General features: G+C 65.8%; 106 protein-coding genes and 1 tRNA gene (1 of these 107 running past the window's edge). 58 read left to right on the top strand and 49 right to left on the bottom strand.

Annotation, left to right across the window (positions count from 1 at the left end):
• Positions 1–101: 101 nt before the first annotated feature.
• On the bottom strand, positions 102–2,411 hold the full coding sequence (locus tag DVH29_RS05815) for a putative bifunctional diguanylate cyclase/phosphodiesterase (protein ID WP_114645216.1): 2,310 nt from the start codon (positions 2,409–2,411) through the stop codon (positions 102–104).
• 157 nt (positions 2,412–2,568) lie between these two features.
• Between DVH29_RS05815 and DVH29_RS05810 the strand changes: the two genes are divergently transcribed.
• Entirely contained in the window at positions 2,569–2,865 is a 297-nt protein-coding gene (locus DVH29_RS05810) for a 4a-hydroxytetrahydrobiopterin dehydratase (protein WP_114645215.1), read from the top strand.
• Here the strand turns inward: DVH29_RS05810 and DVH29_RS05805 are convergent.
• Complete coding sequence (locus DVH29_RS05805) at positions 2,862–3,428, bottom strand: hypothetical protein (RefSeq protein WP_114645214.1); 567 nt, start codon at positions 3,426–3,428, stop codon at positions 2,862–2,864. The two genes, DVH29_RS05810 and DVH29_RS05805, sit on opposite strands and share 4 nt — an antisense overlap.
• Positions 3,425–3,961 (bottom strand): hypothetical protein, encoded by a 537-nt coding sequence (locus DVH29_RS05800; protein WP_114645213.1) that lies wholly within the window; start codon positions 3,959–3,961, stop codon positions 3,425–3,427. Before DVH29_RS05800 ends, DVH29_RS05805 begins: the two co-directional genes overlap by 4 nt.
• A 229-nt stretch (positions 3,962–4,190) precedes the next feature.
• Between DVH29_RS05800 and DVH29_RS05795 the strand changes: the two genes are divergently transcribed.
• From DVH29_RS05795 to DVH29_RS05765, 7 genes are all read left to right on the top strand, one after another.
• Entirely contained in the window at positions 4,191–4,652 is a 462-nt protein-coding gene (locus DVH29_RS05795; RefSeq protein WP_199562530.1) for a tellurite resistance TerB family protein, read from the top strand.
• Positions 4,653–4,990: 338 nt separating this feature from the next.
• The gene (locus tag DVH29_RS05790) at positions 4,991–5,296 is read left to right on the top strand and encodes a YggT family protein (protein ID WP_114645211.1); all 306 of its coding nucleotides are present in this window, start codon (positions 4,991–4,993) and stop codon (positions 5,294–5,296) included.
• A gap of 325 nt (positions 5,297–5,621) precedes the next feature.
• The gene (locus tag DVH29_RS05785; RefSeq protein ID WP_114645210.1) at positions 5,622–7,757 is read left to right on the top strand and encodes a sodium-translocating pyrophosphatase; all 2,136 of its coding nucleotides are present in this window, start codon (positions 5,622–5,624) and stop codon (positions 7,755–7,757) included.
• A 182-nt stretch (positions 7,758–7,939) separates the two neighbouring features.
• The gene (locus DVH29_RS05780; RefSeq protein ID WP_114645209.1) at positions 7,940–12,682 is read left to right on the top strand and encodes an NAD-glutamate dehydrogenase; all 4,743 of its coding nucleotides are present in this window, start codon (positions 7,940–7,942) and stop codon (positions 12,680–12,682) included.
• A gap of 180 nt (positions 12,683–12,862) precedes the next feature.
• Positions 12,863–13,393: an inorganic diphosphatase gene (gene ppa / locus DVH29_RS05775; protein WP_114645208.1), complete on the top strand. Its 531-nt coding sequence runs from the start codon at positions 12,863–12,865 to the stop codon at positions 13,391–13,393.
• A 119-nt stretch (positions 13,394–13,512) separates the two neighbouring features.
• On the top strand, positions 13,513–14,922 hold the full coding sequence (gene leuC, locus DVH29_RS05770; protein WP_114645207.1) for a 3-isopropylmalate dehydratase large subunit: 1,410 nt from the start codon (positions 13,513–13,515) through the stop codon (positions 14,920–14,922).
• Positions 14,922–15,353, top strand: a complete 432-nt coding sequence (locus DVH29_RS05765; protein ID WP_114645206.1) for a metallopeptidase family protein — start codon at positions 14,922–14,924, stop codon at positions 15,351–15,353. Before leuC ends, DVH29_RS05765 begins: the two co-directional genes overlap by 1 nt.
• Positions 15,354–15,359: 6 nt before the next feature.
• On the opposite strand, the gene DVH29_RS05760 is transcribed toward DVH29_RS05765, so the two are convergent.
• Entirely contained in the window at positions 15,360–15,680 is a 321-nt protein-coding gene (locus tag DVH29_RS05760; protein ID WP_147276011.1) for a hypothetical protein, read from the bottom strand.
• Positions 15,681–15,923: 243 nt separating this feature from the next.
• Between DVH29_RS05760 and DVH29_RS05755 the strand changes: the two genes are divergently transcribed.
• Positions 15,924–17,087 carry a GGDEF domain-containing protein gene (locus tag DVH29_RS05755; RefSeq protein WP_114645204.1) on the top strand — a complete coding sequence of 388 codons (1,164 nt, stop codon included), beginning with the start codon at positions 15,924–15,926 and terminating at the stop codon, positions 17,085–17,087.
• A gap of 3 nt (positions 17,088–17,090) precedes the next feature.
• Here DVH29_RS05755 and DVH29_RS05750 read toward each other — a convergent pair whose 3' ends face one another.
• Together DVH29_RS05750 and DVH29_RS05745 are read right to left on the bottom strand one after the other, a co-directional pair.
• Entirely contained in the window at positions 17,091–17,894 is an 804-nt protein-coding gene (locus DVH29_RS05750) for a COG3904 family protein (protein WP_245944893.1), read from the bottom strand.
• The gene (locus DVH29_RS05745; RefSeq protein ID WP_114645203.1) at positions 17,891–19,252 is read right to left on the bottom strand and encodes a hypothetical protein; all 1,362 of its coding nucleotides are present in this window, start codon (positions 19,250–19,252) and stop codon (positions 17,891–17,893) included. Before DVH29_RS05745 ends, DVH29_RS05750 begins: the two co-directional genes overlap by 4 nt.
• Before the next feature lie 257 nt (positions 19,253–19,509).
• Here DVH29_RS05745 and DVH29_RS05740 point away from each other — a divergent pair, with 257 nt between their 5' ends.
• Entirely contained in the window at positions 19,510–20,274 is a 765-nt protein-coding gene (locus tag DVH29_RS05740) for an MBL fold metallo-hydrolase (RefSeq protein ID WP_114645202.1), read from the top strand.
• 14 nt (positions 20,275–20,288) lie between these two features.
• On the opposite strand, the gene DVH29_RS05735 is transcribed toward DVH29_RS05740, so the two are convergent.
• The 3 genes from DVH29_RS05735 to DVH29_RS05725 form a co-directional block, all read right to left on the bottom strand.
• Positions 20,289–20,594, bottom strand: a complete 306-nt coding sequence (locus tag DVH29_RS05735; protein ID WP_114645201.1) for an ATP-dependent Clp protease adaptor ClpS — start codon at positions 20,592–20,594, stop codon at positions 20,289–20,291.
• A gap of 63 nt (positions 20,595–20,657) precedes the next feature.
• Positions 20,658–22,484: a translational GTPase TypA gene (gene typA / locus DVH29_RS05730; protein ID WP_114645200.1), complete on the bottom strand. Its 1,827-nt coding sequence runs from the start codon at positions 22,482–22,484 to the stop codon at positions 20,658–20,660.
• A gap of 175 nt (positions 22,485–22,659) precedes the next feature.
• Positions 22,660–23,886, bottom strand: coding sequence for an argininosuccinate synthase (locus tag DVH29_RS05725; RefSeq protein WP_114645199.1), 1,227 nt, complete (start codon positions 23,884–23,886; stop codon positions 22,660–22,662).
• 158 nt (positions 23,887–24,044) lie between these two features.
• Between DVH29_RS05725 and DVH29_RS05720 the strand changes: the two genes are divergently transcribed.
• From DVH29_RS05720 to DVH29_RS05710, 3 genes are all read left to right on the top strand, one after another.
• Positions 24,045–24,692 (top strand): LysE family translocator, encoded by a 648-nt coding sequence (locus tag DVH29_RS05720; RefSeq protein WP_114645198.1) that lies wholly within the window; start codon positions 24,045–24,047, stop codon positions 24,690–24,692.
• A gap of 1 nt (position 24,693) precedes the next feature.
• Complete coding sequence (locus DVH29_RS05715; protein WP_114645197.1) at positions 24,694–25,545, top strand: 23S rRNA (adenine(2030)-N(6))-methyltransferase RlmJ; 852 nt, start codon at positions 24,694–24,696, stop codon at positions 25,543–25,545.
• Positions 25,546–25,616: 71 nt separating this feature from the next.
• Positions 25,617–25,814, top strand: coding sequence for a YqaE/Pmp3 family membrane protein (locus DVH29_RS05710; RefSeq protein ID WP_114645196.1), 198 nt, complete (start codon positions 25,617–25,619; stop codon positions 25,812–25,814).
• Between the two features lie 82 nt (positions 25,815–25,896).
• Here DVH29_RS05710 and rlmN read toward each other — a convergent pair whose 3' ends face one another.
• The 4 genes from rlmN to thpR form a co-directional block, all read right to left on the bottom strand.
• Positions 25,897–27,096, bottom strand: coding sequence for a dual-specificity RNA methyltransferase RlmN (gene rlmN, locus DVH29_RS05705; RefSeq protein ID WP_114645195.1), 1,200 nt, complete (start codon positions 27,094–27,096; stop codon positions 25,897–25,899).
• Between the two features lie 138 nt (positions 27,097–27,234).
• Entirely contained in the window at positions 27,235–27,744 is a 510-nt protein-coding gene (locus DVH29_RS05700; RefSeq protein WP_114645194.1) for an invasion associated locus B family protein, read from the bottom strand.
• A gap of 93 nt (positions 27,745–27,837) precedes the next feature.
• Positions 27,838–28,314, bottom strand: a complete 477-nt coding sequence (locus tag DVH29_RS05695; protein WP_147276010.1) for an invasion associated locus B family protein — start codon at positions 28,312–28,314, stop codon at positions 27,838–27,840.
• Between the two features lie 285 nt (positions 28,315–28,599).
• Positions 28,600–29,142, bottom strand: coding sequence for an RNA 2',3'-cyclic phosphodiesterase (gene thpR / locus DVH29_RS05690; protein WP_114645192.1), 543 nt, complete (start codon positions 29,140–29,142; stop codon positions 28,600–28,602).
• Positions 29,143–29,391: 249 nt separating this feature from the next.
• Here thpR and DVH29_RS05685 point away from each other — a divergent pair, with 249 nt between their 5' ends.
• Positions 29,392–30,165: a Bax inhibitor-1/YccA family protein gene (locus DVH29_RS05685; protein WP_114645191.1), complete on the top strand. Its 774-nt coding sequence runs from the start codon at positions 29,392–29,394 to the stop codon at positions 30,163–30,165.
• A gap of 72 nt (positions 30,166–30,237) precedes the next feature.
• Here the strand turns inward: DVH29_RS05685 and DVH29_RS05680 are convergent, their stop codons facing one another.
• From DVH29_RS05680 to ffh, 8 genes are all read right to left on the bottom strand, one after another.
• Positions 30,238–30,618 (bottom strand): DUF2794 domain-containing protein, encoded by a 381-nt coding sequence (locus DVH29_RS05680; protein ID WP_114645251.1) that lies wholly within the window; start codon positions 30,616–30,618, stop codon positions 30,238–30,240.
• A gap of 549 nt (positions 30,619–31,167) precedes the next feature.
• Positions 31,168–31,911 carry a DUF1223 domain-containing protein gene (locus DVH29_RS05675; protein ID WP_114645190.1) on the bottom strand — a complete coding sequence of 248 codons (744 nt, stop codon included), beginning with the start codon at positions 31,909–31,911 and terminating at the stop codon, positions 31,168–31,170.
• A 38-nt stretch (positions 31,912–31,949) separates the two neighbouring features.
• A complete protein-coding gene (locus DVH29_RS05670; protein ID WP_114645189.1) occupies positions 31,950–33,407 on the bottom strand; it encodes a protein adenylyltransferase SelO family protein in 1,458 nt (485 codons plus the stop codon).
• Between the two features lie 103 nt (positions 33,408–33,510).
• A complete protein-coding gene (rplS, locus tag DVH29_RS05665) occupies positions 33,511–34,071 on the bottom strand; it encodes a 50S ribosomal protein L19 (RefSeq protein ID WP_114645188.1) in 561 nt (186 codons plus the stop codon).
• A gap of 117 nt (positions 34,072–34,188) precedes the next feature.
• Positions 34,189–34,887: a tRNA (guanosine(37)-N1)-methyltransferase TrmD gene (gene trmD / locus DVH29_RS05660; protein ID WP_114645187.1), complete on the bottom strand. Its 699-nt coding sequence runs from the start codon at positions 34,885–34,887 to the stop codon at positions 34,189–34,191.
• Positions 34,884–35,444, bottom strand: a complete 561-nt coding sequence (gene rimM / locus DVH29_RS05655) for a ribosome maturation factor RimM (protein ID WP_245944892.1) — start codon at positions 35,442–35,444, stop codon at positions 34,884–34,886. The genes trmD and rimM overlap by 4 nt, the downstream gene beginning before the upstream one ends.
• A 5-nt stretch (positions 35,445–35,449) precedes the next feature.
• A complete protein-coding gene (gene rpsP, locus DVH29_RS05650) occupies positions 35,450–35,851 on the bottom strand; it encodes a 30S ribosomal protein S16 (RefSeq protein ID WP_114645185.1) in 402 nt (133 codons plus the stop codon).
• 36 nt (positions 35,852–35,887) lie between these two features.
• Entirely contained in the window at positions 35,888–37,444 is a 1,557-nt protein-coding gene (gene ffh, locus DVH29_RS05645; protein ID WP_114645184.1) for a signal recognition particle protein, read from the bottom strand.
• A 285-nt stretch (positions 37,445–37,729) separates the two neighbouring features.
• Between ffh and dapF the strand changes: the two genes are divergently transcribed.
• Genes dapF through DVH29_RS05625 form a run of 4 tightly spaced genes read left to right on the top strand, consistent with a single transcriptional unit; the run spans position 37,730 to position 41,662 of the window.
• Positions 37,730–38,596, top strand: a complete 867-nt coding sequence (dapF, locus tag DVH29_RS05640) for a diaminopimelate epimerase (RefSeq protein WP_199562529.1) — start codon at positions 37,730–37,732, stop codon at positions 38,594–38,596.
• Entirely contained in the window at positions 38,593–39,837 is a 1,245-nt protein-coding gene (mtaB, locus tag DVH29_RS05635) for a tRNA (N(6)-L-threonylcarbamoyladenosine(37)-C(2))-methylthiotransferase MtaB (RefSeq protein ID WP_114645183.1), read from the top strand. Before dapF ends, mtaB begins: the two co-directional genes overlap by 4 nt.
• A complete protein-coding gene (gene ftsY, locus DVH29_RS05630) occupies positions 39,834–40,979 on the top strand; it encodes a signal recognition particle-docking protein FtsY (protein ID WP_114645182.1) in 1,146 nt (381 codons plus the stop codon). Before mtaB ends, ftsY begins: the two co-directional genes overlap by 4 nt.
• A 2-nt stretch (positions 40,980–40,981) precedes the next feature.
• Positions 40,982–41,662: a septation protein A gene (locus DVH29_RS05625; protein WP_114645181.1), complete on the top strand. Its 681-nt coding sequence runs from the start codon at positions 40,982–40,984 to the stop codon at positions 41,660–41,662.
• Between the two features lie 65 nt (positions 41,663–41,727).
• On the opposite strand, the gene DVH29_RS05620 is transcribed toward DVH29_RS05625, so the two are convergent.
• Genes DVH29_RS05620 through ccmA form a run of 5 tightly spaced genes read right to left on the bottom strand, consistent with a single transcriptional unit; the run spans position 41,728 to position 44,484 of the window.
• The gene (locus tag DVH29_RS05620; protein ID WP_114645180.1) at positions 41,728–42,279 is read right to left on the bottom strand and encodes a DsbE family thiol:disulfide interchange protein; all 552 of its coding nucleotides are present in this window, start codon (positions 42,277–42,279) and stop codon (positions 41,728–41,730) included.
• Positions 42,279–42,437, bottom strand: coding sequence for a heme exporter protein CcmD (gene ccmD, locus DVH29_RS05615; RefSeq protein ID WP_114645179.1), 159 nt, complete (start codon positions 42,435–42,437; stop codon positions 42,279–42,281). Before ccmD ends, DVH29_RS05620 begins: the two co-directional genes overlap by 1 nt.
• Positions 42,434–43,204 (bottom strand): heme ABC transporter permease, encoded by a 771-nt coding sequence (locus DVH29_RS05610; protein WP_114645178.1) that lies wholly within the window; start codon positions 43,202–43,204, stop codon positions 42,434–42,436. The genes ccmD and DVH29_RS05610 overlap by 4 nt, the downstream gene beginning before the upstream one ends.
• Positions 43,205–43,867 carry a heme exporter protein CcmB gene (ccmB, locus tag DVH29_RS05605; protein ID WP_114645177.1) on the bottom strand — a complete coding sequence of 221 codons (663 nt, stop codon included), beginning with the start codon at positions 43,865–43,867 and terminating at the stop codon, positions 43,205–43,207. It abuts the gene before it with no gap.
• On the bottom strand, positions 43,864–44,484 hold the full coding sequence (gene ccmA / locus DVH29_RS05600) for a heme ABC exporter ATP-binding protein CcmA (protein ID WP_114645176.1): 621 nt from the start codon (positions 44,482–44,484) through the stop codon (positions 43,864–43,866). Before ccmA ends, ccmB begins: the two co-directional genes overlap by 4 nt.
• 267 nt (positions 44,485–44,751) lie before the next feature.
• On the opposite strand from ccmA, the gene acnA reads away from it, so the two are divergent.
• The gene (acnA, locus tag DVH29_RS05595) at positions 44,752–47,526 is read left to right on the top strand and encodes an aconitate hydratase AcnA (protein WP_114645175.1); all 2,775 of its coding nucleotides are present in this window, start codon (positions 44,752–44,754) and stop codon (positions 47,524–47,526) included.
• Positions 47,527–47,568: 42 nt separating this feature from the next.
• Here acnA and DVH29_RS05590 read toward each other — a convergent pair whose 3' ends face one another.
• Positions 47,569–47,952 carry a GreA/GreB family elongation factor gene (locus DVH29_RS05590; protein ID WP_114645174.1) on the bottom strand — a complete coding sequence of 128 codons (384 nt, stop codon included), beginning with the start codon at positions 47,950–47,952 and terminating at the stop codon, positions 47,569–47,571.
• Positions 47,953–48,119: 167 nt separating this feature from the next.
• Here DVH29_RS05590 and DVH29_RS05585 point away from each other — a divergent pair, with 167 nt between their 5' ends.
• From DVH29_RS05585 to DVH29_RS05560, 6 genes are all read left to right on the top strand, one after another.
• The gene (locus DVH29_RS05585) at positions 48,120–49,385 is read left to right on the top strand and encodes a Glu/Leu/Phe/Val family dehydrogenase (RefSeq protein ID WP_114645173.1); all 1,266 of its coding nucleotides are present in this window, start codon (positions 48,120–48,122) and stop codon (positions 49,383–49,385) included.
• Between the two features lie 233 nt (positions 49,386–49,618).
• A complete protein-coding gene (gene leuB / locus DVH29_RS05580) occupies positions 49,619–50,716 on the top strand; it encodes a 3-isopropylmalate dehydrogenase (RefSeq protein ID WP_114645172.1) in 1,098 nt (365 codons plus the stop codon).
• Positions 50,717–51,105: 389 nt separating this feature from the next.
• Entirely contained in the window at positions 51,106–51,669 is a 564-nt protein-coding gene (locus DVH29_RS05575; protein ID WP_158541573.1) for an acyloxyacyl hydrolase, read from the top strand.
• 292 nt (positions 51,670–51,961) lie between these two features.
• The gene (locus DVH29_RS05570; protein ID WP_114645170.1) at positions 51,962–53,005 is read left to right on the top strand and encodes an aspartate-semialdehyde dehydrogenase; all 1,044 of its coding nucleotides are present in this window, start codon (positions 51,962–51,964) and stop codon (positions 53,003–53,005) included.
• Positions 53,005–53,313: a YciI family protein gene (locus DVH29_RS05565; RefSeq protein WP_114645169.1), complete on the top strand. Its 309-nt coding sequence runs from the start codon at positions 53,005–53,007 to the stop codon at positions 53,311–53,313. Before DVH29_RS05570 ends, DVH29_RS05565 begins: the two co-directional genes overlap by 1 nt.
• 479 nt (positions 53,314–53,792) lie before the next feature.
• The gene (locus DVH29_RS05560) at positions 53,793–54,677 is read left to right on the top strand and encodes an EamA family transporter (protein ID WP_158541572.1); all 885 of its coding nucleotides are present in this window, start codon (positions 53,793–53,795) and stop codon (positions 54,675–54,677) included.
• On the opposite strand, the gene DVH29_RS05555 is transcribed toward DVH29_RS05560, so the two are convergent.
• On the bottom strand, positions 54,661–55,302 hold the full coding sequence (locus DVH29_RS05555) for a carbonic anhydrase (RefSeq protein ID WP_114645249.1): 642 nt from the start codon (positions 55,300–55,302) through the stop codon (positions 54,661–54,663). The two genes, DVH29_RS05560 and DVH29_RS05555, sit on opposite strands and share 17 nt — an antisense overlap.
• Positions 55,303–55,501: 199 nt before the next feature.
• On the opposite strand from DVH29_RS05555, the gene DVH29_RS05550 reads away from it, so the two are divergent.
• On the top strand, positions 55,502–55,711 hold the full coding sequence (locus DVH29_RS05550) for a DUF1737 domain-containing protein (protein WP_114645167.1): 210 nt from the start codon (positions 55,502–55,504) through the stop codon (positions 55,709–55,711).
• Positions 55,712–55,718: 7 nt separating this feature from the next.
• Here the strand turns inward: DVH29_RS05550 and DVH29_RS05545 are convergent, their stop codons facing one another.
• Both DVH29_RS05545 and DVH29_RS05540 read right to left on the bottom strand, forming a co-directional pair.
• Entirely contained in the window at positions 55,719–56,135 is a 417-nt protein-coding gene (locus tag DVH29_RS05545) for a VOC family protein (RefSeq protein WP_114645166.1), read from the bottom strand.
• A 490-nt stretch (positions 56,136–56,625) separates the two neighbouring features.
• Positions 56,626–57,207 carry an NUDIX domain-containing protein gene (locus tag DVH29_RS05540; RefSeq protein WP_114645165.1) on the bottom strand — a complete coding sequence of 194 codons (582 nt, stop codon included), beginning with the start codon at positions 57,205–57,207 and terminating at the stop codon, positions 56,626–56,628.
• Between the two features lie 270 nt (positions 57,208–57,477).
• Here DVH29_RS05540 and sdhC point away from each other — a divergent pair, with 270 nt between their 5' ends.
• The 14 genes from sdhC to lpdA all read left to right on the top strand — a co-directional run bounded on the left by sdhC (position 57,478) and on the right by lpdA (position 73,489).
• Positions 57,478–57,861 (top strand): succinate dehydrogenase, cytochrome b556 subunit, encoded by a 384-nt coding sequence (gene sdhC / locus DVH29_RS05535; RefSeq protein WP_114645164.1) that lies wholly within the window; start codon positions 57,478–57,480, stop codon positions 57,859–57,861.
• An 11-nt stretch (positions 57,862–57,872) separates the two neighbouring features.
• A complete protein-coding gene (gene sdhD / locus DVH29_RS05530; protein ID WP_114645163.1) occupies positions 57,873–58,223 on the top strand; it encodes a succinate dehydrogenase, hydrophobic membrane anchor protein in 351 nt (116 codons plus the stop codon).
• Between the two features lie 6 nt (positions 58,224–58,229).
• The gene (gene sdhA, locus DVH29_RS05525; RefSeq protein WP_114645162.1) at positions 58,230–60,029 is read left to right on the top strand and encodes a succinate dehydrogenase flavoprotein subunit; all 1,800 of its coding nucleotides are present in this window, start codon (positions 58,230–58,232) and stop codon (positions 60,027–60,029) included.
• 12 nt (positions 60,030–60,041) lie between these two features.
• Complete coding sequence (locus tag DVH29_RS05520; RefSeq protein WP_114645161.1) at positions 60,042–60,827, top strand: succinate dehydrogenase iron-sulfur subunit; 786 nt, start codon at positions 60,042–60,044, stop codon at positions 60,825–60,827.
• Positions 60,828–60,901: 74 nt separating this feature from the next.
• Entirely contained in the window at positions 60,902–61,135 is a 234-nt protein-coding gene (locus tag DVH29_RS05515) for a hypothetical protein (RefSeq protein WP_114645160.1), read from the top strand.
• A 685-nt stretch (positions 61,136–61,820) separates the two neighbouring features.
• Positions 61,821–62,426: an AprI/Inh family metalloprotease inhibitor gene (locus DVH29_RS05510; protein ID WP_114645159.1), complete on the top strand. Its 606-nt coding sequence runs from the start codon at positions 61,821–61,823 to the stop codon at positions 62,424–62,426.
• A gap of 61 nt (positions 62,427–62,487) precedes the next feature.
• Complete coding sequence (zapE, locus tag DVH29_RS05505; RefSeq protein WP_245944891.1) at positions 62,488–63,636, top strand: cell division protein ZapE; 1,149 nt, start codon at positions 62,488–62,490, stop codon at positions 63,634–63,636.
• Positions 63,637–63,804: 168 nt separating this feature from the next.
• On the top strand, positions 63,805–64,767 hold the full coding sequence (gene mdh, locus DVH29_RS05500; protein ID WP_114645158.1) for a malate dehydrogenase: 963 nt from the start codon (positions 63,805–63,807) through the stop codon (positions 64,765–64,767).
• Between the two features lie 83 nt (positions 64,768–64,850).
• Positions 64,851–66,041, top strand: a complete 1,191-nt coding sequence (sucC, locus tag DVH29_RS05495; protein WP_114645157.1) for an ADP-forming succinate--CoA ligase subunit beta — start codon at positions 64,851–64,853, stop codon at positions 66,039–66,041.
• Positions 66,042–66,071: 30 nt separating this feature from the next.
• Positions 66,072–66,974, top strand: coding sequence for a succinate--CoA ligase subunit alpha (gene sucD, locus DVH29_RS05490; protein WP_114645156.1), 903 nt, complete (start codon positions 66,072–66,074; stop codon positions 66,972–66,974).
• Between the two features lie 272 nt (positions 66,975–67,246).
• A complete protein-coding gene (locus tag DVH29_RS05485) occupies positions 67,247–70,234 on the top strand; it encodes a 2-oxoglutarate dehydrogenase E1 component (RefSeq protein ID WP_114645155.1) in 2,988 nt (995 codons plus the stop codon).
• A 68-nt stretch (positions 70,235–70,302) separates the two neighbouring features.
• Entirely contained in the window at positions 70,303–71,571 is a 1,269-nt protein-coding gene (gene odhB / locus DVH29_RS05480; protein ID WP_114645154.1) for a 2-oxoglutarate dehydrogenase complex dihydrolipoyllysine-residue succinyltransferase, read from the top strand.
• Positions 71,572–71,664: 93 nt separating this feature from the next.
• Positions 71,665–72,054 (top strand): MAPEG family protein, encoded by a 390-nt coding sequence (locus tag DVH29_RS05475; RefSeq protein ID WP_114645153.1) that lies wholly within the window; start codon positions 71,665–71,667, stop codon positions 72,052–72,054.
• A gap of 31 nt (positions 72,055–72,085) precedes the next feature.
• Entirely contained in the window at positions 72,086–73,489 is a 1,404-nt protein-coding gene (lpdA, locus tag DVH29_RS05470; RefSeq protein WP_114645152.1) for a dihydrolipoyl dehydrogenase, read from the top strand.
• An 80-nt stretch (positions 73,490–73,569) separates the two neighbouring features.
• Here lpdA and DVH29_RS16490 read toward each other — a convergent pair whose 3' ends face one another.
• Genes DVH29_RS16490 through DVH29_RS05455 form a run of 3 tightly spaced genes read right to left on the bottom strand, consistent with a single transcriptional unit; the run spans position 73,570 to position 76,578 of the window.
• The gene (locus DVH29_RS16490) at positions 73,570–74,595 is read right to left on the bottom strand and encodes a hypothetical protein (protein ID WP_114645151.1); all 1,026 of its coding nucleotides are present in this window, start codon (positions 74,593–74,595) and stop codon (positions 73,570–73,572) included.
• A 16-nt stretch (positions 74,596–74,611) separates the two neighbouring features.
• Positions 74,612–75,589: a DMT family transporter gene (locus DVH29_RS05460; RefSeq protein ID WP_114645150.1), complete on the bottom strand. Its 978-nt coding sequence runs from the start codon at positions 75,587–75,589 to the stop codon at positions 74,612–74,614.
• Between the two features lie 59 nt (positions 75,590–75,648).
• Entirely contained in the window at positions 75,649–76,578 is a 930-nt protein-coding gene (locus tag DVH29_RS05455) for a tyrosine recombinase XerC (protein WP_114645149.1), read from the bottom strand.
• 70 nt (positions 76,579–76,648) lie between these two features.
• Here DVH29_RS05455 and DVH29_RS05450 point away from each other — a divergent pair, with 70 nt between their 5' ends.
• The 7 genes from DVH29_RS05450 to DVH29_RS05420 all read left to right on the top strand — a co-directional run bounded on the left by DVH29_RS05450 (position 76,649) and on the right by DVH29_RS05420 (position 86,312).
• On the top strand, positions 76,649–78,853 hold the full coding sequence (locus DVH29_RS05450; RefSeq protein WP_245944890.1) for a primosomal protein N': 2,205 nt from the start codon (positions 76,649–76,651) through the stop codon (positions 78,851–78,853).
• 233 nt (positions 78,854–79,086) lie between these two features.
• Positions 79,087–79,647, top strand: a complete 561-nt coding sequence (locus DVH29_RS05445; protein WP_114645148.1) for a F0F1 ATP synthase subunit delta — start codon at positions 79,087–79,089, stop codon at positions 79,645–79,647.
• Entirely contained in the window at positions 79,647–81,179 is a 1,533-nt protein-coding gene (atpA, locus tag DVH29_RS05440) for a F0F1 ATP synthase subunit alpha (RefSeq protein ID WP_114645147.1), read from the top strand. Before DVH29_RS05445 ends, atpA begins: the two co-directional genes overlap by 1 nt.
• Positions 81,180–81,215: 36 nt before the next feature.
• Positions 81,216–82,100 (top strand): F0F1 ATP synthase subunit gamma, encoded by an 885-nt coding sequence (locus DVH29_RS05435; RefSeq protein ID WP_114645146.1) that lies wholly within the window; start codon positions 81,216–81,218, stop codon positions 82,098–82,100.
• An 18-nt stretch (positions 82,101–82,118) separates the two neighbouring features.
• Positions 82,119–83,558, top strand: coding sequence for a F0F1 ATP synthase subunit beta (atpD, locus tag DVH29_RS05430; RefSeq protein ID WP_114645145.1), 1,440 nt, complete (start codon positions 82,119–82,121; stop codon positions 83,556–83,558).
• Between the two features lie 61 nt (positions 83,559–83,619).
• Positions 83,620–84,042 carry a F0F1 ATP synthase subunit epsilon gene (locus DVH29_RS05425; protein ID WP_114645144.1) on the top strand — a complete coding sequence of 141 codons (423 nt, stop codon included), beginning with the start codon at positions 83,620–83,622 and terminating at the stop codon, positions 84,040–84,042.
• Positions 84,043–84,224: 182 nt separating this feature from the next.
• Positions 84,225–86,312: a methyl-accepting chemotaxis protein gene (locus DVH29_RS05420; protein ID WP_245944889.1), complete on the top strand. Its 2,088-nt coding sequence runs from the start codon at positions 84,225–84,227 to the stop codon at positions 86,310–86,312.
• 43 nt (positions 86,313–86,355) lie between these two features.
• Here DVH29_RS05420 and DVH29_RS05415 read toward each other — a convergent pair whose 3' ends face one another.
• From DVH29_RS05415 to DVH29_RS05345, 15 genes are all read right to left on the bottom strand, one after another.
• Positions 86,356–87,045, bottom strand: coding sequence for an aspartate/glutamate racemase family protein (locus DVH29_RS05415; RefSeq protein WP_114645143.1), 690 nt, complete (start codon positions 87,043–87,045; stop codon positions 86,356–86,358).
• Positions 87,042–87,581: an RNA pyrophosphohydrolase gene (locus DVH29_RS05410; protein WP_114645142.1), complete on the bottom strand. Its 540-nt coding sequence runs from the start codon at positions 87,579–87,581 to the stop codon at positions 87,042–87,044. Before DVH29_RS05410 ends, DVH29_RS05415 begins: the two co-directional genes overlap by 4 nt.
• 5 nt (positions 87,582–87,586) lie before the next feature.
• Positions 87,587–88,735 (bottom strand): divergent polysaccharide deacetylase family protein, encoded by a 1,149-nt coding sequence (locus DVH29_RS05405; RefSeq protein WP_114645141.1) that lies wholly within the window; start codon positions 88,733–88,735, stop codon positions 87,587–87,589.
• A 112-nt stretch (positions 88,736–88,847) separates the two neighbouring features.
• The gene (locus DVH29_RS05400; RefSeq protein ID WP_342769875.1) at positions 88,848–90,212 is read right to left on the bottom strand and encodes a S41 family peptidase; all 1,365 of its coding nucleotides are present in this window, start codon (positions 90,210–90,212) and stop codon (positions 88,848–88,850) included.
• Complete coding sequence (locus DVH29_RS05395; protein WP_158541571.1) at positions 90,212–91,591, bottom strand: murein hydrolase activator EnvC family protein; 1,380 nt, start codon at positions 91,589–91,591, stop codon at positions 90,212–90,214. Before DVH29_RS05395 ends, DVH29_RS05400 begins: the two co-directional genes overlap by 1 nt.
• Before the next feature lie 47 nt (positions 91,592–91,638).
• On the bottom strand, positions 91,639–92,124 hold the full coding sequence (gene rlmH, locus DVH29_RS05390; RefSeq protein WP_114645138.1) for a 23S rRNA (pseudouridine(1915)-N(3))-methyltransferase RlmH: 486 nt from the start codon (positions 92,122–92,124) through the stop codon (positions 91,639–91,641).
• A gap of 21 nt (positions 92,125–92,145) precedes the next feature.
• A complete protein-coding gene (gene rsfS / locus DVH29_RS05385) occupies positions 92,146–92,535 on the bottom strand; it encodes a ribosome silencing factor (protein ID WP_114645137.1) in 390 nt (129 codons plus the stop codon).
• Between the two features lie 184 nt (positions 92,536–92,719).
• The gene (locus DVH29_RS05380; RefSeq protein WP_114645136.1) at positions 92,720–93,349 is read right to left on the bottom strand and encodes a nicotinate-nucleotide adenylyltransferase; all 630 of its coding nucleotides are present in this window, start codon (positions 93,347–93,349) and stop codon (positions 92,720–92,722) included.
• Positions 93,346–94,629, bottom strand: a complete 1,284-nt coding sequence (locus tag DVH29_RS05375; protein ID WP_245944888.1) for a glutamate-5-semialdehyde dehydrogenase — start codon at positions 94,627–94,629, stop codon at positions 93,346–93,348. The genes DVH29_RS05380 and DVH29_RS05375 overlap by 4 nt, the downstream gene beginning before the upstream one ends.
• A gap of 20 nt (positions 94,630–94,649) precedes the next feature.
• The gene (proB, locus tag DVH29_RS05370) at positions 94,650–95,804 is read right to left on the bottom strand and encodes a glutamate 5-kinase (protein ID WP_114645134.1); all 1,155 of its coding nucleotides are present in this window, start codon (positions 95,802–95,804) and stop codon (positions 94,650–94,652) included.
• On the bottom strand, positions 95,792–96,835 hold the full coding sequence (obgE, locus tag DVH29_RS05365; RefSeq protein WP_114645133.1) for a GTPase ObgE: 1,044 nt from the start codon (positions 96,833–96,835) through the stop codon (positions 95,792–95,794). Before obgE ends, proB begins: the two co-directional genes overlap by 13 nt.
• A complete protein-coding gene (locus DVH29_RS05360) occupies positions 96,832–97,386 on the bottom strand; it encodes a GNAT family N-acetyltransferase (RefSeq protein ID WP_114645132.1) in 555 nt (184 codons plus the stop codon). The genes obgE and DVH29_RS05360 overlap by 4 nt, the downstream gene beginning before the upstream one ends.
• Before the next feature lie 151 nt (positions 97,387–97,537).
• Entirely contained in the window at positions 97,538–97,804 is a 267-nt protein-coding gene (rpmA, locus tag DVH29_RS05355) for a 50S ribosomal protein L27 (protein WP_114645131.1), read from the bottom strand.
• Between the two features lie 28 nt (positions 97,805–97,832).
• On the bottom strand, positions 97,833–98,510 hold the full coding sequence (locus tag DVH29_RS05350) for a 50S ribosomal protein L21 (protein WP_114645245.1): 678 nt from the start codon (positions 98,508–98,510) through the stop codon (positions 97,833–97,835).
• Positions 98,511–98,755: 245 nt separating this feature from the next.
• Complete coding sequence (locus tag DVH29_RS05345; RefSeq protein WP_114645130.1) at positions 98,756–99,457, bottom strand: MBL fold metallo-hydrolase; 702 nt, start codon at positions 99,455–99,457, stop codon at positions 98,756–98,758.
• A gap of 141 nt (positions 99,458–99,598) precedes the next feature.
• Between DVH29_RS05345 and motA the strand changes: the two genes are divergently transcribed.
• The 5 genes from motA to istA all read left to right on the top strand — a co-directional run bounded on the left by motA (position 99,599) and on the right by istA (position 104,160).
• Positions 99,599–100,465 (top strand): flagellar motor stator protein MotA, encoded by an 867-nt coding sequence (gene motA / locus DVH29_RS05340; RefSeq protein WP_114645129.1) that lies wholly within the window; start codon positions 99,599–99,601, stop codon positions 100,463–100,465.
• Between the two features lie 13 nt (positions 100,466–100,478).
• The gene (locus DVH29_RS05335; protein WP_114645128.1) at positions 100,479–101,351 is read left to right on the top strand and encodes a flagellar motor protein MotB; all 873 of its coding nucleotides are present in this window, start codon (positions 100,479–100,481) and stop codon (positions 101,349–101,351) included.
• Positions 101,352–101,444: 93 nt separating this feature from the next.
• A tRNA-Ser gene (locus tag DVH29_RS05330) sits at positions 101,445–101,534 on the top strand.
• Positions 101,535–101,800: 266 nt separating this feature from the next.
• On the top strand, positions 101,801–102,256 hold the full coding sequence (locus DVH29_RS05325) for a hypothetical protein (protein ID WP_147276008.1): 456 nt from the start codon (positions 101,801–101,803) through the stop codon (positions 102,254–102,256).
• Between the two features lie 74 nt (positions 102,257–102,330).
• Entirely contained in the window at positions 102,331–104,160 is a 1,830-nt protein-coding gene (istA, locus tag DVH29_RS05320) for an IS21 family transposase (protein ID WP_114645126.1), read from the top strand.
• 89 nt (positions 104,161–104,249) lie between these two features.
• Here istA and DVH29_RS05315 read toward each other — a convergent pair whose 3' ends face one another.
• Complete coding sequence (locus DVH29_RS05315; protein ID WP_245944887.1) at positions 104,250–105,221, bottom strand: LysR substrate-binding domain-containing protein; 972 nt, start codon at positions 105,219–105,221, stop codon at positions 104,250–104,252.
• Between the two features lie 114 nt (positions 105,222–105,335).
• On the opposite strand from DVH29_RS05315, the gene DVH29_RS05310 reads away from it, so the two are divergent.
• From DVH29_RS05310 to DVH29_RS05285, 6 genes are all read left to right on the top strand, one after another.
• Positions 105,336–106,139 carry an alpha/beta fold hydrolase gene (locus tag DVH29_RS05310; protein WP_114645124.1) on the top strand — a complete coding sequence of 268 codons (804 nt, stop codon included), beginning with the start codon at positions 105,336–105,338 and terminating at the stop codon, positions 106,137–106,139.
• A 162-nt stretch (positions 106,140–106,301) separates the two neighbouring features.
• Complete coding sequence (locus DVH29_RS05305; protein ID WP_245944886.1) at positions 106,302–107,264, top strand: NAD(P)H-dependent flavin oxidoreductase; 963 nt, start codon at positions 106,302–106,304, stop codon at positions 107,262–107,264.
• Positions 107,248–108,021 (top strand): enoyl-CoA hydratase/isomerase family protein, encoded by a 774-nt coding sequence (locus DVH29_RS05300; protein WP_158541570.1) that lies wholly within the window; start codon positions 107,248–107,250, stop codon positions 108,019–108,021. The genes DVH29_RS05305 and DVH29_RS05300 overlap by 17 nt, the downstream gene beginning before the upstream one ends.
• A 131-nt stretch (positions 108,022–108,152) precedes the next feature.
• Complete coding sequence (locus tag DVH29_RS05295; protein WP_114645121.1) at positions 108,153–109,316, top strand: acyl-CoA dehydrogenase family protein; 1,164 nt, start codon at positions 108,153–108,155, stop codon at positions 109,314–109,316.
• Between the two features lie 20 nt (positions 109,317–109,336).
• Complete coding sequence (locus DVH29_RS05290) at positions 109,337–110,473, top strand: acyl-CoA dehydrogenase family protein (protein ID WP_114645120.1); 1,137 nt, start codon at positions 109,337–109,339, stop codon at positions 110,471–110,473.
• Positions 110,470–112,196, top strand: the 5' portion of a protein-coding gene (locus DVH29_RS05285) for an acetate--CoA ligase family protein (protein ID WP_158541569.1). It continues 403 nt past the right edge of the window; the window shows 1,727 of its 2,130 coding nt (coding positions 1–1,727); its start codon is at positions 110,470–110,472; its stop codon lies beyond the right edge, outside the window. Before DVH29_RS05290 ends, DVH29_RS05285 begins: the two co-directional genes overlap by 4 nt.

Genomic DNA, 112,196 nt, shown 5'->3' with positions numbered 1-112,196 from the left:
ATCAAATTTTAACCAAATGGGGAAGGGGGTGCCACAATTGCGACGCTTTTTTTCCTGCGCGGGCGCCCCTTCCAGCGCGGAAACGCGGCAGGACAAGTGATCTAACGCGCCACCAGCACAGGCTTTTTCCAGTTCTGGCCGCTCATGGGGGCGCCGGTCTTGCTCATTTTTTCGATCAGCTCGCGGATCTCGGCGGCCGGCAGGGGCAGGCCGAACAGGAAGCCCTGGATCTGGTCGACCTCGGTGTGGCGGGCGATGAGGGCGAGCTGTTCCTCGGTCTCCACCCCTTCGGCCGTCACCACCAGCTCGAGATCGCGGCCCAGCCGGGCGACATTGGCCATCAGGCCCAGGGAGCGCGGATTGGTCTCGATATCGGCAAGGAAGGAGCGGTCGATCTTGAGCTTGGAGAACGGCATCTCGTTGAGATAGGAGAGCGAGGAATAGCCGGTGCCGAAATCGTCGAGCGCGATGCCGATACCGCGCTCGGCCAGGGCCTTGAGCCGGGAGGCGGCCACCGAACGTTCCTCGATCAGCGCGGTCTCGGTCACCTCGATCTCGAGGCGCGAAGGCTCCAGCCCGCTGCTGGCCAGGGCGTCCTCGATGTCGCGCCGCAGCCCCTCGCCGCGCAGGTCACGGCCCGAAACGTTGACCGATACGGTGACCGGTTCGACCCATTGCGCGCATTCATCGGCTGCGGTGCGCAGCACCCAGCGGGTGATGGCCGAGACCAGTCCCACTTCCTCGGCAAGGCCGATGAAGATGTCGGGGCGGATCGGGCCGAGCTCCGGATGCGTCCAGCGGGCCAGCGCCTCGCAGCCGGCGATGCGCCGCGTGCTGAGGTCGATCTGCGGCTGGTAGACGAGGCTGAGCTGGTTCTGGGCGATGGCATCGGCCAGGTCCGCCTTGAGCCGCTGGCGATAGCGGTAGTCGGCGTCCATGCTGTCCTCGAAGGTCTGGATCCGCCCCTTGCCCTGGGCCTTGGCGTTGTAAAGGGCGAGATCGGCGCGGCTGATCAGGTCGTCGAGGGCCAGCCCGTCGGCGGCGCGCACCACGAAGCCGATCGAGGCCCGCATGTCGAGGCGCTCGCCATTGACGACGAAGGGCCGCGACAGGGCCTTGATGATGGCGGCGGCCTCGGCGCGGGCCGAGGCCTCGTCGACCGCCTCGCTGCGATAGAGCACGAATTCGTCGCCGCCGAAGCGGCCGATGCGGGACTGGCGGTTCATCACCGTCTGGATGCGCAGGGCCACTTCGGTGAGCACCGCGTCGCCGGCCAGATGGCCCAGCGTGTCGTTCACATGCTTGAAATCGTCGAGATCGAGGATGGCCAGCAGCACCGTGCCGGGGGTGCGCTGGCGCGAGGCGAGGTCGACATCGACCAGTTCGGCGAAATGGGCGCGGTTGGGCAGGCCGGTCAGCCCGTCATAGCGGGCCATGAAATTGATGCGTTCCTGGGCGCGGATGCGGGCGGTGACGTTCTCGAACAAGAGGACGGTGCGGTTGCCGCGCGAGGATACGGTCACCTCGCAATGATAATCCCCCGACAGCTTCATGACGATCTTGCCGCCGGCCCGGCTGGCGATCATGCGGTTGAGCCGTTCGGCGGTCTGGCGCGGCAGGGCGCGGCGGGCGATCGCCTCGTCGAGCAGGTCGGCAAAGGTGCGCCCCACCCAGCTGCCCTCGGCGACGCCGGCAAAGGTCTGGCGGCTTTGCACATTGGCGAGGGCGATGACCCCGTTCTCGTCGAGCATGCACAGGCCGTGCTGCATGGTTTCGAGCGCGGTGTCGAGCTGTTCGGCCAGACGGTCGGAGGCCACGCGCTCATGCACCGCGGTCAGCAGCATGTCGCGCACATCGGCGGCCAGAAAGCGGAAGCTCACGATCAGCGGCACCAGCAGGGTGGCCAGCGTCATGTGGAAGATATCGCCACCCAGCACCAGGCCGAGCGCGATGGGGGTCGAGATGCCGATCATCTGCGCGGTGACGATGCGGCCGATGCCGAAGGTGCGGGTGCAGACCCCGATCATGGCGGCCACCGAAACCGAGATGGCCACCAGCTCGGCAAAGGGGTCGCGCACGAAGATCAGCGTCACGAAGCACCACATGCCGTAGAGCACGGCGGTCCAGGTGCTGTGGACCATCTGCCGCTTTTCCCAGTATTGCGCCGCTTCCCGGTCGTCGGCCGCCGGGCGGTTGCGCTCGAAGGACAGCACGTTGAAATAGCGGAATCCGGTGGAGACGACGAACACCACGGCCAAAGCGAACAGGACCGGCGCGCCGGTCTTGACCGCCGCCAGCATCACGGCGATCACGGTCGCGCCCATGCCGACCAGCATGGCGCGCTTGTCCTTGTAGAGCGAGGCGACGATGGACACGTAGTCCAGGGTGGGAAGCGATCTGCTGTTTGGCATGTATTTTTGGGCCTGCCTTTGGGTAGCGGGGTATCATCGCTTGCCAGAAATGGGCATCAGGTTGACAATGCTTGCGAAAATGGCCGGTTCCAGCCAGGACTTGCTGGCGTGGTAAAGAACCGGTTTAAGCCGTCGTGCCAATCAGGGAGCCGATGCCATGACAGATGCCGGACCGGGGGCGCCGCTGGAGCGCCCGGAGATCGAAACCGCGCTGGGTGCGCTGACGGGCTGGACCCTCTCGGAGGCGGGGCCGATCGCCAAGACCTTCACCTTCAAGGATTTTTCCCGCGCCTTCGCCTTCATGACCCGGGTGGCGCTGTTGGCCGAAAAGGCCGGCCATCATCCCGACTGGTCCAACAGCTACAACAGCGTCGAGATCGCGCTGATCACCCATGACAAGGGCGGGGTGACCCGCAAGGATCTCGACCTCGCCCGGGCCATCGAGGCGCTTTAGCCAGCGCCGCGTCCGGTACTCTGCGCCGTGGTCCGGCGCAGGGCGATCACGCCCAGCCACAGGAGGTAGAGCGCCACCAGCGCCGACACCGCCTCGTGATAGAGCGGCAGGCTGGCAAAGACCAGCCGCGCCAGCGTGAGGACCGCGAGCAGCGCCGCGCCCCAGAACGCCCCTTGCGGCCCCGGCGCGGCGCGGAAATGCAGCGCCAGCGCCACCAGCCCGGCCACCATGAAGACCAGCGCCAGCAGGTAGAACGGGGTATAGACCATCTGCGCGTGGCCCACCGCGCCCTCGGCCATGGCGCCCAGCAGGCCCGAGGTCAGGACGATGGTCATCACCGTGGCAAAGCTGATGGCCCCGAAGGCCACCAGCACGATGCCCACCCGGCCCGGCCGGGCCACCGCCGGCAGGTCCTTGAGCGCGAAGCATCCGGCGCCGGCGACATAGAGCCCCAGCGTGGCGATCCAGCCGGGGGTGGGCATGATGCCGCCTGCGGCCAGCATGGCGATTTCTCCCCCGGCCCAGAGGAGCGTGCCGGCTATGAGGACGAGAGCGAGGATCATGGGGTTGGTTTCGCCTTTTTGCGCTGCTCGCGCACCGAAAGCCCGAGCTGGATGAAGGTAAGGGCCATTACCATATCGATGAGGGGCTGGACGAGACTGGGCAGCGCGACAAAACTGCTCGCCAGCGACAGGGCCATGGAGAGGCACATCACCACCCCGATCCAGATTGGATAGGCGGGGGAGCCGATCAGCCACACCGCCAGCCCCGCCGCGCCGAGCAGGGTCAGGGCGGCGGTGAGCCGGAAGGCGGGGGTCTGGGCGATGTCGGCGATGTCGAGCGTCCCCTGCGACAGCGACCAGGCGGCGATGGCGGTAAAGCCCAGCGCCCCCAGCGCGACCAACGTCACCCCGATGCGGCCGAAAGGGCTGGTCGCGGCGTCGCGCCACAGGCCGGTAAAGCCGATGGCGACGAGGACGAGGCCGAGGGCGGTCATGACGGTGCTCGGATCGGTGCGCCCGCCCCCGACCACCTCGACGATTTCCCCCAATACGCGCGACACGCCGCCGGCGATCAGTGCCCATGCCGCCCACATCGTGCCGCTACCCCCCTGCACTGGCCCCAATTGCGGCAGTAACATTAGGGCCGGAACGGTAAACAATCCCCGAAAATGCCTCATGCGTTCCGGGCGGCTGCGGGCTGTGGCAGCGAAACGACAGGCCGGTAAAATCCGCGTCACCGGGGCGACGGGGCGTTTGAGCGGACCGCATGGCCTGCTAGGGTCAAGCCATCCTTTATTCTCTCGTCGCAAGGACCGTTCCAGCGTGTTCGAAGCCATTTCCCGCCTGTTCGGCGGCCCGGAAAAAGCGACCGGCGCCGCGGCCGAACCCCGGCTCGCCGTCGCCGCCCTGCTCATCCATCTCGCCGCGGTCGACGGCGCCGCGAGCGCGGTGGAAACCGCGGCCATCGCCCGGGCGCTGCGGGACCATTACGGGCTCGACGACGGCGAGGTGAAACGGCTGATCGCCGAGGCGCGGCGCCGGGACCGCGAAGCGGTGGATTTCTACCAGTTCACCACGCAACTCGCCCGGCTGTCGGACGCGGAAAAGGCCGAGATCGTGCGCATGATGTGGCAGGTGGTGTTCGTCGACGACACCAATCACGAGCTCGAGGACAATATGGTGTGGCGGGTGGCCGAGCTGATCGGCGTCTCGACCCGCCAGCGCACCCTGTTGCGCAATGAGGCGCGGCGCGCCACCACCCCGCCCGACCCGGTCGGGGATTAGTTGCAGAGTGCAAGGCCGGCCTTGCATTTTGCAATTCGGGTCGGCGGTGCCCGATGCTGTTCGGTCCATATATGGCCCCTAGCCCGCCGCGCACCGCATCATCTGGTCCGGGGCTCTGTTGGCACGCTTGCTGCATTGGGCTTCTCGTCCGGATCTTTGTGTGTTGCGTACCGGATGAACTTTTCAAAGGCCCTGACCTCGCCATAGTGCCGGGGCGGGCCTTTTTTCTTTCGAGGCCGCGCCGCCCGGGGTGTCTTGCCCCTGCGGCGCCGACCGCTTAGATATTGCGATCATCCTCCGGCCGGGCCGGAGCGCACGATCAGACAAGGACGCCGCCTATGCTGTTTGGACTGCTGCAATTTATCGACCTGGTGCTAGGCCTCGTCATCTTCATCATGATCGCCCAGGTGATCGTGAGCTGGCTGTTGGCCTTCAACATTCTCAACATGTCCAACCGCTTCGTGGCGACCATCGCCAACGCGCTCTATCAGATCACCGATCCGCTGCTGCGGCCGATCCGCCAGTTCCTGCCCAATTTCGGCGGACTCGACATCTCCCCGATCGTCCTGTTCCTCATTATCTACTTCCTGCGCCTGGTGATCCTCTATCCCCTGATGCGCCAGGCCGCCATGGGCGCCCTCTGACGCCTGGGTGAGCGCCGCGCCCGGAAAGGGGCGCGGCGGCGCGAAAGGTCAATAGGGATGCCCGGGCATTTCCCCGCGCCGCCAAGGCCCTAGCCCCCGATAAGCCAGCAATGCTGTCCCGAAAAGGGGCGAGAATAGCCATTGCCTGCCCCTTGTATTTGCGCCATCCTCCCGAGTGTTCCGCCTGAGGGGCGGTTCCGGTTCTGCCAATGGGAAGAGGAGCCCGGCAGCATCGGAAACAAGGAGGAAGGGTCCGGGCGGGGGCGATGGCCGATACGCGCATCCCCGACACCGTGCCGGGCCGGATTTGTGAGGGGAATAGACAATGAATTTGGCCTTATGGCTGATCGTTGCCTGTGGCGTCCTGTCGGTCGTCTACGGCATCGTGACTACGCGCGCGCTTCTGGCCGCCAATGCCGGCACGGCGCGCATGCAGGAGATTTCGAACGCCGTGCGCGAGGGGGCCATCGCCTATCTCAAGCGCCAATACACCACCATCGCCATTGTGGGCGTCGTCATCCTCGTCGCCGCCTGGCTGCTGCTCGGCATCTATGCCGCCATCGGCTTCCTGATCGGGGCGGTGCTGTCGGGGGCGGCTGGGTTCATCGGCATGCATGTGTCGGTGCGCGCCAATGTGCGGGTGGCCCAGGCGGCCACCACCTCGCTGGCGGGCGGGCTCGACCTGGCGTTCAAGTCCGGCGCGGTCACCGGCCTGTTGGTGGCCGGGCTCGGCCTTCTGGGGGTCACCGTCTATTTCCTCGTCCTCACCACCTGGCTGGGCTTTGCCGCCACCGATCGCGTGGTGATCGATGCGCTTGTTGCGCTGGGCTTCGGCGCCTCGCTGATTTCCATCTTCGCCCGGCTGGGCGGCGGCATCTTCACCAAGGGCGCCGATGTGGGCGGGGACATGGTGGGCAAGGTCGAAGCGGGCATTCCCGAGGACGATCCGCGCAACCCGGCCACCATCGCCGACAATGTGGGCGACAATGTCGGCGATTGCGCCGGCATGGCGGCGGACCTGTTCGAGACCTATGTGGTGACCATCGTCGCCACCATGGTGCTGGCCGCCATCATCCTGCCGCCCGACCTGCAACTCATCGGCATGGTGCTGCCGCTGGCCATTGGCGGCGCGTGCGTCCTGACCTCGATCATCGGCACCTATTTCGTCAAGCTCGGCGCTTCGGGCAACATCATGGGCGCGCTCTACAAGGGCGTGCTCGCCACCGGCGTTCTGTCCCTCATCGCGCTTGTGCCGATCATGTGGCTGATGTTCGGCGACATGGATCGGGTGATCGCGGTGGGCGATACGGTCTTTACCCCCTGGTCGCTGTATTTCTGCGGCGTGGCGGGGCTGGTGATCACCGGGCTGATCATCTGGATCACCGAATATTACACCGGCACCAATCGCCGCCCGGTCAATTCCATCGCCGAGGCCTCGATCACCGGCCATGGCACCAATGTCATCCAGGGGCTGGCGGTGTCGCTCGAATCCACCGCCCTGCCGGCCCTGGTGATCATCGCCGGCATCATCGTCACCTATTCCCTCGCCGGCCTGTTCGGCATCGGGGTGGCCGTGGTGACCATGCTGGCGCTGGCCGGCATGATCGTGGCGCTCGACGCCTTCGGCCCGGTGACCGACAATGCCGGCGGCATCGCCGAAATGGCCGGCCTTCCCGACGAGGTGCGGAAAAACACCGACGCGCTGGACGCGGTGGGCAACACCACCAAGGCGGTGACCAAGGGCTATGCCATCGGCTCAGCCGGGTTGGGGGCGCTGGTGCTGTTCGCCGCCTATACCCAGGATCTCTCCTATTTCATCGCGACGGCCGCCGAGGGCAGCTTCTTCTTCGGCGTGGGCGAGGTGAGTTTTTCGCTCGCCGATCCCTATGTGGTGGTCGGGCTGCTGTTCGGAGGGCTGCTGCCGTTCCTCTTCGGCGGCATGTCGATGACCGCCGTGGGCCGCGCTGCGCAGGCGGTGGTGGTCGAGGTGCGGCGCCAGTTCCGCGAAAACCCCGGCATCATGGAAGGCACCACCAAGCCCGATTACGGCCGGGCCGTGGACATGCTGACCAAGGCGGCGATCCGGGAAATGATCGTCCCCTCGCTGCTGCCGGTGCTCTCGCCCATCGTGGTCTTCGTCGCCATCCTGCTGATCGCCGGCAAGGCGGCCGCCTTTGCCGCGCTGGGGGCCATGCTGCTGGGGGTGATCGTCACCGGCCTCTTCGTCGCCATCTCGATGACGGCGGGGGGCGGCGCCTGGGACAACGCCAAGAAGAGCTTTGAGGACGGGTTCACCGATTCCACCGGGCAGACCCATTACAAGGGCTCGGAGGCCCACAAGGCCTCGGTGACCGGGGATACGGTGGGCGATCCCTATAAGGACACCGCCGGCCCTGCCGTCAACCCGATGATCAAGATCACCAATATCATCGCGCTGCTGCTGCTGGCCGTGCTGCATTAAGGCCCGGCCGGAACCAACCACGAGACCACGCAAACCCGAGCCGGGCAGGAGTGCCCGGCTCTTTCGCGCCAGAGACAGGTCAGGCCGGCCCGGGCCTGTTGGACATTGGACCGGGAGGCGCTTAGGCTCCTCCCACCGGAGCAGTTGAGGACAAGCGGGCGATGAGCCAAAGTGACCACGCGATGCCAGAACGCTGGGCCGACCGCATCGCGGCCCTCGAACCCGAGCGGCCGGGGCTGGCCCGCTTCATCGCCAAGGCCATCGCCGCGACCGACGAGCAGGACCTCGCCCTCTACCCGCCCGCCCGGCTCGAACCGCTTTTGGAGCGCAGCTTCTCGCGCATCGGGGAGCGCAAGCCCGGCCGGGCTGATATCCATATCTGGCGGCCAGAGGACCCGGCGCTGGCCGAGCGGACTATCATCGACATCTATTCCGCCGATACCCCGTTCATCGTCGATTCCGCCCTAGCGGCGATCCGGTCGACCGGCGCGGTGATCCAGTTCATGACCCATCCGGTGGTCGCGGTCGATACCACGACGACGCCGTGGACGGTTCTGGCCGAACCGGGCCCGCAGACGCGCAATGAAAGCGTGCTGCAGGTCCATATCGACACCCCGGCCGATCCCGGGGCGGCCGAGGCCATCGCCGGGGAGCTGGACCGCACCATGGCGCAGGTGCGCGCCGCCGTGCTCGATTGGCGCGACATGCTCGAACGCCTGCGCGGCGCCGTCATCGCCTATCGCGACCATCCCCCGCAAATGCGCGAGCCGGCCCTGGCCGAGGCGATCCACTTCCTCGCCTGGCTGGCCGATCACAATTTCACCTTCCTCGGCATGCGCGAATACCGCCTCGAAGGGGCGGGCGAGACCCGTTCGCTGGCCCCGGTCGAGGGGAGCGGGCTGGGCATATTGCGCGACCCGGATTATCTCTATCTGCGCCAGGGCGAGGCCTATGTGCACACCACCGCCCAGCACCTGGAATTCCTGGCCACCGACGAGCCGCTGATGGTCACCAAGGCCAATCGGCGGGCGCTGGTGCACCGGCGGGTGCATATGGACTATGTGGGGGTCAAGACCTTCGACACGTCGGGGCGGATCACCGGCGAATTGCGCATTGTGGGCCTCTTTACCTCCGCCGCGCTGGCGACGCCCCATGCGGAGGTGCCGCTGGTGCGCCGCAAGATCGCCGACGCCATGCGCCGCTCGCGCCTCGATCCCCATTCCCATGCGGGCAAGGCGCTGATGAACGCCCTCGACAGCTATCCGCGCGAGGAATTGTTCCAGATCACCGAAGCGCAGCTCTTCGAATTCGCCTCGGTGATCTCCACCCTCGCCGACCGCCCGCGGGTGCGGGTGCTGCCGCGCATCGACCGCTTCGACAATTTCGTCTCGGTGCTGGTCTACCTACCGCGCGACCGTTTCGATTCCACCGTGCGGGCCCGGATCGGGCAGCATCTCGCCGCCCGCTATGAGGGCCATGTCTCGGCCTTCACCCCCGATTTCCCGGAGGGCGACCTGGCCCGGGTGCATTTCATCATCGGCCGCACCGGCGGGCCGACCCCGCAGCCGAGCCGCGAGGCGCTGGAAGCCGAGATCGGCGAAATCGCCCGCACCTTCGCCGACCGGCTGCGCTCGGCGGCCCATGGCAGCGCGGCGGTGGCCGAATACAGCGAGGCCTTCGACGCCGGCTACCAGGCCGATCATTCCCATGCCGATGCCCTCGAGGACATCGCCATTTTCCGCACCCTGGGGCCTGATACGCCGCTGGCGGTGCGGCTGGCGGCGGGCCGCGAGGGCCCGGACAGCCTCAGCCTCTCGGTCTACAATCGCGCCGATGCCATCCCGCTTTCGGCCCGGGTGCCGACGCTGGAGAATTTCGGCTTTTCGGTGATCGAGGAGCGGACCTACCAGATCCGGCCGGCCGGGCGCGAGGTGCGCTATCTGCACGACATGACCCTGCGTTCGCGCGCCGGCGCCGTGCCCGACCTCGCCGAAAGCGCCTATCGGCTGGAAGCGGCGATGATCGCCGTCTCCACCGGCGCGGTGGAGAATGACGGCTACAACAAGCTCACCCTCCTTGCCGGGCTCGGCCATGAGGATGTGGTCATCCTGCGCGCCCTCGGCCATTATCTGCGCCAGATCGGCATCGCCTATTCCCAGACCTATATCTGGACCGCCCTGGCCCATCAGCCGGCCCTGGCGCGGGCGCTGGTGGCCCTGTTCCACACCCTGCACGATCCCGCGCTCACCGGCGACCGCGAGGCCAAGGCGGCGGCGCTGCACCAGACCATCACCGCCGGGCTCGACGCCATCGCCTCGATCGACGAGGACCGCATCATCAGGCGCCTGCTCAACCTCATCGAGGCCAGCCTGCGCACCAATCTCTACCAGCGGGTGGACGGGGCCGCACGCCCGGCGCTGGCCATCAAGTTCGATCCCCACCGCATCGACGGCCTGCCCGAGCCCCGGCTCTACCGCGAGATCTTCGTCTATTCGCCCCGGGTCGAGGGGGTGCATATGCGCGGCGGCGCCATCGCCCGCGGCGGGTTGCGCTGGTCGGACCGGCCCGAGGACTTCCGCACCGAGATTCTCGGCCTCGTCAAGGCGCAGATGGTCAAGAACGCGGTGATCGTGCCGATCGGCGCCAAGGGTGGCTTCGTGCCGCGCCAGATGCCGCCCGATCCCGACCGCGACACCTTCATGGCCGAGGGCACCGCCTGCTACAAGATCTTCATCGGCGCCCTGCTCGACGTTACCGACAATCTCCTCGGCGATACGGTCCTGCCGCCCGAAATGGTGTTCCGCCGCGACGCCGACGATCCCTATCTGGTGGTGGCGGCCGACAAGGGCACCGCCAGCTTTTCCGACACCGCCAACGCCATCTCCACGGCGCGCGATTTCTGGCTGGGCGATGCCTTCGCCTCGGGCGGCTCGGCGGGCTACGACCACAAGAAGATGGCCATCACCGCAAGGGGCGGCTGGGAGGCGGTCAAGCGCCATTTCCGCGAAATGGACATCGACATCCAGACCCAGGGCTTTACCGTGGCCGGGGTAGGCGACATGAGCGGCGACGTGTTCGGCAACGGCATGCTGCTGTCGAAAACGATCCGGCTGGTCGCCGCCTTCGACCATCGCGACATCTTCATCGATCCCGACCCCGACAGCGAGCGGGCCTATAGGGAGCGCCAGCGGCTGTTCGATCTGCCCCGCTCGAGCTGGGCCGACTACGATGCCGCGCTCATCTCCGAGGGCGGGGGCGTCTTCTCGCGCCAGACCAAATCCATTCCCCTCTCGCCGCAGATGCAGACACTTCTGGGCCTCGCCACCCCCACCGCCGGGCCGGGGGAGATCATCTCCGCCATCCTCAGGGCCGAGGTCGACCTTTTGTGGTTCGGGGGCATCGGCACCTATATCCGCGCCTCGGACGAGGCCGATGCAGAGGTGGGCGACAAGGCCAATGACGCCATCCGCGTCGCCGGGCGCGACGTCCGCGCCCGGGTGGTCGGCGAAGGCGCCAATCTCGGCGTCACCCAGCGCGGGCGCATCGAATACGCCTTGGGCGGCGGCCGCATCAACACCGACGCCATCGACAATTCGGCCGGGGTCAACTCCTCGGACCTCGAGGTCAACATCAAGATCGCCCTTTCGGACATGGTGCGCTCGGGCGCCCTCGATATGGAGGCCCGCAGCGCCTTCCTTGCCGAAATGACCGACGAGGTGGCGGCGCTCTGCCTGCGCAACAACTATCTCCAGCCCCTCGCCCTTTCGCTCATCGAGCGGCGCGGCATGGCCGAATTTCCCGATCTGGTCGATCTCATGGCCGAGCTGGAAGCGACGGGCGAACTCAACCGGGCCATCGAATACCTGCCCGACGATGCGGTGCTGGCCGAACGCGCCGCCGCGGGGACCGGGCTCACCCGCCCCGAGCTGGCGGTGCTGCTCGCCTATGCCAAGAACACGCTCTACACCGAGCTTCTGGCCTCCCCGACCCCGGACGATCCCTATCTGGCGCGGGAGCTCTATCGCTATTTCCCCGCCACCCTCGAAAGGCGCTATCCCGAGACCATCGAGACCCATCGCCTGCGGCGCGAGGTGATCGCCACGGTGCTGGCCAATGCCATGATCAATCGCGGCGGCCCGGCCTTCGTCTCCAAGCTCGTCGCCATGACCGCGGCCGAGCCGGGCGCCGTCGCCTTCGCCTATGCCCTGGCACGCGACAGTTTCGAATTGCCTGGGCTGCACGCGGCCATCGACGCGCTCGACAACCGCGTGCCCGGCGATCTCCAGCTGACGCTCTATGCCGAGGCGCAGGCGCTGCAGGTGTCGCAGGCGCTGTGGTTCCTGCGCAACGAGGATTTCACCGAGGGCCTGTCGGACCTTGTCGAGCGCTATCGCGAGGGCATCGCCGCCATTCGCGTCGCCCTGCCGGACCTCGTCTCCCCCTTCCTCGCCGAATCGATCGCCACGCGGGAAAAGCAGTTCGAGGAGGGCGGCACCCCGCCCGATCTCGCCCGCCGCATCGCCGCCCTCTCGGTGCTCTCGCTGGCTCCGGACGCGGTGCTGGTGGCCTATAAATGCGATGTGGACGTGCTCGACGCCGCCACGGCGATGTTTAAGGTGATCGAGATGTTCCGCATCGGCCAGCTCACCGAGCAGGGGGCGATGCTCACCGCCGCCGACCGCTTCGACCGCATGGCGCTCGACCGGGCCATGGCCAATCTGCTGCGGGCCCTGCGTGATCTCTCCTCGGACATCCTCTCGGCCGGCGACGGGCCGGTGGCCGACCGCATCGCGGCCTGGAAGGCGCCGCGCCGCTCGGCCATCGCCCGGCTGGGCGATACGGTGGCCGATCTCACCGAGGGCGAATTGACCCTCTCGCGTCTTTCCGTCGCGGCGGGCCTGTTGAGCGACCTCGTGCGCAGCTGATCCGAAGAGGGGTCAAACCCCATGGCCCCGGTCCGATTCCGGCGGATTGGGGCGGGGCGGGTGCGCGCTTTCCCGCCCCGCCGCGGTCATCGTGCCGCCGATAGGACTTGCATTGATCGGCCGCCATGGGCAAAAAGCCCGCGTCTTCCCCCTCCCCAGACGTTCAGGATCGAACCGAACATGAATATCGACGCCATCCCGGTCGGCAAGAACCCGCCCGAAGACCTCAACGTGATCATCGAAGTCCCGCTCGGGGGCGAACCGATCAAATACGAGATCGACAAGGACAGCGGCGCCCTGTTCGTCGACCGGTTCCTCTATACGCCCATGCGCTATCCGGGCAATTACGGCTTCGTGCCTCATACCCTGTGCGGCGACGGCGACCCGCTCGACGTCATCGTCCTCAACTCGCGCCCGCTGGTGCCCGGCGCCGTGGTGCGCTCGCGCCCGGTCGGCGTGCTGCTCATGGAGGATGATGGCGGCCAGGACGAAAAGATCCTCGCCGTGCCGGTCTCCAAGCTCACCCAGATGTATGATGCCATCGAGGACGTCACCGACCTGCCCGAGATCCAGATCGAGCGCGTGAAGCACTTCTTCACGCATTACAAAGACCTCGAACCGGGCAAATGGGCCAAGATCGATCGCATCGGCAATCGCGACGATGCCGTAAAGGTGATCCTCGATTCCATCGAAAGGGCCCGGAAGGGCTGAGTCCGGACCTTCGCGCCGCGCCCGCACCCCTTGACCGAGACGGGGTTGCGGGCGTAAAAATAGCGCAAACCGTACCCGTGGGTACGGAAAACTGACCTCACGACCGGAAACCGAACGCAATGACCGCCAAGACACTCTATGACAAGATCTGGGATGACCACGTCGTCGAATACGATGAGGACGGCACCGCCATCCTCTATATCGACCGTCACCTCGTCCACGAAGTCACGAGCCCGCAGGCGTTCGAAGGCCTTCGCCTCTCCGGCCGCAAGGTGCGCGCGCCCGAGCGCACCCTGGCCGTGGTGGATCACAACGTGCCCACCTCCGACCGCCGGCAGGGGATCGACGATCCCGAATCCAAGCTGCAGGTCGACACCCTCGCCCAGAACGCCGCCGATTTCGGCGTGGAATATTACAACGAGCTCGATATCCGCCAGGGCATCGTCCATATCGTGGGCCCCGAGCAGGGCTTCACCCTGCCCGGCATGACCATTGTGTGCGGCGACAGCCACACCTCGACCCATGGTGCCTTCGGGGCGCTGGCCCATGGCATCGGCACCTCGGAAGTCGAGCACGTGCTCGCCACCCAGACGCTGATCCAGCAAAAAGCCAAGAACATGCGCGTCACCGTCGACGGCAAGCTGCCGGCCGGGGTCACCGCCAAGGACATCATCCTGGCCATTATCGGCGAGATCGGCACCGCCGGCGGCAATGGGCACGTGCTCGAATATGCCGGCGAAGCCATTCGCGGCCTCTCCATGGAAGGCCGCATGACGGTGTGCAACATGTCGATCGAGGGCGGCGCTCGGGCCGGGCTGATCGCCCCCGACGAAACCACCTTCGCCTATGTCAAGGATCGCCCGCGCGCCCCCAGGGGCAAGGCGTTCGAGATGGCGCTCGACTATTGGAAGACCCTCTATACCGATGAAGGGGCCTATTTCGACAAGGAAGTCCGGCTCGACGCCGCCAACCTGCCGCCCATCGTCTCGTGGGGCTCCTCGCCTGAGGACGTGATCTCGGTTCTGGGCGCCGTCCCCGATCCCGACCAGATCGCCGACGCCAATCGCCGGGCCTCCAAGAAGCGCGCGCTCGACTATATGGGTCTCGTCCCCGGCACAAGGATCACCGATATCGAGCTCGACCGCGTCTTCCTCGGCTCGTGCACCAATGGCCGCATCGAAGACCTGCGCGCCGCCGCCGCCATCGTCAAGGGCCACACGGTGCATGAGCGGGTCAACGCCATGGTCGTTCCCGGCTCGGGACTGGTCAAGGCCCAGGCCGAGGCCGAAGGGCTGGACCGGATCTTCATTGAGGCCGGTTTCGACTGGCGCGAGCCGGGCTGCTCCATGTGTCTGGCCATGAATGCCGACAAGCTGGCCCCCGGCGAGCGCTGCGCCTCGACCTCGAACCGCAATTTCGAGGGCCGGCAGGGTTTTAAGGGCCGCACGCATCTGGTCTCGCCCATCATGGCCGCCGCCGCCGCCATCCGTGGCCGCTTCGTCGATATCCGCGAGTGGCCGCGCCAGTAATGGCGGATAAACCCGAAGGCGACGCAAAATTCTGGGGGCCGCTGGCGGCCCCCTCCCTCGACGATATCGAGGCGCTCGCCGTCGCGGCGCTCGACGCGCTGCCCGAGCCGTTCCGCTCGCTGTCGCGCGACGTCGAATGTCGGGTGGCCGACTTCCCCACCGACGAGGTCTGCAAGGACATGGAGCTCGACAGCCCCTTCGACCTTTTGGGCCTGTTCGAGGGCGTGGGCCTCACCGATGACGGGGCGAGCCCCTTCACCGGCCAGATGCCCAACCGGGTGTGGCTCTATCGCCGCCCCATGCTCGACTATTGGGCCGAGCACACCGATACGCTGGGCGAGATCGTCACCCATGTGCTCATCCATGAGATTGGTCACCATTTCGGCCTCTCGGACGACGACATGTACGCCATCGACGACGGATTGCGCTAGCTTTGGTCAGCCCTTTTCGGCTTCGGACCGGCTCATGAAGCGGTAATCGGCATAGGTGTCGCCTTCGAGGTCGTCATCGACTACGAGGACCAGGTCCTGGGCCTGGAAGGCCGCGTACCAGCTCTCCCAGTCGACCAGTTCGAAATGGCTGCCCGGGCGATCCGGCCCCTCATTGGCGTCGGCATTGAGCATGTGCTGGTCGAAGGTGAGGCCGAGCAGGTGCTGGTCGGTGCCGTTCGGCTCGGGCATGTCGGCCATGATCGGATTGCCGCCCCGCGGCTGGGTCCAGGTGCGGATATCCTCGAGCGTCGTCAATGTGCTGGCCATGGTCGGTCTCCGGTTGTCACGCGCTTGCGGCACCGGGCGATGCCGCTCGTGGCGGGAAACGCCGGCCGTGCCGCAAGGGTTGCGTCGGCCGGTGCCGGGGATGTCATTAACGCTTCGTCCAATTTCGGGCTGATAGGGTGTAAAATGTCAGTGCCGGCCGGACGGGGATGAAAATCCGTCGGGACGGCCATTACTATGCAGACCGCCGCCCGCGCGGCCGAGAGGGATCGTGGACGGACGGCTATGAGCAGCGCCATTTTTGTCTATTGGGTGGTGCTGGCCCTGTGCCTCGTGCAGGCTGCGGCGTTTTTCGCCCTGTATCATTTCGATCGCGTCAACCGGCCGGCGGTGTCGTTCGGCCTGGCGTTCGCCGCCGCCGGGTTCAGCTTTGGCGGGGAGATCGTTCTCGCCACCGGCTTTGCGCCCAGCGCCACGCGCATGGTGATCGCGGTGGCCATGGTGGCGATGTTCATCTTCGTCGCCGATGGGCTGGCGCGGCGCTATCGGGTCGGGCTGTCGCGCGGGGGCGGGCTGGCCATCGGGGCGGCCTCGGCGCTGCTCTATCTCATGATCCTCGACCTGCCGCGGGCCGATTTCACCCGGCAGATGCTCTATCAGCTGCCCTATGGCTTGCTCAGCCTCCTGGCGCTGAGCATCATCTGGCGCGCCCGCGACAAGGTGCGGGCCGATTGGCTGGTCATGCTGCTCTTTGCGCTCATGGCGGTCCATTTTCCGGCAAAGCCCTTCGTCGCCCTGTGGACCGGCGGGGTGGGGGCCGAACCGAGCGGCTTTGCCGCGACGTCCTATGCGGCGCTGTCGGCGGTCTCGGGCGCGGTGCTGATCGTCACCCTCGCCATGGTGGCGCTGGGGATGATGCTGTCGGACAGCGCGGCGCGCATCATCCGCAATTCCGAGCGCGACGCGCAGACCGGGGTGCTGACCCGGGCCGGCTTTGCCCATCACGCGGCGCGGCACCTGGCCGGCGCAGCGCCGAATCTGGCCGATCCGGCGGCCGGCGATCTGGCCCTCATCCTCCTCGCCATGGATCTCTCCGGTCGCCCGCACGCGCTGCCGGTGGTTGCGCTGGCCGAGTGCCTCGGGGCCGGCGCCCCGCGCGACGCGCTGGTCGGGCGCATGGCCGAGCATGATTTCGCCGTGCTGGTTCCCGGCGCCAACCTCTTTGCCGCCCGCGCGCTGGCCGACAGTTTTCGCGCCGCTGCGGCGGAGGACCCGGCGCTCGGCGCGGTGACCCTCTCCATCGGCATCACCGAGCGCGAGCCCGGCGATGTCTATGCCGAAATGCTGGCCCGGGCGCTGTGGGCCCTGTCCCAGGCGCAACGCAGCGGCGGCGACACGATCCGCCTCGCCGCACGATCGGGTTTCGGGCTGGCCGCCGGCACCAAGTGAACCTCAGAGAGACAGCGCGTAGTCGGCGATCTCCTCGCCGGTGAGGTAATAGAGCCGGTTGGGCGGCGTCTCCATGGCGGGCACCCAGAGCAGCGGATCGACGCCCATTTCGCCCAGATAGCGGGAAATGCGCGCCGTTATGGCCTGCGCATCGCTCATGGCCTGGGCCGAGCCCAGCGCCTCGCCGGTGCGGGCATCGGCATAGATCTGGTGCACGCCCACCGCCGAGGTGCCAGAGACGGCGCGCGCCACGCCGCCGGCCAAAACCAGCGGGCAGGAGGAGGCGCATAGCGCTCCGTCGCCCACAGCGGTCGCGAAGCCGGCGGCGCGGATGGCGCGGCCGATGGCCAGCGCGTCTTCGACCGACCCGCCGGGGGAATTGAGCGCCACGGTCTCGATATAGTCCCCGCGCAGCGCGACCTCGGCGGCAAACAGCGCCGCGGCGCCGGGGGTGATGGTGCCTTCGAGCATCAGCACGCCCCCTGGGATCAGCTCCATCGACAGGGGCTCGGCCAGGCGCTCGGGGGGCGTCGTGATCTGTTCGAGAGGGCGGTAGGCGGGATTGTCGGGGTCGATTTCCGGGCGGTCGACCGCCGGCAGTACCGGATCGCCGCCCGGGGTCACCGCCAGCTCGTGCGGGCGCAGCGCGCTGAGCGCGCGATAGTCGCTGACCAGCACCCAGGCGGTGCCGGCCAGCATGGCGAAGAAGGCGGTCTTGAGGATGGCGCTATCGCTGACTGCGTCGAGGGCCGCCAGCAGGCGGGCGCCGGGGCCTTTTCGCGGGGCGGGCGGGCTGATGCTGCTCACGGCCGGGCCGGGCCTTCGCTGCGCTTGCGCTGGAAGGCGGGCAGCGCGGTCACCGTGTCGTCGCCCCCGTGCGGGCCGGTGCGGGCCACTTCGGCGTCATCGGGCGCGTCCTCGGTGGCCGGTTCGGCCTCGGGTTCCGGCGGGGGCGGTGCGGCGCGCGCGGCGGCCTGGGCGGCCAGCATCTGGTTGTGCAGCGCCACCGCGCGCATCATGTCGGCGGCGGTGAGGGTTTCGGCGTCGTCCATGGCCTCCGCGTCGCGCCGCATGGCCGAATGGGCGACGGCCAGCAGCAGCACCAGCACCACCGGCAGAAGGTCGATGGAGATGGCCCCGGCCCAGGAGGGGAGGAAATCTGAGGCATAGCGGATCACCGCCTCGGCGGTGGACAGCGGCACGAAGCGCCGCGATTGCACCGCCGGCTCGGCCATGATCGCCTGCGCGGCCTGGGAGAGCGCCACCGATTGCGCGTCGACCGCCGAGCGCACATTGGCAATGGCCGCGTCCTGACGCGCCACCAGCCCGGCGCTCTGGCCATCGGCCACCGGGGCGATGAAGCCCAGCGAAAGGTCGTCGGCGGCCCGCGCCACCGAGGACGCGACGGAAGTTTCCTGCAGCGCGGCGATCACCCCGGCGAGCTTGACCGCTTCGCCGGCGAAGAGATCGGCGCGCGGCTGCACTTCGCCGGTCCCCGAGACGAGGTCGCGCATGGCTGCGAGGTGCCCGCTGCCGGTTTCGAAGAGGCCGGCCACCCGGTCCTGGCTCTGGGCGATCGAGGAGCCCAGCGCGGTCATCTGCGTGCTCATCTGGCTCAGCAGTTGCACCACCGAGCCCGATCCCGCCGAACCGGTGAGGGCGCCGCCGGCCCGCTCCTCCTCGGCCAGGGTGGCGAAGCGCTCGGCGGCGCGCTGCACGTCGGGGAGCAGCGATTGCGCCGAAAGCGCATTGCCGTGCGCGGCGTCGAGATCGCCGGAAAATTCCTCCAGCGTCACCGCCATGTGCTGTTCGAGCGCGGCCGAGCCGGCCAGCGCGGCGGCGTTGAGCCAGGAGCTCATGGCGACGATCATCACCGAGCCCAGCACCATGATGGCGATCATCAGCACCCGCTGGCTGGCTTCCCGCATCAGCGGCAGGAAGCGCATCATATAGCTCCAGAAGACATAGATGCCGACCGAGACGGCCACCGAATAGATGATGGCGGCGAAGAAGACGTAATTGGCGTCTCCGTCCAGCAGCCCGCGCACGCCGATATAGGTATAGACGCCGCTGGCCAGCGCCAGCACGGCCAAAGCGAAGCGCGAGGTGGTCTCCAGCCCCTTGATCGTCTGGCCGATGCGCGTGGCATTGTTCTGGCTCGACATGTGCGGTCCCTTGCAATCCCGGCACGTCCGGGCCAGCCGCCCCATGCCTTAACGCAAGCTTAACAGGCAAATCCCGGCAAAATCGAGATGGGAACTTTCGTCACGGGCGGGCACGCGCGGAAAAAACCGCCCGGTTTTCCCAAGGGTCGGCGGTCTCTCGCGCTATTGTGATGGCGCGGAGCGGCCCCGGCGTCCCGGCTCCATGCAACCCTCTGCCGGTCTTTCCGGTTCCCTCCGGTCATCAAGAGGAGGAAATCATGGATTTGAACCGCCGCCAGACCCTGGGCCTGGGGCTCGCCGTCCTGGGCACCACCCTCGTCCTGCCGCGCATCGGGTTTGCGCAACAGGCCGGGGGCGACACCTATCCGACCAGCGCCGGCGACATTGTCGTCCACCCTATCTCGCATGCGTCGCTGGTGCTCGAAACCCCCTCGGGCACTGTTTATGTCGATCCGGTCGGCAGCGCCGGGCTCTATGCCCATCTCGCCGCGCCCGACCTCATCCTCATCACCCATGAGCATGGGGATCATTTCGACGCCGGGACATTGGAGGGGATTGCGGGGGAGGACACCGAGATCATCGCCAATCCGGCGGTGTTCGCCATGCTGGCCGAGCCCCTGGCCGCGCGGGCGCGCCAGCTCGCCAATGGCGAAAGCGACAGTTTCGGCGAAATCGCCATCGCGGCCATCCCGGCCTACAACACCACAGAGGACCGGCTGCAATACCACCCGCAGGGCCGCGACAACGGCTATGTGCTGACCATTGGCGACCGCCGCATCTATATCGCCGGCGACACCGAGGACATCGCCGAGATGCGAGCGCTGAGCGATATCTTCATCGCCTTCGTGCCGATGAACCTGCCCTTCACCATGACCGAGGCCCAGGCCGCCTCCGGCGTCGCCGCCTTCGCCCCGGCTTTTGTCTATCCCTATCACTACAATGACAGCGACCTCGACCTGTTCGCCACCCTTCTGGCCGAGGAAACCGACGCGACCGAAGTGGTGCGGGGAGAGTGGTATTAGGGTGCCTGCAGCCCCTATTCCTCCGGCTCGGTGGTGAGCATCAGGGGGAAGCCGAATTGCTGGGAGAGCTCGATCGCCTCGTCGGCCTTGGTCTCGGCGATCTCCTTGGTATAGACGGCGATGACCGCCGCCCCCTTCTGGTGCGCGGTCATCATGATCGATTCCGCCTGCGGCTCGCCCAGCCCGAACACCGATTCAAGCACCTTCACCACGAATTCGCGCGGCGTGTAGTCATCGTTGAGCAGGATGACCTTGTGCAGCTTGGGCCGTGCGGTGCGCAGGCGCGTCCGGGTGCGGTTCTGGGTCGATATATCGCTCATCGCGACCTCTCGAACGATAAGGAAAAGGGAGATCCCCAGTATATAGGATCTCCCTCCCCTTTCTCAACTCGCCGCCGCTTCGGCCGCCGCGGCCCGGGCGGCGCGCTTGCGGTCGTTGGGGTCGAGGTGGATCTTGCGCAGCCGCACCGATTGCGGCGTCACCTCCACATATTCGTCGTCGGCGATATAGCTCAGCGCCTGTTCGAGGCTGAGCTTCTTGGGCGGGGTGAGCCGGATCGCCTCGTCCTTGGAGGTGGTGCGGATATTGGTCAGCTGCTTGCCCTTGAGGACGTTGACCTCCAGATCGTTCTCGCGATTGTGCTCGCCCACGATCATGCCCTCATAGACGTCGACGCCCGGATCGATCAGCATCGGGCCGCGATCCTCGAGGTTGAACAGCGCATAAGCCACCGCCTGGCCGGTGGCGTTGGAGATCAGGACGCCGGTGCGGCGCATGGGCAGCGGGCCCTTGAAGGGGGCATATTCGTGGAACACGCGGTTGAAGATCGCCGTACCACGCGTGTCGGACAGCAATTCCCCCTGATAGCCGATCAGCCCGCGGGTGGGCACATAGAGCCTCACCCGGGTGCGCCCCTGGCCGGAGGGTCGCATCTCGACCAGGTCGCCGCGCCGCTCGCTGAGCTTTTGCACCACCACCGAGGCGAATTCGTCATCAACGTCGATGATCACTTCCTCGATGGGTTCGAGCTTCTGCCCGTCCTCTTCGCGGAACAGCACCTTGGGGCGGCCAAGGCACAATTCGAACCCCTCGCGTCGCATGGTCTCGATGAGCACGCCAAGCTGGAGCTCGCCGCGCCCGGCGACGTCGAAGGAATCATTGTCGTCGCCCGGGGTGACGCGGATGGCGATATTGCCCTCGGCCTCGCGCAGCAGCCGCTCGCGGATGACGCGGCTCTGCACCTTGTCGCCTTCGCGCCCGGCCAAGGGGCCGTCATTGATGCGGAAGGTGACCGACAGGGTGGGGGGATCGATGGGCTTGGCTTCCAGCGCCGCGCTCACCTGCGGGATGGTGATGGTATTGGCGACCGTCGCGTCCTCGAGCCCGGCCAGGGCCACGATATCGCCGGCCTTGCCCTCCTCGATCGGCTCGCGCTCCAGGCCGCGAAAGCCCAGCACCTTGGAGATGCGGCCCTTTTCCACCACCTTGCCGGAGCGGTCCAGCGCGTGGACGGAGTCGCCGGGCTTGACCGTGCCCGAATGGATGCGCCCGGTGAGGATGCGCCCGAGGAAGGCGTTGCGCTCGATGGAGGTCACCAGCATGCGAAACGGGCCGTCCTCGGTCCGGGGCTCGGCGAAATGGGTCAGCACCTTGTCGAGCAGCGGCCCCATGGATTCCTTGGGCCCGGCCGGGTCCTCGGCCATCCAGCCCTGCTTGGCCGAGCCGTAGAGCACCGGGAAATCGAGCTGCTCGGGGGTGGCGTCGAGGGCGACGAACAGATCGAAGATCTCGTCGAGCACCTCGTCGTGCCGCTCGTCGGGCTTGTCGATCTTGTTGATGACCACGATGGGGCGCAGGCCGATCTTGAGCGCCTTGGAGAGCACGAACTTGGTCTGCGGCATCGGGCCTTCGGCGGCGTCGACAAGGATCACCGCGCCGTCGACCATGGAGAGGAAGCGCTCCACCTCGCCACCGAAATCGGCGTGGCCGGGGGTGTCGAGGATGTTGATGCGGTTATCCTTCCAGTTGAGCGAGGTCACCTTGGCAAGGATGGTGATGCCGCGTTCCTTTTCCAGATCGTTGGAATCCATGACGCGTTCGTCGACGCGCTGGTTCTCGCGGAAGGTTCCCGACTGTTTGAGAAGGACATCGACCAGGGTCGTCTTGCCATGGTCGACGTGGGCAATGATCGCAATATTGCGCAAGCTCATAAAAGGGGCAGCCATGTTTCGGGGGTTCAAAAAGTAGGCTGGCCATAGCGCAGCCTCGGCCCGCAAACAAGGAAAAAGGCTGCAGGGCAGCAATGCGTAGCCGGATTTGCGGGGTTTTGCCGCTTCAATGCCCCCTTCTCCCGCGAGGGAAGAAGGGGGAGGATGCCCGGGAAGTCTATCCCCGCGCCAGGCGCTGCCGGCGGGCGCCGAAGGTCTTCAGCCGCAGCCCGTTGAGCTTGATGAAGCCCTCGGCGTCGTGGTGGTCATAGGTGCCGGTGCCTTCCTCGAAGGTCACGAGGTCTTCCGAATAGAGCGAATAGGGCGAGGTCCGGCCCACCACCTGCGCCGAGCCCTTGTAGAGCTTGAGGGTCACCTCGCCGCTGACATAGTCCTGGCTCTTGTCGATCAGCGCCTGCAGCATCTCGCGCTCGGGGCTGTACCAGAAGCCGTTGTAGATCAGCTCGGCATAGCGCGGCATGATCTCGTCCTTGAGATGGGCCGCGCCGCGATCGAGGGTGATGGATTCGATGCCGCGATGGGCGGCGAGCAGGATGGTGCCGCCCGGGGTTTCGTAGATGCCGCGCGACTTCATGCCCACGAAGCGGTTCTCCACCAGGTCGAGCCGGCCGATGCCGTGCTTGCCGCCCAGTTCGTTGAGCCGTGTGAGGAAGGCGGCCGGCGACAGGGTCTCGCCATTGACCGACACGCCGTCGCCCTTTTCGAAGCCGACCGTGATGGTTTCAGGCTCATTGGGCGCGTCGACGGGGTCGACGGTGCGCTGATAGACGTAGTCGGGCGCTTCCACGCCCGGGTCCTCGAGCACCTTGCCTTCCGAGGAGGTGTGCAGGAGGTTGGCGTCGACCGAAAACGGCGCCTCGCCGCGCTTGTCCTTGGGCACGGGGATCTGGTTCTGCTCGGCATATTCGATGAGCTTGGTGCGGCTCTGGAGATCCCATTCGCGCCAGGGAGCGATGACCTTGATGGCCGGGTTGAGCGCATAGGCCGACAATTCGAAGCGCACCTGGTCATTGCCCTTGCCGGTGGCGCCATGGGCGATGGCGTCGGCGCCGGTCTCCTCGGCGATCTCGACCAGGCGCTTGGAAATCAGCGGCCGGGCGATGGAGGTGCCCAGCAGATACACCCCCTCATAGAGCGCATTGGCGCGGAACATGGGGAAGACGAAATCGGAGACGAATTCCTCGCGCAGATCCTCGATGCGGATGTCCTTGACCCCCATCATCTCGGCCTTCCTGCGGGCCGGCTCCAGCTCCTCGCCCTGGCCCAGATCGGCGGTGAAGGTCACCACTTCGCAATCATAGGCCTGGCGGAGCCATTTGAGGATGATCGAGGTGTCCAGCCCTCCCGAATAGGCGAGAACGACTTTCTTGATGTCTTTGGTCATGGCGTGCGCATATCCCCGGAGGACGAAGCTTGAAGGTTCGCGCGGACGTTAATCAGATCGCGCCGGACCTGTCCACACGGGCCCCCAAGAATCGGGTTGCAGGATCGGAGCGGCGCAGCCATGCTGCGGGCCGTTTCCCCCGTGTCGAGATCCCATCCATGCTTGGTTACGCGCCAGACCTGCCGGTCATCCTCAGCTTCGCGCTCGCTGCCGTCGTCCTCACCATCACGCCGGGGCCGGACATGGCGCTGTTCATCTCGCGCACCGTCAATTACGGGCTGCGGCACGGCTTTGCGACGGTGCTGGGGGCGCTGAGCGGCATCGCCGTGCACACCATGCTGGTCGCCTTCGGGGTGTCGGTGCTGATCGTCACCGCGCCGGCCGCCTTCTGGGTGCTCAAGATCGCCGGGGCGCTCTATCTGCTCTGGCTGGCCTTCGCCGCCATCCGCTCGGGGGCCGGGCTCACCGTCACCCGCGCCGGCGGCAGGACGCCGAGCTATCGCCGCTCCTATCTCACCGGATTGGGGATCAACCTCACCAATCCCAAGGTGGCGCTGTTCTTCGTGACCTTCCTGCCGCAATTCGTTTCGGCATCGGACCCGCACGCGGCCTCGAAGCTGATGTTTCTCGGGCTCGAATTCGTCGTCATCTCGCTGCCCATCGTCGTGGGCATGGTGCTGGGGGCGCAATGGCTGACCGGAACCCTGATGCGCTCGCCCCGGGCGCAGAAGATCCTCAACTGGTCGTTCGCCGCCGTGTTCGCCGCCTTCGCGGTTACCATCCTCACCGCCGAGGCGCGGCGCTAGGATGAATTACCGCCACGCCTTCCACGCCGGCAATTTCGCCGATGTGACCAAGCACATCATCCTCACCCGCATCCTCGCCTATCTGATGCGCAAGGACGCCCCCTTCCGGGTGATCGACACCCATGCGGGGGTCGGGCTCTACGATCTTTCGGGGCAAGAGGCCGGGCGCACCGGCGAGTGGCGGGAGGGCATCGGGCGGCTGATGGACGCCGCGCTGCCGCGGCCGGTGGCCGAACTCGCCGCGCCCTATCTCGCGGCGGTACGGGCGCAGAACCCGGATGGCGGCTTGCGCTATTATCCCGGCTCGCCCTTCATTGCCCGCCATATGCTGCGCGGGCAGGACCGGCTGATGGCGCTCGAACTGCATCCCCTCGACGCCGAGGCGCTCAGGGAGAATTTCGCCGGCGACATCCAGACCCGGGTCACCCAGCTCGATGGCTGGGCGGCGCTGGGCACCCATCTGCCGCCCAAGGAAAAGCGCGGCCTCGTGCTAGTCGATCCGCCCTTCGAGGAGAAGGGGGAATTTTTGCGCATGGTGCAGAGCCTTGAAAAGGCGCATAAGCGCTGGCCGGGCGGCATCTATGCCTATTGGTATCCCATCAAGGACCCTAAGGAGGTGCGGGCCTATATGGCGGCGCTGCGGGCCACTGGGATCGGCAAGATCCTCCGCATCGAACTTACCATCCGCCCGCCCTCGACGCCGCCGCGGCTGCATGGCACCGGCATGATCGTAGTCAATCCGCCCTTCGTCCTCGAGGCCGAGCTCAAGACCCTGCTGCCGCTGCTGGCAAAACTGCTCAGCGACGAGAATCGCGGCCGCTACAGCCTCGACTGGGTGCGCGGCGAAGCCTGAGGAGACGGAACACCTTGTGCTCTGCCCAGTTGTTCCCATATTGCGGCTAGCACATTGATGGGACGGTACTCATGACGTTTGGCGATTTTATCCGGATCTTGTTTTCGATCCTCATTCCCCCGCTCGGCGTGTTCCTGCGCGTGGGGTTCGGGCTGCATTTCTGGCTCAACATCCTTCTGACGCTGCTGGGCTACATCCCCGGCCTCATCCACGCCATCTGGATCATCGCCAGCTACCGCACCCGCGAAGACGCGGTCTATCGGCGGTAACAGAAGTGCGACCAGGAAAAGTTGCGAGACTTTTCCGGTTCGGTCGCGCGACAAGGAAGAAAGTTGGATGGGGCCGCGCGCCTCAGAGCATGAAGGCGTCGCGGTCCTTTTTCTTCAGCCGTTCGGTTTCGGATTTGAGCTGGCCGCAGGCGGCGAAGATGTCGCGGCCGCGCGGGGTGCGCACCGGCGAGGCATAACCGGCCCGGTTGACGATGTCGGCAAAGGCCTCGATGCGGTCCCAGTCCGAGCAGACATAATTTGAGCCCGGCCAGGGATTGAAGGGGATCAGGTTGATCTTGGCCGGGATATTGGCCAGAAGCCGCACCAGTTCGCGCGCATCGGCGTCGGAATCGTTGATGTCCTTGAGCATCACATACTCGAAGGTGATGCGCTTGGCGTTGGAGACGCCGGGATAGGTGCGGCAGGCTTCGAGCAGCTCTTCGAGCGGCCATTTCTTGTTGATGGGCACCAACACGTCGCGCAGGTCGTTGCGCACCGCGTGCAGGGAGATGGCCAGCATCACCCCGATTTCCGAGCCGGTGGGCTCGATGAAGGGGACCACGCCCGAGGTCGAAAGCGTAATGCGGCGCTTGGAGAGCGACAGGCCCTCGCCGTCCGAGGCGATCAGCAGCGCCTTCTTGACGTTCTCGTAATTGTACAGCGGCTCGCCCATGCCCATCATGACGATATTGGTGATGGCGCGGCTCTCCCCATGCGGCACGAGGCCGTCGGTAGGGCGGACCCCGCCGGGAAAATCCCCCAGCCGCTCGCGGGCCATCATCACCTGGGCGAGGATTTCCCCGGCGGTGAGATTGCGCACCAGCTTCTGGGTGCCGGTGTGGCAGAACGAGCAGGTGAGCGTGCAGCCGACCTGGGAGGAGACGCACAGCGTGCCGCGATCCGATTCCGGGATATAGACCGTCTCGACCTCGACCGGGGGCATGTGGGGATGGGCCGGGTCGCGGAAGCGGAACAGCCATTTGCGCGTGCCGTCATTGGAGACCTGCTCGGAGACGATCTCCGGCCGCCCGATGGTGAAGGCCTCGGCGAGGTCGGCGCGCAAACCCTTGGCGATATTGGTCATCTGCCCGAAATCGGTGGCGCCGTTCACATAGATCCAGTTCCATAGCTGGCTGGCGCGCATGCGGGAATCGCGCTCGGAGAGCCCAATCTCGCCCAGCCGCGCGGCGATGTCCTTTTTCGACAGCCCGACCAGGTCGAGCGGACCCTGCGGCTTGGGGCGCGGGGCCATATCATGATCGATATTGAGCGCCAGACTCATGGGCGGTGTACTTTCGGCAGGCAATGGGGTTGTGAGGAATATGGGCGTCCGGCGGCGCAGGACAAGGCGCGCGGCCGGACGCAGGGCCCGCCTCTAGCATATTTGTGCGCCGCGCGCAAAGCGGCGGCGTGGACCCGCTCAGCAGGCGTCGTTGATGGCGTTGGTGGCGGCGGTGGCGCCCGAGAGCGAATAGGTCTGGGAGACCGTCTCTCCGCCCAGCGCCGTCCCCTCGACGGTCATGGTCGAGCCGCCGCGGATGGCCTGGGTGGCGGCGGCGGTCTGGTTGGGATCGGCGAGCCAGGCCGCGTCGTCCTCGACATAGAGGGCGAAGCTCTGCCCGCCCACCGACAGCCGCGCCGCGCTGCCGGGGGCGAAGGCATAGCCGGGCACGATGTTGATCTCGGAACGGATGGCCTGCCCCGGCCGGTGGGTGATGTAGAAATAGCCCTGGGTGAAGCCGGAAGGCTGCGGGCTGGTCTGGGTCGGCCGCGACAGGGCGAAACAGATGCGCTCCGCCCCTTCGGCGGTGGCATAGGCGGACCAGGCGCTGTGCTCGCCCAGGATGCGCACCGATTGGGCGAGGGCGGGCGGCACGCAGAATGCGATGAGGCCCAGGGCGGCAAGGCCCAGTTTGGCGATGGCGTTCATGATGGTTTCATCCCCGGGACGCGTGGCAGGAGGGCGCGGCGCCGAAAAGGCCCGGAGCGATCCGGGCCTTTGCCGAGCGCGTCGGCCTGGCAATCAGGAGCACTCCTGGGCGATCTTGTTGAGCGCGGCGGTCACCCCGCGCAGCGAATAGGTGTCCACCGTATTGGTGCCGCGCTGGGAGGTGGCGCGGACCACCATGGTCGCCCCGGCGCGCATGGCGCCGACGAAGCCGGATTCGTCCTCGATGGAGGCCAGCCAGCCCGCTTCCCCCTGGGTCACCATGGGATAGGAGCGGCCATCGACCGAGGCCGAGGCATTGGCCTGGGTCTCGTGGATGGGATAGCCGACAATGGTGGCCACCTCATTGGGATTGGTGGGCCGACGGGTCACGATGAAATGGATGTCGCCCCGGTTGACATTGCCCGGTTCGGAGGTCTGCGGCGTCGAGGAGACGTAGCAGATCTTTCCCGAATTGTCGGTATCGGTCCATGCGGTCCAGAAATCGAACGTGCCCAGATTGGTCGCGGCGAACGCGGCCGGGCTGGACGCAAAAACAGCTGTTGCGGCCACGACCATCGTCGCGAGGCGGCGGACTTGGCTGCGAGATTGACAAGGCATCGCCAAACCTTCCCCTTTGTTTACGTTTCACTACTCATGATGTCGGCCGCCAGACTCGCACCTTATGGTTACCAGAGAGCAAATAAAGCAGACCGAATATGGCCCTTGGCGCGCACACTAGAGAGCAATTTGGCCGGAATTTGACCGGTGTGCGGCGTCGGAACACGGTCATCTTCGTCCAGCGGCGCTGAATGCGCGCTGAACGCCCTTCGGGGCCCTGTCACATTGATGTGATTTTCAGGCCGCCGCCAGCTCGTAGCCCTGTTCGATGACATAGGGGCCGCCGCCGACGCTGTCGCGGCTGGAGAACAGCACGAACCGGTCGACGACGAAGCGCAGGGGGGTGAAGCGGCCCGCATGGGCGATGTGGCGCGCCACATCGTCGGGGCCCGAATCGCGCAGGCGGGCCAGGGTCACATGCGGCACGAATTTGCGGCCCTCGGGCACGAGGCCGGCCCGTTGCAGCAGGCGTTCCTGCCCGGCCTGCAGGCGGTTGAGCGCTTCGTTGGGCTCGAGCCCGGCATAGAGCGCCCTGGGCTTGTTGCCGCCGAACACCCCCAGATGGGAGATCACCACCTCGAAGGGCTCCATGGAGGGGGCCATGTCCAGCGCATGGACGATCTCGTCGGCCACCAGGTGGTCGACATCCCCGATAAAGCGCAGGGTGATGTGGTAATTGTCCGGGTCGATCCAGCGCGCCCCGGCCAGCCCGCCGCGCTTGAGCGACAGGGCGAAGGCGATATCGTGGGGGAGTTGCAGGCCGGTGAACAGTCTGGGCATGATGGCACCTCGCGTGTTCCCTTGACGGGGATGGATGGCCCCGAAACGAATCGGAGCCTAGCACAGGGCTACGCGTCTCGTATCAATTTCCCGCGACAGCGGGCGGCAGGCGGCCGGGCGGCTTCGCTTTTGCTTGTAATTTCAAGGCCCGGTCTCCATATTGTGTCATGAACCGGCGGACGCGGTTCGGGCAGGGATGTCCGGGCAATCGCCGGCCCGCCAATTTTGATCATGAGGATGGAACCAACGATGGCACAATACGACCGTCAGACCCTTGCAACAGGGCGCGTAGGCACGGCCGCGGCCATAGACGAGGGTCTGCGCAGCCACATGCTGCGCGTTTACAACTATATGGGCATCGGCCTGGCGCTGACCGGGCTCATCGCCTTTTTCGCCAGCCAGATGGCGGTGACCGGGGATGCCTCGGCCGCGGCCGCCCAGCTTGCCGATGGCACCTATCTCACCCAGTGGGGCGTCCTGCTCTACACCACGCCGCTGATGTGGGTCGTGGCGCTGTCGCCGCTCGCCTTCGTCCTGGTGCTGTCCTTCGGCATCAACAAGCTGTCCTTCGGGGCGGCGCAGGCCACCTTCTGGGGCTTTGCCGCGGTGATGGGCCTGTCGCTCTCCTCGATCTTCCTGGTCTATACCGGCGCCTCGATCGCCAAGGTGTTCTTCATCACCGCCGCCATGTTCGGCTCGATGAGCCTTTACGGCTACACCACCAAGCGCGATCTGACGGCGATGGGCGGCTTCCTGATGATGGGCCTTATCGGCCTGATCATCGCCATGGTGGTCAATATCTTCCTGGCCAGCTCGGCGCTCGATTTCGCCATCTCGGCGATCGGCGTGGTGATCTTTGTCGGGCTGACCGCCTATGACACCCAGAAGATCAAGGAAGCTTATGCCGAAAACATCGGCCATGAAGGGCTGGGCAAGCTCGCCATCATGGGCGCGCTGACGCTGTATCTGGACTTCATCAACCTGTTCCTGATGCTGCTGCGCCTGTTCGGCAACCGCGAATAAGCCATTCTTCCCCGCCTGCCGGGGAGAGGCACGAAAGAAAGAGGGCCGTGGATCTGTTCCGCGGCCCTTTTTTTATCGCACCACCTGCAGATGGGGGGAGAGCACCTTGAGTACGGCGGCGAGGTCGTGGCCGCGCTTCAGGATGCGCCCCTCGGCCCCCACCACCATGTACTGGCCCTGCTTGCGGGCCAGCTTGGGGTGCTTTTCGACCACGAAAAGCGGGCGTTCGGAGGTGCGCTGATAGATCGAGAACATGGCGCGCTCGCGCCCGAAATCGAGGGCGTAGTCGCGCCATTCGCCGGCCGCGACCTTCTGGCCATAGACGTTGAGGATCAGCGCCAGCTCGCGCCGGTCGAAACTGACGACGGCGAGGGGGCGGCTGGAGGAGGGCTCCGGTGAGGGCTGGAAGGCATATACATGTGCGCCGGTCTTGTTCTCGAACCGCTCAGTCAAATCCCGGCCGCTCCGTGAGCCTGTCCATTCATGGGTGATGATCGACCCGTTTGCGCCCGCATGCAAGTGCCCCGTCGCGGGCCCGGGCGCAAACTTTCCGCCAATTGACCGGATTTGCGTCACAATCTCACCCTTGTGGCGCCCCAAACCGGCGCTAGGGTCCTTCCATTGCCTCCAGTTCGCCGGCCTCCGGATTCACCGAGCCCCCAAACCTTGGATCCGGATGGCCGGCACCCTCTTCCCGGCCTTGCCTCCGGGACGACCTGATCCCTGGAGGTGGTCATACTCCAGAGTCGCTTGCTCCCCGTTCCGTTCCGGCGCGGGGAGTTTTCTTTTGGAGCAGGATCAGGAAAAGTTGCAGACTTTTCCGCTTCGATCCTGCGACCGGGCAATGTGAGCAGGATCAGGAAAAGTTGCAGACTTTTCCGCTTCGATCCTGCGACCGGGCAATGTGAGCAGGATCAGGAAAAGTTGCAGACTTTTCCGCTTCGATCCTGCGACCGGGCAATGTGAGCAGGATCAGGAAAAGTTGCAGACTTTATCAGATGGTCAGCGATGGATGGTGGTGGCGGCGAGGATGGGGCCGGGCAGGCGGCCGTTCTTTTCCTGGATGACGATGGCGGCGCCGTCCGCCGTCTCGCCCATCACCTCGTCGAGGGGGATGGTGATGCGGGCCCCTTCGTCGGGTGACCACATGCCGATGGGCTGGCGGCCGGTGACGATATGGGAATAGGACAGCACCCGCCCCGAATTCTCGCCCCGCTCGATCACCACCTCGGCCGCGTCGCGATAGGTGATGACCCAGACGATGGCGGCCTTGTGCCCGGGATCGCCCTCGGCGACCAGGGTCACCGCGTCCTCGCCATCGGCCGAAACCGCGATGTCGAGCGGCAGGGTGGCCGCAGCGATGGCCGCCTCGGCCTCGCCGGCGTCCGAGCCGACCACGGCCTGGCGGCCATTGACCACCAGTTGCGGCGTATAGAGGCGGTTCTTGCCCCAGCTTTCGGCATAGCCGCGCTGGAGCTGGCTGTTCTCGGGCAGGGCGAAGGTGTCGGACCAGCCGATATAGTCCCAATAATCGATGTGGTAGCCCAGCGCGACGATGTCCTCGCGCGCCCCCAGCCGGGAAAGCAGGCGATCGGCCTCCGGGCAGCTCGAGCAGCCCTGGCTGGTGAACAGCTCGAGGACGGTGAGGTCGCCCTGGCTGATGTCGAGCGCGGTGGCGGGCGCGGCGGCGAAGGCGGCCGAAAGCGCCAGCAGGATGCGGGAGGGGAGGAAGCGGGCCGTGATCATGGGCCGAAGTTGTACGCGCTCCGGCCGGGAGCGACCAGTCAATTCGCGGTGAAACTCCCGGCGAAAATCCCTTGGCCATAGGCGGCGCCCAGTTCCGCGATCTCGTCCAGCGCCGCCGTGAAAACCGACCAGTCGTCCGCGCCGGCGATCGGGGTCCAGATGGTTTCCACATCCTCGACCAGCATGGTGCGCGGGGCTGGGCGGGCGAAATAGGGATGGTCGAGATTGACCATCGCGGCGGGCGGGAACCCGGCCAGCAGCCGCTCGAAGGCACTAAAGGGCTCCGAGCGATATGCCTCGGCCTGGGGGCTCCTTTCGGCGCGCCGGCGCGAGAGCAGCCCGCCGCGCCAGTCGAAATAGACCCGCTCATAGTCCGGGCGTCCGGCGCTCATGAAGGCGAAGAAGGCGCTGGTGAGATCGGCATCTTCCTGCGGCGAGACCGGTTCGAGCCCCAGCCGCGCGATGACCGCGAGGGCGAGGGCGCGCTGGAAGGCGGGCCAGAAGCGGTTGAGCTCGGGTTCGAGCGCCTCGACGCTCGAGAGCGGCACGAGGCACTCGGCCAGCCGGGTGAGGTTCCAGGCCAGGGCGTCGGGCTGGCGGCCGAAGGCATAGAGCCCGCCCTGATCGAAATAGGCGGCGGTGAAGCCGGGATCATAGGCGGGCAGGAAGCGCCACGGGCCGTAATCGAAACTTTCACCGGTGATATTGATGTTGTCGCTGTTGAGCACCCCATGCACGAACCCCGCCGCGATCCATTGCGCGCCGACCCGGGCCACGCTTGTGGCCACCGCGCCGAGGAATTCGGGCCCGCGCCGGTCCTCGGGCAAGCTGTCCAGCTCGGGATAATAATGGGCGATGCAATGATCGAGCAGGCGCTGAAGCCCGGTGCGGTCCCCCATATGGTCGAGGCGCTGGAAGGTGCCGATGCGGATATGGGAATGGGACAGGCGCACCAGCACCGCCGAGCGGGTGGGGGAGGGCTCGTCGCCGCGATAGAGCGCTTCCCCGGTCTCGATCAGCGAAAAGCTCTTCGAGGTCTCGACCCCGAGCGCTTCGAGCATCTGGGTGGCCAGCACCTCGCGCAGCCCGCCCTTCAGCGTCAGCCGCCCGTCGCCGCCGCGCGACCAGGGCGTGGTGCCCGATCCCTTGGTGGCGAGATCGCGCAGCCGCCCGTCGACCGGGTCATGGGCCTGGGCGTACAGGAACCCGCGCCCGTCACCGAGATCGGGATTGTAGGCGCGGAACTGGTGCCCGTGATAGCGCAGGGCCAGCGGGCGGACGAGGCTGTCGGGCAGCGGCGCGAAGCGGCCGAAATGGGCGACCCACTCGGCGTCCGACAGCTGCCCCAGCCCCATGCGTTCGGCCCAGCGCTGGTTGCGGAAGCGCAGGATGGTCTTGGGGAAATCGGCCGGCGCGACGGGATCGAAAAACCCCGCGCCAAGGCGCTCATGCACAGTGGCGCCGCGAAACTCTCCTCTCTGTTTCTCCTCGCTCATACTGCCTCAATGCCCTCGCGGCCCGCCCGGTTTCGAACCCATGATACAAAAAACCCGGCCGTATGGGGCCGGGTTTTCAAGTCTTGTCAAAAAGGGGAGAGGCTTACTCGCCCTTGTTGTCCTCAGCCGGAGCTTCGGCGGCGGCGGCCGCTTCCGCAGCAGCGGCGGCTTCCGCGGCGGCAGCGGCTTCCTGGGCGGCCACTTCGGCGGCCAGGGCCTCGGCGGCGGCGATCTTTTCGGCCTCGCGGGCGGCGCGGGCGTCGGCAGCGGCCTGGCGCTCATCGGCCTCGATCCGCTTGGTGCGGGCGCTGGTCGATTCGAAGATACGGGCCGACTTGCCGCGACGGTCGCGCAGGTAATAGAGCTTGGCGCGCCGCACCTTGCCGCGCTTCAGGACCTCGATGCGGTCGATCATCGGCGAATGGACCGGGAACACGCGCTCCACGCCTTCGCCATAGGAGATCTTGCGCACGGTGAAGCTTTCCATTATCCCGTCGCCTGAACGCGCGATCACCACGCCTTCATAGGCTTGGACGCGTTCTTTTTCGCCTTCGCGGATCTTGACCCACACCTTGACGGTGTCGCCATGGGTGAATTCGGGGATGGCGCGTTTTGCAACGAGCGCTTCGAGCTGCTCTTTCTCGAGCTGCTGGATGATGTTCATTTCGATTAATCCGTTCTATCTTTTCGCTGGAGCCTCTTTGAGGCCCGGTCTTGTTTGGACGGCCCGGGAATTTCCCGAGAGGTCGAGCGGCCATATACACGCCCGGACCCCGGGAGTCTAGGGCTTTTGCCTTGCCCGCGCCCAGAGATCGGGCCGCCGGGCCCGGGTCAGGGCCTCGGACTGCTCGCGCCGCCATGTCTCGATGCGGCCGTGATCGCCCGAGGTCAGAATCTGCGGGATGTCCCGCCCTTCGAAAACCTGCGGCCGGGTATAGTGGGGATATTCGAGCAGGCCGTTTTCGAAGCTCTCGTCGGCGTGGCTTTCGGCCGCTCCCAGCACGCCGGGCAAAAGCCGCACCACCGCTTCGAGCAATACCATGGCCGCCACCTCGCCGCCGGCCAGCACATAATCGCCGATGGAGATTTCCTCCAGCCCGCGCGCGTCGATCACCCGCTGGTCGACGCCCTCGAACCGGCCGCAGACGATCACCGCGCCGGGCCCGGCCGCCAGTTCGCGCACCCGCGCCTGGGTCAGCGGGGTGCCGCGCGGGCTCATGAGGATTTTGGGGCGCGGATCGGCCGGCGGCGCCACATGGTCGAGGGCGGCGGCGAGAATGTCGGCCCGCAGCACCATGCCTGCCCCGCCGCCCGAGGGCGTGTCGTCCACGGTGCGGTGCTTGTCCTTGGCGTAATCGCGCAGAAAATGGGTTTCGAGTCCCCAGGCGCCGCTCTCCATGCCGCGCCCGATCACCGAGGCGCCGAGCGGGCCGGGAAAGAGGTCGGGAAACAGCGTGATGATCGCGGCGTGAAAGCTCATTGCGGGTCGATATCTTCGGGGTCGCGCGGCGTCTCGTCCAGCCAGCCCGGGGGCGGCAGAACGATCACATGGCCGGCGGCGATATGGAGTTCGGGCACCACCGCGCTGGTAAAGGGCAGATAGACCGAGCGGCCGGTGTCGGCCAGCTTGACGTCGAGAAGGTCGTCGGCGCCGAAATTGTCGACCGCCGCGATCGTCCCCAGCACTGAGCCATCGACGAGGCGCACTTCGAGGCCGATCAGGTCGGCATGGTAGAATTCGTCTTCCTCGGGGGCGTCCAGCCGCTCGCGGGCGACATAGAGCGAGACGCCGTTGAGCTTTTCGGCCGCGTCGCGGTCGGTCACGCCCTTGAGCGTGGCGATCACCACGGTCTTGGCCAGCCGGGCCCTGGCGATGGAAACCGTGAGTCCGTTGCGGTCGGTTTCCAGCGGATTGTAGCCGGCAATGGCCAGGGGGTCCTCGGTATAGGCGGTAATCCGCACCTCGCCCCTGATCCCATGGGCCGCCCCGATGCGGCCCATGAGGATGCGGGTTTCAGGCTGGCTGGGCCTGGTCACCACCCTTACTCGGCGGGGGCTTCTTCAGCCGGGGCCTCTTCGGCCGGGGCGGCGGCGGCTTGCTTGGCGGCTTCTTCGGCGGCGCGCTTTTCTTCAGCGCGTTCGAGGGCCTTGGCGCCCGGCTTGCCCTTTTCGGGGTTGTTGCGCGCTTCGCGCTTCAAAAGGCCGGCGCCGTCGAGGAAACGCTCGACGCGGTCGGTCGGCTGGGCGCCGTTCTTGAGCCAGTGGGTGGCGCGCTCGATGTCGAGGACGAGGCGCTTGTCGTCGTCCTTGGCCAGCATCGGGTTGTAGGCGCCGATGCGCTCGATGACGCGGCCGTCGCGCGGCGCGCGGGCATCGGCCACCACGATGTGGTAATAGGGGCGCTTCTTGGAGCCACCGCGGGCAAGGCGGATTTTGATAGCCATGGGTCAGGTCTTTCCGTTTTGAGGTCGTAAGGGAGGTTACTTCTTTTTGCCCGGCAGGCCGGGCAGGCCCGGGAGACCCGGGAATTTACCGCCGCCAAGCCCGGGCAGGCCGGGCAAGCCGCCCCCGCCGCCCTGCTTGACCAGCTTGGAGAAATCGTCGGGCAGCTTGGAGGGGTCGCCCCCCATCTGCCGCGCCATGTCCTCGATCTGTTTGGGGTCCATGTCCGGCATGCCGCCGCCGCCCAGCATGGATTTGCCCATGCCGCCGAACATGTTGGCCAGCCCGCCCGGGCCGCCCCGCGACACCTTCTTCATCATGTCCGCCATCTGGCGATGCATCTTGATGAGCTTGTTGATCTCGGAGACCTCGACGCCCGCGCCGGCGGCGATGCGCTTGCGGCGCGAGGCGTTGAGCAGGTCGGGCTTTTCGCGTTCCTTCTTGGTCATCGACTGGATGATCGCCACCTGGCGGTCGAAGACCTTGTCGCCCATGCGGTCGGCGGGCAGGTTCTTGGCCATGCCGCTCATGCCGGGCATCATCTTCATGAGCGAGGCCATGCCGCCCATCTTCTTCATCTGCTGCAGCTGGCCCATCAGGTCGTTGAGGTCGAACTGGCCTTTCTTGAGCTTCTTGGCCATCTTCTCGGCGTCTTCGGCCGAGACGTTGGCCGCCGCCTTTTCCACCAGCGAGACGATGTCGCCCATGCCCAGGATGCGGTCGGCGATGCGCTTGGGGTGGAAATCCTCCAGCGCATCCATCTTTTCGCCCACACCGATCAGCTTGATCGGCTTGCCGGTGGCGGCCCGCATGGAGAGCGCCGCGCCGCCGCGCCCGTCGCCGTCGACCCGGGTGAGGACGATGCCGGTGATGTCGACGCGGCTGTCGAAGGAGCGGGCGAGGTTGACCGCGTCCTGGCCGGTGAGGCTGTCGGCGACCAGGAGGATTTCGTGCGGGTTGGAGACGCGCTTGATCTCGGCGGTCTCCGCCATCAGCTCTTCGTCGATATGGGTGCGGCCCGCCGTATCGAGCATCACCACGTCATAGCCGCCGGTCCTGGCGGTCGAAAGGGCGCGCCGGGCGATCTCGACCGCCGACTGGCCGGGGACGATGGCGAGCACGTCGACGCCGATCTGGCCGCCGAGCGTCTGCAATTGCTCCATGGCCGCCGGGCGGCGCGTGTCGAGGGAGGCGAGCAGGACCTTCTTGTTCTGCTTGTCCTTCAGGCGCTTGGCGATCTTGCCGGTGGTGGTGGTCTTGCCCGAGCCCTGCAGGCCCACCATGAGGATCGGCACCGGGGCGGGGGCGTTGAGCGAGATGGGCACCGCCTCCTCGCCCAGAACCGCGACCAGTTCGTCATGGACGATCTTGATCACCTGCTGGCCGGGCTTGACCGAGCGGGTCACCTCGGCGCCCACGGCGCGCTGACCAACCTGTTCGGTGAAGGCGCGGACCACTTCGAGCGAGACGTCGGCCTCGATCAGCGCGCGGCGGACTTCGCGCAGCGCGGCTTGCACATCGGCTTCGCTGAGCGCCCCCCGGCCGGTAATGCCGGAGAAGATCTTGCCCAGACGGTCTGACAGGCTTTCAAACATTCGGTTCGCTCGTTTTCTCGTGTCGGGAACGCGTGTGAATATGGGTCACATCGGGCCAAAAGCAAAACGCACCCGCGGGCGCTACGCGCTGACGGGTGTTGACCGGATGCCTCTCGGGCAGCCTGGTGACTCGCTATCCATCGTTCCTGACAGAAGGTCGAGGCGGCTTATAGGGCCAGGGGGCGGGAGAGTCAATTGCCGCTTCACGCGGCGCGAAGGTGGAAATCGCCATGGTTTTGCGCCATATAGGCCAGAACCGATCCGCCACACGAGCCCGAACCCGCCATGAGCGCGCCGCTGCCCTATCTCAAGATGAACGGCCTTGGAAATGATTTCGTCGTCCTCGACGCCCGCCCGGCGCCCATCGCGCTGACCCGGCGGCAGGTCGCCGATATTTCCGATCGCGCCCGGGGGGTGGGGTGCGACCAGCTGATCGTTCTCGAGCCCGACAGCGTGCCGGGGGTCGACGTCTTCATGCGCATCTACAATGCCGAGGGCGGCGAGGTCGATGCCTGCGGCAACGCCACGCGCTGCGTCGCCGGGCTGGTGGCCGGGGAAACCGGCCGCGACACGGTCACCATCCGCACCAATGCCGGGATTCTTTCGGCGCGGATCGCCGGCGATCTGGTCACCGCCGATATGGGCGTGCCGCGCTTTGCCTGGGACCAGATTCCCCTGGCCGAGCCCTTCGCCGACACCACGGGCATCGAGCTTCAGGTCGGCCCCATCGACGCGCCGGTGCTCCATACCCCTTCGGTGGTCAATGTGGGCAATCCCCACGCCATCTTCTGGGTCGGCGATCTGGGCGCCCATGATCTGGGGCGGCTGGGGCCGCTGCTCGAAAACCACCCGATCTTTCCCGAGCGCGCCAATATCACCCTCGCCCGGGTGCTGGGGCCCGACCGCATCGCGGTCAGGGTGTGGGAGCGGGGCGCGGGGCTGACCTTGGCCTGCGGCACCGCCGCCTGCGCCACCGCCGTCGCCGCGGCCCGCAAGGGACTGACCGGGCGGCGGGTGACCGTGGAATTGCCCGGCGGGCCGCTGGAGATCGAATGGCGCGCCGCGGACGATCATATCCTGATGACCGGTCCCTGGGCCCGGGACGGCGCGGGACTCGTTCCGGCCCATTTGCTGGGGGACAGCGCCGCATGAGCATAGAGGCGATCACCTTCGGCTGCCGGCTCAACGCCTATGAATCGGAAGTGATGAAGGCCGAGGCGGCCCGATCGGGGCTCGACAACGCCATCATCGTCAACACCTGCGCGGTGACCGCCGAGGCGGTGCGTCAGGCCAAGCAGACCATCCGCAAGGCGCGGCGCGAGCACCCGGAGGCGCGGATCATCGTCACCGGCTGCGCGGCGCAGACGCAGGGCCGCGATTTCGGCGACATGGAAGAGGTCGATCTGGTGATCGGCAACCATGACAAGCTCAAGGCCGACAGCTACCGGCCGCTGGTGTTCGGCCTGCCGCTCAACGACAAGGTGCAGGTCAACGACATCATGAGCGTGACCGAAACCGCCGGGCATCTGATCGACGGGCTCGACGGGCGGGCCCGCGCCTTCGTGCAGGTGCAGAACGGGTGCGACCATCGCTGCACCTTCTGCATCATCCCCTATGGCCGCGGGCCGTCGCGCTCGGTGCCCATGGGGGTGGTGGTCGAGCAGATCCGGCGACTGGTCGACAATGGCTATGGCGAGGTGGTGCTGACCGGGGTCGACATCACCTCCTATGGCGGCGACCTGCCCGGCGCTCCGACCCTGGGCAAGCTCACCCAGGCCATCCTCCGCCACGTGCCCGCCCTGCCGCGCCTCAGGATCTCCTCGATCGATTCCATCGAGGCCGATCCGGCGCTTTACGAGGCGGTGACCGACCGGCGGCTGATGCCGCATCTGCACCTGTCGCTGCAATCGGGCGACGACATGATTTTAAAGCGCATGAAGCGCCGGCACAGCCGCGCCGACGCGCTGGCCATCGTCACGAGGCTGCGCGGGCTGCGGCCCGACATGGTGTTCGGGGCCGATATCATCGCGGGCTTTCCCACCGAGAGCGAGGCCATGTTCGAGAACACGCTGGGTTTCGTCACCGAGGCCGATCTCACCTATCTGCACGTCTTTCCCTTCTCGCCCCGCGAGGGGACGCCGGCGGCGCGCATGCCGCAGGTGTCGCGGCGGCTGGCGCGGGAGCGGGCCGCCCGGCTGCGGGCCGTGGGCGAGACGCAGTTCCAGAAACTCTGCGCCAGCCGGGTGGGGTGCGAGGAGACCATATTGATCGAGCATCAGGGCATGGGCCGCACGGAACAGTTCGTCCCGGTGACGGTCGGCCGGGGCGCGCCCGGCGAGATCGTCACCGCCGAAATCCAAGCCATTTCCGCCGAGGGGCTGATCGCCGCATGACACAGGACAAGAAGCCGGGTTTCTGGGGGCGCCTGTTCGGGGAGAAGCCGCTTCCCGCAGAAGCCGAGACCCCCGCTCCCTCGGAAGGCAAGCAGCAAGACGAAGAGGACAGCCGCGACGCCGCGCCGCCGGAAATGCAGGCCGAATGGCTGCAAAAGGGCCGTCCCAACCCGCCTGAGCACGAGCCGCCCACCCCCGAGGTGGCAGCCGAAGCGCCCGAAGCGCCCAGGAGCTGGTTGCAGCGGCTGAGCGGCGGGCTCAAGCGCTCCTCAGACAATCTCACCGCCTCGATCGGGGCGATCTTCACCAAGCGCCGCCTCGACGAGGCGACCCTGGAGGAGCTCGAGGATACGCTGATCGCCGCCGATCTGGGCATCGATACCGCCATGGCGATCACCGAGGCCCTGCGCGCCGACAAGTTCGACAAGGACATTTCGCCCGAGGACGTACGCGCCGTGCTGGCCGCCGAGGTGGAAGCGGTGCTCGAGCCGGTGGCCCGTCCGTTGCAGGTCGATGCAGCCGCGAGGCCCTTCGTCATCCTCATGGTCGGGGTCAACGGGTCGGGCAAGACCACCACCATCGGCAAGCTCACCGCCAAGCTCAAGGCCGAGGGCAAATCGGTGCTGCTGGCGGCGGGGGACACCTTCCGCGCCGCCGCCGTCGAGCAGCTCGAGGTCTGGGGCCAGCGCAACGGGGTCGAGGTGGTGACCCGTCCCACCGGCGCCGACGCCTCGGGGCTGGCCTTCGACGCGGTGGCGAGGGCGCAGGAGACCGGCACCGACGTGGTGATCATCGATACGGCCGGGCGGCTGCAGAACCGGGCCGAGTTGATGGACGAACTCGAAAAGATCATCCGCGTCATCAAGAAGCGCAATGCCAGCGCGCCGCACGCGACGCTTTTGACACTGGACGCCACCACGGGCCAGAATGCCCTTAATCAGGTCGAAATCTTCGGGCAGAAGGCGGGGGTCACCGGGCTGGTGATGACCAAGCTCGACGGCACGGCGCGCGGCGGCATCCTCGTCGCCATCGCGCGCAAATTCGGCCTGCCGATCCATTTCATCGGGGTGGGGGAAGCCATTGGCGACCTCGAACCGTTCCGCGCATCCGATTTCGCCCGCGCCATCGCGGGCAGGGAGTAACAATGGCAGAGACAACGGCCCCGGAGGCCAATCTCGACGATCTCAAGCCGGCGCTGACCAAGCTGGCGCTCGAACTCGGCCCGCTGGTGGTGTTCTTTGTCGTCAACGCCCAGGGCGAGCGCATTCTCGATGCGTTTCCGGCGCTGCAAGGCTGGTTCAGCCAGCCGATCATCTTCGCCACGGCGGTGTTCATGGTGGCGATGGCCATCTCGCTGGTGCTGTCCAAGCTGATCCTCAAGCGCATCCCGGTGATGCCGCTGGTGACCGGGGCGGTGGTGCTGGTGTTCGGCGGCATGACGCTCTACTTCCAGGACGCGCTGTTCATCAAGCTCAAGCCCACCATCACCAATGTGCTGTTCGGCTCGGTGCTGCTGGGGGGGCTGGTGGCCGGCCATTCGCTGCTGCGCTACGTGTTTGGCGAAGTCTACAAATTGCAGGAGCGCGGCTGGTATCTGATGACCCTGCGCTGGGGCATCTTCTTTTTCGTCCTCGCAGCGCTCAACGAGGTGGTGTGGCGCAATTTCTCCGACGATTTCTGGGTGGCGTTCAAGGTGTGGGGCATCATGCCGCTGACCACCATCTTCGCCATGGCGCAATTGCCGCTGCTCACCCGCTACGCCCCCAAGGACGAAAAGCCCAGCGCCATTACGGCCGCCGCCGAGGGCGCGCAGACAGAGATGTGAGCGGAGCGAGGTCCAGGAAAAGTTGCAGACTTTTCTGGTTCGATCTCGCGACCAAAGAAAGACTTCTAAATTGGCGTACGGGCCGTTTCGATGGCCGGGAGCAGCACGGTTTCGTAGCTCCTGGCGTCGAGCGGGCCCACATGCTTGAAGCGGATCACCCCGTCATTGTCGACGACGAAGGTTTCCGGCACGCCATACACCCCCCATTCGATGCCGGCCCGCCGGTCGCGATCGGCGCCGATGCGGTCATAGGGATTGCCCAGCTCGGCGAGGAAGGCCCGGGCATTGTCGGCCGGGTCGTCGTAATTGATGCCGTAGAGCAGCACGTCGTGGTCGGCGAGGTCCAAGAGCATGGGATGCTCGTCCCGGCACGGCACGCACCAGCTGGCAAAGACGTTGACCACCACCACGCCATTGCCCGCAAGGTCTGCGGTGGCGAAACCGGGCTGGTCGTGGCCTTCGACCGCGTTGAGGGCGAATTGGGGCACCGGCTTGTCGATCAGCGCCGAGGGCACGAAGCTGGTCGAACGGCCCATCTGGGTGGCGAAGGTGGCCAAAAGGCCGACCAGGACGACCAGCGGCAGCACGGCCAGCGCGATGCGGAGCGGGCGCGACATCAGGCTTTCCTCGCCTTGCGGGCCGCTTCGAGCCGGGCGACCCGCGTGCGGGCCCGGCGCGAAGCGCTCCAGGTCCAGCCGATCAGCGCGCCGATAACGAGGACCGAGCCGGCATAGGTGGCGGCGATGAATTCCCAGTGCTGGCCGAGATCGATCATGGGGCGCCTCCGGCGGCGCGCGCCTGGGCCAGCTCCAGCGAGCGGATGCGGCGGCGCGTCACCTCGGTGCGCATGCGCACCAGATGCAGGGTGAGAAACAGCAGCGAGAAGGCCAGCGTCATCACCAGCAGCGGGGTGAGGATGGAGAAGTCGACGGTCGGCCCGTCGGTGCGGAACACCGAGGCCGGCTGGTGCAGGGTCTGCCACCAGTCGACCGAGAACTTGATGATGGGGATGTTGACCGCGCCCACAAGGGTGACCACCGAGACGATGCGCGCCGCCTTGAGCTGGTCGTCGAAGGCCCGCCACAGGGCGATGATGCCCAGATAGATGAACAGCAGCACCAGCGTCGAGGTCATGCGCCCGTCCCATTCCCAGAACGTGCCCCAGGTGGGCCGGCCCCACATGGCGCCGGTGAACAGGGCCAGCGCGGTGAAGGCGGCGCCCAGCGGCGCGGCGGCCTTCTGGCTCACATCGGCCATGGGGTGGCGCCAGACCAGGGTGCCGATGGCCGAGGAGAACATCACCGCATAGCAGAACTGGCTCAGCCAGGCGGTGGGCACGTGCACATACATCATGCGCACCGTGTCGCCCATCTGGTAGTCGGGGGGCGAGGCGAAGAACACCACATACAGCCCGGCGGCGAAGGCCAGCGCGGTGGCGATGGCCAGCGGCAGGACCACATGCCGCGTCCAGCCCATGAACATGCCCGGATGGGCGATGCGGGTAAACCATCCCGGATGGGTATTGGGTGAGGTCTGTGCCATCTATTCCCCGGAAATCCTCAAGGCCAGCGCCGCGGCGAACGGCGCCAGCGCCATGCTGACAAGGCTCAGTGCCGCCAGAAGCAGCAGGGCTTGCGACGCGGCGCCAACGCGCGCGGGATCGAATGCGCCGGTGCCGAAAATAAGCACTGGCAGGCTCATGGGCAAGACGATAACCGGCGCCACCAGCCCGCCGCGCTTGAGGCCAACTGTCACAGCCGCCCCGATCGCCCCGAAGGCGGTCAGCGCCGGGGTGCCGGCCAGAAGCGTCATCACCGCCAGCCAGAACCCGTCCGCCGAAAGGCCCAGCACCAGGGCCAGCACCGGCATGGCGACGACCAGGGGCAGGCCCGTCAGCAGCCAATGGGCGATCAGCTTGGCAAAGACAAGCCCGTCAAGGGAAAGTGAAGCCTGCCGGAACAGGGCCAGCGAGCCGTCCTCGAAATCGGAGCGGAACAGTCGGTCGTGGGAGAGGAGCTGCGCGAGGAGCGCCGCCACCCAGATGATGGCCGGGGCGAGCTGGGAGAGGAGCGGGCGGTCGGGCCCGACCGCGAAGGGCAGCAGCACGCCCACGATGACGAAGAACAATACGAGGGTCAGCAGGTCCCCGCCCTGGCGCAGGCCCAGCTTCAGATCGCGCGACAGGATGGCCAGGAACGCCGTCATGCGCCGGCCCGGATGAGGGTCATGGTCTTGCTGTCCCCGGAAAAGGGAATGTCGAGATGGGTGGCAATCACCGCCAGCCCGCCCCCGGCGAGATGGTTGGCGAGCAATTGCCCCACCCAATGGGCGCCATCGGCGTCGAGCGCGCTGGTCGGCTCGTCCAGCAGCCAAAGCGGGCGGGGAATGGCCAGCAGCCGGGCCAGGGCCAGCCTGCGGGTCTGCCCGGCCGAGAGCAGCCCGGCGTCGAAATCCTCGAGGCCCGCCAGCCCGGCCGCCTCCAGCGCGTCGCCCATGCGGTCGCGCCGCCCGCCCAGCACGTCGATCCAGAACCGGAGATTTTCCGCGACGCTCAGCCCGGACTTGATGGCCGGATCGTGCCCCACCCAATGGAGATGGGCGAAAGGGGGCGCGTCGGGATCGGCGCCGGTAAAGCGCACCCGGCCCTCCTGCGGCGCCAAGAGCCCGGCCAGCACCAGGAGGGCCGAGCTCTTGCCGGCCCCGTTGGGCCCGCGCAGCATCAGGGCCTCGCCGGGGCTAACGGCGAGGCTGAGATCCACGAGAACCGCACGGCCGCCGCGTTCGAGCACGATGCCCTCGGCCGCAAGGGAAATATCGGACATGGGAGAAAGCCCCGTTGATTGCCGGACCAAGCTCTATTGAAACCAAGTCCGGGCTGGCAAGTGCAAATTGGATTCATTATAGAGAGGGCGACTTCGGCCGGGGGAGCGCCGAATCTGCGCCGTTCTCCCCCTGTCGATCTCGCCTCCGGACGTGCCGGTGGCCAGGATTGCGCAGCATCGAGCGGATGCTTGTAAGCGCGCCATTGGCTGTTTGGCCCGGTCTCATTCGGGGGTCCCCGCAATTAATTTTGAGACAAGGCGGACCGCGTGACCGATACATCCAATAGCTTCAACGCCAGAAAGTCCCTCACCGTTGGAAACAAGGCCTATACGATCTACTCGTTGGCCGATGCGGAACAGGCCGGGCTGGAGGGAATTTCCAAACTGCCCAAATCGCTCAAGGTGGTGCTTGAGAACCTGCTGCGCTTCGAGGACGGGCGCACGGTGAAGGCCGAGGACATCAGGGCGGTCAAGGCCTGGCTCGAGGATCGCGGCAAGGCCGGGCACGAGATCTCCTATCGCCCGGCGCGCGTGCTGATGCAGGATTTCACCGGGGTGCCGGCCGTGGTCGACCTCGCCGCCATGCGCGACGCCACCGCCAAGCTGGGCGCCGACCCCCAGAAGATCAATCCGCTGGTCCCGGTCGATCTGGTCATCGACCATTCGGTGATGGTGGACTATTTCGGCACGCCGGGCGCGTTCGAGCAGAATGTGGAACGCGAATACGAACGCAATGGCGAACGCTACGAATTCCTGCGCTGGGGCCAGTCGGCGTTCGAGAATTTCCGCGTCGTGCCTCCCGGAACCGGCATCTGCCATCAGGTCAATCTCGAATATCTCGCCCAGACCGTGTGGACCCGGGCCGAAAATGGCGGCGAGATCGCCTATCCCGACACGCTGGTGGGCACCGACAGCCACACCACCATGGTCAACGGCATGGCGGTGCTGGGCTGGGGCGTGGGCGGCATCGAGGCCGAGGCGGCCATGCTGGGCCAGCCCATCTCCATGCTGATCCCCGAAGTCATCGGCTTCAAGTTCACCGGACGGCTGCCCGAGGGCACCACGGCCACCGACCTGGTGTTGCACGTCACCGAGATGCTGCGCAAAAAGGGCGTGGTGGGCAAGTTCGTCGAGTTCTACGGCGCCGGGCTCTCCAATCTCTCGCTCGAGGACAAGGCGACCATCGCCAACATGGCCCCTGAATACGGCGCCACCTGCGGCTTCTTCCCGGTCGATGCCGAGACGCTGAAATATCTCAACGATTCCGGCCGCGAGCCCGATCGCGTGGCGCTGGTCGAGGCCTATGCCAAGGCGCAGGGCATGTTCCGCACCGATGCGGACGCGGACCCCGTGTTCACCGACACGCTGGAACTCGACCTCGCCACCGTGGTGCCCTCGCTGGCTGGCCCTAAGCGGCCGCAGGACCGCGTGGCGCTGGTCGATGCCTCGACCGCGTTCAGGGACGCCCTCGACGAGATCGCCGGCGGGCGCAAGGACCCCACCAAGCTGCCCACCAGCCGCGAGGAAAGCCGCTATGTCAATGAAGGCGCCTCGGGGGTCGGCACCCTGGCCCAGGACGACGAGGACGCCAATCCCGGCTTTCCGGTGGCCGGTTGCGACTACACCATCACCGATGGCGATGTGGTGATCGCCGCCATCACCTCGTGCACCAACACCTCCAATCCCTCGGTGCTGATCGCCGCCGGCCTCGTCGCCCGCAAGGCACGCGAAAAGGGCCTTTCGCCAAAACCGTGGGTGAAAACCTCGCTGGCCCCCGGCTCGCAGGTGGTCACCGAATACCTGACCAAATCGGGGCTGCAGGAAGACCTCGACGCCATGGGCTTCAACACGGTGGGCTATGGCTGCACCACCTGTATCGGCAATTCCGGCCCGCTTGACGAGGAAATCTCCAAGACCATCAACGAGAACGATCTGGTCGCGGTGTCGGTGCTGTCGGGCAACCGCAATTTCGAGGGCCGCGTCAATCCCGACGTGCGCGCCAACTATCTCGCCTCGCCCCCGCTGGTGGTCGCCTATTCGCTGCTCGGCAAGATGACCAAGGACATCACCACCGTTTCCCTCGGCAAGGACCAGGACGGCAATCCGGTCTATCTCAAGGACCTCTGGCCCTCCTCGGCGGAAATCTCCGCGGTGCTGCGCTCGGCCATCTCGGTCGACATGTTCAAGCGCCGCTATGGCGACGTGTTCAAGGGCGACCGGCGCTGGCAGGAGATCAAGGTCGATGGCGGGGAGACCTACAAGTGGAACTCCGCTTCCACCTATGTGCAGAACCCGCCCTATTTCGAGGATATGAGCTTAACGCCGTCCCCGATCACCGATATCGAGAACGCCCGCGTCCTCTCGCTGTTCCTCGATTCCATCACCACCGACCACATCTCCCCGGCCGGTTCGTTCAAGGCCGGGACCCCGGCCGGCCAGTATCTGGTCGAGCGCCAGGTCAAGCCGGTCGATTTCAACTCCTATGGCGCGCGGCGCGGCAATCACGAAGTGATGATGCGCGGCACCTTCGCCAATATCCGCATCAAGAACCAGATGCTGGACGGGGTCGAGGGCGGCTTCACCAAATCGCCGTCCGGCGAGGTGGTGCCGATCTATGATGCGGCCATGGAATACAAGGCCCAGGGCACCCCGCTGGTCGTCTTCGCCGGCAAGGAATACGGTACGGGCTCCTCGCGCGACTGGGCGGCCAAGGGCACCAACCTCCTGGGCGTCAAGGCGGTCATCGCCCAGAGTTTTGAGCGCATCCACCGCTCCAACCTCGTGGGCATGGGCATCCTGCCGCTGATGTTTGCCGAGGGCACCTCGTGGCAGTCGCTGGGCATCACCGGCGACGAGACCGTCTCGATCCGCGGCCTCGCGGCTATCGAGCCGCGCCAGACCCTCGAACTCGACATCACCTTTGGCGATGGCCGCCAGCAGATGGTGCCGGTGCTGCTGCGCATCGATACGCTGGACGAGCTCGAATATTACCGCCATGGCGGCATCCTGCACTATGTGCTGCGCAATCTGGTCGCGGCCTGACCTGATCGTAAAAAGGGCGACTCCGGCCGCCCTTTTTTCGTTTCACCAGAAATGATCGAGCACGGTCAGCGTGCGCACCCGGTCGCGTTCGAACCATTCGATGGTGGTGTTGCGCTTCATGCCGATCAGCGCCGCCCCCACCGGGCCCAGTATCGGCACGCTGCCGCCCGGCCCCGTGGGCGAATCGGGATAGCTCAGCCGTCCCATGCGCAGCCAGGGCTCGTCGTCGACGCGGAAGGTGACGTTCTGGCCCATGGAGGCCCCGGCCGGGTCCCAGGGGTCGCAGATTTCGGCCCGCCGCAATTCGCGCTCCAGATAGGCCGAGACATAGGGCAGATCGTCGATGGCCTTTTCGGCCAGCAGCAACACCCGGTTATAGTCGTCGGCGTTGATGACGATATCGGGCAGGGGCAGCGTGGCGTACACGGAAGGCTCCGGAGGCTGGTCACGGTGGATCTGGGAGAAAAACTGATCCCGCCATGCGGTCGCGTCAAGAGGTTTTGCAGGTTATCTGTCAGCCTTATTGACCTATAAGCCGCGCTGTTTTAAACCGGTGCCCGCGTTCACGCAGCAAGTGACCAGGGAGGTCAAGAATGTCTCAGGAAAGCCAGTTGGATCGGGCGCTGACGCGTCTGGAAGAAGCCGCTGCCCAGCTCAACATCGATCCCGATGTGACCGAGAAGCTGAAATATCCGCGAGAGACGACCAAGACCCGCCTGCTGATCCGCATGGATGACGGGTCGCGCAAATCCTTCCTTGCCTGGCGCTGCCGCTATGACGACACGCGCGGCCCCACCAAGGGCGGCATCCGCTTCCACCCGGAAGCCACCATCGAGGAGGTGGAAACCCTCGCCTTCTGGATGACCTTCAAATGCGCCGTGATGAACCTGCCTTATGGCGGGGGCAAGGGCGCCGTGCGGGTCGATCCGCGCCAATTGTCCAATTCCGAGCTCGAGCGCCTGTCGCGCTCCTATATGCAGGCCTTCGGGCGCATCGTCGGCCCGGACCGCGACATCCCGGCCCCGGACGTCTACACCAATGCCATGATCATGGGCTGGATGGCCGACGAATACAACCAGATCGTCGGCGAGGTCACCCCGGCGGTGATCACCGGCAAACCCATCGCGCTGGGCGGCTCGCTGGGGCGCACCGACGCCACGGCGCGCGGCGGCTTCTATCTGGTGCGCCATCTGGCCTCCGAGCTGAACCTGGCGCGGGACCACACCGTGGCCATCCAGGGCTTCGGCAATGCCGGCCAGTTCTATGCCCAGCTCACCGCCGCCGACAACAACAAGGTGGTGGCGGTCTCCGATTCCAACGGCGCCATCCACAAGCCCGACGGGCTCGACGTGGCGGCGCTGATCGCCGGCAAGCAGGCCGGCCGCCCGGTGGCCACCATGGCCGAGGAACTGGGCGCCAGCATCATCGGCGCCGATGATCTGCTGGCGGTCGAGACCGACCTTCTCGTCCCCGCCGCCCTCGAGGACATGATCACCGAACAGAACGCCGGGCTGATCAAGGCCAAGGTCATCCTGGAGCTGGCCAATGGCCCGCTGACCCCGGAAGCCGACCGGATTCTCAACGCGGCCGGCGTGGCGGTGCTGCCCGACATCCTCGCCAATGCCGGCGGGGTGACGGTCTCCTATTTCGAATGGGTGCAGAACCGCCAGGGCTTTTACTGGGACCTCGACGAGATCCACGCCCGCCTGCTCAAGATCGTCGAGCGCGAAGGCCGCGCCATCTGGAACATCGCCAAGGAGCGTGACATCACCCTGCGCTCGGCGGCCTATGTGCATGCGCTGGGCCGGCTGGCCGAGGCCATCGAGGCGCACGGCACCCAGTCCTTCTTCACCAGCTAGAGTGCAGTCAGGAAAAGTTGCAGACTTTTCCGGTTCGACCGCACGACAAAACAAAAACTTGGAGCGCCTGATCTGATTCAATCAGATCAGGAATTGCTCTGAGCCTTTTTGGCTGGGGCGGGGGCGCCGTCGCGTCCTCGCCCCGCGTCCCCTTGCAATCCCCTTGCGTTCCGCCCCGGTTTTGCCGTAACTGGCGGACAGCGGCGTAACCATCAGTACGGCAAGGACAGATCATGGCATCGAACACGCTTTTCCTTCTCCCCGGCGACGGGATCGGCACCGAGATCATGGCCGAGGTCGAAAAGCTGATCACCCATCTCAACGCCAGCGGCGCGACCGATTTCGCCTATGACAAGGGCCTGGTCGGCGGCTGCGCCTATGACGCGCATGGGGCGGCGATTTCCGAGGCCGACATGGAGAAGGCGCTTGCCGCCGATGCGGTGATCTTCGGCGCGGTGGGCGGGCCGAAATGGGATGCGGTTCCCTATGAGGTGCGGCCCGAGGCCGGGCTGTTGCGCCTGCGCAAGGATCTGGGCCTGTTCGCCAATCTGCGGCCGGCCATCTGCTATGCGGCGCTGGCCGATGCCTCCTCGCTCAAAAAGGAGCTGGTCGAGGGTCTCGACATCCTCATCGTGCGCGAATTGACCGGCGGGGTGTATTTCGGCGAGCCCAAGGAGATCACCGATCTGGGCAATGGCCAGAAGCGGGCCGTCGATACCCAGGTCTATGAGAGCTACGAGATCGACCGTATCGCCCGCGTGGCCTTCGACCTCGCCATGACGCGCGGCAAGAAGGTGCATTCGGCCGACAAGAAGAACGTCATGAAGTCGGGCGTGCTCTGGGACGAGGTGGTCAAGCAAGCGGCGAAGGATTATCCCGAGATCGCCCTCACCCACATCCTCGCCGACAACGCCGCCATGCAGCTGGTGCGCAATCCCAAGCAGTTCGACGTGATGGTGACCGACAATCTGTTCGGCGACATCCTCTCGGACGCCGCGGCCATGCTCACCGGCTCGCTCGGCATGCTGCCCTCGGCCTCGCTCGGCGCGCCCGATCCCGAGACCGGCAAGCGCAAGGCGCTGTACGAGCCGGTGCACGGCTCGGCCCCCGACATCGCCGGCCAGGGCGTCGCCAACCCCATCGCCATGTTCGCCAGCTTCGCCATGGCGCTGCGCTATTCCTTCGGCCTCGTCGATCTGGCCACCCGTCTTGAAACGGCGATCTCCGACGTGCTCGAGGACGGCCTGCGCACCGGCGACATCATGCAGACCGGCTGCCGCAAGGTCGGCACCAGCGAAATGGGCGACGCCATCATCGCCAAGCTGGGCTAGTTTCGCTGCCTCCCAAAGAGAGCTCGCTTTCGCTCGCACCCCCACCCCTAACCCCTCCCCGCAAGGGGGAGGGTGACAGGCCGGTGGATGGGGAACGATCAGGACCCCAAAGCCGCCGCCCATTTTCCCTCCCCTTGATGGGGAGGGATCAAGGGTGGGGTGGGGCCAGGAACACCCTCATCCGCCTCCTTCTTCCCTTCTCCCCTCGTGGGAGAAGGTGGATCGGACCGCGAGGTCCGAGACGGATGAGGGGGTCGCTGAATCTCAACCAACACCCTCGCCCGCTCCTACCCCCCCTCCCCGCAAGGCCGTGGTGGCGCAAGCGCCGCCGCCATGCTAAGGCTGCGCGCGGAATTTTGAAAAATCGGATTGGACGGGCAGGCGGTCTCATGGGGCAGGGTTTGGCGCTGAAATCGGCGATCGCGGTGCTGGCGCTGGCCGCCCCGGCCGCGGCCGAGGGACTGACGCTGGACGAATTCCGCGCCGGGGTGTTCTATCACAGCGCCTATGGGGGGTTCCTGCCCACCGGGCCGCATTGGGATCTGTCGCGGCTGGAAAGCGTCAAGTTCTCGGCCCTGTTCGCCTCGCCCGAGATCGACGCCTTCCGCTGGATCGGTTCGCCCCGTCCGGAGATCGGCGCCACCTTCAACCTGGCCGGGCGGGAAAACATCGTCCACGCCAATCTCAACTGGCAGATCCCGGTGTTCGACACCCCGCTCTATCTCGAGCTGGGCTTCGGGGCGGCGCTGACCGACGGGGCGCTCACCGGGGCCACCGCGCCGGCGCGCAATTTCGGCTGCGCGCTCAATTTCTACGACGCGGCGGGCATCGGGGCGCATCTTTCGGATTCGGTCACCCTCACCCTGCGCTATGAGCACGTCTCCAATCTCGATCTGTGCCTGCCCAATGAGGGCCTGTCCAATCTGGGGCTGATGCTGGGCGTCAAGTTCTGAGTTTAGCAAGGGGCAATCGCGCCCTTGCAATGGGGGCCGATCCGCGTCATAACCGCAGCCCGAACGGCAGGAGCCCCCGTCCATGGCGATTTCGCCCGCGATAGCGCTGCTCTTTTCCGGCCAGGCGGTGATCGATCCGGCTGGCCCGCTGCCGTATGCAGGCAAAACCACCACCAAAACCGCTTGACGCACTCCCCGGGCCTTCCTCTCCCGGCGGGGAGGGCGGCAAACGCTTTAGGCCGGGCGGGCTTGTCCCGCGGCGCGGGAGGTGGGGTGAAAGGATAAGGTCCAGATGGGATACAAGGTCGCAATCGTCGGTGCCACGGGCAATGTGGGCCGCGAAATGCTCGAAATTCTCGCCGAACGCAATTTCCCCGTCGACGAACTGGTGCCGCTGGCCTCGTCGCGCTCGGTGGGGCGCGAGGTGAGCTTCGGCGACAGGGTGCTCAAGTGCCGCAATCTCGAGGATTACGACTTCGCCGGCACCGATTTCGTCCTGATGAGCGCCGGCGGGGACATTTCCAAGCAGTGGGCGCCGCGGATCGGCGCGGCGGGGGCCATGGTCATCGACAATTCCTCGGCCTGGCGCTATCACGAGGACGTGCCGCTCATCGTGCCCGAGGTCAATGGCCACGTACTCGACGCCTATATGGGCAGGACCAATCGCAAGAACATCATCGCCAATCCCAATTGCTCCACCGCCCAGCTGGTGGTGGCCCTCAAGCCGCTGCACGATCTGGCGACCATCACCCGGGTGGTGGTCTCGACCTATCAGTCGGTGTCGGGCGGCGGCAAGGAGGCTATGGACGAGCTCTGGGACCAGACCAAGGGCATTTTCGTCAACGACCAGCCGACCCCCGGCAAGTTCACCAAGCAGATCGCCTTCAACGTCATCCCCCATATCGATGCCTTCATGGAGGATGGCTACACCAAGGAAGAGTGGAAGGTCCTGGCCGAGACCAAGAAGATGCTCGACCCCCGGATCAAGGTGAGCTGCACGGCGGTGCGGGTGCCGGTGTTCGTGGGCCATTCCGAGGCGGTCAATCTCGAATTCGCCAATCCCATCACCCCCGACGAGGCGCGCGACGCGCTGCGCGAGGCGCCGGGGATCGTCGTGGTCGACAAGCGCGAGGACGGGGGCTACATCACCCCGGTCGAGGCCAAGGGCGAGGACGCCACCTATGTCAGCCGCATCCGCGAGGACGTGACGGTGGAGAACGGGCTGGCCATGTGGGTGGTCTCGGACAATCTGCGCAAGGGCGCGGCGCTCAACACCATCCAGATCGCCGAGACGCTGGTGGCGCGCGGCCTGGTGCAGCCGAGGGTGGCCGCGTGATGCGCTGGGCTGCCTTTTTCACCGACCATGCCGATGGCGGGGCGATCCGCGCCGCCCATACCGAGGCGCACCAGGCCTATCTGCGCCGATACAAGGGCCGCATCGTCCTGGCCGGGGCCATGCGCCCCGAGCCCGGCGGCCAGCCGGTGGGCGGGTTGTGGATCTTCGAGGCCGAGACCCGCGCCGAGGTGGAGGCGATCATCGCCGAGGACCCGTTCCAGATCCACGGCCTGCGCGCTTCGACCACCATCCATGCCTGGGGCACCGCCCCCGGCTTCGAGGACATGGCCATCGGCCCGCAGGGCTAATCGCTCCTCTCCCTTCTCCCCTCGTGGGAGAAGGTGGCTGCGAAGCGGTCGGATGAGGGGGTGAAGCCTCTCGCCAACACCCACGCCCGCTCCTATCACCACCCCCCGCTGCACCCCCGGCATCACCCTCCCCTTGACGGGGAGGGCAGGGGAGGGGTGGAGCGGCAGGCGCAAGCGCCGATTGGAAAAACCCCTCAGCCTCCCAAGAGCTCGCTGCGCTCGCACCCCCACCCCTAACCCCTCCCCGCAAGGGGGAGGGTGACGAGGTTGGTGGGTGGGAAACGCTCGGGACCTTAAAGCCGCCACCCCCTCTTCCCTTCTCCCCTCGTGGGAGAAGGTGGCCGCGCAGCGGACGGATGAGGGGGTGCAGCCTCTCCCCCATCCCCAGCGCGCAACGGTCGCATTGCCGCCCTGATGACAGGCAGAGAGGATTCTGCGATAGAGCGGGGCGCCTGTCCGTTCTTCAGCGAGTTCTCCCCATGCCCCTGCGCGAGGTGCTGATCGCCCTGGTCGTCGTCGCGATCTGGGGGTTCAACTTCACGGTCATCAAGCTCAGCATCGACGAATTGCCGCCGCTCCTCGTGGCGGCGCTGCGGTTCTTCTTTGCCGCCGTGCCGGCCATCTTCTTCGTCCCCCGCCCGCGCGCGCCCTGGCTGCTGGTCGCCGCCTATGGGCTCACCATGGCCACGGCGCTCTATGCGCTGCTCAACCTCGCCCTGGCGCTGGGGATGTCGGCCTCGCTCGCTTCGCTGACGCTGCAGATGCAGGTGATGTTCACCATCCCCATCGCCTTCTTCATGTTCGGGGAGGTGCCGCGCCGCCTGCAACTGGTCGGCGGAGCGGTGGCCTTCGGCGGCATCGGGGTCATCGCCCTCGGCCAGGGGGTGGGGGCCGAGCTGGTGCCGCTGGGCATCGTCATGGTGGCGGCGCTGTTCTGGGGCATCGCCAACAATCTCTCCAAGCGGGCCGGCGCCATCCCCATGCTGCCCTTCACCGTGTGGGGCAATTTCATCGGCGCGATCCCGCTGCTCCTCTTGTCCTTCACCTTCGAGGGCGGGCCGGCGCTGCTCTCCCATTTCACCCCGCCCAGCCTCAGCGCGGTGATGCTGATCGCCTTTCTCGCCTATCCGGCGACGCTGTTCGGCTTCGCCATCTGGTCGTGGCTGCTGTCGCGCCATTCGGCGGCCAGCGTGGCGCCCTTCACCCTATTGGTGCCGGTGGCGGGTATCAGCTCCGGCGTCCTGATCCTGGGCGAGCCGATCCACGCCATGGACGTGGCGGGGGGCGTGCTCATCTTCATCGGGCTGGTGCTGTCGGTGATCCGCATCAAGCCGCGCCAGGTGCCGCTCAATCCGGGCGGATAAAGTCGCCGCTGTCCCCGTTCATGGTCCACAATTCGCCGGTCGAGATGTCGAACCAGGCGCCGTGCAGCGACAGCCGCCCGGCGTCGACCCGCTCCTTGACGAAGGGGAAGGTGAGCAGATTGCCCAGCGACTGGCGGATGACGATGCGTTCGAGCGCGGTCTGCTGCTCGGTCTGGGTCATCAGCGAATTGGCCTCCACCTTGCCGGCCACGTCCTTGATCATGGTTAGCCAGTTGCCGATGAAATCGCCCTCGGGGGCGTGCCCGGCCGCCGTGGCCAGCGCTCCGGCAATGCCGCCGCAGCGCCCATGGCCCATCACCACGATGTGCTCGACTTCAAGATGGATCACCGCGAATTCGATGGCCGACGAGGTGCCGTGATAGGCGGCGTCGGGCCCGAAGGGCGGCACCAGGTTGGCGACGTTGCGCATGACGAACAATTGCCCCGGCCCGCAGTCGAAAATGGTCTCGGGGGCCGAGCGCGAGTCGCAGCAGGCGATCACCATGGTGGTGGGGTGCTGGCCGTTTTCCGCCAGGTTGCGGTAGCGGTCCCGCTCCTCGACATAGGGCCCCGCCATGAAACTGCGGTAGCCATCGAGGAGAAAGGCGGGGAACGATTCGGCCATGGTCAAGCGGGTCCGGTTGTTGGGGCGATGGCGCAGCCGGACAAGATCGGGACCGATCGTCCGATGCCGTCGGGACCCCATCGGCCGCGCATCACCCCTTGGCGATTACCGTCTGACGCGCTCAAGATCAATTGCTATGGTGAAAAAACCGCGCGGCGATGTGCTGCCGGTGCCCCGATCTCTTTTTAGGACCTCCATCATGGTAATCTATCGGTTTTTGTCCGGCGACGACGATTCGAGCTTCTGCCACAAGGTGACCAAGGCGCTGTCGGAAGGCTGGCTGCTCTATGGCGAGCCCCATTACGTGTTCGATGCGGTGGCCGGCAAGATGCGCTGCGGGCAGGCGGTGACGCGGGACGTGGCCGACCAGGCCTATGATCCGGACAAAAAGCTCACCGACTACGTCTGAGCGGGGGTCACACCTGCCCGCCGGTCGGGGTGATCACCACCGAATCGGCCGAGCGGGTCGAGGGCCCGTGCCACACCGCTTCGATATTGTTGCCGTCCGGGTCGAGGACGAAGGCCGCGTAATAGCCGGGATGGTAGGGCCGCTCGCCGGGCGCGCCATTGTCGCTTCCCCCCGCCGCCAGCGCCGCCGCGTGGAACGCCCTCACCATGGCCGGGTCCTCGGCCTGGAAGGCCAGATGCACCCGGGTCACGTAATCGGTCGCCGTGTCGACATAGAGTTCGTCCGCCTGGAAGGCTTTTGGCCCGTCATAGGCGAAGCCCTTGCCGAGCACCGCCAGCACGGCACGGTAGAAGCCGCGGCTTTTTTCGAGGTCGGCCACCCGCAAATGGATATGGTCGACCAGCCGCCCGGTATGAAATTCCATCGATGCCTCCTCCCTTGACGCGCTCTACCAACAATGCGCGTCAGACCCTTCCGGTTGCAAGCATTGCCGATGGTGTGCGGCCCGCTGGCCCTGGATGCGTGCTGAAGCTCAGCGCCCCCCTCATCCGTCTCGGACCTTTCGGTCCGATCCACCGTCTCCCACCAGGGGAGAAGGGGCCCGTGTGGCCAGCGCCGAGCTTTCCTTCTCCCCTGGTGGGAGAAGGTGGCCGCGAAGCGGTCGGATGAGGGGGCGCTGAGCTTGCCAAACGCGCCCATACCAGCGATTGCGCCCCTAGCTCCACCCCACTCCTAACCCCTCCCCGTCAAGGGGAGGGAGATCCTCTGGTGCGGCTGCTTCCTGCCCATTTTCCTCCCTCGCGCCAATCTTTCACCACCCTCGCCCTCCGCACTGCCCAACTTCCCTCCCCCTTGAGGGGAGGGACTGAGGGTGGGGGTGCCGGCGTCAGCCGGCATCGCAACGCCTGCCACGCTCAGCCGAGATGGCCCCTCAGCGCGGCGTGCTGGATCAGTGCCACGGTCTTGGCGTCGATGATCGCGCCCGAGGCGATCAGATCCAGCGCGTCGTCAAACCCAACGGCCACGATCTCGATATCCTCGCCCTCATGGCCGATGCCGCCACCCGGGCCCTGCCGGTCGGCCGCGCCGTAAAAGCCGAGAAAGCACGAGACCTTCTCGGTCAGCGAGCCGGGGCTGGCATAGAGCGCGAAGGCGAAGTCGAGCCGGTGCGGGGCGATGCCGGTTTCCTCCAGCGCCTCCTTGTGGGCGCTGGTCTCGGGATCGTCGCCGTCGAGCAGCCCGGCGCATACTTCGAGCATCCAGCCCGCATCGCCATTGAGCTGGGCCGGCAGGCGGAACTGGCGCACCAGGGTCATCACCCGGCACCGGCAATCGAGCAGCAGCACCGCCGCGGCGCTGCCGTGGTCGTAGACCTCGCGCACCAGCGCCTGGGCGCCGCCGCCGCTATGGGGGACGGTCAACTCGTAGCGGCTGAGGGTACCCCAGTCCCGCGCCAGGATTTTTTTGCCGGTGAGCGTGGCCTCCGGCCGCGCCATGCGCCTTGCTTTACCCACTAGGTAAACCTCTCTGACATTTCTTTGGACTTGCCGTCACTTACGCTCCTCGGTCAAGGCCGGCCAGATAAATATGACTATAAAACTCAGTATTTTAGCGGCTTGGCGCGGGGCATTTTCCGACCAAAGACGTAAGCACAGCCCTTTGACGAATGGGTAAAGCGTGATTAGAAGTTGGCGCAAGTTTGTCGCCGGGCATCCGGCATCACCCGTCCGCCTCCTGCCAGGCGGCCGCCACCGGGGCAGCTTTTTATGGCGCAATCGTTTCGACCCACCTCGCCGCATCTGTCGGTCTGGCGCTTCACCCTCACCATGACGCTTTCCATCCTGCACCGCATCCTGGGCGTGGGGCTCTATCTGGGGACCATCCTGTTCGTCCTCTGGCTGGGGGCGGCGGCGCTGGGTCAGGAGCAGTTGGCCGCCGTGCAGGGCTTTTTCGGCCATCCGATCATCCAGATCGGGCTGTTCCTCTACACCTGGACCCTGTTCCACCACATGGCCGGGGGCATCAAGCATTTCGTCTGGGACACCGGCGCCGCCTTCGGGCCCGCCGAGCGCGAGATCATCACCCTCGCCACCCTGGTTTTCTCCATCGCCGCCACGCTCGTCGTGTGGGCGGTGTTCGTCTGGTTGTGAGGAGGGACGCCATGAAGACCCATCCGGCCGAAAAGGGCACCGGCACCTTCATCCGCCAGCGGGTGACGGGGATCATCAACATCGTGTTCGTGGGCTTTTTGATCTGGCTGGTGGTCACCCTGGCCGGGGCGACGCGGGCCGAAATGGCCGCCACCTTCGCCAATCCCGTGGTCGCCGTCCTGGCGCTGGTGCTGATCGGCGCGGCGCTGGTGCATATGCGCATCGGCATGTACGAGATCATCGAGGATTACATCCACGAGCCGCGCACCCATTCCCTGGCCAAGACCGCCAATACCGTCTTCACCATCCTGATCGGCGCCATCGCGCTGGTCTCGGTGCTCGCCCTCGCCTTCGGAGGTTAGCTGTTCATGGCTTCGGCTTACTCAATCATCGACCACGCCTATGACGTCGTGGTGGTCGGCGCCGGGGGCGCCGGGCTTCGCGCCACGCTCGGCATGGCCGAACAGGGGTTCAAAACCGCCTGCGTCACCAAGGTCTTCCCCACCCGCAGCCACACGGTCGCCGCCCAGGGGGGTATCGCCGCCTCGCTGTCCAATATGGGGCCCGACAGCTGGCAGTGGCACATGTACGACACCGTCAAGGGCTCGGACTGGCTGGGCGACAACGACGCCATGGAATATCTGGCCCGCGAGGCGCCGCAGGCGGTCTACGAGCTCGAGCATTACGGCGTGCCCTTCTCGCGCACCGAAGAGGGCAAGATCTATCAGCGCCCGTTCGGCGGGCATATGCAGAATTACGGCGACGGCCCCCCGGTGCAGCGCACCTGCGCGGCGGCCGACCGCACCGGCCATGCCATCCTCCATACGCTTTACGGCCAGTCCCTGCGCCACAATGCCGAGTTCTTCGTCGAATATTTCGCCATCGACCTGTTGATGAGCGATGACGGGGTCTGCCAGGGGGTGATCGCCTGGAAGCTCGATGACGGCACGCTGCACCGCTTCCGCGCCAAGATGGTGGTGCTGGCCACCGGCGGCTATGGCCGCGCCTATTTCTCGGCCACCTCGGCCCATACCTGCACCGGCGACGGCAACGGCATGGCGGCCCGGGCCGGCCTGCCCCTGCAGGACATGGAGTTCGTGCAGTTCCACCCCACCGGCATCTATGGCTCGGGGTGCCTGATCACCGAGGGGGCGCGCGGCGAGGGCGGCTATCTGGTCAATTCCGAAGGGGAGCGCTTCATGGAGCGCTACGCCCCCAACGCCAAGGACCTGGCCAGCCGCGACGTGGTTTCCCGCTGCATGACGCTGGAGATTCGCGAGGGGCGCGGGGTCGGGCCCAAGGGCGACCACATCTTCCTCCATCTCGACCATCTCGATCCGGCCGTGCTGCATGAGCGCCTGCCGGGCATTTCCGAATCGGCCAAGATCTTCGCCGGGGTCGATCTTACCCGCGAGCCGATCCCGGTCATCCCCACCGTGCATTACAATATGGGCGGCATTCCCACCACCTATTGGGGCGAGGCGATCGATCCGCGCAATGGCGGCCCCGACGCCACCGTTCCGGGGCTGATGGCGGTGGGCGAGGCGGGCTGCGCCTCGGTGCACGGGGCCAACCGGCTGGGCTCCAATTCGCTCATCGACCTCGTGGTGTTCGGCCGCGCCGCCGCCATAAGGGCCGGCGAGATCATCGACCGCGCCTCCCCCATCCCCGAGGCCAATGCGGCCGCCGAGGACAAGATCCTCTCGCGCTTCGACCGGCTGCGCAACGCCAATGGCGCCATCCCCACCGCCAAGCTGCGCGACAAGATGCAGCGCGCCATGCAGGAGGACGCCGCCGTGTTCCGCACCCAGGAGACGCTGGAAGCGGGCTGCCGCCGCATCTCCGAGATCTGGGGCGACATGGCGGACATCAAGGTCACCGACCGTTCGCTGATCTGGAATTCGGATCTGGTGGAGACGCTGGAACTGGAAAATCTCATGGCCAACGCCATCACCACGGTCTATGGCGCCGAGGCGCGCAAGGAGAGCCGCGGCGCCCATGCGCGCGAGGATTTCGCCGAGCGCGACGATGCCAACTGGCGCAAGCACACCCTGTCCTGGGTGGACGAGGCCGGCATGGTGACCCTCGACTACCGCCCCGTGCATGTGGACCCTCTGACCGACGGGATCGACCTGGCCAAGATCGCCCCCAAGGCGCGCGTTTACTAAGGAGACCGGGACATGGCCGAACTCATTCTCGACAAGCGCTCGCGTCCGAAACCCGGCAAGACCTGGCCCCGGCCCGAGGGCGCGACCAATCTGCGCGAATACCGGGTCTATCGCTACGATCCGGACACCCAGGAAAACCCGCGCATCGACACCTATTTCGTCGATCTCGACGATTGCGGGCCGATGATCCTCGACGGGCTGTTGTGGATCAAGAACAATATCGACCCCACCCTCACCCTGCGCCGCTCGTGCCGCGAGGGGATCTGCGGCTCCTGCGCCATGAATATCGACGGCGCCAACACGCTGGCCTGCACCAAGGGCATGGACGAGGTCTCGAAGGGCCCCATCAAGGTCTATCCCCTGCCGCACATGCCGGTGGTCAAGGACCTCGTCCCCGACCTTTCGACCTTTTACGAGCAGCACAAATCGGTCGAGCCCTGGCTGCAGACCAAATCGCCCACTCCCGAGACCGAATGGCGCCAGAGCCGTGAGGACCGGGCCAAGCTCGACGGGCTCTATGAGTGCATCCTGTGTGCCTGCTGCTCGACCTCCTGCCCCTCCTATTGGTGGAACGGGGAGAAATATCTCGGGCCGGCCGTATTGCTGCAGGCCTATCGCTGGCTGATCGACAGCCGCGACGAGGCGACCAGCGAGCGGCTCGACACTCTCGAGGACCCGTTCAAGCTCTATCGCTGCCACACCATCATGAACTGCGCCAAGGTCTGCCCCAAGGGGCTCAACCCGGCCAAGGCCATCGCCGAGATCAAGAAGATGATGGTCGAGCGCAAGGTGGCGTGAACCCCGTTGCTTCTGGTACGTTGAGAGGGTCCGGGGTCTTGCCCGGGCCCTTTTTCGTTGCCGGAGCCAGGCCCATGACCGATTACGAGACCATTGTGTATGTCGAGCGCGAATCCGTGGCGCGGCTGATGGTGGCGGCGCTCAAGGCGCATGGCTTTTCCCCGCGCGACATCGCCGATGGCGGCCTTCCGGGCATCGGCTCGGGACTGACCGACCGCGGCCTCGCCATCGCCGTCCCGGTCGCCGAAGCCACCGACGCCCGCCCCCTCGCCGAGGCCCTGCTCCACGACATGGCGCAAAAACCCTGACGGCCCGGGGATCATTGGCCGGCTCAGCGCCCCCCCCTCATCCGTCTCGGACCTCCCGGTCCGATCCACCTTCTCCCACCGGGGGAGAAGGGGACCCCTTGGTAAGCGCTGATGTTTTTTCCCGACGCTGGCCCAATCCTTCCTTCTCCCCTGGTGGGAGAAGGTGGCCGCGAAGCGGTCGGATGAGGGGGGCACTGAGGTTGTTGGGAAACCCTCTGCCTCCCCAGAGCTCGCTTTCGCTCGCACCCCCACCCCTAACCCCTCCCCGCAAGGGGGAGGGTGACAGGTTGGTGGATGGGGAACGATCGGCACCCCAAAGCCGCCGCCCATTTTCCCTCCCCTTGAGGGGGAGGGATCAAGGGTGGGGTGGGGCCGGAAGCACCTTCATCCGCCCCCTCTTCCCTTCTCCCCCCGTGGGAGAAGGTGGATCGGACCGACAGGTCCGAGACGGATGAGGGGGCCGCTGACTCTCAACCAACACCCTCGCCCGCTCCCACCCCCAACCCCCGGCATCACCCTCCCCTTGACGGGGAGGGGTGGAGCGCCAGGCGCCAGCGCCGGCCGACTTGGCCGCACCCCCGGGGGTTGCCATGCCGGGCCGCAGGCGCCATAAGAACGGGCGCTGCACGGAACGAAAGGCGGCGTCCCCTCGTTCCGCAAGGCGCGGGGAGACCGGAGTGCCATCATGGTTGGACTTTTGCGCATATCGACGACCACCGGCCTGGCGATTGCCGCCGCCGCGGTGCTGGCGGCCTGCTCGCCCAGCGTCTCGACCCCCAGCCGCGCCATCGCCGTGCCCGCCCAGCCGGCGCCCATCGCACCGGTCACCAGCAGCAATGTGCAGACCGGCGACCTGCCGCCCATAGCGGGCACCGTGTCCACCCCCACCGTCCCCAGCAACACCGCCGATCTCGGCGCCAGCGGCACCATCGCCTCGGGGCCGGGCTTCATGCTCGACGACATCGGCGCCCCGGGCAACACCACCGGCGGGCGCGATCTGTCGGGCGCCGTCACCATGGAGCAGCTTCTGGGCGGCTGGACCATTCTGGTCGGTGCGGAGCAATGCCGGCTCAATCTCACCTATACCGCCAAGGGCGCCACCGGCCGCTATCGCGCCTCCACCCCGGCCTGCGCCGAACCGACGCTGGCCGCGGTCACCTCCTGGCAGCTCCTGGGCAACCAGATCCAGCTCTATGACGAATCCGACGCGCTGATCGGCACGCTCTTGAAAAGCGGCAACCGCTTCGTGGGCACGCTGGCCGGCGGCCAGGCCATCTCCCTGGTCGGCTGAAGATGGGCGCGGGGGCCGGGCGGCGCATGGGCGTGGGTATGGGCACGGGCAGGCTGCCGCATTGACCGCGACGGGCGGGGGCGACGGCGCGATCCTCGATCGCTATGCCGACATGATCGTGGCGGGCCGGGTGAAGCCCGATCCGGCGCAGCAGCAGGCCGTGGAGAAATTGCAGGAAGTGGCCGACGGGCTGGCGGCGCTCGAGGCGCAATCGGGCTCGGTGATCGCCGCCCTGTTCCGGCGCAAGCGCACCGCTCCCAAGGGGCTCTATATCTGGGGCGATGTGGGCCGGGGCAAGACCATGCTCATGGACCTGTTTTTCGGCTCGGTGCCGGTGGCCGCCAAGCGGCGGGTGCATTTCCACCAGTTCATGGCCGAGGTGCATGAGGGCATCGCCAAATTCCGCGCCGCCAATCCGGGCACCAAGGGCGCGCGCGATCCCATTCCGGCCGTGGCCCGCCCCATCACCCGCTCGGTGCGGCTGTTGTGCTTCGACGAGTTCTTCGTCTCCGACATCACCGACGCCATGCTGTTGAAGCGCCTGTTCGAAATCCTCTTTGCCGATGGGGTGGTGGTGGTCGCCACCTCCAACATCCCGCCCGAAAAGCTCTATTGGAACGGGCTCAACCGCCAGCTCTTCCTGCCCTTCATCGACCTGCTCGCCGCCCATGCCGAGGTGTTCAACCTCGATGCCGAGACCGATTACCGCCGCCAAAAGCTCGATCCGCAGGACGTCTATAAGTTCGGCACCGGCCCTGAGATCGATGCCGAGATGGATGCGCTGTTCGCCCATCTCACCGGCGGGGCCGAGGCGCGGCCCGACGCCATGGAGAATCTGGGCCGCATCATCAAGATCCCGGCCCGGGCCAAGGGGGTGGCGCGGTTCGACTTCGCCGATTTGTGCGACCGCCCGCTCGGGGCGCGCGATTACCTCAAGATCGCCGACGCCTTCCATACGGTGATGGTCGATCACGTTCCGGTCTTTTCGGGCCTCCGGTCCGACGCCGCCAAGCGCTTCATCCTCTTCATCGACACGCTCTATGATCGCGGGGTCAAGTTCGCGGCCAGCTTCGCCGCGCCGCTCGACGTCCTGGCCCAGGACGACAAGACGGCCTTCGAATTCGCCCGCTGCCTGTCGCGGCTCGAGGAGATGCGTTCGGCCGACTATCTCGCCCAGAAGCTGCGCGGCGATTCAGGTCAGGCTTCCTGACGCGGTTTCCCCGCGCGTCAAGTGGGCGCCCGGCGCCATTTAGAGGCCCCGGAAACGGCAAATGCCCGATTATCCGTGCTTATACGAAGGGTTCACTTGCGTCGCTCGGTCGCAGGGTCTAAGGAGAGCGCGAGGAAATTTTCACTTTACCTATAGGGAAACTTGCTTATGGCGCGTAAGAAAATCGCTCTGATCGGCGCGGGTCAGATCGGGGGGACTCTGGCTCATCTGGTGGCGCTGAAGGAGCTCGGCGATGTCATCCTGTTCGACATCGTCGACGGCGTGCCCCAGGGCAAGGCGCTCGATCTGGCCCAGTCCGGCCCGGTCGAGGGGTATAATTCCACCCTCAAGGGCACGTCCGAATACAAGGACATCGCCGGCGCCGATGTGGTGATCGTCACCGCCGGCGTGCCGCGCAAGCCGGGCATGAGCCGCGACGACCTGTTGGAAATCAACCTCAAGGTGATGGAGCAGGTCGGCGCCGGCATCGCCAAATACGCCCCCCAGGCCTTCGTCATCTGCATCACCAACCCGCTCGACGCCATGGTCTGGGCCTTGCAGAAATTCTCCGGCCTTCCGGTCGCCAAGGTGGTGGGCATGGCGGGCGTGCTCGATTCGGCCCGCTTCCGCCATTTCATCGCCGACGAGCTCGACGTCTCGGTGCAGGACGTCACCGCCTTCGTCATGGGCGGGCACGGGGACACCATGGTGCCTCTGGCGCGCTATTCCACCGTGGCCGGCATCCCGCTCCCCGATCTGGTCAAGATGGGCTGGATCGCCAAGGACCGGCTCGAGGAGATCATCCAGCGCACCCGCGATGGCGGCGCCGAGATTGTCGGGCTTCTGAAAACCGGCTCGGCCTTCTATGCCCCGGCTGCCTCGGCCATCGAGATGGCCGAATGCTATTTGAAGGACAAGAAGCGCATCCTGCCCGCCGCGGCCCATCTCACCGGCCAGTTCGGCGTCGACAACATGTATGTGGGCGTTCCGGTGGTCATCGGCGCCGAGGGCGTCGAGCGCATCGTCGAGATCGAATTGAACGCGGGCGAAAAGAAGATGTTCGATGCTTCCGTCGCCTCGGTCCAGGGGCTGGTCGACGCCTGCAAGACCATCGCGCCCAAGCTGGCCTGAACCCTCGCCATTCTCCCGCCCGGCGGCCCCTGCGGCCTTCGGGCGTTCCTTTCTGCCGAACACCAAAAAGGTTCGATTTCGCGATGAACATTCACGAATACCAGGCCAAGCAGCTCTTGAAGGGCTATGGCGCTCCGGTGGCCGAAGGCGTCGCCATTCTCACCGCCGACGAGGCGGAGGCCGCGGCCAAGTCGCTGCCCGGCCCGCTCTATGTGGTCAAGTCCCAGATCCATGCCGGCGGGCGCGGCAAGGGCAAGTTCAAGGAGCTGGGTCCCGACGGCAAGGGCGGCGTGCGGCTGGCCCGCTCGATCGACGAGGCCGTCGCCCATGCGCGCGAAATGCTCGGCAACACGCTGGTCACCGCGCAGACCGGCCCGGCCGGCAAGCAGGTCAACCGCCTCTATATCGAGGACGGCGCCGATATCGCCCGCGAGCTCTATTGCTCGCTGCTGGTCGACCGCTCGGTGGGCCGGGTGGCCTTCGTCGTTTCCACCGAAGGCGGCATGGATATCGAGCAGGTCGCCCATGATACGCCGGAAAAGATCGTCACCGTGGCCATCGATCCCGAAGCCGGGGTGACCGACGCCGATGTGGCCGCCATTGCCGCCGCGCTGAAACTCGAGGGCGCCGCCGCCGAGGACGCCAAGGCGCTGTTCCCGGCGCTCTACCGGGCCTTTGTCGAAAAGGACATGAGTCTCCTCGAGATCAACCCGCTGATCGTCATGGAGAACGGCCGGCTGCGGGTGCTCGACGCCAAGGTGTCGTTCGACGGCAATGCGCTGTTCCGCCATCCCGACATCGTCGAGTTGCGCGACGAGAGCGAGGAGGATTCCAAGGAGATCGAAGCCTCGAAATGGGACCTCGCCTATGTGGCGCTGGACGGCAATATCGGCTGCATGGTCAATGGCGCCGGCCTCGCCATGGCGACCATGGACATCATCAAGCTCTACGGCAAGGAGCCGGCCAATTTCTGTGACGTGGGCGGCGGAGCCTCGAAGGAAAAGGTCGCCGCGGCGTTCAAGATCATCACCGCCGACCCAAGGGTCGAGGGCATTCTGGTCAACATCTTCGGCGGCATCATGAAATGCGACGTGATCGCCGAGGGCGTCGTCGCCGCGGTGAAGGAAGTGGGGCTCGAGGTCCCGCTGGTCGTGCGTCTCGAAGGCACCAATGTGGAGCTGGGCAAGAAGATTCTCAACGAATCCGGCCTTGCCATCACCGCCGCCGACGACCTCGACGACGCCGCCCAGAAGATCGTCGCCGCCGTCGCCTGAGCGGGGCCACCAGAGGATTAAGCACAAGACATGTCCATTCTCGTAGACAAAACCACCAAGATCCTCGTGCAGGGTCTCACCGGCAAGACCGGCACCTTCCACACCGAACAGGCGCTGGCCTATTACGGCACGCAGATGGTCGGCGGCATCCATCCCAAGAAGGGCGGGGAGACCTGGACCGGCGCGGGCGGGGAAAGCCTGCCGATCTTCGCCTCGGTGGCCGAAGGCAAGGAACGCACCGGGGCCGACGCCTCGGTGATCTATGTGCCCCCGGCCGGGGCCGCCGACGCCATCATCGAGGCCATCGACGCCGGCATCGGGCTGATCACCTGCATCACCGAGGGCATCCCGGTGTCCGACATGGTGCGGGTCAAGGCCCGGCTCGAACGCTCCAAATCGCGCCTGCTCGGCCCCAACTGCCCGGGCGTGCTCACCCCGGAAGAGTGCAAGATCGGCATCATGCCGGGCTCGATTTTCCGCAAGGGCTCGGTGGGCATCGTGTCGCGCTCGGGCACGCTCACCTATGAGGCGGTGTTCCAGACCACCAATGAGGGGCTGGGCCAGACCACCGCGGTGGGTATTGGCGGCGATCCGGTCAAGGGCACCGAATTCATCGACGTTTTGGAGATGTTCCTCGCCGACGACGCCACCCAGTCGATCATCATGATCGGCGAGATCGGCGGCGCGGCGGAAGAGGACGCCGCCCAGTTCCTCATCGACGAGGCCAGGAAGGGCCGCAAGAAGCCCATGGCCGGCTTCATCGCCGGGCGCACTGCCCCTGCGGGCCGCACCATGGGCCATGCGGGCGCCGTGGTGTCGGGCGGCAAGGGCGACGCGGAGTCCAAGATCGCCGCCATGGAGGCGGCCGGCATCGTGGTCTCGCCCTCGCCGGCCCGGCTGGGCACCACGCTGGTCGAGGTTTTGAAAGGCTAGGAGTGTTTCCAGCAAAAGTGGGTACCACTTTTGCGGTTCGGAAACGCGACCAAAGAAAAAGGGCTAACCCCGCGCTACGAACACCGGCCGGGCCTGCTTAGAGTGAGGTCAGGAAAAGTTGCAGACTTTTCCGGTTCGATCTCACGATAAGGCCCGGTTAACCAAATCGAGAGGCGGAAACGCCATAGTTCGACCGAATTTGGCGGCCCATACCGGGCCGGTCGAACATCAGGGACAAACAAGGGGGAGCGGTCCCCCGAACCGAGAGCGACATGGCACGACAGGATCAGAACGAGGCGTTCCTCCTCACCTCCTTCCTTTACGGCGGCAATGCCGATTACATCGACGCGTTGTATGCACGCTACCAGGCCGATCCCAAAAGCGTCGATCCGAGCTGGGCCGAGTTCTTCGACAATCTCTCCGATACCCCCGAAACGGTGCGGCAGAACGCCGAGGGCCCCAGCTGGCAGCGCCGCGACTGGCCGCGCTCGGCCAATGGCGAGCTGGTGTCGGCGCTCGACGGCAATTGGGGCGAGATCGCCGTCAAGGCCCAGAAGGCGGTGACCGAAAAGGCAGAGGCCGAGGGCGAGACCCTGTCGTCCCATGACGTCATGCAGGCGACCCGCGATTCCATCCACGCCATCATGATGATCCGCGCCTATCGCATGCGCGGGCACCTGCATGCCAATCTCGATCCGCTCGGGCTCGAAAACCGCGAGGAAGCCCCCGAGCTCGATCCGATCGCCTATGGCTTTTCCGAAGCCGATTACGGGCGCCAGATCTTCATCGACAATTATCTCGGGCTGGAATTCGCCACCATCCCGCAAATGCTCGAAATCCTCAACCGCACCTATTGCGGCACGCTGGGCATCGAGTTCATGCACATCTCCGATCCCGAGGCCAAAGCCTGGATTCAGGAGCGCATCGAGGGCCCGGACAAGGAGATCAGCTTCACCCCGGAGGGCAAGCGCGCCATCCTCAACAAGCTGGTCGAGGCCGAGGGTTTCGAGAAATATCTCGACGTCAAATATACCGGCACCAAGCGCTTCGGCCTTGATGGCGGGGAATCGCTGATCCCGGCGCTCGAGCAGATCATCAAGCGCGGCGGGGCGCTGGGGGTCAAGGACATCGTGCTCGGCATGGCCCATCGCGGCCGCCTCAACGTGCTGACCCAGGTCATGGGCAAGCCGCACCGCGCCCTGTTCCACGAGTTCAAGGGCGGCGCCTTCTATCCCGATGACGTGGAAGGCTCGGGCGACGTCAAATATCACCTGGGCGCCTCCTCGGACCGCGAGTTCGACGGCAACAAGGTGCATCTCTCGCTCACCGCCAACCCCTCGCACCTCGAAATCGTCAACCCGGTGGTGCTGGGCAAGGCGCGCGCCAAGCAGGACCAGCTCTCGGCGGTCGACGGGCGCTTCGTCGCCGATACGCGCGACACCGACCGCTCGGCGGTGCTGCCGCTGCTGCTGCACGGGGATGCCGCCTTTGCCGGGCAGGGGGTCGTCGCCGAATGTTTCGGGCTTTCCGGGCTCAAGGGGCACCGCACCGGCGGGTCGATCCATTTCGTCATCAACAACCAGATCGGCTTCACCACCTCGCCGCATTTCTCGCGCTCCTCGCCCTATCCCACCGATGTCGCCAAGATGATCGAGGCGCCGGTGTTCCACTGCAATGGCGACGATCCCGAGGCGGTGGTCTATGCCGCCAAGATCGCCACCGAGTTCCGCCAGAAATTCGGGCGCCCGGTGGTCATCGACATGTTCTGCTACCGCCGCTTCGGCCACAATGAAGGCGACGAGCCCAGCTTCACCCAGCCGCTGATGTACAAGGCGATCCGCTCGCACAAATCGACGCTGGACATCTATGGCGCCAAGCTCATCGAGGAGGGCATCCTCAGCGCCGATGAGCTCGACACCCTCAAGGCCGATTGGCGCGCCACGCTGGAGATCGAGTTCGAATCCGGCCAGGACTACCGTCCCAACAAGGCCGACTGGCTCGACGGCGCCTGGAAGAACATCAAGCTGGCCGAGGTCGACGGGCCGCGCCGCGGCATCACCGGCGTGCCGGTCGAGCGACTCGAAGCGCTGGGCGAACGGCTGACCGCGGTGCCCGAGGGCTTTGCCGTCCATCGCACCGTGCAGCGTTTCATGGACAACCGCCGCAAGATCATCACCTCGGGCGAGGGCGTCGACTGGGCCACCGCCGAGGCGCTGGCCTTCGCCGCCCTGCTCGACGAGGGCCATCCGGTGCGGCTTTCGGGCCAGGACGTGGAGCGCGGCACCTTCAGCCAGCGCCATACGGTGCTCTACGACCAGGAGGCCGAGGCCACCTTCACCCCGCTCAACAATCTCAGCGACGGACAGGCCCGCTACGAGGTCATCAACTCCATGCTGAGCGAGGAGGCGGTGCTCGGCTTCGAATATGGCTACTCGCTGGCCGAGCCCAGCGCGCTCACCATCTGGGAGGCCCAGTTCGGCGATTTCGTCAACGGCGCGCAGGTGGTGATCGACCAGTTCATCTCCTCGGGCGAGCGCAAATGGCTGCGCATGTCCGGCCTCGTCATGCTGCTGCCGCATGGCTATGAGGGGCAGGGCCCCGAGCATTCCTCGGCCCGTCCGGAGCGCTTCCTGCAATTGTGCGCCGAGGACAACATGCAGGTGCTCAACTGCACCACCCCGGCCAATTACTTCCACGCCCTGCGGCGGCAGATGAAGCGCGACTTCCGCAAGCCGCTGGTCATCATGACGCCCAAATCGCTGCTGCGCCACAAGCGGGCGGTGTCCGGGCTCAACGAGATGGGGGCCGACACCTTCTTCCATCGCCTGCTCTGGGACGATGCGGAAGCGCCGGGCATGCCCAAGACCGACATCAACCTGGCCGGCGACGACAAGATCCGCCGTGTGGTGATCTGCACCGGCAAGGTCTATTATGACCTTCTGGAAGATCGCGAGAAGCGCGGGGTCAACGACGTCTATCTCATGCGGCTCGAACAGCTCTACCCGTTCCCGGCCAAGGCGCTGATCGACGAGTTGAGCCGGTTCCAGAACGCCGATGTGGTCTGGTGCCAGGAAGAGCCCAAGAATATGGGCGCGTGGTCCTTCGTTCAGCCCTATATCGAATGGGTGCTCGAGCAGATGGGCCGTCCGGGCGACCGGCCGCGCTATGTGGGCCGGCCGGCCTCGGCCTCGACCGCCACCGGGCTGATGCGCACCCATGTGGCGCAATTGCAGGCCTTCCTCGACGAGGCCTTCGCCTGACCGCAACCGAATTGATGCTCCGGCCCCTCGTGGCCGGACGATGACGAGCACAAGCAAGGATACCAGAGATGTCCACCGAAGTCCGCGTCCCCACCCTGGGCGAAAGCGTCACCGAAGCCACCATCGGCCAGTGGTTCAAGAAGGCCGGCGACAGCGTCTCCGCCGATGAGCCGATCGTCGAATTGGAAACCGACAAGGTCACCATCGAGGTGCCCGCCCCGGTTTCGGGCGTTCTCGAAGCCATCTCGGTCAATGAGGGCGATACTGTCGAGGTCGGCGCGCTGATCGCGGTGATCGCGGCCGGCGCCGCCGGGGCCAAGGCCGAGGAGGCCCCCAGGCCGCAGGCCGCCCAGCCGGCCCCGACCAGCCATCAGGAGGAAATGGCCGTTGAGGCGGCCGCCGCCAGGGCTCGCGCCGACAAGGCTGGCGTTTCCACCATGCCCCCCGCCCCCTCGGCCGCCAAGATGATGGCCGAAAAGGGCATCGAGCCTGCGTCCGTCGAGGGCTCGGGCAAGCGCGGCCAGGTCCTCAAGGAGGATGTGCTCAAGGCCATCGATACCGGCTCGGCCCCGGCCGCTTTGGCTGCGGCGCCCGCCGCCCCGGCGCAGGTCCGGGCGCCCTCCAGCGCGGAGGACGGCTCGCGCGAGGAGCGGGTCAAGATGACCCGGCTGCGCCAGACCATCGCCCGGCGGTTGAAGGATGCCCAGAACACCGCCGCCATGCTCACCACCTTCAACGAGGTGGACATGAAGCCGGTGATGGACCTGCGCAGCGCCTATAAGGACCTGTTCGAGAAAAAGCACGGCGTCAAGCTCGGCTTCATGGGCTTTTTCACCAAGGCCGTGGTGCATGCGCTCAAGGAAGTCCCGGCGGTCAATGCCGAGGTCGACGGCACCGACATCATCTACAAGAACTTCGCCCATATCGGGGTGGCGGTGGGCACCGAAAAGGGCCTCGTCGTTCCCGTGGTGCGCGATGCCGACCAGATGACCATCGCCGAGATCGAAAAGGACGTGGCCCGGCTCGGCAAGGCGGCGCGCGATGGCGCGCTTTCCATGGCCGACATGCAGGGCGGCACCTTCACCATCTCCAATGGCGGGGTCTATGGCTCGCTGATGAGCACCCCCATTCTCAACGCGCCCCAGTCGGGCATTCTGGGCATGCACAAGATCCAGGAGCGCCCCGTGGTGGTCAATGGGCAGGTCGTCGTCCGCCCGATGATGTATCTGGCGCTCAGCTATGATCACCGCATCGTCGACGGCAAGGAAGCGGTCACCTTCCTCGTCCGCGTCAAGGAGAGTCTGGAAGATCCCCAGCGTCTGGTGCTCGATCTGTAGTGGGAATGCGCATTGTCAGGGCGCTTGGCGCCGCATGACTGACCTCAAGGCCGCTTTTTTGACCAATGTTCGCCGCGGCCGGATGGAGTGGAAATGAGCTTCGAACTGTGGATGATCGCCGCCTCCGTGCTGGTTCTGTTCGCCCAGATCGGCATCCAGTCCATCCTGCTCAACCGGGAATACGGGCCGGAGTACAACACCGGTCCGCGCGACGAGAACAAGCCATTGACCGGCAAGGCCGGGCGGGCAAAGCGTATGCTTTCCAACTACTTGGAGACCTATCCCGCCTTTGTCGCCCTGGCGCTGGCGGTGGTGGTTTCCGACGGTTCGGACGGGCTGACGCAGGCGGGTGCCGGGCTCTATATCCTTGCCCGCATCGCCTATATCCCGCTCTATATCCAAGGCGTTCCCCGCTGGCGCTCGGCGGCGTTCGCCTTGGGGAGCCTGGGGCTGCTCGCCATGCTGATCGGGCTCGTCATCTGACGTAAGCATTTGATTTCAAAGGAATGATTTAATGGCCGAACGCTTCGATCTCACCGTTATCGGAACAGGGCCGGGGGGCTATGTCTGCGCCATTCGCGCCGCCCAGCTGGGCATGAAAGTCGCCGTGGTCGAGAAGTGGCCGAGCTTTGGCGGCACCTGCCTCAATATCGGCTGCATCCCCTCCAAGGCCCTGCTGCACGCCTCGGAAATGTTCGAGGAAGCCGGGCACACTCTGCCCCAGCTCGGGGTCGAGGTCGGGACCCCGACGCTCAACCTTTCGGCCATGATGGCCCATAAGGACGACACCGTGGCGTCCAATACCGGCGGCATCGAATATCTCTTCAAAAAGAACAAGATAACTGCCTTCAGGGGCACTGGCGCCATCCTCGGGCAGGGCCGGGTCAAGGTGGCCGGCGAGGCGGGCGAGACCGAGATCGAGACCACCAATATCGTCATTGCCACGGGCTCGGTTTCGGCCGGTCTGCCCGGCATCGAGATCGATGAGGAGCGGGTCGTCACCTCGACCGGCGCGCTCAAGCTCGATAAGGTTCCCGCCAATCTCCTGGTGATCGGCGCCGGGGTGATCGGGCTCGAGCTGGGCTCGGTCTGGGCGCGGCTCGGGGCGCGGGTGACGGTGGTCGAATTCCTCGACCGCATCCTGCCCGGCATGGATCTCGATGTTGCCAAACAGTTCCAGAGAATGCTGCAAAAGCAAGGGTTTGACTTCAAGCTCGGCACCAAGGTCACCGATATCGAAAAGACCGAGAACGGGCTGGTCGCCACCCTCGAGCCGGCGGCGGGCGGGGAGGTTTCCCTGCTCGAAACCGACGTGGCGCTGGTCGCCATCGGCCGGGTTCCCTTCACCGAGGGGCTGGGGCTCGATGAGGCCGGCATCGCCCGCGACCCGCGCGGCCGCGTGGTCACCGACGCGCGGTACAAGACCAATATCGACGGCATCTACGCCATAGGCGACGTGATCGCCGGCCCCATGCTGGCCCACAAGGCCGAGGATGAGGGCGTCGCGGTGGCCGAAATCCTCGCCGGACAGGCCGGTCACGTCAATTACGGCGTCATCCCCGGGGTCGTCTACACCAGCCCCGAAGTGGCCTCGGTGGGCAAGACCGAGGAAGAGCTCAAGGCCGAGGGCATTGCCTATAAGGCGGCGAAATTTCCCTTTACCGCCAATGGCCGGGCCAAGGCGATGCTGGCCAGCCAGGGCTTCGTCAAGATCCTCGCCGACAAGGAAACCGACCGGGTCCTGGGCTGCCATATCGTGGGCAAGGGCGCCGGCGAGATGATCCACGAGGCCGCGGTGCTGATGGAGTTCGGCGGCTCGGCCGAGGATCTCGCCCGGACCTGCCACGCCCATCCCACCATGAGCGAAGCGGTGCGCGAGGCGGCAATGGGGCTCGGCGACGGGTCGATCCACATCTGACCCGACATAGTCCTCGCATTGCATGAAAAAGGGCCGCATCCGGCGAGGATGCGGCCCTTCTGGTTCATATCCCCCGGAAATCAGGGATTATAGGTTACCGTCTCGGCGTCATAGGCGGCGCGGCAATCGGTGGCGTCGGCCATCATGTTGGCGTCACGCAGTTCCATCGCTCCGCCACGCCCTTGGAAGCGCGGATCGTCGCAGATGCCGTCAAAGGCGTTGGCGCTGGAATCATCGCCGAAATTGATGCGGAAATCGCCCGAATTGGCTGAGGAATCGCCCAGTTCCACCGTGCCGTTCTGGTAGGCGGTGGAGCAGTCGGTGGCGTCGGCCATTTCGTGGTCGTCGAGAGCGACGCCGACGCCGGTGCCGACAAAGCGCGGATCGTCGCACTCGCCATCATTGGACCAGGAGCCGGAATCATCGCCGAAATCGATGCCGTCGATGACGATGGGATAGGACCCGCTGCCGCCGCCGGAATAGGTCACTTCACCGGCCTCATAGGCGGCGCGGCAGTCGCTGGCGTCGGCGAATTCGTGGCTTTGCAGGGCGCCGCCGAAGCGCGGGTCGTCGCATTCGCCGTCATTGGCCCAGGTGCCGGAATCGTCGCCGAAATCGATATCTCCGGGGGCGGTTGCCGCGCTGCCGGCATCGCCGGAATAGGTGACTTCGCCGGCCTCGTAGGCGGCGCGGCAATCGCTGGCATCGGCGCCTTCATGGCTGGCCAGCCCGCCGCCGAAGCGCGGGTCGTCGCATTCGCCGTCATTGGCCCACAGGCCGGAATCGTCGCCGAAATCGATTTCGGCATTCTCCTCGACACCGGCGGCGGGGGCGACGGTCGCGCCCGATGTGGCGTCGGGCGCTTTGAGGGTGATGTCACCGGCCTCGAAGGCCGCCTGGCAGTCGGTCGCGTCGTGCATCTCGTCGACCGGGCTCAGAAAGGCCGCCGCGCCCGGCCCCTCGAAGCGTGGGTCGTCGCATTGCCCGTCATTGGCCCAGGTGCTGGCATCGTCGCCGAAGTCGATGTCCTGGGCCTGCGCTGGCGCGGCGAGCGCCAGCGAAAGCGCCAGCGCGGTACTGGCCAGCCACAATCCGGTTTTAGTCATGGATCTCGTCCCTTTTTCAGTATGCGATCTTTTCGCGCTTACCCGGCTGTCTTGTCAGTCGAGTGAACAGTAAAATTCCACAAAACACCAGAGCGGTTCCGACGCCATGCAGCGGCGTGAACGGCTCGCCCAGCACGATGATGGCCAGCACGATGGTGACCAGCGGCGAAATATTGCCGAAAACCGCCGTTCGCTCGGCGCCCAGCGTGCCGATCGCCGTCGAGATGGCAAAGGCGGGCGCGACCGTGGCGGCAAAGGCGAGGCCGGCCAGGATGAGGATGGCTTCTCCGTCCACCGCGAGGCTGGCGAGGGGTCGGGTCAGGGCAAAATGGGCCAGGACCAGGAGGCCGGCCGCGGACATGGCGATGGCGGTGAATAGCCGGGCCCCGAGCCGGTCGATCAGCGGCTTGGCGTAAAGCTGGTAGAGCGCATAGGCCAGCGCGCTGCCCAGGGCGAGCAGGGTTCCGGCCAGCACGCCATGGCCCTCGATGGCCAGATCCTGGGCGAAGATGGCGGCGATGCCGAGATAGGCGAGCCCCGCCGCTCCCATGGCCGGCAGCGACAGGTGGCGCCGGAACAGGATGGCGCCCAAGACGAGGACCATGAAGGGATAGGTGAGCAATACCAGCCGGTTGAGCTGCGCGGTGATTCGGTCGAGGCTGAGGAAATCGAGGAAGCTGGCGCAATAATAGCCCAGAACGCCGATCGCCGCTGCCCCGAGGATGGCGGGGAGGGGAACCGGCTGGCCGGCATGGCGGCCCTTGCCGCGCCGGCGGTCGCGATAGGCCAGCACACCGACAAAGGCGAAGACCGGCACGGCGAGCAGCATGCGCCAGGCCAGCATGGTCAGGGCATCCAAGCCGTGGGCCAGTCCCAGTTTGACGAAAATGCCCTTGCTGGCGAACAGGGCGGCCCCCAGGGCGGCAAGGCCCAGGCCGACCCATTGTTCCCGGTCGGAAGTGGCATTGGAAGGAAGGGCAAGTGGCGTGCGCATGATGCGCGCACACTATATCCGCTCCGCGGCCAACGCCATCGCTCAATTGGAGCCAGTTGCTAGCGCCGGGGATGGGCCGCGCGATAGGCGTCGAGCAGGCGCTCGGAATCGATATGAGTATAGATCTGGGTGGTCGAGAGCGAGGCGTGTCCCAAAAGGTCCTGGATAGCCCGCAGGTCGCCGCCTTTGGCCAGAAGATGGGTGGCGAAGGAATGGCGCAGGGCGTGCGGCGTGGCCGAGGCGGGAAGGCCAAGGGCACGCCGCAGTTTTTCGATCCGCGACTGGATGAGGCGCGGGTTGAGCGGCCCGCCCTTGATGCCCCTGAACATCGGCTCGTCGGCCGCAAGAGCATGGGGGCAGAGTTTCAGATAATCCTCGATGGCGGCGCGGACTGGGGCGATCAGCGGCACCAGCCGCACCTTGTTGCCCTTGCCGGTGATCCTCAGGGAGGCCGAATCGAGGTCTGACCGGGTGAGGGCCAGCGCTTCGGAAATCCGCAGCCCTGCGCCATAGCACAGCGCGACCACCGCCGCGTCGCGGGCCGCGACCCAGGGCCGGTCCTCATCTTCCAGTATATGCGGAATCACCGCCTTGGCCTGCAGCGGCGTCAGGGGCTTGGGGAGGGTGCGCGGCAGCCTGGGCGTGCGGATCACCGAAAGGGCTTCCAGCGCCAGGACATCGTTGCGCTCGAGATGGGTGAAGAAGGATTTGATGCCCGAAAGGCTGCGCGCCAGGGTCCGCGACCCGGCCTGCCGCCGGCGCCGGTCGGCGAGGAAGGCGCGCAGATCGGCCGGGCGCAGACTCCTGAGATCGTCGAGGGTCACCGGGCCGCCCATATGGCGGGCGAGGAAGGCCATGAACTGGTCGAGATCGCGTCCATAGGCCTCGAAGGTTCTGGGCGACAGCCGGCGGGCGGTTTCGAGTTCGCGGCGCCAATCGGTGATATGGGCGCGCAAGGGGGCGGCAATGGCAAATCCGGTATCGGTCATGAAGGGGAGTCTAACGCGGGAAGGTTAGCAAGCCGACAAGAAGAGGCTGGCCGAATCGAAGAACTCGCCTATGGTGCGCTGGTTTGGTCCCTATTCGTTCCTGTGCATGACCTCACTCGGCCCCATCGTCGCTGTCATGGTTTCCGTCGCCGTGGACGGGCCCTATTCCTATCGGGTGCCCGAGGGAATGGCGGTGTCGCGCGGCGCGATCGTCGTGGTGCCCCTCGGGCCCCGGCCCACCCTGGGGGTGGTCTGGGGCGAGCCCAGGGACAATTTCGCCCATAACCGGTTGAAAGACATTGCCCATGTCTTCGACGTGCCGCCGCTGTCCGAGGAGCTGTTGCGGACCATCGACTGGGTGGCGCGCTACACGCTGGCCCAGCCGGGCATGGTGTTGCGCGGCGCGCTGCGCAGCCGCGAGGCGCTCGATCCGCCGCGCCCGATCATTGCGTACAAGCGCGGCGGTCCCGAACCCGAGCGCATGACGGAGGCGCGGGCGCGGGTGCTTTCGGTGATGGAGGACGGCTACCCCTGGGCGCGGCCGGCCCTTGTCGGCGCCTCGGGCGTCTCGAACGCGGTGATCGACGGGCTGGTCAAGGCCGGCACGCTGGTGCAGGTCGAAATGCCGGCGCCGCCACCGGTCCTGCCGCCGGAGCCCGATTTCGCGCCGGCGGTGCTGTCGGACGGGCAGCAGGCGGCGCTCGACCATATTCGCGCCCATGACACTGGCGGGTTTTCGGTCGCCCTGCTCGATGGGGTCACCGGGTCGGGCAAGACCGAAGTGTTCTTCGAGGCGGTGGCCGATTGCCTGCGCCAGGGGCGGCAGGTGGGCATCATCCTGCCGGAGATCGCCCTCACCCACACCTTTCTGGACCGCTTCGAGAAGCGCTTCGGGCATCGGGCCGCCGAATGGCATTCGGAAATGACCCCGGTGCAGCGGGCCCGGGTGTGGCGCGGCGTGCTGACCGGCGAGGTTCGCGCAGTGATCGGGGCCCGCTCGGCCCTGTTCCTGCCTTTCCGCGAACTGGGCCTGCTGGTCCTCGACGAGGAGCATGACGGCGCCTTCAAGCAGGCCGACCGGGTCAATTATCACGGCCGCGACATGGCCGTGGTGCGGGCCTCGCTGGCCGGCGCGCGGGTGATCCTCTCCTCGGCCACCCCCTCGGTCGAATCGCGCAATAATGCCGATACCGGGCGCTACGCCCATATCAGGCTCGAAAGCCGGTTCGCCGACGCGGCACTGCCCGACATAACGGCGCTCGACATGCGCACCGAGGGGCCGGAGAAGGGGGAATGGATCGCGCCGCGCCTGGCGCGGGCGGTGTTCGATGCGCTCGATCGCGGCGAGCAGGCGCTGTTGTTCCTCAACCGGCGGGGCTATGCGCCGCTGACCCTGTGCCGGGCCTGCGGACATCAATATCAATGCCCCGAATGTTCGACCTGGCTGGTCGAGCACCGGTTTCGCGGCGTGCTCATGTGCCATCATTGCGGCCATGAGGAACGGGCCCCCGAGGTGTGCGGTGCCTGCGGCGCGACCGATTCGCTGGTGGCGGTGGGGCCGGGCATCGAGCGGATCGCCGAGGAGGTGGCGACGCGCTTTCCCGGCGCCCGGCCCGTGGTCCTCTCGTCGGACATGGGCTCCATGCGCCAGATCCGCGACCGCTTCGCCGAGATCGCCCGCGGCGAATATGACATCATCATCGGCACGCAATTGGTGGCCAAGGGCCACCACTTCGAAAAGCTCAGCCTCGTGGGGGTGATCGACGCCGATCTGGGACTGGCGCATGGGGACCCGCGCGCCGCGGAAAAGACCTTCCAGGTGCTCACGCAGGTGACCGGAAGGGCCGGCCGGGAATCGCGGTCGGGCAAGGCCTATCTCCAGACCTACCATCCCGACCATGCGGTGATGCGCGCCATGATCACCGGGGATCGCGAGGGCTTCTATGCCCATGAGCTGGCGGTGCGCCGGCAGGGCGGCCTGCCCCCGTTCGGGCGGCTGGCAGCGCTGATCGTTTCGGGCAATGAGCATGGCGAGACCATGGGTTTCGCGCGCGCCCTTATGGCGGCGGCGCCCCTCGCCGAAGGGGTGCGGCGCTTCGGGCCGGCCGATGCGCCGGTGGCCATGGTGCGGGGGCGGCACCGCATCCGTATCCTGGTCCAAAGTCCTAAGGAGTTCGACCTCTCGGGCTATGTCCGGTTCTGGCTCGACACCGGGCCTTCGGCCAGCGGCAATCTCAGGGTTCAGGTCGATATCGATCCGATGAGTTTTTACTGATCCGGGCGGCGTGTCCGCCCGTGTGACGAATGCGACATTTGCGACGCCCCAATTTGGCCGTGATGCGCTTGCGTGGCTGGTTTGGCCGTGGTAAGGCCACCCCGGAAATTGTGGGCAGCCCGATCTGCGGCCGCCTGTCCGATCCGACTAAGTTGAAATCAAAACATGCCGCCGCGCCGGTCTATCGGCGATGACGACGATAAAGGGCGGGGCAAGCAGCGGGGTTCAAAGGCTTGAGCGCAACACGATCCGTTCTGTTCCAGATCGCGCGTCCCTATGCGTCGGCGCTGTTCGAGCTGGCGCAGGAAACCAATGCCGTCGAAGCGACGGAGAAGGACCTCGACGCCATTGCCGCGCTGGTCGAATCCTCGGACGATTTCTCCCGGTTTCTCGTCAGTCCCACCATAACGACCGATGCCAAGAGCGCGGCGCTCAACGCCATTCTCGAAAAGGCCCGGCCCTCGGAGCTGGTGGGCAATACGCTCAAGCTCGTGGCGCAGAACGGCCGGCTGTTCGCGCTGACGGCGATCATCGCCGAATACAAGCGCCGCGCCGCCGAGGCGCGCAACGAAGTGAGCGCGGAAGTGGTGTCCGCCGCCCCGTTGACCGATGCCCAGGAAAAGGAACTTGCCCGGGTCCTCAAGGACAAGATCGGCAAGGATGTTTCTTTGATTAAGCGTGTCGATGAAAGCCTGATCGGTGGCCTCGTGGTCAAGGTCGGAAGCCAGATGATCGATACCTCCCTCAAGACAAAACTTTCGGCCATGAAGATCGCCATGAAAGGGGTCAGCTAATGGATATCAAGGCTGCGGAAATTTCCGCGATCCTCAAAGACCAGATCAAGGATTTCGGCAAGGAAGCGCAGGTTTCCGAAGTCGGTCAGGTTCTCTCGGTCGGTGACGGCATCGCCCGCGTGTTCGGTCTGGACAAGGTGCAGGCCGGCGAACTCGTCGAATTCCCCGGCGGGATCAAGGGCATGGCCCTCAACCTGGAAGCCGACAATGTCGGCGTCGTGATCTTCGGGTCCGACCGCGACATCAAGGAAGGCGACACCGTCAAGCGCACCGGCTCGATCGTCGACACCCCGGTCGGCAAAGGCCTTCTGGGCCGCGTCGTCGACGGGCTGGGCAATCCGATCGACGGCAAGGGCCCGATCGAATACACTGAGCGCCGCCGGGTGGACGTCAAGGCGCCGGGCATCCTGCCGCGCAAGTCCGTGCATGAGCCCATGTCGACCGGCCTCAAGGCCATCGACGCGCTCATCCCCATCGGCCGCGGCCAGCGCGAACTGGTGATCGGCGACCGCCAGACCGGCAAGACCGCGATCATTCTGGACACCTTCCTCAACCAGAAGCCCGCGCATCAGGAAAACCGCGAGAACGACAAGCTCTATTGCGTCTATGTCGCGGTTGGCCAGAAGCGTTCAACCGTCGCCCAGTTCGTCAAGATGCTGGAAGACAATGGCGCGCTGGAATATTCCATCGTCGTCGCCGCGACCGCGTCCGACCCCGCGCCGATGCAGTTCCTCGCGCCCTTCACCGGCTGCGCCATCGGCGAATATTTCCGCGACAACGGCATGCATGCCGTGATCGCCTATGACGACCTGTCCAAGCAGGCCGTGGCCTATCGCCAGATGAGCCTGCTGCTGCGTCGTCCTCCCGGACGTGAAGCCTATCCGGGCGACGTGTTCTATCTTCACAGCCGCCTGCTCGAGCGCGCCGCCAAGATGAACGACAGCCACGGGGCCGGTTCGCTCACCGCGCTGCCGGTCGTCGAGACCCAGGCGAACGACCTTTCGGCCTATATCCCGACCAACGTGATCTCGATCACCGACGGCCAGATCTTCCTTGAGACCAACCTCTTCTTCCAGGGCATCCGTCCGGCGGTGAACGTCGGCCTGTCGGTGTCGCGCGTGGGCTCGGCGGCCCAGGTCAAGGCGATGAAGCAGGTGGCCGGTTCGATCAAGGGCGAGCTGTCGCAATATCGCGAAATGGCGGCGTTCGCCCAGTTCGGTTCGGACCTCGACGCGGCCACCCAGCGCCTGCTCAATCGCGGCGCCCGGCTGACCGAGCTCTTGAAGCAGCCGCAGTTCTCGCCGCTCAAGACCGAGGAACAGGTCGCGGTGATCTATGCGGGCGTCAATGGCTATCTCGACGATCTGCCGGTGCGCGGCGTGCAGCCCTTCGAGAAGGCGCTGCTGTCGAGCCTGCGGTCCAAGCATGCCGATATCCTGGGCGACATCGCCAAGGAGAAGGCGCTCTCGGACGGCATCAGGGATCGCCTGAAGTCGGCGCTTGACGAGTTCAAGAAGACCTACACCGCCTAAGTCCGGCACCCCGGCTGACAAGGAGCCTTCGGCGCAATGCCCTCTTTGAAAGACCTCAAAAACCGGATCAACTCGGTCAAGTCGACCCAGAAGATCACCAAGGCCATGCAGATGGTCGCGGCGGCCAAGCTCCGCCGCGCCCAGGATGCCGCCGAATCGGCCCGCCCCTATGCCGAGCGCATGGAAAAGGTGCTGGCCGGCCTCGGTGCCGCCTATGAGGGCCGTCCCGACGCCCCGGCCCTTCTGGCCGGCACCGGCAAGGATCAGACGCACCTCCTCGTGGTGGCGACCGGCGAGCGTGGCCTGGCCGGCGGGTTCAACTCCTCGATCGCGCGCCTGGCGCGCGATCACGCCCAGAAGCTTCTGGGCGCGGGCAAGACCGTCAAGATCCTCACCGTCGGCAAGAAGGGTGCGGATATCCTCAAGCGCGGTTTCGCCAAGAACATCGTCGAGCAGGTTTCCCTGCGCGACGTGAAGCAACTCGGCTATGGCACGGCCCAGGAACTGGGCGAAAAGATCCTCGCCATGTATGCGGCCGGCGAATTCGACGTGGCGACGCTCTATTACAATCGCTTCCAGTCGGTGGTGAGCCAGATCCCGACCGCGCAGCAGCTCGTTCCCGCCAAGTTCGAGAAGGGCGAAAGCGAGGAGATCAAGTCCGGCTCGGCGATCTATGACTATGAGCCCGACGAGGAAGCCATCCTCGAAGACCTGCTGCCGCGCAATGTGAGCGTGCAGATCTTCCGCGCGCTGCTCGAGAACAACGCCTCGTTCTTCGGCGCGCAGATGTCGGCAATGGACAATGCGACCCGCAATGCTGGTGAGATGATCAACAAGCTGACGCTCAGCTACAACCGCCAGCGTCAGGCCCAGATCACCAAGGAACTGATCGAAATCATTTCGGGCGCCGAAGCGCTCTAGACGTAAGGACCAAGACCAATGGCAGACAACAAAATCGGCCGCGTCTCCCAGGTTATGGGCGCCGTTGTGGACGTCACCTTCGACGGCCACCTGCCGGCCATTCTGAACGCGCTCGAAGCGGACAATAACGGCAACCGCCTGGTGCTCGAAGTAGCGCAGCATCTGGGCGAGAACACCGTGCGGACCATTGCCATGGACACGACCGAAGGTCTGGCCCGCGGCGTCGAGGTGAAGGATACCGGGGAAGCCATCTCCGTGCCGGTCGGCGACGAGACGCTGGGCCGCATCATGAACGTGATCGGCGAGCCGATCGACGAGGCCGGCCCGATCAAGACCACCGCCCGGCGCGAGATCCACCAGCCGGCTCCCGAATTCGTCGACCAGGCGACCGAAGCGCAGATTCTGGTCACCGGCATCAAGGTCATCGACCTGCTGGCCCCTTATGCGCGCGGCGGCAAGATCGGCCTGTTCGGCGGCGCCGGCGTGGGCAAGACGGTTCTGATCCAGGAACTGATCAACAACGTCGCCAAGGGCCATGGCGGCTATTCCGTGTTCGCCGGCGTGGGCGAGCGGACCCGCGAAGGCAACGACCTTTATTACGAAATGATCGAATCGGGGGTGAACAAGGACCCCAAGGAACACGACGGCTCGACCGAAGGGTCCAAATGCGCCCTGGTGTTCGGCCAGATGAACGAGCCCCCGGGAGCCCGTGCCCGCGTTGCCCTCACCGGTCTTTCGATCGCCGAGGACTTCCGCGACAAGGGCCAGGACGTGCTGTTCTTCGTCGACAACATCTTCCGGTTCACCCAGGCGGGTTCGGAAGTGTCGGCTCTCCTCGGCCGTATTCCCTCGGCCGTGGGCTATCAGCCAACGCTAGCGACCGACATGGGCGCCCTGCAGGAGCGCATCACCACCACCAGCAAGGGCTCGATCACCTCGGTGCAGGCCATTTACGTGCCGGCCGACGACTTGACCGACCCGGCGCCGGCGACCTCGTTCGCGCACCTTGACGCCACCACGACGCTGAACCGCGCCATCTCGGAAAAGGGCATCTACCCGGCCGTCGACCCGCTCGACTCCACCTCGCGCATGCTCGATCCCCAGATCATCGGCGAAGAGCACTACGAAGTGGCCCGTTCGGTGCAGGAAATCCTGCAGCGCTACAAGTCGCTCCAGGACATCATCGCCATCCTGGGCATGGACGAGCTCTCGGAAGAAGACAAGCTGACCGTGGCCCGCGCCCGCAAGATCGAGCGCTTCATGAGCCAGCCCTTCCACGTGGCCGAAGCCTTCACCAATACCCCGGGCATCTATGTCGAGCTCGAAGACACCATCAAGGCCTTCAAGGGCCTGGTGGCCGGCGAGTACGACCATCTGCCCGAACAGGCCTTCTACATGGTCGGCACCATCGACGATGCGGTCAAGAAGGCCCAGAAGCTGGCTGCCGAAGCGGCCTGATGACGGCGTGCGGGCCTTTGGGCCCGCACCTCTTCCCAATGCTTGAAGAACGGACAGGGACATGGCCGAAGGCGTCAAAGTCGAAATCGTATCGCCCGAAGTGCTGGTGCTGAGTGCCGAGGCGCGCTCGGTGACCGTGCCGGGCACCGAAGGCTATCTGACCGTCCTGGGCCCGCATGCGCCGCTCATGACCACGCTCAAGCCCGGCTTCGTGACGGTGACCGATACCTCGGGAAGCGCCAGGAGCTTTTTTGTCGGCGGCGGTTTTGCCGATATTTCCGATGCCGGCGTCACCATCCTCGCCGAGGAGGCCCGCCCGGCCAGCGATTTCGGCCGCACCGAGATCGAGGCCCGCATCGCCGAGGCGCAGAAGGCGCTCGACGCCGCGAGCGAGATCGAGGACAAGCAGACCGCCCAGAACCGGCTCGATATCTGGAAGAACCTGCTGCTCGAAAGCGCGGCCTTGTCCTCGACGGTGCATTGATCGTCGGGCTGACAGGCCCCACCAGCGACACGAGACCAAAGGGCGCCAGGAGCGCCCTTTTTCGTTTCCGGCTCCCTCACATCGGCAACGATGAATTAATCAACTTTGCGTAGTTTTCCCAATCCCTCCTCGGGGGAGAGGATGAACGAATTCGTCTTAAAGGAGCGGGCGGAATGAAGGGCTTGACCAGCAGAATCCTGGGGCGCGTGCCCATGACCACGACGATAGCGGCGATGGTGGTCAGCGCCGTGGTGCTGTCGGTCGCCGCGGTGGTTGCGGCGGTCTATATCAATCTCTCGGCCAATCAGGATGAGGTCGCCTTCCAGAGCCAGCAGAACAATATCCGGTCCGCCGCGACCATTGTGGGGGGCATGGGCGGCATCCAGGTCGACTGGACCGAGGATGGCAGCATCGATCAGGTCGGCACCTGGGTCATGCCCCGCTTCTACAATGACGACGTCATGAATTCGATCGCTCGCGTCACCGGGGAAACGGCGGCCATCTTCGCCTGGAACGCCGAGGGGGCGCGGTTCGACCAGGTCTCGACCTCGATGACCGACGCCGATGGCAATCCGATCATCCAGGAGCCCATCGCGGCCGATAGCGACCTGCATCGCCAGGTTCTCGAGCAGGGTGCGGTCTATACCCAGACCGAAGTGGCCGGGCGCTCCTATTTCGCCGTCTACCAGCCGATCACTTATCTCTCGGGCACCGATGTGCTGGGACTGCTCTATGTGGGGGTCGGCCAGGAGGCCATTGCCGCGGTCGTCACCGACACGATGAACCTGTTGCTCATCGTCGGCATCGTGGCGGTGCTGGCGATCAGCGTTCTGTCGATCCTCGCCGCGCGCCTCATCGCGCGCCCGATCCCGGTGCTGTCGCAGGTCATGGGCCGGATCGCCGGCAATGCCTTCGATGTCGAGGTGCCCTATACCGACCGGCGCAACGAGGTGGGCGAGATGGCCCGCGCCGTCGAAGTGTTCCGCGACAATGGCCGCAAGGTGGCGCAGATGACCGAGGCGGAAGCCGCGCGCATCATTGCCGACGAGGAGGCGCGCCGCACGATGATGGGCGAATTGCAGGCCTCCTTCGGCGATGTGGTCGACGCCGCGATCGCCGGCGACTTCACGCGCCGTGTCGATGCCCGCTTCGCCGATGCCGAATTGAACGGGCTGGCGGGCTCCGTCAATTCTCTGGTCGAGACGGTTGATCGCGGCTTGCGGGAAACCGGCTCGGTGCTCGGCGCGCTGGCCGAGACCGATCTCACCCGCCGCGTCGAAGGGGACTATCAGGGCGCCTTCGCCCAGCTCAAATCCGATACCAACGCGGTTGCCGAAAAGCTCTGCGACATCGTCATCGAACTGCGCGGCACCTCGCGCACGCTCAAGACTGCCACGGGGGAAATCCTTTCGGGCGCCAACGACCTTTCCGAGCGCACCACGCGCCAGGCCGCAACCATCGAGGAGACCTCGGCGGCCATGGAGCAACTGGCCGCCACGGTGATGGAAAACGCCAAGCGGGCCCAGGACGCTTCCCAGACCGCTGCCTCGGTCACCCGCTCGGCCGAAGAGGGCGGCGAGGTGATGGAAAAGACCACCGCCGCCATGGCGCGGATCACCACCTCCTCGGCCAAGGTCTCCGACATCATCAAGATGATCGACGACATCGCCTTCCAGACCAATCTCCTGGCACTCAACGCTTCGGTGGAAGCGGCGCGGGCCGGCGAAGCGGGCAAGGGGTTTGCCGTGGTCGCCGTCGAGGTTCGGAGGCTGGCGCAATCGGCGGCGGAGGCCTCCTCGGAAGTCAAGGCGCTGATCGAGCAGTCGGCCAGCGAGGTGGATGGCGGCTCCAAGCTCGTCGCGCAGGCGGCGGAAAAGCTGGCCGCCATGCTCGAGGCGGCGCGGGCCAACACCGCGCAGATGCAGGCCATCGCCAATGACAGCCGCGAACAGGCATCGTCCATCGAGGAAGTCAATGCCGCGGTGCGGCAGATGGACGAGATGACCCAGCACAATGCGGCGCTGGTCGAGGAGACCAATGCGGCGATCGCCCAGACCGAGGAACAGGCGACCGCGCTCGACCGCATCGTCGACATCTTCCGGATCGATGCGGGCACCGCGTTCGCGCCGGCCAATCCGGCCGAGGCGAGGGCGTCGCTGGCGCCGGCATCGGCCGATGCCCGGGGCCTGCAGCGCAAGGTTCGGCAGGCGGCCAGCGCCTATCTCGCCAATGGCAATGCGGCGGTCGACGCCGATTGGAGCGAGTTCTGAACATGTGACACGGCGCGCCCTTGATGGGCGTGCCGTCTTCCCATCAATCCGCCAGGGCGGCGGCAACGGCGGCGTGGGCGTGCAGTTCGGTGGTGTCGTAGACCGGCAGCGGGCTGTCGTCGTCGCTGATCAGCATGGCGATCTCGGTGCAACCCAGGATCACCGCTTCCGCGCCCCGCGCCCTCAGGCGGTCGATGGCCTCTACATAGATGGCGCGCGAAGCGTCGCGCACGATGCCGCGGCACAGCTCCTCATAGATGATGGCGTTGAGATTGGTGCGGTCGACCTCGGGGATCAGCGGTTCGAGCCCTTCGCCGCGCAGCCGCTCCTTGTAGAAATCCATCTCCATGGTGAAGCGGGTGCCGAGGAGCCCGACCGTCTCGATACCATCGGCGCGCAGGGCCCGCGCCGTCGGGGTGACGATATGGAGGAAGGGGACGGAAAGCTCCGCCTCGATCGCCTCGGCTACTACATGCATGGTGTTGGTGGCGAGGAGGACGAGATCGGCCCCGCTCCGCTGCAGCCCTCTTGCCGCCCGGGCGAGGATTTCGCCGGCCGCTTGCCAATCGCCCTCGCGCTGCAGGCTTTCGATCGGCGCGAAGTCGAGCGAGGCCATGAGGATGGGCGCCGAATGCAATCCGCCCAGCCGGCGTGCGGTCTCGCGGTTGATGGCGGCATAATAATGCGCCGTCGATTCCCAGCTCATGCCGCCGATAATGCCGATGGTCTTCATGGCTCGGCCCGCGCCGCGCCGTTCAGCCGGGCGGGGATGGGGGCGAAGGCGGCGCAGATCGCCTCATAGGCCGGGCGCTTGAACGGCACGATCAGCTCGGGCAGCGCGGTAAGGTCCTCCCACCGCCACGCGTCGAATTCGGGGTCGAGGCCCTCGGTGTCTCGGGAGAGTTCGATCTCGCTTTCCTCGCCCTCGAACAGGAAGGCGAACCATTTCTGCCGCTGCCCGCGATATTGCCCCCTCAGCGCGATGCCGAGCACCTCGTCGGGGAGGTCGTAATGGATCCAGTCGGTGACCTGGTCGAGGAGGCGGATGGTGCGGATGCCGGTTTCCTCGAACAGCTCGCGATAGGCGGCGGCCAGCGGGTCTTCCCCCGCATCGATGCCGCCTTGCGGCATCTGCCAGGGCGCCAGGACTTCGGACTGGTCCGGGCCGGGGGCCAGGATGCGGCGGGCAATGAACACCTTTCCATCGGCGTTGAACAGGGCGATTCCCACGCAGTCGCGATAGGGCATCTGGTCACGGATCGGGGGCATGGGGGTCAACCTTGTGTCGTCGAAAGCGCGCTGATGGGCACCAGCAGATAGGTGTTCTCGTCGAGGCCATTGGCCCATTCGGCCAGCGTGCGGATGGACACGGGCAGGGCCGAGACGATGCCGATGGCCCGGCCCTCGGCATCGGCTGTGGCCCGGATGTCCTCGAGCGCCGCGAGGATCGCGGTGCGCGAGGGATTGGTGTCGAGGGGCCGGTCGACCCGGGCATAGGGCACCGCGTTCTGGCGCGCCAATTGCGGCGCCACCGAGCGGTTGGAGCTGCCGTCGTCGAGATAGGACAGGCCGCGCAGGCCGAGCTCTTCCATGACCGGGCTGAAATCGGCGGCCGAGGCGGTGAAGCGGGCCCCCATATGGTTGAGCACGCCGGTATAGCCGCCCATGCGCGTCATCAGCCAATAGAGCTTTTCGAGATTGTCGCGCGGCGGCTGCTCGACGAGCAGGGTGTGCGGACCGGGATCGTTCTGGGGATAGTCGAACGGCTCGAGCGGAATTTCGAGCATGATCTCGTGGCCGTCGGCCCGGGCCTCGCGTGTCAGCTGCTCGAGATTGCGGCCATAGGGGGCGAAGGCCAGCGTCATGGTGCCCGGCAGGGACTGGATGGCGTCGCGGGTCGAGGATTCGCTCAGCCCGAGGCCCGAAACCACGATGCCGATCAGCTTGCGCCCGCCGGCCGAAGCCGGGGTCACCGAGGGGCGGGCATAGGCGTCGAAGGGCCGCGTGCCGTCCGCGCCGACCCGGGGCAGGGGGCCGTTGCTGGTCCGCTCGGTGAGATCGGCGCGCGGATCGGCGTCGGAGGCGGCGGGGTCGGCAGCGGCGGCCATATCGCCCAGCGTGATGATCGAAGGCCCGCCGGGAGCCTCGAGCGGGGTAAGCGTCACCGGCTGGCGGGTTTCGGGCGGCGGGGGCGTGGCGAGGTCGTCGGCGATCGCATTGGCCGGGCCCTGGGTGTTGATCGGGGTTTCGGCGACCGGGCGCCCGCCGAGCGGATCGTCGACGAACACCACCCATCCCCCGATCCCCAGCGCGAGGAGGATGAAGAGCCCTGCCCCCAGGCGCCCCCACGGAATATGGGCCGCGCGGGAAGCGGCCCTGGCGCGGCGCTTGCGGCCCAAGGGTGCGTCCAACTCGCCGGTCATGACCCGATCTGCCCCGCCATGGGGCAATTCCCGTGCCCGTGCATCGTCCGCCTGTGATCCCGGCGGGGCCGAATCACGGCACCCGCCCTCATGGCAAGGCTATAACACAGTCCTATTCGGTTTCGAGGTCTTCGTCCCCGGCATTGGGGACGGTGCTGGCGATCACCGCGTCGGGATTGGGCGGAAAGGCTTCATCCTCGGCCACGCCCAGGATGAGGTCGACGGCGTATTGCAGCTGGTTGTCCTCTTCGCGATTGGCGGGAACATAGACCGAGGAACCCACGGTCGCTTCCTCCTCCTCGCCCGATATGTGCCCGGCCAGACCGGCCTCGCCGATGATCTCGTCGAGGCCCTGGAATTCCTCGGGAACGTCCTGGAACACCTGGATGTCGGGCGAGATGCCCAGCGCCTGGATGGAGCGGTTGTTGGGGGTATAGTAGCGCGCCGTGGTGAGGCGCATCGCCCCGTCGAAGCCGAGCGGAATGATCGACTGCACCGATCCCTTGCCGAAGGAGCGCGTGCCAAGGATGGTGGCGCGGGCGTGGTCCTGCAGGGCACCGGCCACGATCTCGGCGGCGGAGGCGGTGCCGCCATTGATCAGCACGATGATCGGGGTGTCGGCGATCAGGGCGTCGAGATCGTCGGGGCCGGCGTCATAGCGCGAATTCTGGCTCGGGATGCGGCCGCGGGTGAGCACCACCGCCCCTTGCGAGAGGAAGGCGTCGGCGACGAACTGGGCCTGGTCGACCAGGCCGCCGGGATTGTTGCGCAGGTCGAGGATGATCCCGGCCGGGCCCGCGCCCGCGCCCTCGGCGAAGATCTCGCCCAGGGCGTCCTCGAGGCCGGAATAGGCCTGCCCCGAAAAGCGCGACAGGCGGATGACCGGCACGTCGCGCTCGGTGCTCCAGCGCACGGCGGAGACCGAAATGACGTCGCGGACCAGCGTCATCTCGATCAACTGGCTGGCGCCCTCGCGCGAGACGACGATATCGACTTCGGTGCCGATCTCGCCGCGCATCATCTCGACGGCCTCGTCGAGGGTCATGCCCATGACCTGCTGGCCGTCGATCTCGACGACGAGATCGTTGGCGAGAATGCCGGCCTTGGAGGCGGGGCTGTCGTCATAGGGCGTCACCACCTTGACCAGGCCTTCCTCCATGGTCACCTCGATGCCCAGCCCGCCAAAGGTGCCGGAGGTGTCCTCGCGCACATCGGCGAAGCTCTCGGGCGAGAGATAGGCCGAGTGCGGATCGAGGGAGGTGAGCATGCCGTCGATGGCGGCCCGGATCAGTTCGGTTTCGCTGGGCGCCTCGATATATTCGTCGCGGATGCGGTCGAGCACCAGGCCGAACAGTTCGAGCTGGCGGTAGAGCTCATCCTGATCGGGTTGCGGCGCCTGGCTCCAGGCCGCCTGAGGGCTGGCCATGGCGCCTGCGACCAGAAATGCGACCAGAACCCGCTTCCACACCATCGCCATCAGTTCGTTCCACTTTCTTGCTGTTCCTGGGGCTGGGCGACCCACCATCCCTGCGGATTGATGGGTGTTTCGCCCTGTCTCAATTCAAAATAGAGGGCTGGACCGTCAAAGTCGGGCCGGATTTCCGCCGGGGGTGTTTCGGTGCCCATGGTGCCGATCCCGGTCCCCATCTGCACGAACTGGCCTCTTTCGACGTCCACCGATTCGAGGCCGGCCAAAACCACTGTATAGTCCTGGCCGGCATTGAGAATGACGATTTGGCCGTAATTGAGGAAGAGCCCGGCATAACTGACCCATCCATCGGCCGGGGCCAGGACGGTCTGGCCGGGCTGGGCGGCGATCAGCTGGCCCTTGCTGGTGCCGCCAAAGCCGTCGGCGGCGCCGTATCCGGCGACCAGCGCTCCGGCGAGCGGGGGCGTCAGATGCCCCTTGGCCGCGGCCAGCGGCACCGCGGGCTCGGTGCGCGAAGTATCCGAGAACGCCACCCTCAGAGTTTCGGCATCGAGCGTGGGCACGTCGCTGCCCACATTGGCGGCGGCGGTGGCTTCGTCGGCGGCGGTCACCGCGTCGATGCGGGTCTGGAGGCCCGCGATCAACTGTTCGAGAGAGGTCGCCCGGTCGGACAGGGCGCGCGCCTCGGCTTCCTCGCGCAACAAATCGTCGCTCAGCCATTCCAGCCCCTGCTTGCGGGCCTCGATCACCGTGGCGATGCGCAGGCGCTCCTCGTTGAGCGTGGCGAGATTGGCGCGCAGGCGGCCGGCCTCTTCCTGGGCGGAGCGCTTGACCTGGGCAATGGCGTTGAGGTCCTCGGTGACGCGGTCGGCCCGGGCCTGCATTTGCGGCAGGACGGAGCCGAGCAGCATGGCGGCGCGCGCCGAGGCGAGGGCGTCGGAGGGATCGACGATGATGGCGGGGGGCGGCTGCGCGGTGATGCGCTGCAGCGAGGCAAGGAGGTTGGAGATCGAGCGGTCATGGCCATCGAGCCTTATGCCGATTTCCCGCTCGGAGGCGAACAGTTCCTCGAGCCGTTCCTCGATGACCCGGACGTCGTCGCTGGCCAGATCGATTCTCTGGGAGGCGGCGGTCAATTCCAGCGCCAATTGGGCGGCGTCGCTGTCCAGCGCCTCGATCTCGGCGCGGATTTCCGCGATGCGCTCGGCGGTGAGGGCCATCGTGTCCTCGACCGTCTGCAGGTCGGATTGCGCCGCGAGGGAGGCGTCGTCGAGCTCGGCATTGGGGATATTTTCGGGCGCCGGCCCGGCTTCGGTGTCCTGCCCGGCGGCGGCCATGGGGAAAAGGCCGGCAAGCGCCGCCAGCGCCAACAGGCTGCGTCGCCTCGTCCCCAGGAATGGGATCAGGGTTTCACCGACAGACTTCAAACGGACATCTCTCCGAATCACTCCGGACAATAGCAGAGTGCCGGGCATCAATCGCCCCGATGGTAGGGGTGGCCCGATAAAATTGTGGTGGCCCGATACAACTGCTCGGCGGCCATGATGCGCACCATCTGGTGCGGCCAGGTCATGGGGGAAAAGGAGAGGACGAGGTCGGCCCGGTCGCGCAATTGCGCATCGATGCCGTCGGCGCCCCCGATGAGGAGGGCAAGGCCGGCGCGGCCGGCGTCGCGCCAATCGGCGATCTGCGCGGCAAAGCGCTCGCTCGTCATGCCCTTGCCGCGTTCATCGAGCGCCACCAGCACGGATTTTTCCGGCAGGGCGGCGGCGATGGCCCGTGCTTCCTCGGCCTTGCGCGCGACAGCGCCCGCTGCCCGGGATTCGGCGAGCTCGGTGACGGTGAAGTCGGTGAGGCCGAGCGTCCTGCCCCCAGCCGTGGCGCGGTCGAGATAACGCGACACGAAATCCCGTTCGGGCCCCGACTTCATGCGCCCGACCACAATGACTTGAATACGCATTCGCTCCCGCGCGGCCTGACGCTAATGCGTGTCCGCTCCGAACTCCGCCGCCCACATCTTCTCGATGTTGTAGAACTCGCGGACTTCGGGCCTGAAAATGTGCACGATCACATCGGAAGCATCCACCAGCACCCAGTCGGCGGCCGGCAGGCCTTCGATGCGGGGCTTGTCGTAGCCATTGTCCTTGAGGGCCTTGACCAACTGGTCGGCAATGGCGGCGACATGGCGGTTCGAGCGCCCGGACGTGACCACCATATGGTCCGAAAGCGACGATTTTCCGGTGATGTCGATGGAGATCGTGTCTTCGGCCTTGGCGTCTTCCAGCGAGGCGACGATGAGGTCGATCAGGGGAACCTGAGGCGAGGCCTCGGGCGCGGTCGTCGGGACCGTATGAGAGGGCGTCGGAGCCATTAGGCCTGAACCTCCGCCCGAACAGGGGCTGTATTGGTCATCAAGTGGGATCAGTTTCCTTTTCCAGTCGGCGGCCGCGCCGCCAGTGTTCATCCAATATGCGCTTCGTCCCCCGGTTTGCCAAGGGCAGCGTCGCGCAAACCGATCATAGTTCGATGTCGTTAATGAGACGGTGCGCTCGGCATCAGGGGTTTGCGCGATCCCCGGCCCGCAGGTCGGTCGAGGACAGCGAACTCATCAGCCCGTGCAGGAACACCCAGGCCGGGGCCGGCATGTCGGGCAGAAGCGCCGCGTCGGTCTCGTCGAGCCGGTAGTCCGCGAACCGGGTCGCGGCCTTGGAGAAGGTGGCGCGGCGAGTCGAGCCGGGCCGGATATAGACGGCGATGGGCAGCAGGGTGAAGATCTCCTCCCAGCGCTCCCAGCGGTGAAATCCGGCCAGGCTGTCGGCGCCCATGATCCAGACGAATTTGCGGTCGGCCAGGGTGCGGCGCAGATGGCTGAGGGTCTGGTAGGTATAGGCAAAGCCGTGCGCGGCCTCGAAGCCGGTGACGCGCATGCGGGGGTGGTCGGCGAGGCGGCGTGCGGCAGTCACCCGCTCGGCCAGGGGGGCGAGCGCCCCGTGGTCCTTGAGCGGGTTGCCCGGGGTCACCAGCCACCACACGGCGTCGAGCCGCAGCCGCTTGAGGCTTTCGCGCGACACCAGCTCGTGGCCCGCATGGGGCGGGTTGAAGCTGCCCCCGAACAGCCCGATGCGCATGCCGGGTGCTGAAGGGGGAAGGTCGGTGATGCCCGGGATGGAAAGGGGCGTGCTCAAGGACGGGTCTGTCCGGCGCCGCGCACGAGATATTTGAAGCTCGTCAATTGCTCCACGCCCACCGGGCCGCGCGCATGCATTTTGCCCGTGGCGATGCCGATCTCGCCGCCAAAGCCGAATTCCCCGCCATCGGCGAACTGGGTCGAGGCGTTGTGCATGAGGATGGCCGAATCGATCTCGTTGAAGAAGCGCTCGACGACCGCCGGGTCCTCGGCGATCACCGCTTCGGTGTGGTGGGAGGAATAGCGCTCGATATGGGCGATGGCCTCGCCCACATCGGCAACCACCTTCACCGCGATGATGGCGTCCTCATATTCGGTGCGCCAATCGTCCTCGGTGGCCGGGGCGGCGGTGGCGAGTGCCTGCTGCACGATAGCGTCGCCGCGGATTTCGCAGCCCTTCTCGATCAGCGCCGTGACGATGGGAACGAGATGGGTGTCCACGACATCCTTATGGACGAGCAGGGTTTCGGCGGCGCCGCAAATGCCGGTGCGGCGCATCTTGGCGTTGGTCACTACCGAAATGGCGAGGTCGAGATCGGCGCTCTTGTCGATATAGACATGCACGAGGCCCTCGAGATGGGCGAAGACCGGAACCCGGGCTTCCGACTGCACGCGGCCCACCAGGCCCTTGCCGCCGCGGGGGACGATCACGTCGATCGCCCCGTCGAGGCCCTTGAGCATTTCCCCGACCGCAGCGCGGTCGGTGGTCGGGACGATCTGGATGCAATCTTCGGGCAGGCCGGCCGCCCGCAGGCCGTCGACGAGGCATTGGTGGATGGCGCGGGAGGAATGGATGCTGTCCGAACCGCCGCGCAGGATCACGGCATTGCCGGCCTTGAGGCACAATGCACCCGCATCGGCGGTGACGTTGGGCCGCGATTCGAAGATCACCCCGATCACCCCCAGCGGTGTGCGGACGCGGGAAATGTCGAGCCCGTTGGGGCGCTGCCAGTTGGCGACGACGGTGCCCACCGGATCGGGCAATCCGGCGACGGCTTCGAGCGCCGCGACGATGGCGTCGAGGCGCTTGTCGTCGAGCAGCAGCCGGTCGAGAAAGGCGGCGCTCATGCCGCCCATCCGCGCCGTCGCCATGTCCTCTGCATTGGCGGCGAGGATTTCGGCCCGGCGGACATCGATGGCCCTGGCCGCGGCGCGCAGGGCCTCGGTCTTTCGTTCCGCCGGCGCATGGGCGAGCACCGAGGCGGCGGCCCGGGCGCGTTGCCCGAGGCCGGCCATGATGTCTGCGAGCGTGGCGGTTGACGATGCAGCGGCGGTCATTATGGCTTCCCCCATCCTGTTCAGTGGCTCAAAAGCACGAGATTGTCGCGGTGCACAAGCTCGGCGCGGGTCGATGGGCCGAGCATGTCCTTGATGGTCTCGCTCTTCTTGCCGATCACGAGGTCGGCGGTTTCCCGGTCGAGCCCGGCGAGGCCGCGGGCGATTTCGCGGCCATTGATGTCGAGGATGGCGATGGTATCGCCGCGGCCGAAATCGCCGCGCAGCTTGATCACCCCGATGGGGAGCAGCGAGCGGCCCGATTGCAGCGCCCGCACGGCGCCGTCATCGATGGTGATGTGCCCGGTCACCTCGAGCGTGCCCATGATCCAGCGCTTGCGGGCGGCGGTGGAGCCGAGCCGTGCGTTGAACAGCGTGTGCCGCCCGCCCTGCTGCAGCGAGGCGATCGGGTGCGGCGCAGTGCCCAGGGCAATGATCATGGCGGTGCCGGCCTGGGTGGCGATCTTGCCGGCGCCGATCTTGGTGGTCATGCCGCCGCGCGACAGGTGGCTGGCCGCGCCGCCCGCCATGGCCTCGATCTCGGGGGTGATCTCGGCCACATGGGGGATATGGCGCGCCTCTGGGTTCTGGGCCGGCGGCGCGGTATAGAGCCCGTCGACATCGGAGAGCAGCACCAGCATGTCGGCCTCGATCATCGTCGCCACCCGGGCCGACAGGCGGTCATTGTCGCCATAGCGGATTTCGAAGGTGGCGACGGAATCGTTCTCGTTGATGATCGGCACAGCGCCGAGGCCGAGCAGCGTGTTGATCGTGGTGCGCGCATTGAGGAAATAGCGGCGCTCCTCGGTGATGTTGGGGGTCAGGAGGATCTGCCCCGTGGTGATCCCATGCGCACCCAGATGGCTGGCCCAGGCCTGGCTGAGGGCGATCTGCCCGGCGCTGGCCGCCGCCTGGCTCTGTTCGAGCGGCAGGGTCTTGCCCGGCAGGCCCAGCAGCCGGCGCCCCAGCGCGATAGCGCCTGAGGATACGATGACGATATCGCGGCCTTCCGCCTTGAGTCCGGCTATGTCCTCGGCCAGCGCCGCGAGCCAGTCGCTGCGCAGTTGGCCCGTCTTGCCGTCGACGAGCAGGGCCGAGCCGATCTTGATCACCAGGCGTCCATGGTCTGCCAGCGCGTTCATCGCGACGATCCGGTCGGCCTGCATCAGGGCACCCATTTGTCCCGCGCCGCCGCCTGGGAGGAGCGCTGCTCGTTGTCGGCGGCGTGGTCGAGGCTTTCGAGCACGGCATAGAGCACCGCATCGACATTGGCGCCGGTGGCGCCGGAGAGGGTAAGCACCGGTCCGCCGCTGGCCGCCTCCAGCGCTCCCTTGCGTTCGGCGAGGGTTTCGGGGTCGAGGGCGTCGGTCTTGTTGAGGCAGAGGATTTCGTCCTTGGTGTCGAGCCCGGCTCCGTAGGCCTCGAGTTCGGACTGGATGATCCTATAGGCGCCTGCCACATCCTCCTGGGTGCCGTCGACGAGGTGGATGAGCACGCCGCAGCGCTCCACATGGCCGAGGAAGCGATCCCCCAGCCCGGCGCCTTCCGAAGCGCCCGCGATCAGCCCGGGGATGTCGGCAAGGACGAATTCGCGTCCTCCGGCCCGCACGACCCCGAGGCCCGGATGGAGAGTGGTGAAGGGATAGTCGGCGATCTTGGGCTTGGCGGCGGTAACCGCGGAGAGGAAGGTCGATTTGCCCGCATTGGGCAGGCCGACGAGGCCCGCATCGGCGATCAGCTTCAGGCGCAGCCAGATCCACTTCTCCTCGCCGGGCAGGCCGGGATTGGCGCGGCGGGGCGCCTGATTGGTCGAGGATTTGAAATGGGCGTTGCCGAAGCCGCCATTGCCGCCCTCGAGCAGTACTTCGCGCTGGCCGACTTCGGTGAAGTCGGCGATGAGGGTTTCCCCGTCCTCCTCGAAGATCTGCGTTCCCACCGGCACCTTGAGCACGGCGTCGCCGCCATCGGCGCCGGTGCGGTTCTGGCCCATGCCGTGCCCGCCGGTCCCAGCCTTGAAATGCTGCTGGTAGCGGTAGTCGATAAGGGTGTTGAGCCCATCGACGCATTCGACGATAACATCGCCGCCCGCGCCGCCATTGCCGCCATTGGGGCCGCCGAACTCGACGAATTTCTCGCGCCGGAAGGCGATCGAGCCGGAGCCGCCATTGCCCGAGCGGATATAGACTTTGGCCTGGTCGAGGAACTTCATCTTGTCTCCAGGGCCTTGTAGAAGGCCTCGCGGGTCAGTTCGGTTTCGATATGGTCGATCTCGGCGTTCTGGGCAAGGCAGATACGCTTGCCGATGCCGGTGCGGACGAAGCCCAGCTTCTCCTGCACGGCCAGCGAGGCCGCGTTGAAGTAGAAGACGCCCGAGACCATGCGATCGGAGCCCGAAGCGCGGAAATACCAGTCGATGGTCGCCGTCGCCGCCTCGGTCATATAGCCCTGGCCCCAATAGGGCTGGCCCAGCCAGTAGCCGATCTCGGCATCGCGGCCTTCCCGGTGCATGCCGCAAAAGCCCATCAGGCCGTTGCGCTTGTCGCACACGGCAAAGGTCACCGAATCCGGCGTCCATTCCCGCTTCTGGCGGATCAGCCAGTCCACCGCCATGTTGATGGTATAGGGGTGGGGGACGCGGGCCAGGTTCTTGGTCACCTCGAAATTGTTGAGCAGGCTTGCGATGCGCGGCGCGTCGCGCAGACGCGGCCGGCGCAGCACCAGGCGCTCGGTGACGATCTCGGGCTGGTCGGTCATCGCCATGCGTCTCCGGTGCAAAGCGCGTCGCTCAACAATAGCGTGGACATGTCGGTCTTGCCAAAACGAAAAAGGGGAGTCGAAACCGACTCCCCTGATCACTAGACGAGCATCGTGCCGGGGAGAAGGTCTCCGGCAGGCTCATGGTCTGCCGGGCTTATTCAGCAGCCTTGACTGGCTCGACCGAAACGAAGCTCTTGCCGCCCGACTTGGTGGCGAAGCTCACCTTGCCGTCGACGAGCGCGAAGATCGTGTGGTCCTTGCCGAGGCCCACATTGGTGCCCGCGTGCCACTTGGTGCCGCGCTGGCGGACGATGATGTTGCCGGCAATGACGGCTTCGCCGCCGAACTTCTTGACGCCGAGGCGGCGGCCGGCTGTATCGCGACCGTTGCGGGACGAACCGCCTGCTTTCTTATGTGCCATGGTTCAAATTCCTCTTGGAAACGGTGTCTTACTGCTGATCGATCTTGGCGCGCGGGGGCTTGCCGGCGATCAGGTCCTTGGCCTGCGCGACCCATTCGTCACGCTCGATGCGGCCCTTGAAGTCGAGTTCGGCGTCGAACTTGGCGATATCGGCTTCGGTCCATGCGGCGATCTGGGCTAGGGTGGTGACGCCGGCGGCGGCCAGCTTCTTTTCCATCGCGGGGCCGACGCCGCCGATCAGCTTGACGTCGTCCTTGAAATCGGCAGCGGGTGCAGCCTCGGCTTTTTCGGCCTTGGCCGGCTTGGTGTCGGTGGCCTTGGCGTCAGCGGGCCTGTCCTCGGCCTTGGCGGCCTTTTTGGGCGCAGCGGCCTTCTTGCCCGAGGGCTTGGCGCCGCCGGTCAGGATCTCGGTGATGCGCACCAGCGTCAGTTCCTGGCGGTGGCCGTTCTTGCGGCGATAATGCTGGCGGCGCTTTTTCTTGAAAATGATGACCTTCTTGTCGCGGAACTGCTCGACGACCTCGCCGGCCACCAGCGCGCCATCGACGAGCGGGGTGCCAAGGGTCACGTCGGCATCGGCGCCAACCATGAGGACATTTTCAAACGTAACGGCATCGCCGGCCTCGCCCGCGAGCTTTTCGACGCGGACCAGATCGTTGGCAGCGACCTTGTACTGCTTGCCACCGGTCTTGATGACTGCAAACATATGCATTCGCCGGGTTTTCGAACCCGGTTCCCTTCGCTTTCGCACCTGACGGCGCCGCGGATGATCGCCCAGAAATTCCGCGGACTTTAAGGCCGGAAAACTCCGGCGGGCAGCCTGTGGCAGCGTGTTTCAACAAAAACAAACGGCGCATGGACCAGGGCCAATGCGCGTTCGGGGCCGCTTATCGATGCAAAAGGCCCAAGAGTCAAGGGGAACCCTCGCCAAGGGGAGCGATGGGCGCGGGGTCAGACCGGCCCGTACCAATCCCGCGCCACGATCCGGGTTTGGCTGTCCTCGGGCATGGCGGCGACCAGGGCCTCGGGCTCGGTGCCGATGGCGTCGTAGGGGAAGCGGTAATGGAAGGGATAGGCATAGCGCGGCTGCACCTTTCCAATCGCCTCCACCACCTGGTCGGGGGTCATGGTAAAGGGCAGGTTCATGGGAAAGAACGCGATGTCGACCGCGCCCAGCGCCTCCATTTCCGGCGTCGGCTCGGTATCCGAGGCGAGGTAGACGCGGGTGCCGGCAAAGTCGAACAGATAGCCGTTGCCCACGCCCTTCTCATGGTATTTCTGCCGCTCGGGCGTCGTGTTGTACATGGCGACGGCGCGGATCTGGATGCCGTTGTGCTCGGTCTCGTCCCCATTGGCCAGAGTCCGGGTTCGCGCCGCAATGGCCGGCGGCAACTGGTCGAAAACGGTTTGCGGCGCGATGACCACCGTCTCGTCTCCCAGCACGGCCTCGAGGGTTTCGAGGTCGAGATGATCGCCGTGATGGTGGGTGAGCATGATGAGGGTCGGCGCGGCAAAGGGCGCGAAGCGCTGGGCGCCGCCCACCGGATCGCACAGGATCGTCTCCCCGTTCCATTCCAGGACCAGGGTCGCGTGGTGGATCGGGGTGATGATCAGCGGTCCCCTGGCGGTTTCATAGCTGTCGCGGTCGTACATGGTTTCTCCTCACGGGCTGGGCGGCGGTTCGGCCGACAAGGACCCCCGCACAGATTTCGGTAACCTTGGCGCTGTATAGGTCAAGGGCTGTTGGCTTTTTGGCTCTCTCCCCGGGGGCCGGGTTGGAACGAGTACGCTCTGATGAGACTGATAATCGGCACCATTATCGTTTTTGCGTCGGTCCTGGGCGGCTATACCGTCATGGGCGGCCATCTCGAAGTGCTGTGGCAGCCTTTCGAAGCCGTGATCATTCTGGGCGCCGCCTTCGGCGCCTTCATCATTGCAAACACCAAGGCAGTGCTCAAGCAATCGCTGGGGGTGTTCGGCATCCTGTTCCGGGGGCCGCGCTACAACAAGCAGTCCTATGTGGAGCTGCTGGGCCTGCAATTCACCATTTTTCGCCTCATCCAGTCGCAGGGACCGCTGGCGCTGGAACGCCATATCGAAGATCCGCACAATTCCGATCTGTTCGCGCGCTTTCCCAGCTTCGCCTCCAATCATCACGCCGTCGAGTTCATGCGCGACTATCTGCGCATGGTGACCGTGGGCACCTATGCCCCGCACGAGCTCGAAGCCCTGATGGACGAGGAGCTCGAGACCCATAATCAGGAGCAGGAGCGGCTGATCAACGCCATCCAGGCCATTGCCGACGGCACGCCGGCGCTGGGCATCGTTGCTGCGGTCCTGGGGGTCATCAAGACCATGGGCGCAATTTCGGAGCCGCCGGAAGTGCTCGGGCACATGATCGGCGGGGCCCTGGTGGGTACGTTTCTCGGCGTCTTCTGCGCCTATGGGTTCTTCGCGCCCATGGCCCAGGCGCTGCGCAATATCCACGAGGCGGAATCGAAGTATTTCCTGTCGATGAAGGCGGGGCTCCTGGCCCATGTTTCCGGCTATGCCCCCTCGATCGCCATCGAATTCGCGCGCAAGGCGGTGATGTCGGAGGACCGGCCCACATTCGACGAGGTCGAAAGGTCGACCTCCGATCTCAAGCTGGCCACACGCTAGACCCCGAGGCTCCATGGCTACCAATTCCGCCGTCGTCATCAAGAAGTCCAAGCGCGTCAAGCACAGCCATCATGGCGGCGCGTGGAAGATCGCCTATGCCGATTTCGTGACGGCCATGATGGCGTTCTTTCTGTTGCTGTGGCTGATCTCGATGACCACGCCCGAGCAGAAGGAGGGTCTTGCCGATTATTTCGCGCCGCCCAACGTCTCGCCCTCCACCAGCGGTTCGGGCGGCGTCATGGGCGGGCGGGCGCCCGATGACGATGGCGCCATGACCGCGGTGACCGAGACCATGCCGCATGCGGCCGGCGGGCTCGCTTCCGCGCTGGAGCGCGAGGATGCCCAGTCCATGCCGGCCCGGCGCAGCGCGGAGGAGGGGGTTTCCGATCCCCAGGATTTCCACAGCGCGGCGGCCAGCATAAGGCAGGCCTGGCAGGCCCTGCCCGACATCGCCGAGATCGCCGAAAGCCTCATCGTGCAGCAGACCGAGGAGGGGCTCGATATCCTCCTGCTCAACCAGGCCGGCCGCCCCATGTTCCCGGAAGGCTCGAAATACCTTCTCGACTGGGCGCGCGGTGCGGTCGCGGCCATCGCTCCCGTGCTGCAGCGCCTGCCCAACCAGGTGCGGATATCGGGGCATACGGTGGCGGGGCTGGCCTATTCCGAGCCGGGCTATGGCAGCTGGGAATTGACCAGCGACCGCGCCAATACGGTGCGCGGCGTCCTGGCGGAATATGGCTTGTCCGAGGATCATATCCATTCGGTGGTCGGGCGCGCCGATGCCGAACCCTATTTCGCCGACAATCCCTATCTGGCCGCCAACGAGCGCATCCGGATCACCGTGCTCAACGCCCCCCCGCCGATCCCCTCCGACCTGCGGCCGTGAACAATTGCGCACAAGGCTGTTGCGGCGTGCCAAGTGCTATGCCATATAGCGCGCACCAAGCGACCCATACGCGCGATATTCGCCCGTAAAGACGGAGAGGTGCCGGAGTGGTCGAACGGGGCGGTCTCGAAAACCGTTGAGCGCGCAAGCGTTCCGAGGGTTCGAATCCCTCCCTCTCCGCCATAAATCCAAGCTCTTGAAATTGCAGGACTTAGTGTTTCCTCCGCACGCGGTTGTACTCCCGAAAGTACAACCTCATGTGCGCACACTATCTCGCCCGCAAAGGCTCCGCCTGGACCTTCCAGATCCGTCTCCCTGTTGATCTTGCCCGGGACTCGACTCTTTCGCGAATCCGTATTCCCCTAGGTGCGATGACTGCGCCCGAGGCCAGAAGGCAAGCCCTGCTCATGGCTGCTGCGGCGCAGATCGCGCTCAGGAGAGTGCGTAGCATGGATGGAACAACCCTTGCCGGCGGAGCGGCGAAAGTCTCCAAAAAGATGATCGAGGCGCTGCTTCCATTCCTGAGGGGACTTGGTGCGCTGTCCGAAATCGCCGATCAGGAGCACGATCCTGGTGTGGTCGATCACGTTTTCGATGTGCTTGCCCAGATCGGACACGATCAGGCCGAAGGGAAGGGCCTGTTCGCCAATCCAGACTTGGATCCAGAACCGGTGCCGATCAAGACCGATGCATCGCTGGAGATCATCCGCTTGCCCTATTCGGGGGACGAGTTCGGTATGCCGTCCAACTTGCACATCCTTGGCACGATGAACACCGCCGACCGGTCGATCGCACTTCTCGACACCGCACTCCGACGCCGTTTCACCTTCCGTGAGATGATGCCCGATGCATCCGTCCTCGAAGATGTTATTAGGCGTGCAATTTTGACCCCAGTTTGGGGTTAATCGGCATCCAATTTTGACCCCCTTATTTTGTTTGTTTCACTGCCTGTTTTCCCTTTTTGACAGGCGGTTGGGGGATGAAGTGCGTGGATACGATTGCGCGGGTCCGTCGGGCCTATTTTGTTCAGGGCAAATCCATCAAGCAGATCGAGCGTGAACTGCATGTTGCACGCAACACGGTGCGCAAGATCATTCGCTCGGGTGAGACGCGCTTTTCCTATGAGCGAGAGACCCAGCCCCTGCCGGCCATTGGGCCGTGGCAGGCAGAGCTGGATCGTTTACTGCTGACCAATGAAGGCAAGGTCTCGCGGGAGCGCCTGACGCTGATCCGGATCTATGAAGAGCTTTGCGGTCTTGGCTATGAGGGTAGCTATGACGCGGTCCGCCGTTATGGGCGGCGCTGGAGCCGTGAGCGCTCGCAATCGGCATCCTCGGCCTATGTGCCGCTGAGTTTTTCTGCCGGGGAAGCTTACCAGTTCGACTGGAGTCACGAGATCGTCATTCTCAATGGCACAACGGTCACGATCAAGGTCGCCCACATGCGGCTTTGCCATAGCCGCATGATGTTTGTGCGGGCCTATCCGCGCGAGACCCAGGAGATGGTGTTCGATGCCCATGACCGGGCGTTCGCTTTCTTCAAAGGCGCCTGCACGCGCGGCATCTACGACAACATGAAGACCGCGGTCGAGACGATCTTTGTAGGCAAGGAGCGGCTCTACAACCGGCGTTTTCTGCAAATGTGCAGCCATCATCTGGTCGACCCCGTTGCCTGCACGCCGGCCTCAGGCTGGGAGAAGGGGCAGGTCGAGAACCAGGTGGGTCTTATCCGCGAGCGGTTCTTCACGCCCCGTCTGCGCTTTGCATCCTATGAGGAGCTCAACGCCTGGCTTTTGGACAAGACCATCGCCTATGCCCGGGCGCACAAGCATCCCGAGTTCGGCGACCGCACAATCTGGGATGTGTTCGAAGCCGAGCGGCCCAGCCTGGTTCCCTTTACCGGACGCTTCGATGGCTTCCATGCGGTGACCGCTTCGGTGGCCAAGACGTGCCTGGTGCGGTTCGACAACAATAAATACTCAGTGGCGGCCCATGCCGTCGGCCGACCTGTCGAGATCAGGGCCTATGCCGATCGGGTCGAGATCCGGCAGGACGGTGTCATCGTGGGAGAACACGCCCGCTGTTTTGGCCGTGATCAGACTCTCTTCGATCCCTGGCATTACGTGCCTGTTCTGGCCCGCAAGCCTGGCGCGCTGCGCAACGGCGCACCCTTCAAGGATTGGGTCCTGCCAGCCAGCATCGAGAAGATACGCCGCCGGCTGGCATCGGCAAACGATGGCGATCGCCAGATGGTCTCGATCCTGACCAGCGTGCTCAGCGATGGTCTGCCCGCTGTCGAGGCCGCCTGTGCCGAAGCCCTGCGCGAAGGGGTGGCTGGCACGGGGCTCCGTGTGTCGTCGCAAGGTGGCCATCGGGAGTGTCTCTACGAAGGCGAGACCGGGCGCTTCCGCACAAGACCGGACCTCATCGTCCGGCAGGGCGAGAAGATCGCGCTTATCATCGATACCAAGTGGAAGCGCATGACGCCGCGGATCGATGATCCGAAGCAGGGCGTCAGTCAGGCGGACGTCTACCAGTTGATGGCTTACGGCCGGCTATACAACTGCCCAAACGTCGTGTTGCTTTATCCCCATCATGGCGAGTTGCCGCCCGATCCGATCCGCCGGCGATACTCAATCGCGACAAAGGGCGCAGATGAAACGCTGATCGTGGCAACTCAAGACCTCGCCGGTACACAGAGAGACCACAAGGCAGCTCTTCGGCAACTAGTATTGGGCTGCTCAGGCTGCTATGGGGCCTTGGACGAAAACAGTACGACGCCTCGCTTTTCCAGGCAACATGGGGAGTAAGAGCCACATTTGGGCAATTCGCTAACGGTGTGTCCTGAGGGCATTTGAACCCAGTCCCGTTCCATCCGCCATTATCCAAAGTCACAGCATCAGCGGGTGGTCACCGGTCCTTTTGGGGAGGTGAAGAACTGGGCTTCCTGGCCTGACATCGTCAGCATCCAATCGATCAAACGGCGCGTTTTGGTCGAAACGGACTTATCGGTTGGCCACAGGACGTAAATTGCCAAGCCGGTCTGCAAGGGCGAATCGAAGGGACGAATGAGTTCGCCCGAAGCGAGTTCTTCGCCAAGGATACTGATCTGGCCCATGGCGAGGCCGCGGCCCTGAATGGCTGCGCTGTAGGCCAGGACCGAAGTATCGTAGACCGCCGTGTTCGTTTGGGGAATAGCGATGCCCGCGCTGGCGATCCAGTCATCCCAGACGCGGCGGCGGTATTTCGATTGGATCAGCTCGACGTGTTTGAGGTCCTGGGGCGACCGGAAATGGTTCATGCGCTCGGCGTAATCGGGGCTGCAGACGACGTCGACGCTTTCGTCGAATATTTTCCGACCCCTGGCATCGGGCCAGGTTCCATCACCCATCTGCACCGCTACATCCAGGTGCGTGCCGCGAAAATCGAGCGGTTCGATGCGCGTGTCGAACCGGATGCGGTAGTCGGGATACAGGGCGCGGAACGCACCCAGTTGCGGCAAGAGCCAATAATGGGCGAGCGTGGGGTAGATCCGAAGATTGATCGTGCGTTCGCGTTCGCGGGTCAGAACGCGTTCGGTTGCGTCCTCGAGCTCGTCGAAGAGGCCGGCGATCTGCTCTCCGAAGGTCCGGCCCGCTTCGGTCAGCTTGACCGATCGCGACCCCCGCTCGAAGAGTTTTACGCCCAGATAGGCCTCGAGGATCGAGATCTGCCTGCTGATGGCGACCTGGGTGATTCCCATGTGTTGGGCGGCGGCCGTAAACGTGCCGTAACGCGATGCAATGGCAAAGGCGCGCAGGGGATTGAGTGGCAAATTGTGATCTTTATCGTCCATCTCAGGCATTTTCTCCCAGGCGGAAACCGCTTTCAACGCCGCTTTGCTCCACCCAGACCGGAGCCAGCAAAAGGCTGAAAAAAAGTCAGGCCCAGCGCCTTTCATAAGGTGCATGATGGGTGGCTGCAAATCCATTTGGCAGGGGATGACATGGACTATGAGTGTATCGGCGACGACGCCGGCAAGGACCATTTGCTTCTTGTCCATGGCCTGTTGTCGAGCCGGAACCATTGGATGGGCAATGTCGAGCGCTTGGGCGCGCGGTACAATCTGGTCCTGGTCGATCTTCCCGCGCACGGGTCAAGCGCCGCGTCGCTCGATCCGGAAGCCTGGCATCCGGACGCCATGGTCGCCGACCTCGACGCCATTCGCGCACAACTGGGCATCGGTCGATGGTTCATTTGCGGCCAGAGTTTCGGCGCCGGCCTAACCATCCGCTATGCGCTCAGCCATCCCGCCCGCATCATCGCGCAGGCCTTTACCAATGCGCGTACCGCCTTCAGGAATGAAGCCGATCTGAGCGAACACGCTGCCCGCGCCGAGCGGATCGCGAAATTGCGCGAAAGCGGGATCGAAGGGCTCCGGCGCGAGCGGTTCCATCCCCGGTTCGCACGCCGTTTCCCCGATAGCGTTCGGGAGACGCTTTCGCGCGACGCCGATCGGATCGATGTGGCCGGCTACGTCAAAATCCTGGAAATTTCCCTGCCATCGGCCTCTCTTGCCGGCCGGGTTGCCGACTGCACGGTGCCGTCGCTTCTGATAAATGGCAGGCATGAGCGCATTTTCCAGCCCGTTCGCCAGAGTCTCGAAGCCGATTGGCCGGGGCTCGAAATCGTCGATATCGATGGTGGCCACTCGGTCAATATCGAAAACCCCGAGGGCTTCGACGCCGAACTTCTGGCGTTCTTTGGGCGCTATGGAAAGGCCCGCTCCCAGGAGCGACCGCCAGCCTGATCGCAGGTAAGGGTGCGGTGATTCTATCGAGGTTGAGTCCGGGGCGGGCCTTGCGGATTATCGGTGTCACATATTCCGTGTGCACACCTGAATGGGAGGATGTGTTTGCCACTTCCAGATGCCTTCAAGGGCCGGATGCGATTGCCGATCGTATGCGCGCCGATGTTTTTGGTTTCAGGTTATGAACTGGTCATCGCCCAGTGTACGGCGGGCATGGTCGGAGCGTTTCCCTCGCTCAACGCGCGTCCGGAAAGCGAACTTGAGGTTTGGCTCGAAAGGATAAGGGAAGGACTGGCCGAGCATGACGGCAAGAACCCCGGCGCTCCCGCAGCGCCCTTTGCCGTCAACCTTATCGCCAACAAATCGAACAGCCGTTTCGATCACGATGCCCGCGTCTGCGTGGACGCGAAAGTACCGCTGCTCCTGACGAGCCTGCATCCTCCCGGTGACCTCGTCAAGGAAGTTCACGGTTATGGCGGCCTCGTCTATCACGACGTGACCACGGTGCGGCACGCGGAAAAAGCCATCGAGCAGGGAGTGGACGGGCTGGTCCTGGTCTGCGCGGGCGCTGGCGGGCATGCCGGAACGGCAAGCCCTTTCGCCTTTTTGAGCGAGGTGCGGTCGTTCTACGATGGCACCATCGTGCTGGCCGGGGCGATTTCCACGGGTGCGGGGCTTCACGCCGCGCTCAGCCTTGGCGCTGATTTCGTCTATATGGGCAGCCGCTTCATCGCGGCGCGCGAAAGCAATGCACCGGCCGATTACAAGCAGATGGTGATCGACGCCCGCCTCAAGGACATCGTCTACACGCCCTATTTCAGCGGTTTGCCGGCCAATTATCTGGCCCAGAGCATCGTCGGCTCGGGGCTCGATCTCGATACGGTCAGAAGCGCCGACCCCGATCGGACGCGTTATCAGGCCGGGGTCAAGGAAAAGCCCAAGGCCTGGCGCGACATTCGCGGCTCGGGACAGGGCATCGGGCTGATCGAGCGCGAACAGAGCGTTGCCGAGATCGCCGACGGGCTGGAAGCGGAATGGCATGAGGCCGAACGCGCCACGCAGGCAAGAGCCGCCCAGCGCGCAGGCTGGCTGCAGGGAAGGGGTGCCCATGGGCGTACGGTTTGAAACCAGCGGCGGTGTCGCCCGTATCGTTTTCGATACACCGGGCCGCAAGAACGCCCTGTCGCCTGAGGATCGCTTCGCAATCGGCGACCAGTTGCGCGCCCTGCGCCACGATCCCGAGACCCGCGTTATCCTCATGACGGGCGAGGGTGCCGACTTCTGCTCGGGCGCCGATGTCACACGCATGGGCAAGGACGGGCAGACCAGTGCCCGCACGCGCATGCAGCGGGGCGTGCATGCGATCGCGCGCGAGCTGGCTGCCATGGAAAAGCCGGTGATTTCGGCGGTCAGGGGCGCTGCCGTGGGGTTCGGTTGGACCATGCCCCTGGCATCCGATTTCGTCATCGCTTCCGACACGGCCAAGTTCTCGATGGTCTTTTCCAAGCGTGGCCTGGTGCCCGATGGCGGCGCAATCCATTTTCTCATTCGGCACCTGGGGCAAATGCGTGCCAAGGAATTGGTCTACACGGCCCGGATGATTGACGCGCAGGAGGCGCTGGACCTGGGCCTCTTGACCAGCGTGGTGTCCGACGACACGCTCGACGCGGCGGCAGAGGATCTGTGTGCGTCCTTGCTCGAACGGCCCACGCTAGCCCTGGGCATGGCGCGCAGGCTGTTCGAAGCGGCGGTCAGTACCAGCCTCGATGATTTTCTGGAGCTCGAAGCCTTTACCCAGTCCCAGCTCAACCAGAGCGAGGACTACAAGGAGGCCGTGCGGGCGTTTCTGGAAAAACGCAAGCCCCAGTTTCACGGGCGCTGATTCCGCAACGCCAACTTCCGGTCAGGCAATCGGGCGGAAAAGTCGGTGTCTTCCGACCGCCCCCTGCCTGATCTTTCAAAGCTCATGCATCGCGCGATCCTGGACAGGACACCGTGGTCAAAGGAGAGAACATGACGGTTCAAACGGATTGGAACGGGCTGGCCGAGGCCGAGTTCCGCGCCATTCTGCGGGCGTTCATCGCGGAAAAATGCCCGGCAAACCTGCGATATTATCCCTATCGTTTTCCGGCCGCGACAACAAAGGTCTGGTATGAGGCGCTCCATGAGGCGGGGATGATCGCGCCCGGCTGGCCCGTGGAATATGGCGGCATGGGGCTGACGCCGGCCCGCCATCTGGTCTTCATCGAAGAAATGGAGGCAGGCGGAACGCCTTTCCTGCACGATTCAGGAGTCCGCAATCTGGGCCCTGCCCTGATTGCATGGGGAACCGAAGCGCAAAAGCAACACTATCTGCCGGCCATGCATTCGGGTGCGCATATCTGGTGCCAGGGTTATTCCGAGCCGTCCGCAGGGTCCGATCTTGCCAGCCTCTCGTGCTCGGGGCGTTTCGAGGGAGACCGGTTGATCATCAACGGGCAAAAAATCTGGACCACGTCGGCCACCGAGGCCAACCACATGTTCGCCCTGGTGAGGACCGACACGTCCGGGCCCAAGCAGGAAGGCATCACGTTCGTTTTGGTCGATATGAGCCTGCCAGGACTGACCGTACGGCCGATCGACAATCTGTCCGGCCATTCCGATTTCTGCGAAGTGTTCTTCGATGACGTTTCGGTCGGGGCGGACGCCGTTGTCAGCGCACCCAATGAAGGATGGAAAGTGGCGCGCGCCCAACTCGGGTTCGAGCGCATCTGGGCCGGCTCGCCCAAGCGGGCCGTCAAGACCCTGGCGCAGGTGCGGCGCCTGATGGCCGCGCGGGGCCTGCTCGAAGCGCCGGGTTGGGGCGAGCGGCTGGCGCAGGCGACATTCGATACGCTCGATGCGCAGGATCTCTACGCCCGGTTCGCCGATCTGGTGGGAACGGGCGGGACGCTGGGCGTGGAAGTTTCCGCGCTCAAGATCTGGTCGACGGCAACATTCCAGTCCCTGAGCGAAATGCTTATCGACGCCGCCGAGGACGAAGGTGGCATCGCAGGCGATCTCGACGCCGATGGCCAGCCGCTCGATGTGCTCGCGCCCTATTACGAGTCGCGCGCGCCAGCGATTTTCGCGGGCACCAACGAAATCCATCGCAACATCCTGGCCCGTTCGGTGCTGGGGCTGCCCAAGTCGGGTTGAAACGGAATGGGAGGCGAACCATGAATCGCATCGACGACGATACGGCGGTCATGCTGCGCGAGGCGGTCGACAAGCACGCCCGTCGCAATATGGACCCAGGCCTGGTCCGCAGCCGCCGCAGCACGACGCCCGGCTATGCGCCCTCGCATTTGCAGGCGCTGGCCGAACAGGGCTGGCTGGCCGCCTTCGTGCCGGAAGCTGCCGACGGCATGGAACTGGGGGTGGATGCAGCGGCCATTCTGACCGAAGGGCTGGCGCCCTCACTGCTGGTTGCGCCGCTCGATTCCTTTTTCCTCGCAACCCGCACGCTGGTGGGGGCAGGGGCGGGGTCCGATCTCTTCGCTGGGTTCGCCGAAGGGGAAACCCTGCCGGTTCTGGCCTTCCAGGAGCGTCCGGGCGACGTTTTCGCGCCCCAAACCGCGCAAACGGTTTGCGATGCCAGCGGACGGATTACGGGCGGCAAGGCCTTCGTTGTCGGGCATGCCGGGGCGGGGCGGTTCATCGTCACGGCCAAGCGTGGCGCCGCGCTGATCCTCGCCATGGTGGAGGCCGGTGCGCAGGGCGTCGAAACGGAAACGCAATGGCGCGCCGATGGCACGCCCATAGGGCAGGTCCGGTTTGACAACGCCCCTTCGGTGATTGTTGCCGACGATACAGCCACTGTCACTCAGGCGATCGGCCTGGCCGTCGACGAAGCGAACCTGGTCGTCGCCGCCGAGCTGATGGCCCATATCGACGCTATGATGGCCATGACGCTCGAACATCTTCGGACGCGCGTTCAATTTGGCAAACCCATTGGCGCGTTCCAGGCGCTCCAGCATCGCGCCGTCGACCTCTATGTCCGGCAATTGCTGTCCCGGTCCGTGCTCGATCCCGCTGTGGGTCAGGTGGCGGAGGGCATGGAGCCGTTCGAACGCAGCCGCCTCGTGAGCCGCGTCCGGTGCCGTCTCAACGACACCGCCCGGCTCGTGGCACGTGAATCCATCCAGCTTTTCGGCGCCATGGGCATCACCGAGGAATGCGATCTGAGCCTTCACGTCAAGCGCGTGCTGGCCCTCACCACATGGCTGGGAACGTCCGGCCAGCATCGCGCTCAGTTTGCCCAATCGCTTGCAAGCAGCAACCAGAATTTCAGTCACGAGGAGATCATGCCATGACGGCACAGCAGGCGCGCGGTTTGCACGCGGATAACGGATCGAAGGACATGAGCGGCCTCGATGCGCTGTTTCGGCCCCGTGCGGTGGCGTTGATCGGCGCGTCCGAGGATCCCCGCAAGATCGGTGGCCGCCCCCTGCGGTATATGCGCGAGGCCGGCTCCGAAATCGCCATCTATCCGGTCAATCCGACCCGCGAAACCGTTCAGGGCTACAAGGCCTATCCCAGCGTGGGGGCGATCCCCGATCAGGTCGATCAGGCCATTCTCGCGGTTCCTGCGTCGCTGGCCGAAGGGGCGGTGGCAGAATGTCTGGCGGCGGGTGTCCGCTCGCTCGTCATGTTCACAGCGGGCTTTGGTGAAGCGGGCGATGAGGGCAAAGCAGCCCAGGACCGGCTGTCCGCCATGGTCAAGGCCGCTGGCGCAAGGCTCTTGGGGCCGAATGCGATGGGCCTCTTCAATACCGCCGATAAGGTCTATTCGACATTTTCGACCGCAATGGATCGCGGCACGCCCGCCGTCGGACGGGTCGGCATGGTCAGCCAGAGCGGAGCCGTGGGCTCCTATCTGCAAAATCTCGCCATCAGCCGGGGCCTGAAGATTTCCAAATTCGTCGCGACGGGCAATGAGGCGGACGTTCAGGCGCAGGAATGCCTTGAGTGGATGGCCAGTGATCCCGATACCGATCTGTTGATGCTCTATCTTGAAGGCTGCCGCGATGGGGCTGGCCTGATCCGGGCGCTGCGCACGGCGCGCGAGAACGGCAAGCCGGTCGTCGTGCTCAAGGCGGGAAAGACCGAAGCGGGTCAGGCGGTCGCGGCGTCGCACACCGGAGCCCTGGCCGGTTCGGGCGAAGTGTTCGATGCCGTGCTGCGCGAAGGCGGGGCCTATCGGGCGGAAACCCTGACCGAAATGGTCGATGTGGCCTATGCGTGCTCGCTGGGCGTCCTCAATCCGTCCAACGATCTGGGCATCATCACCGTTTCGGGCGGGGTGGGCGTGATGGCGACGGACGCGGCGGTCGAGGCCAATCTCGACATGCCGCCCATTTCCGAGGCGGCCTTTGCCGATATCGCCAGCAAATTGCCGCTGGCCGTGGGGCGCAATCCCCTCGACACGACCGCCCAGACGGTTGGCGATCGCTCGATTTTCACCCGTTCGGTCGATATCATGCTGGGCGACCGTGACTATGGCAGCGTGATGATCTTCCTCGCCAATGCCGGGCTCAACCCCAAGGATATGGGGCTGATGCGCGAGCCGCTGGAGGAAATCCGCCGCGCGCATCCCGGCACTCAACTTGCCCTTTGCATGCAGAGCCGCGCCGAGATCCGGGCCGACTTCGAAGACCTGGGCTATCTGGTCTTTGACGATCCCGTCCACTGCGTCAAGGCTTTGGCTGGTGCCATGCGGTTGGCCCAGACGCTGAATACGCCGCTGCCCGCCCCGACCGAAAACCCGGCCAAGCGGGTTGCCTTTGCGACGGCTCCCAATGAGGCCGAAGCCAAGGCCCTGCTCGCCGAAGCGGGGGTGGCGTTTGCCGAGGAACGCGTGGCTGCCGATGCCGAGGCCGCTGTTCGTGCCGCCGACGCCATCGGGTATCCCGTCGTGGTCAAGGTGCTGTCGGCCGATATCGCGCACAAGTCGGAAGTGGGTGGAGTGGCGGTTGGGCTCGCCGATGGCGAAGCCGTACGCGCCGCTTTCGAACGCGTCACCGCCAATGCCCGCAA

The organism is Pelagibacterium lacus, from assembly GCF_003345525.1.
Taxonomy (GTDB): domain Bacteria; phylum Pseudomonadota; class Alphaproteobacteria; order Rhizobiales; family Devosiaceae; genus Pelagibacterium; species Pelagibacterium lacus.
Note: the sequence above shows the minus strand (reverse complement) of the source record. Positions and strands in the feature narration are given on the sequence as shown.

Excerpts from the sequence above, each read along its gene's own strand:
- atpD (WP_114645145.1), top strand. The coding sequence starts at position 82,119 with ATGGCAGACAACAAAATCGGCCGCGTCTCCCAGGTTATGGGCGCCGTT.
- DVH29_RS05335 (WP_114645128.1), top strand. The coding sequence starts at position 100,479 with ATGGCTACCAATTCCGCCGTCGTCATCAAGAAGTCCAAGCGCGTCAAG.
- DVH29_RS05555 (WP_114645249.1), bottom strand. The coding sequence starts at position 55,302 with ATGGCCGAATCGTTCCCCGCCTTTCTCCTCGATGGCTACCGCAGTTTC.
- DVH29_RS05410 (WP_114645142.1), bottom strand. The coding sequence starts at position 87,581 with ATGCCCCCGATCCGTGACCAGATGCCCTATCGCGACTGCGTGGGAATC.
- sucD (WP_114645156.1), top strand. The coding sequence starts at position 66,072 with ATGTCCATTCTCGTAGACAAAACCACCAAGATCCTCGTGCAGGGTCTC.
- DVH29_RS05785 (WP_114645210.1), top strand. The coding sequence starts at position 5,622 with ATGAATTTGGCCTTATGGCTGATCGTTGCCTGTGGCGTCCTGTCGGTC.
- DVH29_RS05575 (WP_158541573.1), top strand. The coding sequence starts at position 51,106 with ATGGGGCAGGGTTTGGCGCTGAAATCGGCGATCGCGGTGCTGGCGCTG.
- motA (WP_114645129.1), top strand. The coding sequence starts at position 99,599 with ATGAGACTGATAATCGGCACCATTATCGTTTTTGCGTCGGTCCTGGGC.
- lpdA (WP_114645152.1), top strand. The coding sequence starts at position 72,086 with ATGGCCGAACGCTTCGATCTCACCGTTATCGGAACAGGGCCGGGGGGC.
- odhB (WP_114645154.1), top strand. The coding sequence starts at position 70,303 with ATGTCCACCGAAGTCCGCGTCCCCACCCTGGGCGAAAGCGTCACCGAA.
- leuC (WP_114645207.1), top strand. The coding sequence starts at position 13,513 with ATGACCGCCAAGACACTCTATGACAAGATCTGGGATGACCACGTCGTC.
- DVH29_RS05720 (WP_114645198.1), top strand. The coding sequence starts at position 24,045 with ATGCTTGGTTACGCGCCAGACCTGCCGGTCATCCTCAGCTTCGCGCTC.
- DVH29_RS05415 (WP_114645143.1), bottom strand. The coding sequence starts at position 87,045 with ATGAAGACCATCGGCATTATCGGCGGCATGAGCTGGGAATCGACGGCG.
- DVH29_RS05585 (WP_114645173.1), top strand. The coding sequence starts at position 48,120 with ATGTCTCAGGAAAGCCAGTTGGATCGGGCGCTGACGCGTCTGGAAGAA.
- DVH29_RS05400 (WP_342769875.1), bottom strand. The coding sequence starts at position 90,212 with ATGGCGATGGTGTGGAAGCGGGTTCTGGTCGCATTTCTGGTCGCAGGC.
- DVH29_RS05295 (WP_114645121.1), top strand. The coding sequence starts at position 108,153 with ATGACGGTTCAAACGGATTGGAACGGGCTGGCCGAGGCCGAGTTCCGC.
- DVH29_RS05810 (WP_114645215.1), top strand. The coding sequence starts at position 2,569 with ATGACAGATGCCGGACCGGGGGCGCCGCTGGAGCGCCCGGAGATCGAA.
- DVH29_RS05800 (WP_114645213.1), bottom strand. The coding sequence starts at position 3,961 with ATGTGGGCGGCATGGGCACTGATCGCCGGCGGCGTGTCGCGCGTATTG.
- DVH29_RS05610 (WP_114645178.1), bottom strand. The coding sequence starts at position 43,204 with ATGGCACAGACCTCACCCAATACCCATCCGGGATGGTTTACCCGCATC.
- DVH29_RS05550 (WP_114645167.1), top strand. The coding sequence starts at position 55,502 with ATGGTAATCTATCGGTTTTTGTCCGGCGACGACGATTCGAGCTTCTGC.
- DVH29_RS05520 (WP_114645161.1), top strand. The coding sequence starts at position 60,042 with ATGGCCGAACTCATTCTCGACAAGCGCTCGCGTCCGAAACCCGGCAAG.
- ccmA (WP_114645176.1), bottom strand. The coding sequence starts at position 44,484 with ATGTCCGATATTTCCCTTGCGGCCGAGGGCATCGTGCTCGAACGCGGC.
- sdhC (WP_114645164.1), top strand. The coding sequence starts at position 57,478 with ATGGCGCAATCGTTTCGACCCACCTCGCCGCATCTGTCGGTCTGGCGC.
- DVH29_RS05475 (WP_114645153.1), top strand. The coding sequence starts at position 71,665 with ATGAGCTTCGAACTGTGGATGATCGCCGCCTCCGTGCTGGTTCTGTTC.
- proB (WP_114645134.1), bottom strand. The coding sequence starts at position 95,804 with ATGGGTGCCCTGATGCAGGCCGACCGGATCGTCGCGATGAACGCGCTG.
- DVH29_RS05625 (WP_114645181.1), top strand. The coding sequence starts at position 40,982 with ATGGCAGAGACAACGGCCCCGGAGGCCAATCTCGACGATCTCAAGCCG.
- DVH29_RS05685 (WP_114645191.1), top strand. The coding sequence starts at position 29,392 with ATGGCACAATACGACCGTCAGACCCTTGCAACAGGGCGCGTAGGCACG.
- DVH29_RS05425 (WP_114645144.1), top strand. The coding sequence starts at position 83,620 with ATGGCCGAAGGCGTCAAAGTCGAAATCGTATCGCCCGAAGTGCTGGTG.
- DVH29_RS05570 (WP_114645170.1), top strand. The coding sequence starts at position 51,962 with ATGGGATACAAGGTCGCAATCGTCGGTGCCACGGGCAATGTGGGCCGC.
- DVH29_RS05710 (WP_114645196.1), top strand. The coding sequence starts at position 25,617 with ATGACGTTTGGCGATTTTATCCGGATCTTGTTTTCGATCCTCATTCCC.
- DVH29_RS16490 (WP_114645151.1), bottom strand. The coding sequence starts at position 74,595 with ATGACTAAAACCGGATTGTGGCTGGCCAGTACCGCGCTGGCGCTTTCG.
- ccmD (WP_114645179.1), bottom strand. The coding sequence starts at position 42,437 with ATGATCGATCTCGGCCAGCACTGGGAATTCATCGCCGCCACCTATGCC.
- DVH29_RS05620 (WP_114645180.1), bottom strand. The coding sequence starts at position 42,279 with ATGTCGCGCCCGCTCCGCATCGCGCTGGCCGTGCTGCCGCTGGTCGTC.
- DVH29_RS05450 (WP_245944890.1), top strand. The coding sequence starts at position 76,649 with ATGGTGCGCTGGTTTGGTCCCTATTCGTTCCTGTGCATGACCTCACTC.
- rpsP (WP_114645185.1), bottom strand. The coding sequence starts at position 35,851 with ATGGCTATCAAAATCCGCCTTGCCCGCGGTGGCTCCAAGAAGCGCCCC.
- DVH29_RS05305 (WP_245944886.1), top strand. The coding sequence starts at position 106,302 with ATGTTTTTGGTTTCAGGTTATGAACTGGTCATCGCCCAGTGTACGGCG.
- rpmA (WP_114645131.1), bottom strand. The coding sequence starts at position 97,804 with ATGGCACATAAGAAAGCAGGCGGTTCGTCCCGCAACGGTCGCGATACA.
- DVH29_RS05540 (WP_114645165.1), bottom strand. The coding sequence starts at position 57,207 with ATGGCGCGGCCGGAGGCCACGCTCACCGGCAAAAAAATCCTGGCGCGG.
- DVH29_RS05780 (WP_114645209.1), top strand. The coding sequence starts at position 7,940 with ATGCCAGAACGCTGGGCCGACCGCATCGCGGCCCTCGAACCCGAGCGG.
- DVH29_RS05760 (WP_147276011.1), bottom strand. The coding sequence starts at position 15,680 with ATGGCCAGCACATTGACGACGCTCGAGGATATCCGCACCTGGACCCAG.
- DVH29_RS05755 (WP_114645204.1), top strand. The coding sequence starts at position 15,924 with ATGAGCAGCGCCATTTTTGTCTATTGGGTGGTGCTGGCCCTGTGCCTC.
- mtaB (WP_114645183.1), top strand. The coding sequence starts at position 38,593 with ATGAGCATAGAGGCGATCACCTTCGGCTGCCGGCTCAACGCCTATGAA.
- DVH29_RS05310 (WP_114645124.1), top strand. The coding sequence starts at position 105,336 with ATGGACTATGAGTGTATCGGCGACGACGCCGGCAAGGACCATTTGCTT.
- ffh (WP_114645184.1), bottom strand. The coding sequence starts at position 37,444 with ATGTTTGAAAGCCTGTCAGACCGTCTGGGCAAGATCTTCTCCGGCATT.
- dapF (WP_199562529.1), top strand. The coding sequence starts at position 37,730 with ATGAGCGCGCCGCTGCCCTATCTCAAGATGAACGGCCTTGGAAATGAT.
- DVH29_RS05790 (WP_114645211.1), top strand. The coding sequence starts at position 4,991 with ATGCTGTTTGGACTGCTGCAATTTATCGACCTGGTGCTAGGCCTCGTC.
- leuB (WP_114645172.1), top strand. The coding sequence starts at position 49,619 with ATGGCATCGAACACGCTTTTCCTTCTCCCCGGCGACGGGATCGGCACC.
- DVH29_RS05745 (WP_114645203.1), bottom strand. The coding sequence starts at position 19,252 with ATGTCGAGCCAGAACAATGCCACGCGCATCGGCCAGACGATCAAGGGG.
- DVH29_RS05405 (WP_114645141.1), bottom strand. The coding sequence starts at position 88,735 with ATGACCGGCGAGTTGGACGCACCCTTGGGCCGCAAGCGCCGCGCCAGG.
- DVH29_RS05510 (WP_114645159.1), top strand. The coding sequence starts at position 61,821 with ATGGTTGGACTTTTGCGCATATCGACGACCACCGGCCTGGCGATTGCC.
- DVH29_RS05460 (WP_114645150.1), bottom strand. The coding sequence starts at position 75,589 with ATGCGCACGCCACTTGCCCTTCCTTCCAATGCCACTTCCGACCGGGAA.
- DVH29_RS05545 (WP_114645166.1), bottom strand. The coding sequence starts at position 56,135 with ATGGAATTTCATACCGGGCGGCTGGTCGACCATATCCATTTGCGGGTG.
- DVH29_RS05715 (WP_114645197.1), top strand. The coding sequence starts at position 24,694 with ATGAATTACCGCCACGCCTTCCACGCCGGCAATTTCGCCGATGTGACC.
- DVH29_RS05815 (WP_114645216.1), bottom strand. The coding sequence starts at position 2,411 with ATGCCAAACAGCAGATCGCTTCCCACCCTGGACTACGTGTCCATCGTC.
- DVH29_RS05725 (WP_114645199.1), bottom strand. The coding sequence starts at position 23,886 with ATGACCAAAGACATCAAGAAAGTCGTTCTCGCCTATTCGGGAGGGCTG.
- DVH29_RS05325 (WP_147276008.1), top strand. The coding sequence starts at position 101,801 with ATGGATGGAACAACCCTTGCCGGCGGAGCGGCGAAAGTCTCCAAAAAG.
- istA (WP_114645126.1), top strand. The coding sequence starts at position 102,331 with ATGAAGTGCGTGGATACGATTGCGCGGGTCCGTCGGGCCTATTTTGTT.
- DVH29_RS05560 (WP_158541572.1), top strand. The coding sequence starts at position 53,793 with ATGCCCCTGCGCGAGGTGCTGATCGCCCTGGTCGTCGTCGCGATCTGG.
- DVH29_RS05735 (WP_114645201.1), bottom strand. The coding sequence starts at position 20,594 with ATGAGCGATATATCGACCCAGAACCGCACCCGGACGCGCCTGCGCACC.
- sdhD (WP_114645163.1), top strand. The coding sequence starts at position 57,873 with ATGAAGACCCATCCGGCCGAAAAGGGCACCGGCACCTTCATCCGCCAG.
- ftsY (WP_114645182.1), top strand. The coding sequence starts at position 39,834 with ATGACACAGGACAAGAAGCCGGGTTTCTGGGGGCGCCTGTTCGGGGAG.
- DVH29_RS05350 (WP_114645245.1), bottom strand. The coding sequence starts at position 98,510 with ATGTTTGCAGTCATCAAGACCGGTGGCAAGCAGTACAAGGTCGCTGCC.
- ppa (WP_114645208.1), top strand. The coding sequence starts at position 12,863 with ATGAATATCGACGCCATCCCGGTCGGCAAGAACCCGCCCGAAGACCTC.
- rlmH (WP_114645138.1), bottom strand. The coding sequence starts at position 92,124 with ATGCGTATTCAAGTCATTGTGGTCGGGCGCATGAAGTCGGGGCCCGAA.
- DVH29_RS05360 (WP_114645132.1), bottom strand. The coding sequence starts at position 97,386 with ATGGCGATGACCGACCAGCCCGAGATCGTCACCGAGCGCCTGGTGCTG.
- DVH29_RS05700 (WP_114645194.1), bottom strand. The coding sequence starts at position 27,744 with ATGAACGCCATCGCCAAACTGGGCCTTGCCGCCCTGGGCCTCATCGCA.
- rlmN (WP_114645195.1), bottom strand. The coding sequence starts at position 27,096 with ATGAGTCTGGCGCTCAATATCGATCATGATATGGCCCCGCGCCCCAAG.
- DVH29_RS05675 (WP_114645190.1), bottom strand. The coding sequence starts at position 31,911 with ATGATCACGGCCCGCTTCCTCCCCTCCCGCATCCTGCTGGCGCTTTCG.
- DVH29_RS05375 (WP_245944888.1), bottom strand. The coding sequence starts at position 94,629 with ATGACCGCCGCTGCATCGTCAACCGCCACGCTCGCAGACATCATGGCC.
- DVH29_RS05300 (WP_158541570.1), top strand. The coding sequence starts at position 107,248 with ATGGGCGTACGGTTTGAAACCAGCGGCGGTGTCGCCCGTATCGTTTTC.
- DVH29_RS05485 (WP_114645155.1), top strand. The coding sequence starts at position 67,247 with ATGGCACGACAGGATCAGAACGAGGCGTTCCTCCTCACCTCCTTCCTT.
- DVH29_RS05455 (WP_114645149.1), bottom strand. The coding sequence starts at position 76,578 with ATGACCGATACCGGATTTGCCATTGCCGCCCCCTTGCGCGCCCATATC.
- trmD (WP_114645187.1), bottom strand. The coding sequence starts at position 34,887 with ATGAGCTTTCACGCCGCGATCATCACGCTGTTTCCCGACCTCTTTCCC.
- DVH29_RS05765 (WP_114645206.1), top strand. The coding sequence starts at position 14,922 with ATGGCGGATAAACCCGAAGGCGACGCAAAATTCTGGGGGCCGCTGGCG.
- atpA (WP_114645147.1), top strand. The coding sequence starts at position 79,647 with ATGGATATCAAGGCTGCGGAAATTTCCGCGATCCTCAAAGACCAGATC.
- DVH29_RS05670 (WP_114645189.1), bottom strand. The coding sequence starts at position 33,407 with ATGAGCGAGGAGAAACAGAGAGGAGAGTTTCGCGGCGCCACTGTGCAT.
- typA (WP_114645200.1), bottom strand. The coding sequence starts at position 22,484 with ATGAGCTTGCGCAATATTGCGATCATTGCCCACGTCGACCATGGCAAG.
- rplS (WP_114645188.1), bottom strand. The coding sequence starts at position 34,071 with ATGAACATCATCCAGCAGCTCGAGAAAGAGCAGCTCGAAGCGCTCGTT.
- mdh (WP_114645158.1), top strand. The coding sequence starts at position 63,805 with ATGGCGCGTAAGAAAATCGCTCTGATCGGCGCGGGTCAGATCGGGGGG.
- thpR (WP_114645192.1), bottom strand. The coding sequence starts at position 29,142 with ATGCCCAGACTGTTCACCGGCCTGCAACTCCCCCACGATATCGCCTTC.
- DVH29_RS05290 (WP_114645120.1), top strand. The coding sequence starts at position 109,337 with ATGAATCGCATCGACGACGATACGGCGGTCATGCTGCGCGAGGCGGTC.
- DVH29_RS05435 (WP_114645146.1), top strand. The coding sequence starts at position 81,216 with ATGCCCTCTTTGAAAGACCTCAAAAACCGGATCAACTCGGTCAAGTCG.
- ccmB (WP_114645177.1), bottom strand. The coding sequence starts at position 43,867 with ATGACGGCGTTCCTGGCCATCCTGTCGCGCGATCTGAAGCTGGGCCTG.
- sucC (WP_114645157.1), top strand. The coding sequence starts at position 64,851 with ATGAACATTCACGAATACCAGGCCAAGCAGCTCTTGAAGGGCTATGGC.
- DVH29_RS05345 (WP_114645130.1), bottom strand. The coding sequence starts at position 99,457 with ATGTACGACCGCGACAGCTATGAAACCGCCAGGGGACCGCTGATCATC.
- sdhA (WP_114645162.1), top strand. The coding sequence starts at position 58,230 with ATGGCTTCGGCTTACTCAATCATCGACCACGCCTATGACGTCGTGGTG.
- rsfS (WP_114645137.1), bottom strand. The coding sequence starts at position 92,535 with ATGGCTCCGACGCCCTCTCATACGGTCCCGACGACCGCGCCCGAGGCC.
- DVH29_RS05565 (WP_114645169.1), top strand. The coding sequence starts at position 53,005 with ATGCGCTGGGCTGCCTTTTTCACCGACCATGCCGATGGCGGGGCGATC.
- DVH29_RS05515 (WP_114645160.1), top strand. The coding sequence starts at position 60,902 with ATGACCGATTACGAGACCATTGTGTATGTCGAGCGCGAATCCGTGGCG.
- DVH29_RS05740 (WP_114645202.1), top strand. The coding sequence starts at position 19,510 with ATGGATTTGAACCGCCGCCAGACCCTGGGCCTGGGGCTCGCCGTCCTG.
- obgE (WP_114645133.1), bottom strand. The coding sequence starts at position 96,835 with ATGAAGTTCCTCGACCAGGCCAAAGTCTATATCCGCTCGGGCAATGGC.
- DVH29_RS05805 (WP_114645214.1), bottom strand. The coding sequence starts at position 3,428 with ATGATCCTCGCTCTCGTCCTCATAGCCGGCACGCTCCTCTGGGCCGGG.